Annotated in this window: 98 protein-coding genes (2 of these 98 running past the window's edge); 48 read left to right on the plus strand and 50 right to left on the minus strand. The window is 66.5% G+C overall.

Annotated elements, in window-relative coordinates; all coding sequences use genetic code 11:
• The 4 genes from CRO50_RS07430 to ilvD all read right to left on the minus strand — a co-directional run.
• Positions 1–473: the beginning of a TRAP transporter large permease gene (locus tag CRO50_RS07430; protein WP_097145236.1), read on the minus strand. The gene continues 844 nt to the left of window position 1, outside the view; 473 of the gene's 1,317 nt are visible here — the first part of the coding sequence; the start codon lies at positions 471–473; the stop codon falls past the left edge of the window.
• Positions 470–994, minus strand: coding sequence for a TRAP transporter small permease (locus CRO50_RS07435; protein ID WP_097145237.1), 525 nt, complete (start codon positions 992–994; stop codon positions 470–472). Before CRO50_RS07435 ends, CRO50_RS07430 begins: the two co-directional genes overlap by 4 nt.
• Positions 995–1,075: 81 nt before the next feature.
• A complete protein-coding gene (locus CRO50_RS07440) occupies positions 1,076–2,191 on the minus strand; it encodes a C4-dicarboxylate TRAP transporter substrate-binding protein (RefSeq protein WP_157791724.1) in 1,116 nt (371 codons plus the stop codon).
• A 167-nt stretch (positions 2,192–2,358) separates the two neighbouring features.
• On the minus strand, positions 2,359–4,059 hold the full coding sequence (gene ilvD, locus CRO50_RS07445; protein ID WP_097145239.1) for a dihydroxy-acid dehydratase: 1,701 nt from the start codon (positions 4,057–4,059) through the stop codon (positions 2,359–2,361).
• Positions 4,060–4,244: 185 nt separating this feature from the next.
• Here ilvD and CRO50_RS07450 point away from each other — a divergent pair, with 185 nt between their 5' ends.
• A complete protein-coding gene (locus tag CRO50_RS07450; RefSeq protein ID WP_097145240.1) occupies positions 4,245–4,739 on the plus strand; it encodes a MarR family winged helix-turn-helix transcriptional regulator in 495 nt (164 codons plus the stop codon).
• Positions 4,740–4,769: 30 nt separating this feature from the next.
• Here the strand turns inward: CRO50_RS07450 and CRO50_RS07455 are convergent, their stop codons facing one another.
• Together CRO50_RS07455 and CRO50_RS07460 are read right to left on the minus strand one after the other, a co-directional pair.
• Positions 4,770–5,402 (minus strand): SGNH/GDSL hydrolase family protein, encoded by a 633-nt coding sequence (locus CRO50_RS07455; RefSeq protein ID WP_097145241.1) that lies wholly within the window; start codon positions 5,400–5,402, stop codon positions 4,770–4,772.
• 32 nt (positions 5,403–5,434) lie between these two features.
• Positions 5,435–6,241 (minus strand): IclR family transcriptional regulator domain-containing protein, encoded by an 807-nt coding sequence (locus CRO50_RS07460; protein WP_179747218.1) that lies wholly within the window; start codon positions 6,239–6,241, stop codon positions 5,435–5,437.
• A 222-nt stretch (positions 6,242–6,463) separates the two neighbouring features.
• On the opposite strand from CRO50_RS07460, the gene bglB reads away from it, so the two are divergent.
• The 6 genes from bglB to CRO50_RS07490 all read left to right on the plus strand — a co-directional run bounded on the left by bglB (position 6,464) and on the right by CRO50_RS07490 (position 13,537).
• On the plus strand, positions 6,464–7,582 hold the full coding sequence (gene bglB / locus CRO50_RS07465) for a beta-galactosidase BglB (RefSeq protein ID WP_097145243.1): 1,119 nt from the start codon (positions 6,464–6,466) through the stop codon (positions 7,580–7,582).
• A gap of 85 nt (positions 7,583–7,667) precedes the next feature.
• Entirely contained in the window at positions 7,668–8,948 is a 1,281-nt protein-coding gene (locus tag CRO50_RS07470) for an ABC transporter substrate-binding protein (protein WP_097145372.1), read from the plus strand.
• Between the two features lie 97 nt (positions 8,949–9,045).
• The gene (locus CRO50_RS07475; RefSeq protein ID WP_097145244.1) at positions 9,046–9,939 is read left to right on the plus strand and encodes a carbohydrate ABC transporter permease; all 894 of its coding nucleotides are present in this window, start codon (positions 9,046–9,048) and stop codon (positions 9,937–9,939) included.
• The gene (locus CRO50_RS07480) at positions 9,920–10,831 is read left to right on the plus strand and encodes a carbohydrate ABC transporter permease (RefSeq protein ID WP_097145245.1); all 912 of its coding nucleotides are present in this window, start codon (positions 9,920–9,922) and stop codon (positions 10,829–10,831) included. Before CRO50_RS07475 ends, CRO50_RS07480 begins: the two co-directional genes overlap by 20 nt.
• A gap of 11 nt (positions 10,832–10,842) precedes the next feature.
• Positions 10,843–11,919, plus strand: a complete 1,077-nt coding sequence (locus CRO50_RS07485) for an ABC transporter ATP-binding protein (protein WP_097145246.1) — start codon at positions 10,843–10,845, stop codon at positions 11,917–11,919.
• A gap of 94 nt (positions 11,920–12,013) precedes the next feature.
• A complete protein-coding gene (locus CRO50_RS07490; protein ID WP_097145247.1) occupies positions 12,014–13,537 on the plus strand; it encodes a malonate--CoA ligase in 1,524 nt (507 codons plus the stop codon).
• Between the two features lie 179 nt (positions 13,538–13,716).
• Here the strand turns inward: CRO50_RS07490 and CRO50_RS07495 are convergent, their stop codons facing one another.
• The 5 genes from CRO50_RS07495 to CRO50_RS20495 are packed head-to-tail and all read right to left on the minus strand — an operon-like array spanning position 13,717 to position 18,137.
• A complete protein-coding gene (locus CRO50_RS07495) occupies positions 13,717–14,415 on the minus strand; it encodes a gamma-glutamyl-gamma-aminobutyrate hydrolase family protein (protein ID WP_097145248.1) in 699 nt (232 codons plus the stop codon).
• The gene (locus CRO50_RS07500) at positions 14,412–15,425 is read right to left on the minus strand and encodes an amidoligase family protein (protein WP_157791723.1); all 1,014 of its coding nucleotides are present in this window, start codon (positions 15,423–15,425) and stop codon (positions 14,412–14,414) included. The genes CRO50_RS07495 and CRO50_RS07500 overlap by 4 nt, the downstream gene beginning before the upstream one ends.
• 58 nt (positions 15,426–15,483) lie before the next feature.
• A complete protein-coding gene (locus CRO50_RS07505) occupies positions 15,484–17,202 on the minus strand; it encodes a sensor histidine kinase (protein ID WP_097145250.1) in 1,719 nt (572 codons plus the stop codon).
• A gap of 12 nt (positions 17,203–17,214) precedes the next feature.
• Entirely contained in the window at positions 17,215–17,841 is a 627-nt protein-coding gene (locus tag CRO50_RS07510; RefSeq protein WP_232617734.1) for an RNA polymerase sigma factor, read from the minus strand.
• Positions 17,838–18,137 (minus strand): NepR family anti-sigma factor, encoded by a 300-nt coding sequence (locus CRO50_RS20495; protein WP_332835695.1) that lies wholly within the window; start codon positions 18,135–18,137, stop codon positions 17,838–17,840. Before CRO50_RS20495 ends, CRO50_RS07510 begins: the two co-directional genes overlap by 4 nt.
• Between CRO50_RS20495 and CRO50_RS07520 the strand changes: the two genes are divergently transcribed.
• Positions 18,106–18,930 carry a response regulator gene (locus tag CRO50_RS07520; protein ID WP_097145252.1) on the plus strand — a complete coding sequence of 275 codons (825 nt, stop codon included), beginning with the start codon at positions 18,106–18,108 and terminating at the stop codon, positions 18,928–18,930. The two genes, CRO50_RS20495 and CRO50_RS07520, sit on opposite strands and share 32 nt — an antisense overlap.
• 96 nt (positions 18,931–19,026) lie before the next feature.
• Here the strand turns inward: CRO50_RS07520 and CRO50_RS07525 are convergent, their stop codons facing one another.
• The 3 genes from CRO50_RS07525 to CRO50_RS07535 all read right to left on the minus strand — a co-directional run bounded on the left by CRO50_RS07525 (position 19,027) and on the right by CRO50_RS07535 (position 21,175).
• Entirely contained in the window at positions 19,027–19,230 is a 204-nt protein-coding gene (locus CRO50_RS07525; RefSeq protein WP_097145253.1) for a DUF1328 domain-containing protein, read from the minus strand.
• 143 nt (positions 19,231–19,373) lie between these two features.
• A complete protein-coding gene (locus CRO50_RS07530) occupies positions 19,374–20,384 on the minus strand; it encodes a 5-oxoprolinase subunit C family protein (protein ID WP_097145254.1) in 1,011 nt (336 codons plus the stop codon).
• Complete coding sequence (locus CRO50_RS07535; RefSeq protein ID WP_143516871.1) at positions 20,381–21,175, minus strand: 5-oxoprolinase subunit B family protein; 795 nt, start codon at positions 21,173–21,175, stop codon at positions 20,381–20,383. The genes CRO50_RS07530 and CRO50_RS07535 overlap by 4 nt, the downstream gene beginning before the upstream one ends.
• Positions 21,176–21,269: 94 nt before the next feature.
• On the opposite strand from CRO50_RS07535, the gene CRO50_RS07540 reads away from it, so the two are divergent.
• The 3 genes from CRO50_RS07540 (at position 21,270) to CRO50_RS07550 (ending at position 24,142) form a co-directional block, all read left to right on the plus strand.
• Positions 21,270–22,247, plus strand: coding sequence for a TRAP transporter substrate-binding protein (locus CRO50_RS07540; protein ID WP_097145256.1), 978 nt, complete (start codon positions 21,270–21,272; stop codon positions 22,245–22,247).
• 63 nt (positions 22,248–22,310) lie between these two features.
• On the plus strand, positions 22,311–22,838 hold the full coding sequence (locus tag CRO50_RS07545) for a TRAP transporter small permease subunit (protein ID WP_097145257.1): 528 nt from the start codon (positions 22,311–22,313) through the stop codon (positions 22,836–22,838).
• Complete coding sequence (locus CRO50_RS07550) at positions 22,838–24,142, plus strand: TRAP transporter large permease (RefSeq protein ID WP_097145258.1); 1,305 nt, start codon at positions 22,838–22,840, stop codon at positions 24,140–24,142. The genes CRO50_RS07545 and CRO50_RS07550 overlap by 1 nt, the downstream gene beginning before the upstream one ends.
• A gap of 342 nt (positions 24,143–24,484) precedes the next feature.
• On the opposite strand, the gene CRO50_RS07555 is transcribed toward CRO50_RS07550, so the two are convergent.
• Positions 24,485–24,994 (minus strand): winged helix DNA-binding protein, encoded by a 510-nt coding sequence (locus CRO50_RS07555; protein WP_097145259.1) that lies wholly within the window; start codon positions 24,992–24,994, stop codon positions 24,485–24,487.
• Positions 24,995–25,148: 154 nt separating this feature from the next.
• On the opposite strand from CRO50_RS07555, the gene CRO50_RS07560 reads away from it, so the two are divergent.
• From CRO50_RS07560 to CRO50_RS19905, 4 genes are all read left to right on the plus strand, one after another.
• Positions 25,149–26,393, plus strand: a complete 1,245-nt coding sequence (locus CRO50_RS07560) for an N-acetylmuramoyl-L-alanine amidase (protein WP_097145260.1) — start codon at positions 25,149–25,151, stop codon at positions 26,391–26,393.
• A 114-nt stretch (positions 26,394–26,507) separates the two neighbouring features.
• Positions 26,508–29,036, plus strand: coding sequence for a penicillin-binding protein 1A (locus CRO50_RS07565; protein ID WP_097145261.1), 2,529 nt, complete (start codon positions 26,508–26,510; stop codon positions 29,034–29,036).
• 361 nt (positions 29,037–29,397) lie between these two features.
• Complete coding sequence (gene prfB / locus CRO50_RS07570; RefSeq protein ID WP_097145262.1) at positions 29,398–30,519, plus strand: peptide chain release factor 2; 1,122 nt, start codon at positions 29,398–29,400, stop codon at positions 30,517–30,519.
• A gap of 300 nt (positions 30,520–30,819) precedes the next feature.
• Positions 30,820–31,062 carry a hypothetical protein gene (locus CRO50_RS19905; protein ID WP_143516872.1) on the plus strand — a complete coding sequence of 81 codons (243 nt, stop codon included), beginning with the start codon at positions 30,820–30,822 and terminating at the stop codon, positions 31,060–31,062.
• Positions 31,063–31,176: 114 nt separating this feature from the next.
• Here CRO50_RS19905 and CRO50_RS20500 read toward each other — a convergent pair whose 3' ends face one another.
• Both CRO50_RS20500 and CRO50_RS20505 read right to left on the minus strand, forming a co-directional pair.
• The gene (locus tag CRO50_RS20500; RefSeq protein WP_332835694.1) at positions 31,177–31,398 is read right to left on the minus strand and encodes a lytic murein transglycosylase; all 222 of its coding nucleotides are present in this window, start codon (positions 31,396–31,398) and stop codon (positions 31,177–31,179) included.
• Positions 31,329–31,700, minus strand: coding sequence for a lytic murein transglycosylase (locus CRO50_RS20505; protein ID WP_332835693.1), 372 nt, complete (start codon positions 31,698–31,700; stop codon positions 31,329–31,331). Before CRO50_RS20505 ends, CRO50_RS20500 begins: the two co-directional genes overlap by 70 nt.
• A gap of 105 nt (positions 31,701–31,805) precedes the next feature.
• Between CRO50_RS20505 and CRO50_RS07580 the strand changes: the two genes are divergently transcribed.
• Positions 31,806–32,591: a DUF2189 domain-containing protein gene (locus CRO50_RS07580; RefSeq protein ID WP_097145263.1), complete on the plus strand. Its 786-nt coding sequence runs from the start codon at positions 31,806–31,808 to the stop codon at positions 32,589–32,591.
• Positions 32,592–32,845: 254 nt separating this feature from the next.
• Here the strand turns inward: CRO50_RS07580 and CRO50_RS07585 are convergent, their stop codons facing one another.
• Positions 32,846–37,012 (minus strand): translocation/assembly module TamB domain-containing protein, encoded by a 4,167-nt coding sequence (locus CRO50_RS07585; RefSeq protein WP_097145264.1) that lies wholly within the window; start codon positions 37,010–37,012, stop codon positions 32,846–32,848.
• Positions 37,012–38,844, minus strand: coding sequence for an autotransporter assembly complex protein TamA (locus CRO50_RS07590; RefSeq protein WP_097145265.1), 1,833 nt, complete (start codon positions 38,842–38,844; stop codon positions 37,012–37,014). The genes CRO50_RS07585 and CRO50_RS07590 overlap by 1 nt, the downstream gene beginning before the upstream one ends.
• Positions 38,845–39,211: 367 nt before the next feature.
• Here CRO50_RS07590 and CRO50_RS07595 point away from each other — a divergent pair, with 367 nt between their 5' ends.
• The 3 genes from CRO50_RS07595 (at position 39,212) to CRO50_RS07605 (ending at position 46,861) form a co-directional block, all read left to right on the plus strand.
• The gene (locus tag CRO50_RS07595) at positions 39,212–42,607 is read left to right on the plus strand and encodes a c-type cytochrome (protein ID WP_097145266.1); all 3,396 of its coding nucleotides are present in this window, start codon (positions 39,212–39,214) and stop codon (positions 42,605–42,607) included.
• Between the two features lie 201 nt (positions 42,608–42,808).
• Positions 42,809–45,403 (plus strand): caspase family protein, encoded by a 2,595-nt coding sequence (locus CRO50_RS07600; RefSeq protein ID WP_179747219.1) that lies wholly within the window; start codon positions 42,809–42,811, stop codon positions 45,401–45,403.
• Between the two features lie 111 nt (positions 45,404–45,514).
• The gene (locus CRO50_RS07605) at positions 45,515–46,861 is read left to right on the plus strand and encodes a hypothetical protein (RefSeq protein WP_143516873.1); all 1,347 of its coding nucleotides are present in this window, start codon (positions 45,515–45,517) and stop codon (positions 46,859–46,861) included.
• 98 nt (positions 46,862–46,959) lie between these two features.
• Here the strand turns inward: CRO50_RS07605 and CRO50_RS07610 are convergent, their stop codons facing one another.
• Positions 46,960–48,192 (minus strand): ferredoxin reductase family protein, encoded by a 1,233-nt coding sequence (locus tag CRO50_RS07610; protein WP_097145269.1) that lies wholly within the window; start codon positions 48,190–48,192, stop codon positions 46,960–46,962.
• A gap of 665 nt (positions 48,193–48,857) precedes the next feature.
• Between CRO50_RS07610 and CRO50_RS07615 the strand changes: the two genes are divergently transcribed.
• The 9 genes from CRO50_RS07615 (at position 48,858) to urtE (ending at position 59,611) form a co-directional block, all read left to right on the plus strand.
• On the plus strand, positions 48,858–50,285 hold the full coding sequence (locus CRO50_RS07615) for a circularly permuted type 2 ATP-grasp protein (protein ID WP_097145270.1): 1,428 nt from the start codon (positions 48,858–48,860) through the stop codon (positions 50,283–50,285).
• A 6-nt stretch (positions 50,286–50,291) separates the two neighbouring features.
• On the plus strand, positions 50,292–51,233 hold the full coding sequence (locus CRO50_RS07620) for an alpha-E domain-containing protein (protein ID WP_097145271.1): 942 nt from the start codon (positions 50,292–50,294) through the stop codon (positions 51,231–51,233).
• Positions 51,234–51,245: 12 nt separating this feature from the next.
• Positions 51,246–52,046, plus strand: a complete 801-nt coding sequence (locus CRO50_RS07625) for a transglutaminase family protein (RefSeq protein WP_097145272.1) — start codon at positions 51,246–51,248, stop codon at positions 52,044–52,046.
• 51 nt (positions 52,047–52,097) lie between these two features.
• On the plus strand, positions 52,098–52,835 hold the full coding sequence (locus CRO50_RS07630) for a proteasome-type protease (protein WP_097145273.1): 738 nt from the start codon (positions 52,098–52,100) through the stop codon (positions 52,833–52,835).
• A gap of 504 nt (positions 52,836–53,339) precedes the next feature.
• Positions 53,340–54,620, plus strand: coding sequence for an urea ABC transporter substrate-binding protein (gene urtA, locus CRO50_RS07635; RefSeq protein WP_097145274.1), 1,281 nt, complete (start codon positions 53,340–53,342; stop codon positions 54,618–54,620).
• Positions 54,621–54,751: 131 nt separating this feature from the next.
• Positions 54,752–56,713, plus strand: coding sequence for an urea ABC transporter permease subunit UrtB (gene urtB / locus CRO50_RS07640; RefSeq protein ID WP_097145275.1), 1,962 nt, complete (start codon positions 54,752–54,754; stop codon positions 56,711–56,713).
• Between the two features lie 233 nt (positions 56,714–56,946).
• Entirely contained in the window at positions 56,947–58,176 is a 1,230-nt protein-coding gene (gene urtC / locus CRO50_RS07645) for an urea ABC transporter permease subunit UrtC (protein ID WP_097145276.1), read from the plus strand.
• Positions 58,173–58,913 (plus strand): urea ABC transporter ATP-binding protein UrtD, encoded by a 741-nt coding sequence (gene urtD / locus CRO50_RS07650; protein WP_097145277.1) that lies wholly within the window; start codon positions 58,173–58,175, stop codon positions 58,911–58,913. Before urtC ends, urtD begins: the two co-directional genes overlap by 4 nt.
• 2 nt (positions 58,914–58,915) lie before the next feature.
• The gene (gene urtE, locus CRO50_RS07655; protein WP_097145278.1) at positions 58,916–59,611 is read left to right on the plus strand and encodes an urea ABC transporter ATP-binding subunit UrtE; all 696 of its coding nucleotides are present in this window, start codon (positions 58,916–58,918) and stop codon (positions 59,609–59,611) included.
• A gap of 256 nt (positions 59,612–59,867) precedes the next feature.
• On the opposite strand, the gene dtd is transcribed toward urtE, so the two are convergent.
• A complete protein-coding gene (dtd, locus tag CRO50_RS07660) occupies positions 59,868–60,305 on the minus strand; it encodes a D-aminoacyl-tRNA deacylase (RefSeq protein ID WP_097145279.1) in 438 nt (145 codons plus the stop codon).
• A 118-nt stretch (positions 60,306–60,423) separates the two neighbouring features.
• Between dtd and CRO50_RS07665 the strand changes: the two genes are divergently transcribed.
• Positions 60,424–60,816 (plus strand): hypothetical protein, encoded by a 393-nt coding sequence (locus tag CRO50_RS07665; RefSeq protein ID WP_097145280.1) that lies wholly within the window; start codon positions 60,424–60,426, stop codon positions 60,814–60,816.
• Here the strand turns inward: CRO50_RS07665 and CRO50_RS07670 are convergent.
• The gene (locus CRO50_RS07670) at positions 60,813–61,868 is read right to left on the minus strand and encodes a DUF2927 domain-containing protein (RefSeq protein WP_097145281.1); all 1,056 of its coding nucleotides are present in this window, start codon (positions 61,866–61,868) and stop codon (positions 60,813–60,815) included. The genes CRO50_RS07665 and CRO50_RS07670 overlap by 4 nt on opposite strands.
• Before the next feature lie 267 nt (positions 61,869–62,135).
• Positions 62,136–63,506, minus strand: coding sequence for a pseudouridine synthase (locus CRO50_RS07675; RefSeq protein WP_099459228.1), 1,371 nt, complete (start codon positions 63,504–63,506; stop codon positions 62,136–62,138).
• Between the two features lie 62 nt (positions 63,507–63,568).
• Here CRO50_RS07675 and CRO50_RS07680 point away from each other — a divergent pair, with 62 nt between their 5' ends.
• Positions 63,569–64,054, plus strand: coding sequence for a nucleoside deaminase (locus tag CRO50_RS07680; protein ID WP_097145282.1), 486 nt, complete (start codon positions 63,569–63,571; stop codon positions 64,052–64,054).
• Positions 64,055–64,363: 309 nt separating this feature from the next.
• Here CRO50_RS07680 and CRO50_RS07685 read toward each other — a convergent pair whose 3' ends face one another.
• Positions 64,364–65,380: a ribose-phosphate pyrophosphokinase gene (locus tag CRO50_RS07685; RefSeq protein ID WP_097145283.1), complete on the minus strand. Its 1,017-nt coding sequence runs from the start codon at positions 65,378–65,380 to the stop codon at positions 64,364–64,366.
• Positions 65,381–65,500: 120 nt separating this feature from the next.
• On the opposite strand from CRO50_RS07685, the gene CRO50_RS07690 reads away from it, so the two are divergent.
• Both CRO50_RS07690 and CRO50_RS07695 read left to right on the plus strand, forming a co-directional pair.
• Positions 65,501–66,103: a 2-hydroxychromene-2-carboxylate isomerase gene (locus CRO50_RS07690; protein ID WP_179747220.1), complete on the plus strand. Its 603-nt coding sequence runs from the start codon at positions 65,501–65,503 to the stop codon at positions 66,101–66,103.
• 50 nt (positions 66,104–66,153) lie between these two features.
• Positions 66,154–66,909, plus strand: a complete 756-nt coding sequence (locus CRO50_RS07695; protein ID WP_232617733.1) for an alpha/beta fold hydrolase — start codon at positions 66,154–66,156, stop codon at positions 66,907–66,909.
• Between the two features lie 224 nt (positions 66,910–67,133).
• Here CRO50_RS07695 and CRO50_RS07700 read toward each other — a convergent pair whose 3' ends face one another.
• From CRO50_RS07700 to glyA, 4 genes are all read right to left on the minus strand, one after another.
• Entirely contained in the window at positions 67,134–68,171 is a 1,038-nt protein-coding gene (locus CRO50_RS07700) for a threonine aldolase family protein (RefSeq protein WP_097145285.1), read from the minus strand.
• On the minus strand, positions 68,171–68,644 hold the full coding sequence (locus CRO50_RS07705) for a YcgN family cysteine cluster protein (protein ID WP_097145286.1): 474 nt from the start codon (positions 68,642–68,644) through the stop codon (positions 68,171–68,173). Before CRO50_RS07705 ends, CRO50_RS07700 begins: the two co-directional genes overlap by 1 nt.
• Positions 68,641–69,579 carry a bifunctional riboflavin kinase/FAD synthetase gene (locus CRO50_RS07710; RefSeq protein WP_097145287.1) on the minus strand — a complete coding sequence of 313 codons (939 nt, stop codon included), beginning with the start codon at positions 69,577–69,579 and terminating at the stop codon, positions 68,641–68,643. Before CRO50_RS07710 ends, CRO50_RS07705 begins: the two co-directional genes overlap by 4 nt.
• A 67-nt stretch (positions 69,580–69,646) precedes the next feature.
• A complete protein-coding gene (gene glyA, locus CRO50_RS07715; RefSeq protein WP_097145288.1) occupies positions 69,647–70,930 on the minus strand; it encodes a serine hydroxymethyltransferase in 1,284 nt (427 codons plus the stop codon).
• Positions 70,931–71,148: 218 nt separating this feature from the next.
• Between glyA and CRO50_RS07720 the strand changes: the two genes are divergently transcribed.
• Positions 71,149–71,913, plus strand: a complete 765-nt coding sequence (locus CRO50_RS07720; RefSeq protein ID WP_097145289.1) for an NAD kinase — start codon at positions 71,149–71,151, stop codon at positions 71,911–71,913.
• A 115-nt stretch (positions 71,914–72,028) separates the two neighbouring features.
• Positions 72,029–72,226 carry a CsbD family protein gene (locus tag CRO50_RS07725; RefSeq protein ID WP_097145290.1) on the plus strand — a complete coding sequence of 66 codons (198 nt, stop codon included), beginning with the start codon at positions 72,029–72,031 and terminating at the stop codon, positions 72,224–72,226.
• A gap of 69 nt (positions 72,227–72,295) precedes the next feature.
• Here CRO50_RS07725 and CRO50_RS07730 read toward each other — a convergent pair whose 3' ends face one another.
• Both CRO50_RS07730 and CRO50_RS07735 read right to left on the minus strand, forming a co-directional pair.
• A complete protein-coding gene (locus CRO50_RS07730; protein WP_097145291.1) occupies positions 72,296–74,200 on the minus strand; it encodes a propionyl-CoA synthetase in 1,905 nt (634 codons plus the stop codon).
• Positions 74,201–74,454: 254 nt separating this feature from the next.
• A complete protein-coding gene (locus CRO50_RS07735) occupies positions 74,455–76,746 on the minus strand; it encodes an NADP-dependent malic enzyme (RefSeq protein ID WP_097145292.1) in 2,292 nt (763 codons plus the stop codon).
• A 214-nt stretch (positions 76,747–76,960) separates the two neighbouring features.
• On the opposite strand from CRO50_RS07735, the gene CRO50_RS07740 reads away from it, so the two are divergent.
• The 6 genes from CRO50_RS07740 (at position 76,961) to CRO50_RS07765 (ending at position 82,779) form a co-directional block, all read left to right on the plus strand.
• Positions 76,961–77,350: a cytidine deaminase gene (locus tag CRO50_RS07740; RefSeq protein ID WP_179747221.1), complete on the plus strand. Its 390-nt coding sequence runs from the start codon at positions 76,961–76,963 to the stop codon at positions 77,348–77,350.
• A gap of 1 nt (position 77,351) precedes the next feature.
• Entirely contained in the window at positions 77,352–78,659 is a 1,308-nt protein-coding gene (locus tag CRO50_RS07745; RefSeq protein WP_097145294.1) for a thymidine phosphorylase, read from the plus strand.
• Complete coding sequence (locus tag CRO50_RS07750; protein ID WP_097145295.1) at positions 78,656–79,876, plus strand: phosphopentomutase; 1,221 nt, start codon at positions 78,656–78,658, stop codon at positions 79,874–79,876. Before CRO50_RS07745 ends, CRO50_RS07750 begins: the two co-directional genes overlap by 4 nt.
• Entirely contained in the window at positions 79,873–80,874 is a 1,002-nt protein-coding gene (locus CRO50_RS07755) for an adenosine deaminase (protein ID WP_097145296.1), read from the plus strand. The genes CRO50_RS07750 and CRO50_RS07755 overlap by 4 nt, the downstream gene beginning before the upstream one ends.
• Positions 80,871–81,503 carry a uracil phosphoribosyltransferase gene (gene upp / locus CRO50_RS07760; RefSeq protein ID WP_097145297.1) on the plus strand — a complete coding sequence of 211 codons (633 nt, stop codon included), beginning with the start codon at positions 80,871–80,873 and terminating at the stop codon, positions 81,501–81,503. The genes CRO50_RS07755 and upp overlap by 4 nt, the downstream gene beginning before the upstream one ends.
• Before the next feature lie 64 nt (positions 81,504–81,567).
• Positions 81,568–82,779, plus strand: coding sequence for an SPOR domain-containing protein (locus tag CRO50_RS07765; RefSeq protein WP_143516874.1), 1,212 nt, complete (start codon positions 81,568–81,570; stop codon positions 82,777–82,779).
• 32 nt (positions 82,780–82,811) lie between these two features.
• Here CRO50_RS07765 and CRO50_RS07770 read toward each other — a convergent pair whose 3' ends face one another.
• Complete coding sequence (locus CRO50_RS07770; RefSeq protein WP_097145299.1) at positions 82,812–83,840, minus strand: hypothetical protein; 1,029 nt, start codon at positions 83,838–83,840, stop codon at positions 82,812–82,814.
• 856 nt (positions 83,841–84,696) lie between these two features.
• Between CRO50_RS07770 and CRO50_RS07775 the strand changes: the two genes are divergently transcribed.
• Positions 84,697–85,440, plus strand: coding sequence for a Hint domain-containing protein (locus CRO50_RS07775; protein WP_097145300.1), 744 nt, complete (start codon positions 84,697–84,699; stop codon positions 85,438–85,440).
• A 215-nt stretch (positions 85,441–85,655) separates the two neighbouring features.
• Here the strand turns inward: CRO50_RS07775 and CRO50_RS07780 are convergent, their stop codons facing one another.
• From CRO50_RS07780 to CRO50_RS07825, 10 genes are all read right to left on the minus strand, one after another.
• On the minus strand, positions 85,656–86,642 hold the full coding sequence (locus CRO50_RS07780) for a nickel/cobalt transporter (protein WP_097145301.1): 987 nt from the start codon (positions 86,640–86,642) through the stop codon (positions 85,656–85,658).
• Positions 86,639–87,283, minus strand: coding sequence for a DUF1007 family protein (locus CRO50_RS07785; RefSeq protein ID WP_157791721.1), 645 nt, complete (start codon positions 87,281–87,283; stop codon positions 86,639–86,641). The genes CRO50_RS07780 and CRO50_RS07785 overlap by 4 nt, the downstream gene beginning before the upstream one ends.
• A gap of 256 nt (positions 87,284–87,539) precedes the next feature.
• Entirely contained in the window at positions 87,540–89,729 is a 2,190-nt protein-coding gene (locus CRO50_RS07790) for a 3-hydroxyacyl-CoA dehydrogenase NAD-binding domain-containing protein (RefSeq protein ID WP_097145303.1), read from the minus strand.
• Entirely contained in the window at positions 89,726–90,202 is a 477-nt protein-coding gene (locus tag CRO50_RS07795) for a cupin domain-containing protein (RefSeq protein WP_097145304.1), read from the minus strand. Before CRO50_RS07795 ends, CRO50_RS07790 begins: the two co-directional genes overlap by 4 nt.
• A complete protein-coding gene (locus CRO50_RS07800) occupies positions 90,202–91,413 on the minus strand; it encodes an acetyl-CoA C-acetyltransferase (protein ID WP_097145305.1) in 1,212 nt (403 codons plus the stop codon). The genes CRO50_RS07795 and CRO50_RS07800 overlap by 1 nt, the downstream gene beginning before the upstream one ends.
• Positions 91,414–91,565: 152 nt before the next feature.
• On the minus strand, positions 91,566–92,204 hold the full coding sequence (locus tag CRO50_RS07805) for a glutathione S-transferase family protein (protein ID WP_097145306.1): 639 nt from the start codon (positions 92,202–92,204) through the stop codon (positions 91,566–91,568).
• A gap of 347 nt (positions 92,205–92,551) precedes the next feature.
• Positions 92,552–92,764 carry a hypothetical protein gene (locus CRO50_RS07810; protein WP_097145307.1) on the minus strand — a complete coding sequence of 71 codons (213 nt, stop codon included), beginning with the start codon at positions 92,762–92,764 and terminating at the stop codon, positions 92,552–92,554.
• A gap of 182 nt (positions 92,765–92,946) precedes the next feature.
• Positions 92,947–94,725, minus strand: coding sequence for an acyl-CoA dehydrogenase C-terminal domain-containing protein (locus tag CRO50_RS07815; protein ID WP_097145308.1), 1,779 nt, complete (start codon positions 94,723–94,725; stop codon positions 92,947–92,949).
• A gap of 45 nt (positions 94,726–94,770) precedes the next feature.
• A complete protein-coding gene (locus CRO50_RS07820) occupies positions 94,771–95,175 on the minus strand; it encodes a MerR family transcriptional regulator (protein WP_097145309.1) in 405 nt (134 codons plus the stop codon).
• Positions 95,176–95,566: 391 nt separating this feature from the next.
• Entirely contained in the window at positions 95,567–95,971 is a 405-nt protein-coding gene (locus CRO50_RS07825; RefSeq protein ID WP_097145310.1) for a MerR family transcriptional regulator, read from the minus strand.
• Positions 95,972–96,133: 162 nt separating this feature from the next.
• On the opposite strand from CRO50_RS07825, the gene CRO50_RS07830 reads away from it, so the two are divergent.
• Genes CRO50_RS07830 through CRO50_RS07840 form a run of 3 tightly spaced genes read left to right on the plus strand, consistent with a single transcriptional unit; the run spans position 96,134 to position 98,432 of the window.
• Entirely contained in the window at positions 96,134–96,571 is a 438-nt protein-coding gene (locus CRO50_RS07830; RefSeq protein ID WP_097145311.1) for a PaaI family thioesterase, read from the plus strand.
• The gene (locus CRO50_RS07835) at positions 96,568–97,092 is read left to right on the plus strand and encodes a PaaI family thioesterase (protein ID WP_097145312.1); all 525 of its coding nucleotides are present in this window, start codon (positions 96,568–96,570) and stop codon (positions 97,090–97,092) included. Before CRO50_RS07830 ends, CRO50_RS07835 begins: the two co-directional genes overlap by 4 nt.
• A complete protein-coding gene (locus CRO50_RS07840; protein WP_097145313.1) occupies positions 97,089–98,432 on the plus strand; it encodes an MATE family efflux transporter in 1,344 nt (447 codons plus the stop codon). Before CRO50_RS07835 ends, CRO50_RS07840 begins: the two co-directional genes overlap by 4 nt.
• A gap of 232 nt (positions 98,433–98,664) precedes the next feature.
• Here the strand turns inward: CRO50_RS07840 and arsC are convergent, their stop codons facing one another.
• The 9 genes from arsC to CRO50_RS07885 all read right to left on the minus strand — a co-directional run bounded on the left by arsC (position 98,665) and on the right by CRO50_RS07885 (position 106,116).
• A complete protein-coding gene (gene arsC / locus CRO50_RS07845; protein WP_097145314.1) occupies positions 98,665–99,006 on the minus strand; it encodes an arsenate reductase (glutaredoxin) in 342 nt (113 codons plus the stop codon).
• Positions 99,003–100,082: a quinone-dependent dihydroorotate dehydrogenase gene (locus tag CRO50_RS07850; protein WP_097145315.1), complete on the minus strand. Its 1,080-nt coding sequence runs from the start codon at positions 100,080–100,082 to the stop codon at positions 99,003–99,005. Before CRO50_RS07850 ends, arsC begins: the two co-directional genes overlap by 4 nt.
• Entirely contained in the window at positions 100,079–100,417 is a 339-nt protein-coding gene (locus CRO50_RS07855) for a DUF952 domain-containing protein (protein WP_097145316.1), read from the minus strand. Before CRO50_RS07855 ends, CRO50_RS07850 begins: the two co-directional genes overlap by 4 nt.
• A gap of 51 nt (positions 100,418–100,468) precedes the next feature.
• Positions 100,469–101,314, minus strand: coding sequence for an alpha/beta fold hydrolase (locus CRO50_RS07860; RefSeq protein ID WP_232617732.1), 846 nt, complete (start codon positions 101,312–101,314; stop codon positions 100,469–100,471).
• On the minus strand, positions 101,314–102,375 hold the full coding sequence (locus tag CRO50_RS07865; RefSeq protein WP_097145317.1) for a branched-chain amino acid ABC transporter permease: 1,062 nt from the start codon (positions 102,373–102,375) through the stop codon (positions 101,314–101,316). Before CRO50_RS07865 ends, CRO50_RS07860 begins: the two co-directional genes overlap by 1 nt.
• Position 102,376: 1 nt before the next feature.
• Positions 102,377–103,369 carry a branched-chain amino acid ABC transporter permease gene (locus CRO50_RS07870; RefSeq protein ID WP_097145318.1) on the minus strand — a complete coding sequence of 331 codons (993 nt, stop codon included), beginning with the start codon at positions 103,367–103,369 and terminating at the stop codon, positions 102,377–102,379.
• Between the two features lie 10 nt (positions 103,370–103,379).
• Positions 103,380–104,084, minus strand: a complete 705-nt coding sequence (locus tag CRO50_RS07875; RefSeq protein ID WP_097145319.1) for an ABC transporter ATP-binding protein — start codon at positions 104,082–104,084, stop codon at positions 103,380–103,382.
• Entirely contained in the window at positions 104,081–104,842 is a 762-nt protein-coding gene (locus tag CRO50_RS07880) for an ABC transporter ATP-binding protein (protein ID WP_097145320.1), read from the minus strand. The genes CRO50_RS07875 and CRO50_RS07880 overlap by 4 nt, the downstream gene beginning before the upstream one ends.
• Before the next feature lie 77 nt (positions 104,843–104,919).
• Entirely contained in the window at positions 104,920–106,116 is a 1,197-nt protein-coding gene (locus CRO50_RS07885) for a substrate-binding domain-containing protein (protein ID WP_097145321.1), read from the minus strand.
• A gap of 111 nt (positions 106,117–106,227) precedes the next feature.
• On the opposite strand from CRO50_RS07885, the gene CRO50_RS07890 reads away from it, so the two are divergent.
• The 4 genes from CRO50_RS07890 to CRO50_RS07905 form a co-directional block, all read left to right on the plus strand.
• Entirely contained in the window at positions 106,228–106,836 is a 609-nt protein-coding gene (locus CRO50_RS07890) for a helix-turn-helix transcriptional regulator (protein WP_097145322.1), read from the plus strand.
• Positions 106,837–107,878: 1,042 nt separating this feature from the next.
• Positions 107,879–110,977 (plus strand): calcium-binding protein, encoded by a 3,099-nt coding sequence (locus tag CRO50_RS20455; protein ID WP_097145323.1) that lies wholly within the window; start codon positions 107,879–107,881, stop codon positions 110,975–110,977.
• A gap of 565 nt (positions 110,978–111,542) precedes the next feature.
• Positions 111,543–112,718, plus strand: a complete 1,176-nt coding sequence (locus CRO50_RS07900) for an amidohydrolase (protein WP_097145324.1) — start codon at positions 111,543–111,545, stop codon at positions 112,716–112,718.
• A gap of 171 nt (positions 112,719–112,889) precedes the next feature.
• Positions 112,890–114,155 carry the 5' portion of a bifunctional metallophosphatase/5'-nucleotidase gene (locus CRO50_RS07905; RefSeq protein WP_097145325.1) on the plus strand. 294 nt of this gene lie beyond the right edge of the window, so only the first 1,266 of its 1,560 coding nucleotides appear in the window; it begins with the start codon at positions 112,890–112,892; the stop codon falls past the right edge of the window.

Here is a 114,155-nt window from a genome sequence, read left to right on the forward strand (position 1 = left end):
GGCGGGATCAGCGCGCCGAGAGTGCCGGCCGAGGCGACGACGCCCGCCGCGAGACCCTTGTCGTAGCCCGCGCGCAGCATCTCGGGGATGCCGAGGCGGCCCATGGTGGCGGCCGTGGCAACCGAAGAGCCCGAGGCGGCGGCGAAGCCGGCCGAGGCGAGGTTGGTGGCCACCGCCAGGCCGCCCGGCAGGCGCGAGGCCCAGAGCCGTGCGGCGCGGAAGAGGGCGACCGATATCCCTGAATTATGGGCGATGGCCCCCATCAGGATGAACATCGGGATGGCCGAGAGGCTCCAGCTGGCGGCGACCTCGAAGGGGGTTTGCTCCATCACGTTCATCGCCACGCGCTCGTTGCGCAGGATGGTGAGGCCGATGACGGCAGCGACGCCGAGGGCCACGCCGATGGGAATGCGGATGGCGATCAGGACGAGAACGCCCAGAAGGCCCAGGGCTCCGATCAGGGGCGCGCTCATTCCATCACCTCCATGCGGTCTTCTTCTTCGGGGATCTCTCCGGTGATCGCGGCGCGGGCATCGCGCCAGGTCTGGATCAGCACGTAGATGGCCATGAACAGGAACCCGGCGGGTACGATCCAGCGCGAGGGCCAGATCTCGATGAAGCCGGTGGCGGATTCCCAGGCCTCGCGGATGTGGGTCTTCTCGATGGCGATCTCGAAGAGCTTCCACACGAAGAGGCAGACATAGCCGAGGGTGACGAGACCGGCGAAGGCGTCCAGCGCCTTCAGCTTCCGCTTCGGCAGATGCGAGGTGAACAGTTCCACGATGATGTGGCCGCGCTGGCGCGAGATCCAGGCGATCGGCAGGAAGGCGAGAGCGACCATGTAGTAGGCCGCGACGATTTCCGTCGTCCCGATGAGGGGAGAGTTGAAGAAGGTGCGCGCAACGACATCGGCACTGACATGCAGCATCATGATGATCACGAAGATGCAGGCCACGGCCGTTGTCGCTTTCGCAACCCGGTCGAGGTGTTTCATTGGGGTGCGCTTTCGGGCAGAGAGCTGAAATGGGTCACCGGAGGCCACGCGGGCCCCCGGTGGAATTTGGGCCTTGGACGATCAGAGGTCCTCGGGATCCAGCTTGGAGTAGACCTCGCGGTTGAGGGCCTCGGTGAATTTCTCCACGTCGGTTCCAACCTGTTCCGAGATGTCGGCCCACTTCTCGAGAAGCTCGGTGTACTTGCTCAGCAGGGCTTCGACATCGTCGACGCCGACAGAGGTCGCCATCTCGATGATGGTGGCTTCCTGCTCTTCCACCCGGCGATCCATGATCCCGGCGAAGTCCTCGCCGCCTGCATGGAAGGTGATGCCTTCTTCCAGCGCCATGGCCTTGACCTCGGTGTCGATGTCGATCTGGGCCTTGATGGTGCCGACGGCGACCAGCTCGGCGGCGTTGTCGATATGGGCCTTGCGCTGTTCGGGCGTCAGGTCATTCCAGACATCGCGGTTCATGTACATCAGCAGCGGCGGACCGGCCATGCCGAGCGGGAATTCCATCACGTGCTCGGTGATGTCCATGTAGCCGTAGTTGCGCAGCCAGGCGAGCGAGCCCATGACGCAATCCACCACGCCACGTTCCAGCGCCGAGGTCGCCTCGGCCGGGCTCATCGCCACGGGGGTGGCGCCGGCCATCTTCATGATCTCGACCCCGCCGCCGGAGGCGCGCACCTTGGTGCCCTTCAGGTCGGCAACCGTCGAGATCTCGGGCTTGCACATCAGCAGGTAGGGCGTGGTGTTGTAGGCGCCGAAGGCCACCGCGTCATTGCGCTCGTACTCGGCCTTGCACTCGGGGCAGTTGAGCAGGATCAGCTCGTTCATCGCGCCGGCGGTGCCGACCACGTCGTCGCCCGCGACGGTGCGGGTGAAGATCGCGTTGGTGGCCGGCAGTTCGCGCGGGGTATAGGGCGCCATGGTGGTGCCCGCGTCGATCAGATTGCCCGCGACCGCGTCCACGGTGCCGGCGCCGGTGGCCAGCTGGCCGCCCGGAACGAGGGTCCACTCGATCTCCCCTCCGGTGGCCTCCTTCACCTTCTCGAAGTAGTGGGGCAGCGAGATCGCGTTGGTCGAGGCATTGGCCCCCATCCAGCTGCCATAGATCAGTTCCTTGGCCGTGGACGGCATCGCCGTCAGGGCCAGAGCTGCCGACAGGGCAGCCCCGATGATGGTCTGTTTCATGAATTCCTCCCTAGGTGCAGAGGGTCCGGAGACCCCTGACAAGTCATAGTCTAGAAGCGCCATTCCTCGCGAAACCACAGTTATTGACGCACAGATGCATTCGCGATTTGGAAAAGATGGCAGCCTCTGTCTGTCGCGCGACCGCAGCAGGGCCGCGCGACAGGGGATCAATCGCGGGGTGGGATCAGCACCGCCCCGCGCGAAAGCGGTTCGACTTCGCCTTCGTAGATCGACAGCCAGCCGCGCTGGCCGGAATGTCCGACCTCGGGCAAGGCGGCGCGGCGCGCCTCCATCTCGGCGTCGTCCATGTCCACGTCGACCCGTCGGGCCAGCACGTCGATGGTGATCAGGTCGCCGTCACGCACCAGCCCCAGGGGGCCGCCTCCATGCGCTTCGGGGGTGACCTCGCCCACCACCAGGCCCTTGTTGACCAGGCCCGAAAGCTGACCGTCGGTGACCACCGCCACGTCTTCGCCCAGGCCCGCGCCCTCGATGGCGAAGACCACGCGCGAGGCCATGCCCATGCCGGGCCCGCCGCGCACTCCGAGGCCGCGCAGCACCAGCACGTCGCCAGCCTTGACCTTGCCCGCCTTCAGCCCCTCGATGGCGTCGATGGGATTGCTGAAGCAGACGGCCGGGCCGGTGACCTTCAGCTTGCGGTCATAGCGCAGGCCCAGCTTGATGATCCCGGTGTCAGGCGCCAGGTTGCCGCGCACCAGCACGATGGCCGGCTTGTCCGACAGCGGCGCCTCTGCGGTCTTCACGGTGTCGGTCGGCGGCTCCCAGCCGTTCAGCGTCTCGCCCAGTGTCTTGCCCGCGACGGTCATCGCCTCGGTCCGGGTGAGGGCGCCGAGGTTCTTCAGCACCGCCCGCGCGCCGCCGCCGTCGTCGAACTCCTCGATCGAGCTTTCGCCGTTCGGGCGCACGGCGACCAGCACCGGCGAGCTGTCCATCAGCCGTTCATACATGCCGTAGACGTCGATATCGGTATCGGCCTCGGTGGCCACCGCCTGCAGGTGCTTGATGGTGTTGATCGAGCCGCTGACCGCGAAGACCGAGCGCACGGCGTTCTCGAAGGCGGCCTCGGTCAGGATCTGGCGCGGGCGCAGGTCTTCCCAGACCATGTCGACGATGCGCTTGCCGGCCTCGGCGGCATTGTCCAGCATCCCGCCGCCCGAGGCGCGCACCGGCGCATGGCCGGGCAGGGTCATGCCCAGGGCTTCGCAGACGGTGTGCATCGAATTGGCCGTGCCCATGCCGGAACAAACGCCGGACGATGTGATGGCCTTCTCGCTCATCTCCTTCAGGCGCTCCAGGGGGATGGCGCCCATGGCGTGATGCCCGGCGCCCAGGAAGACCTCTTCGATATCGACGTGCTCTTCGCCGATATGGCCCGAGCCCTGGTAGCCGCAGATGGCGAAGATGGTCGGGATGTCCAGCCGCGCGGCCGCCATCAGCTGACCCGGCGCGGTCTTGTCGCAGGAGGCGAGGCAGACCATGCCGTCCAGCTGCGCACCCTCCACCTGGACCTCGATGTCATTGGTGATCAGATCGCGCGAGGGCAGGATGTACTTGCCCGCATTGCCCGCCGAATGGATGAAGTCCGAAGGTGCCGCAGTGCGCACCTCGAAGGGTAGGCCGCCCGCGTCGCGGATCGCCTGTTTCACCACCGCTGCAACGTGGTCGAGGTGGTTGAAGCAGATCGCCAGTTCCGACGAGGTATTGATCACCGCGATCTTGGGTTTCTCCATGTCCTCGTCGCTGAGACCCATGGCGCGCCACTGGGCCCGGCGCACGGCCCAGAAAGAGCTCCCGATCTCGTAGTTGCTGCGCAAAGCCCTCTGGTTGCGCCTGTCTGAGCTGGCCATTCCTGTCCTCCCTGGAAGTGAAGCTGGGCATCTCCTCCGATGCCGCTTTTAGTTGACGCATCCTTTAATGACATGTCAATATATAGATGCGTATCAAATTTGCAGACCCCGGCGTCGCTGGCGCATCGCGTTGAACGGGGGCTTTGGGATAGGGTGGGGCCGTCAGGTCCCGAGAAGGCAGGCAGATGAAAGAAACGGAAGACTCCGAAACTATCCCGTTACTGTTCGACCATGGTGTCCTGTTCCGGATCACCGGCGTGGCGAACAGGCTGAACCGTTCGGCGGCGGTCTTCTACCGTGACATGTTCGGCATCGGCCTGCCGGAATGGCGGATGATGCTTGCGCTCGGCAAGACGGCGGAGCTGAAGGTCGGAGACGCGGCGCGTTCCGCGGATCTCGATACGGCCCAGGCCAGCCGGGCGCTGAAGTTGCTGAAGGCACGCGACCTGGTGACAATGGAGATGACCGCGAGCCGGGGGCGGGCGACCATCGTGCGGCTGACCGACAGCGGGCGCGCGTTTCACGCCCAGGTGCTGGCAGCCGGAGAGCGCCGGGCCGAGCACATCCGCGCCGGTTTCACGCCCGAGGAGCTGGAACAGCTCTTCGCCCTGCTTGGCCGGGTCGGAGAGAATGCCGAGGCGCTGATCGAGTTGCAGCGGCAGACCGGGCAGGAGCTTTGAGCGCGCCTGTCCGAAGCCGTGCGAAAGCCGCTACTTGCGCAGCAGCTTCGCCAGTCCGTCGGCGATCGCCAGATGGGCCTCTTCGCTGAGGTGCACGCCGTCGACGGGCGAGGCCTGCGCCACGCTGCCCGCGTCGAAGAAGAGCGCGCCGAACTCCTCTGCCACCTCGGCAAGGTAGTCTGCCAGCCGCCGCGACTTGGCGGCACCGCCCGCCAGGCTTTCACCCCAGGCGCCGACCTCGTCGATGGGCACCGGAGAGATCACCAGCAGGGCAGGGGGCTTGCCGTCGCGCCCCGGAGCCCTCTGCTGCACCATGGTCAGCAGCGTGCGAATGCCCTTGGCGATATCGAAGGGGGTAAGGCCGAAGTAGGCCTTCAGGTCATTGGTCCCCAGCATCACCGCGAAGAGATCGAGCGGCGCATGACATTCCAGCGCCACCGGCAGATGGCGCAACCCGTTCTTGTGCGGCCCGTCGAAGGGGTTGTCGTGGCAGGTGGTGCGGCCGGGCAGACCCTCTTCGATCACGTGCCAGTCGGGGCCGAGCAGGCTGGCCAGGCGACGCGGCCAGCGGGTCTCGGGGCCGTAGCGGTGCCAGCTGCCGTCGGGCAGCAGCGGCGAGGTGCCATGGGTATTGGAATCGCCGTAGCAGAGAAGTGTCTTCATCGGGTTTCTTTCAGTTGGCGTCGGTGTCACGCTCATTGGGTGGCTTCGGCGATCTTGCCCTGGAAGCCCAGGGCGGCCGAGGCCTCTTGTCCGGCGTCACGCAGCAGGGCGATGTATTCGGGTCGCCGCGCCTCGTCGAAGCGGAACAGGGGGAAGGCGATGCTGATCGCGGCCACGGATTTGCCCATGTGGTCGAGCACCGGGGTGGCCATGCAGCGCACACCGGCCTCGCTTTCCTCGATCTCTTCGGAAAACCCCTGGGCGCGGATCTGGGCCAGCTGATGGCGCAGGTCGGCCGCATCGGTGATCGTGCGCGGCGCGACCTGGGTCAGCTGCATCGCGGCAAGGCGCTCGGTCACCTCTTCCTCGTCCCGCCAGGCCAGAAGCGCCTTGCCGAGAGAGGTGGAATGCAGCGGGTTGCGCAGCCCCAGCGTCGATTGCATCGAGAGGCTGTAGTAGCTGTCGTACTTGTGGACATAGGTGACCTTCTGCTCGCGGTCGTCGAGCACCCCGAGGTTCACCGATTCCCCCGTCGCGCGCGACAGCTTCCCCATCACCCGGTCCGCCACCCGCAGCAGTTCCGAGCGATCCGAGAGCGACTGCGCCGCGAGGCTGAAGAGTTTCAGCGTCAGGGCATAGCGCTCGGTATCGGGGTCCTGCTCGGCGTAGCCAAGATCGACCAGCGTATTCAGCAGCCGATGCGCCGTGGTCTTTGATGTCATCGCCTTCTGGGCAATGTCGCTGAGGCTGGCGCTTTTCTCTTCGGCAAGGGTCTCGAAGACCGCGAAGACTTTCAGAACCGCCGCGGCATTTTCGGTTTTCGTGGAGGAATCAGACATCTTCGACATTCTTCTCTTTTCGGACCCGCGTTCCAATTGTTCTGATCGCCCACGGGAAGCATCCGCTCATGGATGTCCGCAAGATACTGGAAGGTTGTGATTTTTCCAGAATTTGAATGATCAGAAAACCCTGTTGTCATACAAGTTGGATTGTGCTTTCTTCAAAAAAATGGAACCCGGTTCCGAAAAAGTCAACACAGCATTCAAGGTCTGAAATTCAAGATGCACCCTCTCCTGAGACAGAAGACACACCTGCTTCCCCGGAGGGATGTCTGCGCGCTGATCGACCGGCTCACCGATAATCTGGTGAACATCGAGGACACCACGGGCGAGTTCCTGTTGCGGCTGGAAGATGGCCGGGTGATCGACACCAAGGGCTGGGCCGGCTGGGAGTGGACCCACGGCATCGGGCTTTACGGGCTCTACAAGTACTGGCGCACCACCGGCAGCGCCATGGCGATGCGGGTGATCACCGAGTGGTTCGAGGCGCGGCTTGCCGAGGGCACGCCGACCAAGAACATCAACACCGTCGCGCCCTTCCTGACCCTGGCCTGTCTCTACGAGGACAATCCTAACCCCGTCTGGCGCACCTACCTGGAACGCTGGGCCGAGTGGGTCATGTACGAGATGCCCCGCACGAAGCAGGGCGGGCTGCAGCACATCGTCTACAACTCGGTCAATGACCAGCAGATGTGGGACGACACGCTGATGATGTCGGTGATGCCGCTGGCCAAGATCGGCCTGGTGCTGGACCGGCCCGAGTTCGTGGAAGAAGCCAAGTACCAGTTCCTGGTACATGCCCAGTACCTGGCAGATACTTCGTCCGGTCTCTGGTTCCACGGCTGGACCTTCGACGGCGATCACAACTTCGGCCGCGCGCTCTGGGCGCGGGGCAACAGCTGGATCACCATCGCCATCCCCGAGTTCATCGACCTTCTGGACCTGCCCGAGGGCGACCCGCTGCGCCGACACCTGCTGTCGCTGCTGGCCCGCCAGGCCGAGGCGCTGAAGCAGACGCAGGACGAAAGCGGGCTATGGCACACGCTGCTCGACGATCCCGAAAGCTACCTGGAGGCCTCGGCCACGGCGGGCTTCGGCTACGGGCTGATGAAGGCGGTGCGCAAGCGCTACCTGCCCGAGGCGTACCGCGAGACCGCCGAGCGCGCCGTGAAGGGCGTGATCGACAATATCGACGACAAGGGCGAGCTGCAGCAGGTCTCCTTCGGGACGGCCATGGGGCCCGACCTGGAGTTCTACCGGCAAATCCCGCTGACCTCGATGCCCTACGGACAGGCCATGGCCATGCTGTGCCTGAGTGAATTGCTACTGACCTATATCTGAGCCGCCAAGGCTCACCCAGATTGCGCCGGTGGTCGTGGAGGAGACGCCCCCGGAAAGCCGCAATACCACAGAGGAGGAGACCAAGATGAAACTGACCCGCAGAACCCTGCTTGGCACCATGGGCGCCGCCGCTGCCGCCAGCGCGCTGCCTTTCAAGGCCATGGCCGCCACCCAGTCGATCCGCCATTTCTGGTGGGGCAACCCGACACGGGACGAGCGCACCTTCAAGGTGATCGAGATGTTCCAGGGCTCTCACCCCGATATCGCCGTGCAGGGCGAGACCATCGGCTGGGGCGACTACTGGACCAAGATGGCCACCCAGACCGCCGGCGGCAACATGGCCGACGTGATCCAGATGGCCCACACCTACATCCACGAATACGTCCAGCGTGGCGGCGTGGTGCCGCTGAACGACTACATCGGCAATGGCATCGACCTGTCGCATTACGACGCGGGCGCCAATGACATCGGCACCATGGGCGGCGACCTCTACGGCATCAACATTGGCGCCACCTGTCCCTCGATCCCCTACAACAAGCGCGTCTTTGAGGAAGCCGGTGTCGAGTTCGACCCGCTGGCATGGACCACCGACGATTTCGCCGCCGCCTGCGAGAAGATCACCTCGTCCACCGGCGGCGCCGTCACCGGCTCGGAAGACATGTCGCTCTACATGGAGACCTTCGAGATCTTCTGCCGCCAGGCGGGCGTGGATTTCTACTCCGAGGATGGCGAGCTGACGATGACCGTCGAGCAGGTCGCGGCCTGGTGGCAGATGTGGAAGGACCTGCGCGACGCGGGCGTGGTCGAGGGCAAGGATGCCACGGTCCAGCTGGACAAGGGCATGGCCGACCTCGGGCTCATTCGGGGCACCACGGCGACGACCTTCCGCTGGGCCAACCAGACCGGCGCCCTGCAGGGGCTGATGCAGGACCCGCTGGGCCTGGCCATCGTGCCGCAGCGTGCCGGCCTGCAGTCGGGCCACTTCGTGCTGCCCTCGATGTTCCTCTGCCTGACCCGCGACGCCGGCGATATCCCCGCCGCGCTGGCCTATATCGACAACTGGGTCAACGACGAAGAGACGATCAAGGTCCTGGGTATCGACCGGGGCATCCCGCCCAGCCAGAAGGGCCGCGACATCCTGGCCCCGCAGCTGAACGAGACCGACGCCATGGTGGTGACCTTCTTCGGCGAGACCCAGTCGCAGATCCTTTCCACTCCGGTCATCGGGCCCAAGGGCTCGGGCGAGGTGCGTGACAGCTTCATGCGCACCGGCACCGAGGTGGTGCTGGGCAACATGTCGCCCCAGGATGCAGCGGACCAGTTCATCCACGATGCCGAGGGCATCCTGATCCGCGCCAGCCGCTAAGTTCCTCCCTCCGGCTCCGCCCCGCAGGCGGGGCCGGTTCTGGCCCCCGCCGCCTCGCAGTGGGCGGGGGTCCGAAATCACCGCTCGAAGGCCCGAAATGCGCAAATTCTTCCGCAGAAACACCGCCGGATATGTCTTCCTGACACCCTGGCTGGTTGGCTTCTTCTTCCTGGCCCTGGGGCCGATCCTGGTGTCGCTCTACCTCAGCTTCACCCGCTACGACATGGTCTCGGCGCCGGTCTGGGACGGGCTGGGCAACTACCGGTACATGTTTGAATACGACCGCCGCTTCTGGAAGGCGCTGGAGGTGACATTCACCTTCGTGGCCTTCTCGGTGCCGCTGCGCCTGGCCGCCGCCCTTGGCGTGGCCATGCTGCTGGACAAGGGGCTGCGCACCATCGGTGTCTACCGGGCGATCTTCTACCTGCCCTCGCTGCTTGGCGCCTCGATCGCCATCGCGCTGCTCTGGCGCGAGATGTTCGGGCTGAACGGCGTGATCAACCAGGTGCTGGCCATGGTGGGCATCACCGGCAAGGGCTGGATCACCGATCCCGACACCTCGATCTACACCATCGTGGTGCTGGCGATGTGGCAGTTCGGCTCTCCGATGCTCATCTTCCTCGCGGGCCTGCGCGGCATCCCGCGTGACCTCTACGAGGCCGCCGAGATCGACGGCACCTCGCGCTTCCGCCAGTTCCGCCGCATCACCCTGCCGATGCTGGCACCGGTGATCTTCTTCAACCTCGTGCTGCAGACCATCGAGGCCTTCAAGACCTTCACCTCGGCCTTCATCATCTCGAACGGCACCGGCGCCCCCGCCGACAGCCTGCTGTTCTACACGGTCTATCTCTTCAACGAGGCCTTCAAGTTCTTCCGCATGGGTTATGCCTCGGCGCTGGCCTGGGTGCTGCTGCTGATCATCGCCGCCTTCACCGCGCTGGCCTTCGCGACCTCGAAATACTGGGTGCACTATGAAAACGAACGTGATTGAGCAGGCGGTGATCGCGGACCCCGACGCCCGCCTCGCCCATGAGATCAAGGAGCGCCAGCGCGCCCGCGACAAGCGCGCGCGGCTGCTGAAGCACCTCTTCCTGGTGATCCTGTCCTTCGTGATGATCTACCCGCTGCTCTGGCTGGTGGCCTCGTCCCTGAAGCCCGAGAACGAGATCTTCGGCGACCTCGGTCTCTGGCCCTCGAGCTTCGAGTGGTCGAACTACACCGAGGGCTGGAACGCGCTGCCGGTCAGCTTCACCGTCTTCTACAAGAACTCGGCCATCGTCACCGTGCTGTCGGTCATCGGCAACCTGCTGAGCTGTTCTTTCGCCGCCTATGCCTTTGCCCGGCTGCGCTTCGATGGCCGGACCTTCTTCTTCGGGCTGATGATGATGACGATGATGCTGCCCTATCACGTCGTGCTGATCCCGCAGTACGTGCTGTTCCTCGAACTGGGCTGGGTCGATACCTACCTGCCGCTGATCGTGCCGCGCTTCCTGGCCGCCGACGGCTTCTTCATCTTCCTGATGGTGCAGTTCTTCCGCCAGATCCCGCGAGAGCTGGACGAGGCGGCGATGATCGACGGGTGCTCTCCGTTCAAGATCTACTGGGCGGTGATCCTGCCCCTGTCGCTGCCCGCCATGGGCACCGCCGCCATCTTCTCGCTGATCTGGGTCTGGGAGGATTTCCTGGCCCCGCTCATCTACCTCAACGACGTCCAAAGCTACACCGTGCCGCTGGCGCTGCGCATGTTCATCGACCAGGAGGGCCAGTCGGCCTTCGGCCAGATGTTCGCAATGTCGGTGCTGTCGCTGGTGCCCGTGCTGATCTTCTTCGTGGCCTTCCAGAAGCTGATCATCCGCGGCATCGCGACCTCGGGCATGAAATAAGGAGTTCCCCCATGGCAGGCCTTACCCTCCGCAATGTCGAAAAATCCTACGGTGCCCTGACCGTCATCAAGGAGCTGAACCTCGATATCCATGATGGCGAGTTCCTGGTCCTCGTCGGTCCCTCGGGCTGCGGCAAGTCCACGCTTCTGCGCATGATCGCCGGGCTGGAAGAGATCAGCGACGGCACGATCGCCATCGACGGCAAGGTGGTGAACGACCTTCCCGCCTCGAAGCGCGATCTGTCGATGGTGTTTCAGAGCTACGCGCTCTACCCCCATATGTCGGTCCGGAAGAACCTGGCTTTCGGGCTGCAGAACCTGTCGATGCCCAAGGCCGAGATCGCCCGCCGCGTCGACGAGGCCGCGCGCATCCTGCAGATCGAACCGCTGATGGAGCGCAAGCCGCGCCAGCTTTCGGGCGGGCAGAAGCAGCGGGTGGCCATCGGCCGCGCCATCGTGCGCGAACCGGGGCTCTTTCTCTTCGACGAGCCGCTGTCGAACCTCGATGCCGAGCTGCGCGTGCAGATGCGGGTCGAACTGGCGGCGCTCTACGAGCGGCTCAAGACCACGATGATCTACGTCACCCACGACCAGGTCGAGGCGATGACGCTCGCCAGCCGCATCGTGGTGCTGCGCGGCGGCAAGATCGAGCAGGTCGGCACCCCGGAAGAGCTCTATACCCGGCCCGCCAACCTCTTCGTCGCGGGCTTCATCGGCTCGCCCCGGATCAACATGCTGAAGGCGACCGTCTCGGGCGGTCAGGCCAAGATGGCTGATTTCGCTGCCTTCGCCCTGCCGGATCTGGGTACCAGAGACAGCGAGCTGACGATCTGTGTCCGCCCCGAGGCGATCCAGCTGGGCGGCGGAGAGGTTCAGGCCGAGGGCAAGATCCGGCTGGTGGAATACCTGGGCGCCGAGCGGCTGGTGCATATCGACCTGGCCTCGGGCCAGCGGCTGCTGTTCCATGCGCAGGGGGCCGACAGCCACCGCGCCGGGGAAAGCGTGACTCTGGGCTTCGACCGGGCCGACATGCATTTCTTCGACAGCTCCGAACAGCGGGTGGAACCGGCGCTGGCCGAGGTCGCCTGAAAAGGGGGCAAGAGGCCCGGCGATTGCCTGAAAGGGGCTGACCTCCTATAGGTTTTCGGTGCCGGCACCCCGGCACTGAAGGAGGAGGAAAGACATGGCCAACCCGCTTTACGACACGCTGTTCGGCTGCCATCGCGGCAGCGGCAGGACGTTCCTGATCCGCCCGGATCGCACGGCGCTCAGCTATGACGACTTCCTTGATCTCGCCGCGCGCTTTGCCAATGCGCTGAGCGCGCGGGGCCTGCAGCCCGGTGACCGCCTTGCCCTGCAGGTCGAGAAATCCCCCGAGGCGCTGGCGCTCTATGCGGCCTGCGTGCAGTCGGGCGTGATCATCCTGCCGCTCAACACCGCCTATACCGGTGCCGAGCTGGCCTATTTCGTCGAAAACTCCGGCGCGCGCCTGCTGGTCGGCGACCCGGCCTCCGAGGCGGAGCTGGCCCCCATGGCGCAGAGCTTCGGCGCGCAGTTCCTGACGCTGGATGCCGCCGGGCAGGGCAGCTTTGCCGAGGTGGCGGCAGACCAGCCAGGCGATTTCGAGACCGTCTCGCGGGACAGGGACGACCTGGCGGCCTTCCTCTATACCTCGGGCACCACCGGGCGTTCCAAGGGCGCGATGATGACGCAGGAGAACCTGCTGTCCAACGCGCTGACCCTCGTTGACCTGTGGCGCTTCACGGCAGACGACGTGCTGCTGCACGCCCTGCCGATCTTCCATACCCACGGCCTTTTCGTCGCCACCAACGTGGTTCTCGCGGCGGGGGCGTCGATGATCTTCCTGCCGAAGTTCGACCTGGAGGAGGTGCTGCGCCTGCTGCCCGATGCCACCAGCCTGATGGGGGTGCCGACCTTCTACACCCGCTTGCTGGGGGACGACCGTTTCACACGCGACCTGGCCGGGCACATGCGGCTCTTCATCTCGGGCTCGGCGCCGCTGCTGGCCGAGACGCACCGCGACTTCGAGGCCCGCACGGGCCACCGCATCCTGGAACGCTACGGGATGACGGAAACCAACATGAACACCTCGAACCCCTATGACGGCGAGCGCCGCGCCGGCACCGTGGGCTTCCCGCTGCCCGGCGTCGAGCTGAAGGTCACCGACCCCGCCACCGGCGCCGAGCTGCCGCGCGGCGAGGTCGGCCAGATCGAGGTGCGCGGGGCCAATGTCTTCAAGGGCTACTGGCAGATGCCGGAAAAGACCGCCGCCGAGCTGCGCGAGGACGGCTTCTTCATCACCGGCGACCTGGGCGTGCAGGATGCAGAGGGCTACGTCACCATCGTCGGGCGCGGCAAGGATCTGATCATCTCGGGCGGCTACAACATCTACCCCAAGGAGGTCGAGCTGGTGCTGGACGACCAGCCGGGCGTGCTGGAAAGCGCGGTGATCGGCGTGGCCCACCCCGATCTTGGCGAAAGCGTCGTGGCGGTGCTGGTGCCCCAGGGCGAGGGGCCGGATCTGGCTGCCATCGAGGCCGAAGTGGCACGCTCCCTGGCGCGCTTCAAGCATCCGCGCCGCTACGTGAGCCTGCCCGAGCTGCCGCGCAACACCATGGGCAAGGTGCAGAAGAACCAGCTCCGCGAGCGCTTCGCCGATCTCTTCACTGCCGCTGCCGAGGGCTGAAAAAAATAGGGCACCGGAGACGGGGGAGGTCTCCGGTGCCAATGGCTCGTCACGAGGTAAATGCACGAGCCGATGTCCGATGCGAGGGATGTTGGGGACATTTGGTTACATCGGTCGGATATGTAACGAGGCGCGGCGCGGGTTGGTTCCAGAAAAAACGTACCCGAGCGCATCTTTTTTCAGGGGCGGTTTTCGCGGCCTTTCCGGGCGGCGCTGACCAGGGCGCGGAAGAGCCTGCGCTGGCGGCGGGCATAGAGCAGATGCTCGGGGTGCCATTGCACGCCGATGGCCCAGGGGCCCTCGGTGCTCTCCAGCGCCTGGGGCATGCCGCCCTCGTCCCTGGCCGAGATGCGCAGCCCCTTGCCGACATGGGCAACCGCTTGGGAATGCAGGGCATTCACCTTCATCGGCAGGGTGCCCGCGATCTCTGCCAGGCGAGTGCCCGGCTGCACCGAGACACGGCGGCGGGGCAGGATGGTGCGGTAGCGACGCGAGGTGAAGACCTCGAAGGCGTCCTGGTGCAGGCTGCCGCCCTGGACCACGTTCAGCATCTGCGCGCCGCGGCAGATCCCCAGCACCGGCAGGTCGCGGTCGCGCGCGGTTTCGATCACCGCGGCTTCCATGCGGTCTCGGGCCGGGTCCAGCACCACCTCGGCGCGCAATTCGCCGCCGTAGAGCGTGGGGGCGATATCGTCGCCTCCGCCGATCACCACCCCGTCGACCGCGCCGAGGTCCACCTCGTCCTCTTCGATCCAGCGTAGCGCTTTCGCACCGGCCAGCGCAAGGTTGAGCCGGATCAGCGGAAAGATGCGCCAGGCGGAGCGTCGGGACACGGTGACCCCGATGCGTGGCCTGCGGGTTTCGCCTGCGGGGCTCATGTGGCCAGCGCGCGGGCGGCGGCGGTCAGGCCGCCATGGCCTGCCTCTTCCAGCAGTGCGCCGCTTTCTTCCTGCCAGCCGTTGATATGTCCGCGCAGGCGCTCCAACGGGTCGGCGCGCATCTCGCGCCAGGCGGTGCAGAGGCGGTCGAGGGTGGCGTGATCCTCGGCCAGGGCCTCGATCTGGCACCAGATGGCCCATTCGCCGCTGAGGCTCCAGGCCGGGTTGTCGATGCGGCAGTCCGGCATGCGGTAGTGGTAGGCGGGCCGGGCCGAGACCGTGCCCCCGGCGCCACGGGCCAGCGCGCGCCGGGTGGTTTCGGGCAGCAGGTGGGCAAAGATCGGCAGCATGTCCAGCGCGTGGTTGCGCGAGGGGGAGATGTCGAAGTAGCTCTGCGCCAGGGCCTCGACCGTGTCGGGCTGGCCGCGGGTCAGCGCATCCGAGAGCTTTGCCGGGTAGGGGTCGACGAAGGGCAGGGCGCGGCGCGAGAGGTCGATGCCATAGGCGTCGCGCAACAGAGGTTCGGTCAGGGCGAAGGCGGTCAGCACCGACCACAGGTGGCGCGGGCTGTCATCGCGGATCTGGACGTTCAGATGCACGCCGAAGCCTAGGAAGAGCCCGTCGTTGGTGCCGGTGGCGCCGGCCTTGCGGAAGCGCGTCAGGACCTCGTCCAGGCGGTCCAGCCTGCCGGGCGAGAAGGGCTCTGTCACCAGTTCCACGGGCACCACCGCGCGGGCCAGGTCCAGCGCCGCACGACCCAGGGCGGTGTCGTCCTGATCGCGGTAGGTGGTATCCATGTAGAGCTTGCAGCTGCCGAAGGGCGTGCCATCCACCCGGTAGTCGCCGCCCTTTCGCTGCGCCGCGCTGCCTGCGGCTTCGGCAAGGATCTGTGCCGCGCGGGCTTCGGTCAGCCCGCCGAATTCGACCTCGACCCCCAGCAGGCGGGTCTTGCCGTCGGGCGTCTTGGGGTGGGGCAGGCTGGTCGGGCTTTCGGGCGTGGCATAGGCCATGCGGCAGGCTCCTTTCGCTTGCGCCGACGCCGCGCGAAGCGCGCGGCGTCGGAGAGTGTCAGTAATCCAGCGGTTCGGGCTGGAACATCGCCACCTCGAAGTCGACGAGGGCGCGGTACTCGGTCTCGGTCTCCTCGATCTCGATGCTCGAGCCGAGCTGGGTGGCGAAGGCGCGGATAAGCTGGCTGCCCAGCCCGGTGCTTTCGGCATCGCCCTCCAGGTGGTGGGAATCGCCCTTCGAGTTCACCACCTGCAGGCGGGCACGGGTGTCCTCTTGCTTCAGGCTCAGCGTCATCCAGGGCGGGCCCTTGTCACTGCCGGTGTATTTCACCCCGTTGGCCATCAGCTCCGAGGCCAGAAGCGAGAGCGGCACCGCCTGGTCGGGATAGAGGATCACGTCGTCGACGTCGAATTTCACCCGGATGCGGTGCCCGCCCGAGGCCGAGGCCTGAAGCGTCTGGTTGGCGACTTCCCGCACCAGTTCGCCCACATTGACCTGACCCTGGCTTTCAACCTGGTGCAGGTTGCGGTGAATCGAGGCCATGGCCAGCACCCGGTCCTGCAGCCGAGTCAGGATGGCCTTGGTCTCGGGCGATTTGGCGCGCCGGATGTTCATGTTCATGATCGACGAGATGAGCTGAAGGTTGTTCTTCACCCGGTGGTGCACCTCCTTCAGCAGCACGTTGCGTTGGCGCACCGCGTTTTCCAGCTCTGCCTGGTCATGCAGGATGGTCTCGGCCATGAGGATGAAGTCGGTCTCCATGTTCTTCAGCTCATCGGCCGAGAAGCGCATGCTGCGCGCATCCTCGAAGGTGCGCACGCGCTCGAAACGACGCATGCGGCGCGACAGGTTGCGGATGTGGCGGCCGGCCATGCGGTCGATGGCGATGAAGCCCACCACCGCAGAGGCGATCCACATCAGCAGCGGGAACAGGATGACCGGCGCCTCGACCCGTTCGGTCATGTCCGCCACAGAGGGCCAGATGCCGAGGGCGAAGACCTCTTTCTCGAGGATGGGCACCACCACGTAGAGCTGATCTTTTCCGGCGCGGCTCTGACCCGAGAAGACCATGGGGGCAAGCCGGTTCATATCGTCCAGAGAGGAGCGGATCGGCAGGAACTCTTCATGGACGTCTTCATCCAGGGTGCTGGTCAGCACGTCGCCGGCGGCGTTGAAGGTCATCAGGTGTTCAGGAGAGGCCCCGAACGAGGGGCCCTCGGTCAGCTCGAGGCTTGCGTAGGGCACCGAGATGGCGATGTAGCCGACATAGTCGCCGTCGATTTCCACGGGCTGAGTGACCAGCAGCACGGCCGCGTCGCTGACCGCCCCGTTGGACACGGCCAGGACACGCGGGCTGCGCTCGCGGATGGCTTCCAGGTGGGCGGGCCGCTCGGAGACATCGCTACCGACGCCCGTCGAGGCACAGGAGATCTGGCCATCGACGGGGATGAAGGCCACCAGGCTGATCTGTGGCATCGCCTTGTTGACCCTGACCATCGTGTCGCGGCATTCGGGCCCTTCAGCGCCGAAGCTCGACACCGTGCGCGCCAGTGCGGAGGAGGCCCCGAAGGCCTGCTGCAGCAGCGCGCGTTCCTGTTCGACCCCTTGCTGGGTCAGCGCGAGAAGGGACAGGCGTGTCACCTCCTCGGCCTGGCTGGAGACCTGGTTCGTCTGGTAGATCGCGATGGAGCCGATCGGGACGAGCGCGAGAGAGAGAATACCCGCGATCCGGAACGAAAGGGACCGGATCCAAGGCGTGTTGGCACTGTTCGGCATATGGGGCCCTGATTAGCGTGCGGTAAGCGGCTTCGAGGTCACCACGGCCATGGTTGCAGGATCGGTCAGCTCGAGGGCTTCGTCCTCGTTGAGCTGCATCAGTTCGGTCAGCTTGGCACGGCCACGGTTGGCGCGGCTCTTGATCGTGCCGACGGCGACGCCGCAGGCTTCGGCCGCTTCCTCGTAGGAGGCGCCCAGGGCACCAACGAGCACCAGGGCTTCGCGTTGCTCGTCGGGCAGCTGGTTGAAGGCACGACGGAAATCGGCAAGGGCGAGACGGCCGTCATGGGCCGGCTTCTCGGAAAGGCTCTCGGCAAAGACACCATCGACATCCGCTACTTCGCGGCGGGTCTTGCGCAGGGACGAGTAATAGGTGTTGCGCAGGATGGTGAAGAGCCAGGCGCGCAGATTGGTCCCAGCCTGGAACTTGTCGATATTCGTCCACGCCTTGACGATGGCATCCTGGACGAGATCGTCCGCCTTGGCCGCGTTCCGGGTCAGACCCAGGGCGAAGGCGCGCAGCGCGGGCAGGTGTTCCACCAGCTCGTCGCGGGGATCACCCACGGGCGCGGACTTCGGCGTCGCAGCCTTCTTGGCAGGTGCCGCCTTCTTGGGGTCGGCCTTGGCCCACTGCGTCATTCATTGTCCTCCCCATGGCGGGAAGCGGAGCTACCTTGCTCCTTCAATTGATTCAAAAGGTCCTTGAACCGGTCCGGGATGTCCTCTTCGAGGGTGGACTGGAAGACACGGCGGAGATTATCGTCAACCCCACCTTCGTTACTTGGCTTTGTTTGGCCCAATGTTTTGTTCCCCTTCAGAGTGTCAGAGAAATTCTCACGGCTCGCGGAACTCAACGCAAGTCTCGGCGTTGGGTTCCCGAGAAAAGCGAAAAAAGGGGATAAAATGACTGTCTCTTCCAGCCCGGCTACTTCCACCGGCGATATTGCCGCGCTGATCGGCGCGCATCTGCCTTACCTGCGTCGTTACGCGCGGGCGCTGACCGGGGCACAGTCCAGCGGTGACGCCTATGCAGCCGCGACGCTCGAGGCGATCCTTCAGGATCGCTCCGTCTTCGAGCAGGGGATCGGCGAGAAAGCCGCCCTCTTCAAGGTCTTCCATACCATCTGGGCCAGTTCCGGCGCCCCGGTTGCCGTAGAGGCGACGGGGCTCGAGGCCCGTGCGCAGCAGCATATGGCAAGGCTCAGCCCCAATACGCGGGAAGCTCTGCTGCTGCATACCATCGAGGACTTCAACACCGGCGAGGTGGCCGAAATCATGGGCACAGATGAAAACGAGGTCGAGACCCTTCTCGACACCGCCCGCCAGGAAATGGCCGACGCGGTCTCGGGCCGGGTGCTGATCATCGAGGACGAGGCGATCATCGCCATGGACCTCGAAGCCCTGGTGGCGGAAATGGGCCACCGGGTGACCGGCGTGGCGCGGACCCGCGACGAGGCGGTGAAGCTGGGCCTCAGCCAGAAGCCGGACCTCATCATGGCCGACATCCAGCTGGCCGATAATTCCAGCGGCATCGACGCGGTGAACGACCTGCTGGGCGAGCTCGGCGAAATGCCGGTGATCTTCATCACCGCCTTCCCCGAACGCCTGCTGACCGGCGAACGTCCCGAGCCGGCCTTCCTGATTTCCAAGCCCTACCGCGAAGACCAGGTGCGCTCGGCCGTCAGCCAGGCCATGTTCTTTGCCTCCACCGAGACGCTGAAGGGCTGAGCCCCGCAAGCCACGTGACGTTAAAACGCCCCGCCGGAGTGATCCGACGGGGCGTTTCCCTGTTTGGGTCTGTTTTTTGCTCCGCTCGCCCGAGGCTCAGAAGCGCAGGTTCCGGTCCTCGGACCGTTCGCGCTGCCCGGAGTCTCCCAGGGCGATTTGCAGCAGGACCGAAACAGCGCCAAGGCCTGCGAAAAACAGGCACAGGAGCTGGGCAATCCCTGCAGAGTCTGCCGCGATCCCCCCATATCCGAAGAGTCCGGCGACGAGCGCGACAGTAAAGAAAGTGACGGGCCAGATCATGGCGCACCTCCGTTTCCAGGTCGCAATATGTGGCCTTTCGGCCGTTCATATCTTCAACACCTGTACACGGATGCGGTTCCCCCCCGATCATCACAGCGACGAGAGCGGGCCGGGGATGTGAGCCTGTCGGACACGAGTGGCCGTCAGTCTCGCTCCAAATCGTCGCCCGCGGTGACCCCCGAGATCAGCTGGTAGGACAGCAGGTCGGGGATCGTCGCCGGATCACGCAGCAGCGGCGTGATCGCGCGGCGCAGCGCGCGCAGGCGCTCGGCGCCCGTGGGCAGGGGGGCGGGATCGGCAAAGCGGAAGGACAGCGGGCTCTCCGCTCCGGCCTGCACCAGTTTCGGCATGTCCTCGGGGTGGACCGAGCCGATGCGGGGGTAGCCGCCGATGGTCTGGCATTCGGCGCCCAGCACGAAGGGTGTGCCGTCGCCGGTGATCTGGATGTCGCCCGCCTGGATCGGCTCCGAGGCCATCCCGCCCGAGGCCATGTGCCAAAGCGGTTCCGCCTCGCTCATCATCTGGATCGCCTGGCGGTTGCTGCGCGGGCCACGGGTAAAGGAGGCGGCCTCGAAGGCACGGATCTGCTCGGGGCTGAAGAGCTCGGTCTGGGGGCCGGGCAGGATACGGATCTGGCCGCCCTCGAAGCGCGGCGCGACGCGCAGCACCTGCGGCGGCGCCGAGGCTGCGCGGTCCTTGCCAAGGGGCAGGGCCTCGGCCTCGGTCAGCAATGCGCCGATGCGCACCGCCAGGTGGGTGGCGCGGCTGCCCAGCACGGGCTCGCTTGCGATACCGCCGCCCGGCGTCAGGTAGCCCGTGGTGCCGGAGCTGACCCCGCCGACCGAGAGCACCTCGCCCGGCGCGAGGCTGAGCGCCGAGTGCCACGGCACCGGACGCCCGTCCAGCGAGGCGCGCATCGGCGCCCCGGTCAGCGCCACGCGGGTCTTTTCGGTCACCGTGAAGCGCCCGCCCATGCCGGGCATCTCGATCCCGGCGACGGGGGCGGAGAGGCCCAGCAGGGCCGCGGCTTCCCACAGCGCCAGGGTGTCCTGCGCGCCGCCGCGCGACAGCCCCTGAGCGGCCAGGCCCGGACGGCCCAGGTCCTGAACGGTCAGCATCGGACCGGCCGAGAGGATTTTCAGCACAGCGCTCATGACAGCACCTCCAGCCGGGCGCCGCCCATCGGTTGGGCCTCCAGCGCGGACAATTCATCGGCGCTGACGCGGCTCAGGCGGATCTCGTCCCCCTGGCGCAGCGGCATCGGGTCGGGCGCGCCGGGCTGGAAGGGCCGGAAGGCGCAGCGCCCGATCTGAAGCCAGCCCGTGGGCGAGGCATTGGCAAAGAGCACCAGCTGCCGGATCGCCGCCACCAGCGCGCCCGGTGGCACATCCCTCAGGGAGGTGCGGCGGGGAAAGTTCCAGGGCTCGGGCAGCAGGCCGATGTAGGGCTGACCGGGGGCAAAGCCGATGGCCAGCACCCGCGGCGCGGCTTCCAGGATAGAGCGCACCGCCTCGGCCTCGGTCAGGCCGGTCTCGGCGGCGGCTTCCGCCAGTCCCGGCGCATCGCTGCCATCGAAGCTGACCGGTAGGGTCCAGCGGCGCGCCGGCGCGCGCTCGGGAAGAGAGAGCCAGTCGCGGCTGGCCAGCAGGTCCGTCAGCGCCGCCTCGAGCTTGGCCCGGCGCGCGGGTGCCGTCTCTCCGGTCGAATCGAAGCGAAGCTGCACAGAGGCCAGGGCCGGCACGGCCTCTTCCACGCCCTCGATCTCGCGCGCTTCAGTGGCAAAGGCCTGGGCTGCGCGGTTTGCCTCAAGGGAGAAGCGGCTGGCGAACCGGGCCAGAAAACCGTCCATTCCCAGTGGGTATAGGGCGGGAGCCGCCTCTTTCTTGCTCATTTTCTTCCGGGCCTCTCTCGGGCGGGACGTCCAAATTCGGGTTCCTCTTGACATAAGTTTCAAAACGCAGACAAATTGTCAACGTAATGTCATCGAGATGAGCCCGTGCGTCAGATACGGGTCGATATGTCCACAGGAGGACCTGAAAGTGAACCGTTTTGCCAAATCCCTGACCGCTGCAGCGGTCTCTGCCCTTGCCCTTGCCGCTCCGGCAGTCGCCGAGACCTGGAACATGCCGGTCCCCTACGGCGACACCACCTTCCACACCGTCAACATCCGCGAGTTCGCCGCCGACGTGGCCGAGGCCACCGAAGGCGCGCTTGAGATCGAGGTCCACTCCGCGGGCTCGCTCTTCCCCCACGGCGAGATCAAGAACGCCGTCCGCTCGCGCCAGGTGCCGATCGGCGAGTTCTTCCTGTCGACCCTGTCCAACGAGGACGCGGCCTTCGGCGTCGACAGCCAGCCCTTCCTGGCAGCTTCCTACGAAGAGGCCGAAAAGCTCTGGTCCGCGCAGAAGCCGGTGATCACCGAGCTCTTCGCCGAGCAGGACCTGATGCCGCTCTTCTCGGTGCCGTGGCCTGCCCAGGGTCTTTACACTGAAGAGGAAGTGCTAACGGTCGACGACCTCGCCGGTCTGCGCTTCCGCGCCTATAACGCGGCGCTCGAGAAGTTCGCCCAGCTGGCCAAGGCCGCCCCGGTGCAGGTCGAAGCCCCCGACATCCCGCAGGCCTTCTCGACCGGCCAGGTCGACGCCATGATGACCTCGCCCTCGACCGGCGCGAACTCCAAGGCCTGGGACTTCGTGTCCACCTATACCGCCGTCGACGCCTGGCTGCCGAAGAACATCGTCGTGGTGAACAAGCGCATGTTCGACCGTCTGCCCGAAGACGTGCAGGCCGCCGTGCTGGAAGCCGCTGCCGAAGCCGAGACCCGCGGCTGGGAAATGTCCGTTGCCGAGGCCGACGCCAAGAAGGCCGTCATGGCCGAGAACGGCATGGCCATCGTCACCCCCTCGGACGAACTGATGTCCGGTCTCAAGGACATCGGCGCGACCATGATGGAAGACTGGAAGACCTCTGCCTCCGAGGCAGGCCAGAAGGTTCTGGCCGACTACGAGGCCGAGTAAGCCTTTCGCGGGCCCCGCTCTTCCGGCGGGGCCCTTCCTTTCCCGACAGATCATGGGGGCGAAATGATCCGGCGCCTGCTCGATACGCTCTACCTGGCCGGAGGCGCCGTGGCCGCCCTGGCCATCCTTGCCATCTGCCTGCTGGTCGCAGCGCAGGTCGGCCTGAACATCCTGGCGCGGGTCGGTGGCCCGGCCTGGTCCTATACCATCCCTTCCTATGCCGATTTCGCCGGGTTCTTCCTGGCCGCGGCCAGTTTCATGGCCCTGGCCCATACCCTGCGCTCGGGCGTGCATATCCGCGTCAACCTGCTGATCTCGCGGCTCAATCCCCGTGCGACCTGGGGGCTTGAGCTGCTGACCCTGGCGCTGGCCACCGCGCTTTCGGCCTATGCCACGCGCTATGCCATAAGCCTCACCCACGAGAGCTGGGATTATGGCGACATGTCCTCGGGCATCGTGGCGGTGCCGCTGTGGATTCCGCAGCTCTTCATGGATGCCGGGCTGGTACTGCTGACCCTGGCCTTCCTCGATACGCTGGTCGAGAGCCTGCGGGCCCGCCGCCCGGTCATCGCCGACGCGGGAGAAGCCTGATGTCCGATCCCCTCATCTTCTCGATCCTGCTCGCCGTGCTGCTGGTGATGCTCGCCGCGGGCACCTGGGTCGCGGTCTCGCTGCTGGCCCTGGCGCTCTTTGCCATGACCTTCTTCGCCAATGCCCCCCAGGGCCTGGTGCTGGCCACAAGCCTCTGGGGCCATTCGCATTCCTGGTCGCTGGCCTCGCTGCCGCTCTTCATCCTGATGGGCGAGATCCTGTTGCGATCACGCCTGTCCCAGGACATGTTCTCGGGCCTCGCGCCCTGGCTCGGCCGGGTGCCGGGGCGGCTGCTGCATGTCAACGTGCTGGGCTGCGCCATCTTCGCCGCCGTCTCGGGCTCTTCGGCGGCCACGGCGGCCACCATCGGGCGCATGTCGGTGCCCGAGCTGACCGAGCGCGGCTATCCGCAAAGCCTGATCCTGGGCACCCTGGCGGGCTCTGCCACCCTGGGCTTCCTGATCCCGCCCTCGATCATCCTGATCGTCTACGGCGTGGCGACCGAGCAGAGCATCGCGCGGCTCTTCATGGCCGGCGTGCTGCCGGGCATCATGCTGGTGGCGCTCTTCGGAGGCTACGTCAGCCTGCGTGCCATGCTCTCGCCCTCGATCATCCCCGAGGAAAGCCAGAGCTTCACCCTGCGTGAGAAACTGCATGCCTCGCGGCGCCTGATCCCGGTGATGCTGCTGATCCTCGGCGTCATCGGGTCGATCTACTCGGGCGTGGCCTCGCCCACCGATGCCGCCGCCGTGGGGGTGATCCTGTCGACCCTGCTGGCCTTCGCCTCGGGCGGGTTCAACTGGACGAGCTTCCGCGAGGCGTTGATGTCGGCCACCCGCACCTCCTGCATGATCGCCTTCATCCTGATGGGCGCGGCCTTCCTGGCCATCGCCATGGGCTTCACCGGAATCCCCCGGAACCTGGCGGCCTGGATCGGCGGGATGGAGCTCTCGCCCGCGGCGCTTCTGGTCGCGCTGACGATCTTCTTCATCGTGCTGGGCTGCTTCCTCGACGGGATCTCTGTGGTGGTGCTGACCACCTCGATCATCCTGCCGATGGTAGAGGCGGTGGGGATCGACCCGATGTGGTTCGGCATCTACCTGGTGCTGGTGGTGGAAATGAGCCAGATCACCCCACCCGTGGGCTTCAATCTCTTTGTCATCCAGGGGCTGACGGGGGTGGATATCCTGCGCGTCGCCAAGGCCGCGCTGCCCTTTTTCGGGCTGTTGCTGCTGGCGGTGCTGCTGATCTCGGTCTTCCCCGGACTGGTCACCTGGCTGCCCGAGGCCATGGCCAATCGCTGAGCAATGCGGGGCCGGGGAACCGGCCCCGAAACCCCGTCTGTGGCGCGTCGGTATCCTGTCTGTATCACGTCGGTATCACGTCGGTGCCGGGCGCGCGGTGCCTTCGGGCGGCGTTAAGGACCTGAAGAGGCCAGGCCGGGGGCTCCGCCCCGCCGCTGACGCGGCCCCCCGGAGTATTTTCAGCCTGGTGATGACGATTGGCAGGGGCGTTTGCCGGCACCCTACTTTTCCGCCGAGAGGGTGCACGCCCTCAATGGGAAAGTAGGGCGCCTTTCAGGCTCCGTCCCACCTCATCACCAGGCCACAAATACTCACCTTTCCCGGTCGCTTCCGGGCGGGCGGTCAGAGAGAGGCGGCGGCGCGGCTGGCCTGGTCGTAGAGCCCCGACATGCCGCGCAGGGCGGCGGCGATGCGGCGCAGTTCCTCGCCGTCGTAGCCGGTGGTGGGCAGGGTGCCCAGAAGGCATTGCTCGCGGATCTTCTGGTAGGCCATGCAGAGCGCCAGCCCGGCGGGGGAGGTCTTGTAGAAGACCTCCTTGCCGCGTTTCTCGTTTTCCAGCAGGCCCAGCTTCAGCAGCTTGCGCAGGGCGTAGTTCACCGTATGGCTGTCCTCGATGTTGAGGATGAAGCAGATGTCGGTCAGGCGCTTCTCGCGGCCACGCGAATTGGTGTTGTGCAGCACCAGGATTTCAAGCGGTGACAGTTCGGGCATGCCCGCCGCCGTCATGCAGCGCTGCATCCAGCGGGTGAAGGCGTTATAGGCGATGATCAGCCCGTATTCGAATTCCGAGGCCTCCCAGCCTTCCCCTTCAGCAAGGTGGCGGGACGAGACGATGCGGCGGCTGTCGGACATGGAACCCTCTTTCGGCGATGATTTATCGGCAATTTATCAGGATCAGGGGGTATTTGGGAAGGGCAGGGCGCGGGGCCTCGCCGGGGCGGGTCATCGGGGGTTCGACGCCGGCGCCGGATCGGCTAGGGTGGCGACGATAAAAGAGGCGAAGCAGATGACAGGCAGCAGGCGGGCGGTGGCAGCTCTCGGGCGGATATGCGCAGCACTGGTGCTGGCGCTGGTCCTCGGGCTGCCGGGGCAGGGCGGGGCGCAGGACTTCTCTGGCCTGGCCACCGTGGCCCCCGGCGGCAGCGAGATCCGTGACCGGCGCGGCGCGCTGGAGGTGACGCTCTCGCTCAGTCAGGGGGTGCCCTACCGGATCTTCACGCTCGAGGACCCGCGCCGCCTGGTGCTGGATTTCCGCGAGGTCGACTGGCGCGGGGTCGATCCCAAGGTTCTGCTCAATTCCGACATCGCAAGCTCGGTGGCCATGGGGCCCTTCCGCCCCGGCTGGTCGCGCATGGTGATCGAGGTGAAGGAACCGCTGGCCCTTCAGCGCGCCGACATGCATGTCGACCGCGAGAGCGGCGCCGCCCTGATGGGCGCGCGATTCACCCCGGTCAGTGCCGAGACCTTCGCTGCCGGTGCCGGCCTGCCCGCGGGCAGCGCCTGGGATCTCGAGCCACGCGCGCTGCCGGCCCCGGCGCGGGACCCCGATGCGCCGCTGCGCATCATGCTGGACCCCGGCCATGGCGGCATCGATCCGGGCGCCGAACGTGAAGGCGTGGTCGAGGCGCCATTGATGCTGACCTTCGCCCGCGAGTTGCGCGACCTGCTGATCCGCTCGGGCGCCGAGGTCTTCCTGACCCGTGACGAGGATATCTTCGTCTCGCTCGAGGGGCGGGTGGCCATGGCCCATGCGGCGGGCGCCGACCTCTTCGTCTCGCTCCACGCCGATGCGCTGTCCTCGGGGCGCGCGCTCGGCACCACGGTCCACACCCTGTCACGCGAGGCCAGCGACGAGGCCAGCCGCCTGCTGGCCGAGCGCCACGACCGCGGCGACCTGCTGGCGGGCATCGACCTGAGCCGCAGCGATGACGAGATCGCGGGCGTGCTGATGGACCTTGCCCGCACCGAGACCCAGCCCCGCAGCGAACGGCTTGCCGACGCGCTGGTGCTGTCGCTGCGCAGCGAGGGGCTGCCGCTCAATACCAGGCCGCGCCGGGCGGCGGGCTATTCGGTGCTGAAGGCCCCGGATGTGCCTTCGGTGCTGGTCGAGCTGGGGTTCCTGTCGTCGAAGCGCGACCGCGAGAACCTGCTGGATGCGGCCTTCCGCGCGCGTCTTGCCAGCGCGCTGCGCGACGGCATCCTGGCCTGGAAGATCGCCGATGACACCCTGGCCCCGCTGCGGCTGAAATAGCCCCCGAAATACTTGTCGCATCAAGCCGCCACCGGGCGGGATAACAGCCTATGTGTTTTGACCGGAGGCGGGGGGCGGGCTATATGGTCGCCTCAACCAACGAGGCTCGGGCGCGTGATCAGATTCGTACTTTCCTTCCTGGGTGGGATTTTCACCTTCGTCACCGCGGCGCTGCTGGTGATTGCCCTGTCGATCGGCGCGATCTTCTGGGTCTATGGCCGTGACCTGCCCAGCCACGAGGCGCTGGCGCGCTACCAGCCCAAGTCGATCAGCCGGATCTACTCGGGCGAGGGGCAGCTCATCGACGAATTCGCCCGCGAACAGCGTCTCTACACCCCCACCGACGAGATCCCCGACCTGATCAAGTTCGCCTTCATCTCGGCGGAGGACAAGAATTTCTACACCCACGCCGGCTACGACGTGCGCGGCATCGCGGCGGCCCTGGTCGAAGCGGTGAAGTCGCGCGGCCAGAGCGTGCGCGGCGCCTCGACCATCCCGCAGCAGGTGGCCAAGAACCTCTTCCTGTCGGGCGACCGCAAGATCGAACGCAAGGTGAAGGAGGTCATCCTGGCCTCCCGCCTGGTCGAGAGCCTGCCCAAGGACGAGATCCTGGGCATCTACCTGAACGAGATCTTCCTGGGCCAGAACTCCTACGGCGTCACCGCCGCCGCGCGGGTCTATTTCAACAAGACCCTGACCGAGCTCGCCCCCCACGAGGCCGCCATGCTGGCCGCCATGCCGCAGGCGCCGGGGCGCTATCACCCGGTGCGCGCCAAGGAGCGCGTCACGCAGCGCCGCAACTACGTGCTGCGCGAGATGATGGAGAACGGCTATATCGACGAGGCCACCTACGAGGCCGAGGTCAAGCTGCCGCTGCGGTCGGTCCAGGCCGGCGACTTCGAGCCTTACCGCGACAACCTGCCGCCGCGTGACTATTTCACCGACGAGATCCGCCGCCAGCTCTCGAGCGATTTCGGCGAAGAGGAATTCTTCTCGGGCGGTTTCACCGTGCGCGCCACGGTCGATCCGGGCATGCAGAAGGTGGCCGCGCGGGCGCTGCGCCACAAGCTGGAGGAATTCGACCGCTCGCTGAAGGTTTGGCGCGGGACGGGCAAGGAGCTGCCCGCGGCGGCGCTCGACTCCGAGCAGGCCTGGCGCGAGGCGCTGGCCTCTGCGGAAGTGCCGCGTGACATCGACCTGGGCGGGGAATGGCTGCCCGCCGTGGTGCTGGGCGTCGAGGCGCAGCAGCTGCGCCTGGGGATCGAGGGCGTGGCGCTGGATGATCCCCGTGGCAGCGTGGTGCCGCGCAGCGACATCGGCTGGATGAAGGGCGACTTCTTCGAGAACTTCTCGGAAGGCGACGTGGTGCTGGTGCGGGAAGCGCTGACCGCGGATGGCGGGTTCGATCACTGGTCGCTGCGCCAGGTCCCCGAGGTCCAGGGCGGCTTCATGGCCATGGATGTCAACAACGGCCGGGTGATCGCCATGCAGGGCGGGTTCTCCTACCAGGATTCGGTCTTCAACCGTGCCACCCAGGCGCGGCGCCAGCCGGGCTCCAGCTTCAAGCCCTTCGTCTATGCCTCGGCGCTGGACAGCGGCTATACGCCCGCCACCATCGTCATCGACGCCCCGATCGAGATCGAGACCGCCGAGGGTGTCTGGCGGCCGAAGAACTCCTCGAACAAGTTCTACGGCCCGACGCCCCTGCGCACCGGCATCGAGCAATCGCGTAACCTGATGACCATCCGCCTGGCGCGCGAGGTCTCGATGGATGTGGTCGCGGCCTATGCCGAGCGCTTTGGCGTCTACGAGGACATGTCCCCCTACCTGGCCAACTCCCTGGGCGCCGAGGAGACCACGCTTTACCGGATGGTCGCGGCCTATGCGATGTTCGCCAATGGCGGCGAGCGGGTCGAACCCACCCTGGTGGACCGGGTGCAGGACCGCTACGGCAAGACGATCTATCGCCATGACCAGCGGGTCTGCGTCGATTGCGCCGACCTGTCGTTGCCGCCGGCGCGCAGCCCGGTGATCCGCTCGAACCGCCAGCGGGTGATGAACGCGATCACCGCCTACCAGCTGACCTCGATGATGCAGGGCGTGGTGCAGCGCGGCACCGCCGCCTCGGTGGTCAAGCTGCCGGTGCCGACCGCCGGCAAGACCGGCACCACCAACGAGGCCCGCGATGCCTGGTTCATCGGCTTCACCTCGAACATCGTCGCCGGGTGCTACATCGGTTATGACACCCCCCGTCCCATGCTGGGCGGACGCGGCTACGGCGGCACGCTCTGCGGCCCCGTCTTCCAGGAGTTCATGACCGAGGCGGTGCAGAAGTTCGGCGGCGGTCCCTTCGAGGTGCCCGAGGGTGGCCACTTCATCAAGATCGACCGCTACACCGGCGCCCGCCTGGGGCCGGAGGCCTCGGGTGCCAACGTGGTGGCCGAGTACTTCCGCGACGGCGAAGAGCCGATCTTCGGCATCTTCTATGACGGCGGCTTTGCCATGGGCTCCGACCTGCCGCTCTTCGAGGAAGTGGGCCAGGGCGCACAGGGGCAGCAGCAGGTCATCACCTCGACCGGCGAGAAGGCGACCATCGGGCCCAAGGCGGGCTTCGGCGCGCTCTCCTCCGGCGGGCTCTACTGACGTAGGCCGGGCAGGGGGGCGCTGCCCCCCTTGAGCCCTGGCGGGCTCAATTCCCCCCGGAGTACTTCCAGCCTGGTGATGCAGCAGGACGGCACCCGGAAAGGCGGCCTACGTCTGCCACCGGGGGCGTGGCACGCTCATCGGCAGACCTGGGTCGCCCCTCCGGGCTCTGTCTTTCCTGATCCATCACCAAGCTGAAAATACTCCGGGGGAGGCTCCGCAGGAGCCGGGGGCAGCGCCCCCCCTGACCGGGTGCCGCAAGTGCTGCCTAGGCAGGCGTGGCGCGAGGGTGCCATGCGCTCCCTTGTCCCGCTTCCGCCCTTGAGATAAACCCCGCAGGCAAAGTCGAGAAGGAACCGCAATGCGCGCCGAGGCCCAGAACATTGTTGCCGAAGTCGAGAAGTCCCTGGAGCTGCTGCGCCAGCGGATGGACTGGGAGACGGCCCAGCACCGGCTGGAAGAGTTCAATGCCCGCGTCGAGGATCCCAACCTCTGGGACGACCCGGCCAAGGCCCAGGCGCTGATGCGTGACCGTCAGGCGCTGGTCGATTCCATCGCCACCCATGATGCGCTCAAGCAAGAGCTTCAGGACAATATCGACCTGATCGAGCTGGGCGAGATGGAAGAGGACGAAGAGGTCGTCACAGAGGCCGAAGAGGCCCTGCGTGCCCTGCGCGACAAGGCCGCCGAGAAGGAGCTGGAAGCGCTTCTCAACGGCGAGGCCGACAGCAACGACACCTTCCTGGAAATCAACGCCGGCGCCGGTGGCACCGAGGCCTGCGACTGGGCCTCCATGCTGCAGCGGATGTATGTCCGCTGGGCCGAGAAGCGCGGCTACAAGGTCGAGCTGCAATCCGAGGAAGCGGGCAGCGAAGCGGGCATCAAGTCCTGCGCCTACAAGATCTCGGGTCACAACGCCTATGGCTGGCTGAAGTCGGAATCGGGTGTGCACCGCCTGGTCCGGATCTCGCCCTTCGGCAAGGGCACCCGCGAGACCTCCTTCGCCTCCGTCTGGGTCTACCCGGTGGTTGACGACAATATCGAGATCGAGGTGAACCCCGCCGATATCCGTATCGACACCTATCGCTCCTCGGGCGCTGGCGGTCAGCACGTCAACACCACCGACTCCGCGGTGCGGATCACCCACCACCCCACGGGCATCGTCGTGACCTCTTCCGAGAAGTCGCAGCACCAGAACCGCGACATCGCCATGAAGGCCCTGAAGTCGCGCCTCTACCAGCTGGAGCTCGACCGGCGCACCGCCTCGATCAACGAGGCGCACGAGAACAAGGGGTCCGCCGGCTGGGGCAACCAGATCCGCTCCTACGTGCTGCAGCCCTACCAGATGGTGAAGGACCTGCGCACCAACCACGAGACCTCGGACACCTCCGGGGTGCTTGACGGGGCGCTCGACGGTTTCATGGCCGCGACGCTGGCGATGAACCTCTCGGGCAAGAGCCGCGCCGAGGCCTCTGCGGAATAAGGGCATTGCGCGAATCTCCCCCATATGGGGGAGAACGCGCGGATTACCGATACGGAACTCACGCGCGGGGCAACTCTCGCCATGATTGAGTTCATCGGGCTTGTCCGATAACAATTAGTTTATCAGAGCGGGTGCAAGCAGCTTCCCGCCCGTTTCAGCTTGCCTGATCCAATCTCCGCACAGCATATCTGAAAGGGTACGGCCCGGTAATTTTGGCGTCGTGCTTTGTGTTGTTAATCACTTTCGCATTTGGAGCGGGCTCCCCTTCCGAATGCGCGACGTAGCCAGAAAGGCGGAGCAATGAGACAGAAAACTTTGATTACGGCGGAATTCCGTACTCCCGCAGATACCACCAGGGAGGCCCAGCCGGCTGACACGGACTGGACCCGCTCGTTCCCCGAAGGCAGTGTCGAAGGCTCCGGCTGGATGCTGGACGTGCTTGAGGACCTGCACGCCTATGCCCGCCACCACCAGCTGAACGATGCCGAGGATCTGCTGGCCGATACCCGTCGCAAGCTCGCCCGGATGCTGCGCGCCAACTGACCTGCCGGAGCCTCCGACGTGCGGTCTGCCGTCGGGTGCTCATGTTCTCGATGAACGGAACCCGGTCGCGCCTGCGCCACGCAAGCCAGCTGCCGGGTCCTTGCGTTCAGAGGTTCAGCCGTCGATCCTGGCCGCCGCACAGGCAATGGCCCCCTGTAAGACGGTCGCCGCATTCCATTCGTTCAAGATCCTGACGTTCGCCGTGCCCTCGTCGTAGGGCCGAAAGCGTCGCCTGCCCTTCTGCGCCAGGTTTTGGGCGGTTGAGGTCAGCGCATCGTCGGGCTCATGGAGATCGACACGGCCGTCGCCATTTCCGTCGCGGCCATGTTCCAGCACATTGCCTGCCAGGAATTGCGCATGGCCGATCTCCCATGCGCGGCGCCAATGGCATTCGGATCAAGCCAGCCGCGATCGACAAATTCCAGGGCTGCCAGGAAATGCCGGCTGAAAAACGCGGAGCGGCGGCAATCATGAGCGGTGGTCGCGCCAGAGCTGATCACTGGGTCCTTGCCGAAGAACTGGTCAAAGCCGCTTTCCATTCCATGGATGGCAATGACCACCCCGGCGGGCACGCCGTATTGCTTTTCCAGCGCATCGCGGAAAGCCGCATCGCGGGCGCGGCGCCTGGTGCCGGGCAAGCCTGTCGCATCGCACCTCAAGCCGGGCTTGATCGGCGGGCGCAGGCGGGGGCAAGATTGCCGGACCGAGCGCTCCGGGGGGAGGGGCGCCAGAGGGAGGACAGGATGGAGTTCATTGCCGATGAGGCGCCCCGCGAGGGGCTGCCCGAGATGCGCAGGGTGACCGGGGCGATGCTGCGCGAGGCGCTGCGCCGGGGCTGGGCCGATTTCAGGCGCGCGCCGCTCTGGGGGCTCTTCTTTGCCTCGGTCTACGTGCTGATCGGCTGGGCCCTGGCCTGGGTGACCCTGGCCACGGGGCAAAGCTACTGGCTGATCTTCGCCGCGCTCTCCTTCCCGCTGGCGGGCCCCTTCGCGGCGGTCGGTCTCTACGAGGTCTCGCGCAGGCTGGAGCGCGGCCAGCCGCTGAGCCGCCGCGCGGTGCTGACCGTGGTGCTGCGCCAGTCGCGCCGACAGCTGCCCTCGCTCTGCGCCATCATCATCTTCCTGCTGCTGTTCTGGTTCTTCCTCGGCCACATGATCTTTGCCCTCTTCCTGGGGCTCTCGGTGATGACCAATGTCTCGAGCTCCTTCGCCGTCTTCCTGACGGCAGAGGGGCTGTCGATGCTGGCCTTCGGCTCGGTGGTGGGGGCGGGCTTCGCGCTGCTGCTCTACATGATCACCGTAGTGGCCCTGCCGCTGTTGCTGGACCGCGAGGTGGACTTCGTCACCGCGATGATCACCAGTTTCGGCACGGTCACCGCCAGCCCCGGCCCGATGCTGACCTGGGCCGCGCTGATCGTCGCGCTGACCTTCCTGGCCCTGCTGCCGGGCTTCCTGGGGCTGTTCCTCGTGCTGCCCTGGCTGGGGCACGCGACCTGGCATCTCTACGATCAGATCGCCGGCGAGGCATAGGGCGGGGAGGGGGCTCTGCCCCCGTCGCCAGGGGCGACTCCCCCGGAGTATTTTCAGCTTGGTGATGAGACAGGCCATGGCAGGTTGGCACCCGCCCTTTCGTCATCGGGCTTGCACGCTCTCAAGGGAAAAGTCGGGTGCCATTCAGGTGCCGTCCCGCTGCATCACCAGGCTGAAAATACTCCGGGGGGAATTGAGCCCGCGAGGGCTCAAGGGGGGCAGCGCCCCCTTCCCCTGACAACCTGGGCCCTTCCTCAATAGTCCTTCTCGAAGAACACCCCCAGCCCGGTGTCGCCGGTGCTGTCGACCGAGCCCTTGGCGCGGATGTTGTCGGTCAGGTCGAGGTTGATCGACAGGCTGGTTTCGCCTTCGCCGGTGATCTCGGTTTCGGTGTAGATGTTTTCGTTCAGGTACTTGCCTGCCGTGACCGAGGCCTGGCCATCGACATCGGTGGCCACGTCGAGATTGTCGAGCCCGGTCGAGGCGCGCAGGCGTTCCAGCACGCCGTCGCCGCCCTGGCCGGTGAGCGTGGCCACCGCCGCGGCAAGCTGCGCGGCCTGCAGCGCCGAGAGCTGCGACAGGGGCTTGTCGAAGAAGAGCTGCGAGAGGATCTCGTCCTCGGGCAGGCCGGGGTTCGAGCTGAAGTCGATCTCGGGCGCCGTGGCGGTGCCGTCGATGGCGATGGAGTAGACGTAGCTGCCTGATTGCGAGGTGGCCACGAAATGCAGCAGCGGCTCGAAGCTGCCGGCCAGGCGCAGTTGGCCCTCGGTGAGATCCAGACGCTTGGTCAGGATCGACAGCCGTCCGCGCACCAGGTCGAACTGGCCCACGGGGCGGGGGGCGCCGGTGGTGCCGCCGATATCCAGCGCACCGCGCAGCTCGGCATCGAGGCCACGGCCACGGATGAAGACCGAGCTGTCGGTGACCACCCGGATGTCCAGCCCCAGCCCGCCACCGCCGCCGGAGCTGCCGCCGCCGACCACGCTGCTGCCGCTGTCGCTGCCGGTCAGCCCGGCGCGGGCGCGGGTGGTGCGGCTGGCGCGGGGTTCCGCGATGTGGCGCATCTCGGGGATCGTCTCCTGACCTCCGAAGCCGCCCGAGGGGACGCGGATCTCGGTCTCGGTCAGCCCGATCCGCCCCGCGATCCGGCCATTGCCGGCCAGCGGACCTGTCAGCGAAAGCGTCCCGTCGAGGACCGTGGTGGCCAGCCCGGCCTGGGTGAAGACCACCCGGTCCAGCGCCACGTCGAGACCGGCGGAATAGGGGGCTTCGAGCGCCACAGGGCCGCTGACCCGCAGGCGTCCGCCCTCGGAGGGGGCTGCCGTCAGGTCGAGCCGCGCACGGCCTCCGGCAAGCTGCACGTTGCCGCTGATCCCGTCGATCACCTGGCCCAGGCCCGGCGCCACGAGGCGGCCCTCCGAGAGGCTGACCTGGCCTGACAGCGCCGATAGCTGCGGCTGGCCGTCGAGCGCCAGGTCGAACCGCGCCAGCCCCGCGATGGAGCGCGGCGCGATGAAGGCATTGGCCAGCCCCAGCGGGGCCGAGCCGTCAAGGCGGATCGCCACGCTGCCGTCGGGCCGGGCGACCTCACCGCTGACCCGCGCCCGCGACCCGCCGGGGCCATCCGCCGTGGCATCGACTGCCAGGGCGCCGTTCTGCCCCGGCGTGACCCGTCCGGTCACGGTCAGCGGCCCCGAGAAGCCCTCGGCCAGGCGGGCGAGATTGTCGAGCCGGGCGTCGAGATCCAGGGTGATGTCGCTGCCCGCCACCTGGCCCGAGGCACTGGCCTCGAGCGCGGCGGAAGAGAGCGCGGCGCTGTCGATTTGCAGCACCCCCGCCTCGTCCAGGCGCAGCTCTGCGGTCACCGAGCTCTCGCCCGCGAAGAGCGCGTCGAGCTGCGGGTTGCCGATGCCGATGGAATTGCCCCGTGCCTCGGCGCTGACGCGATAGGCGGGGCCCTCTCCGCTGACCGTCGCCGCCAGCGAGAGCGGTCCGGCGCTGGTGCCGAAGGGCAGGCCGCTGTCGGGCAGGCGGGCGTCGATCTGCAGCGCGGTCTCGGCGCCGATCCGGCCGGTGGCGCGGGCGCTCAGGCCCGGCGTGTTCAGGTCGAGCCGCGACAGGGTGACCGTCTCGCCCGCAAGGCCGGCGTCAAGGCTGACAGAGCTCTGCCCGTCGAGCAGCGCATCCAGCGGCGCGATGCCGGTCGCGAGCCCCTCTCCGCCGCCCGAGAGCCGGGCGCGCAGGTCGTCGGGTTGGCCGGTCAGGCGTCCCGAAAGCTCCAGCGGACCGCCCGTGGCGCCGGTGAAGGTGCCGGAATTGGCCAGCCAGGCCTCGAGCTCCAGCGCCATGTCGCTGTCGGGGCCGGGCAGGGGGCCCGCGACCGAGAGGCGCATCGCCTCGTTGGCCAGCAGGGCCTGGTCGATGCGGGGGGCGCCCTCGTCTGGCAGGGTGGCCTTGGCATTCAGGCTGAGCCCGCTGGCCAGAAGGTCATCCAGCGCCGCGATGCCAAGCGCCAGCCGCTCGCCGCCGCCGGTGGCGGTCAGGGTGGTCTCGGTGGCGGTGCGGGCGATCTCGCCGGAAAGCGAGAAGGGCGCGGGGGTGGCCTCGGCGCCGGTCAGCAGGTTGGCATCGGCAAGCTCAAGCGCGTAGCGGATCGTGCCGTCCTGCGAGCCGAAGCGGCCCGCGCCGGTCAGCTGCATGGCCTCGGTGCCGATCCTCAGTTCGTCCAGGGTGATCCCGGTCTCGTCGCGGGTCACGTCGAGCGCCAGTTCCGCCGGGGTGGAGAGCAGGGCATCGGCCTGGGCGATGCCCGTGGCCAGCCCCTCGCCCCGACCCGAGGCGGTGATGCGCCCGGTCCCGGCGGGCAGCTGCATCTCGGCGTTCAGGTCAAGGTTTGCGGCCCCGGCCAGGTCAAGCCCGGTCAGCGGCGCGAAGGCGGTCAGATCGGCGATCTCGGCGCTGGCTTCCAGCGTCAGGTCTGCCTGGGCGCCGGTGCCCTCGTAGGAGGCCTGGCCGGTCAGCTGCAGGGCCTGGCCTGCAAGGCGCAGGTCCTCGACGGTCACCGGGCCATTGCCGAAGCGCAGATCGGCAGAGCCGGTCAGGGTCGGCCCCAGGGCGCGACCCACTGCGGGGTCCTCGGCCTGCAGGCCGCGCGCCACCAGCCCCAGGGTCAGCCGGCTGGCGCGGGTCTTGCGCAACGGCCCCGAGAGATCCAGCACCAGTTCTTCGGCGGCAAAGCCCGGCATGGCGGCCGAGAGCGCCTCGAGCCGCCCGGTCATCTCGTTCGAGCTGCTGCGGTCGAAGCGCGCCTCGATCCGGGCGGAGGCCAGCGAAAGCGCCTCTCCCATCGGCAGGGTCAGGCGTTCGGCCCCGTCGGGGGCGGCCATCAGACCCTGGATCGCAAAGGCCTCGGGCGTGCCGTCACCGTCCAGCGTCACCTGTCCCTCGAGGTTCACCGAAGCCGAGCGCAGGCGGAAGAGCTGCACGTCCAGCGCCCCGTCGGCACCGGCGGTGCCGGTGGCGGTCAGGCCGATGTCGGTGCCGAGAAAGTCGCGGTAGTCGGGCGCCATCAGCGCGGTCAGGTCGCCGCCCAGTTCGGCGGTGAATTCGCGCCCGCCATCGTCGCGGCCGCGCAGGCTGACATCACCGCTCAGGCGTTCCTCGCCATCGGTGGCCAGCAGCAGCGTGGCGTCGTATTCATCCAGCGGTCCGGTGCCGCGTGCCGTCAGCTCGACCGCCGGCGCGCCGGGAAGATCCAGCAGGTTGGCGATCAGCCCGCCCTGGGGTTCGGAGGCCGAGACATCGACCGAGAGGCTCTCGCCCTCGGGATCGTAGGCGGCGAGGATCGAGATATGCCCCTCGCGGTCCAGCCGGTCGATGTCGAGGTTGGTGTCCAGCCCGCCATCGGCCAGGCGGGCGCCCCCCTCGAGGGACAGGGTCGCGGCTTCGCCGACCACGGCCGCGCCCATCTCGAAGCGACCGATGCGCAATTCTCCGATCTCGACCGCCACCGGCAGGTCGGGGATCGAGAAACCCGAGGCCTCGGGCGAGGGGGGCTTTGGTTCGCTCTCCGGCAGGCGCTCCAGCGTGATACTTGCCGCCGACAGGGTGGTCACGTCGAGCCGCCCGCGCAGCAGGGCAGAGCGGTTCCAGTCCAGCTCGGCGTCGCGCAGGTCCAGCCAGATGCCCCGCTCGTCGGCGATGGTCAGCCGCTCCATCCGCGCCGTGGACGACAGCGCGCCCTCGAAGCCGGTGATGTCGACCTCCATCCCGTCCGAGGAAAGGGCGTTCTGCAGGGTGCGGGTCAGGAAGCCCTCGCCATCGTCGTCGGGCGCGCTTTGCTGGGCGGCAGCCGGGCTGAGCACCAGGAGCGTACAGGCGGCGAGGGGCAGAAGGCGGCGGGCGTGGGGAAGGCGCATCATCAGAAGCTCTGTCCAATTCCGACATAGACCGACACGGAGTCGGTCGCGCCCGTAACCGGCACGGCGATATCCGCGCGGATCGGGCCGATGGAGGTGTAATAGCGGATGCCCAGGCCGGCGCCGCCCTGCCATTCGCCGCCCGACAGATCCGGGTCGGCAGAGACATAGCCGTAGTCGACGAAGGCGGCGGCGCCCCAGCTCTCGCCGATGCGGGCGCGCAGCTCGGTCGAGATGGCGGCAAAGCCGCGCCCGCCGGTGGCGGTCGGCCCCGAGCCCACGCCAAGCGACTGGTAGCCCTGGCCGCGCACGCTGTCGCCGCCGCCGGACCAGAACAGCCAGTCGGCGGGGGTTTCGGCGATGGAGGGCCCGGCCAGCATGCCGAGCTGCAGCCGGCCCGCCAGCACGAAGCGGTCATCGGCAAAGCCCCGGTAGCCGCGCAGGTCGGCGCTGGCGCGCAACCCGCTGGCGGTGCCCGAGAGACCGGCGAAGGGCATCAGCTCGACCTCGGCATAGGCGCCGTCGGTGGGGTTCGTGCCATCGTCGCGGTTGTCCCAGGTCAGGCCCGTGCTCAGCGTCAGGTGGGTGAAATCGCGGGTGCCCGAGGCATCCTCGGTCTGGCTGATGCGCAGCCCCAGATCGTAATCGGCCGAAAGCGTCTCGGTGATGTAGCGATCGACGCCGACGTTCACCTCGGCGATGTCCGAGATGTAATTGGGCTCATCCTCGCGGGCGAGGTTCAGGCCGAAGACCAGGCTGCGGTCGGGGTTGCGGAAGGCGGGGTAGGTGTAGCTGGTCGACAGCGCGTAATCGATGCCGCCGGTGCCGCCGCCCAGGCCCGCGATCTCGGCATCGAAGCGCAGCCGCTCGGCGCCGCCGCGCAGGTTGCGGTGCAGCCAGTAGCCCGAGAGCGTCAGCCCGTCGGTGGTGGAATACTCGGCCCCCGCGCCCAGGCGGCGGGGCTTGGCGTCCTGCACCTCGATCCGGGTGGGCAGGGTGTCGCCGGGGCCGATCTCCTCGGCCTCGGTGACCACGGCGGAGGCGAAGGCCCCGGCCTGGCGCAGGCGGGTCTCGGCGCGGGCGATCTCGGTGGGGGAATAGACCTCTCCCTCGGGGATGCCGGCGATCTGGCGGATCCGCTCGGGTCGGACGGCGCTTTGGGTCGCGGCCTCCGACAGGGTGACGGTGCCGAAGGTCAGGCGCGGGCCGGGAGAGATGGCGAAGGCCGCATCGACCTTCTCGGTGCCGTGGTTGGCGGTGATCTGCTGCGACGAGATCCGCGCCTTGGCATGCCCCTGCTCGGCCCAGGCGGTGCGGCCCGCCTCTGCGGCCTGGCGCATGACAATCGTGCCCGCGGGCTGGCCGGTGGCGAAGCCTTCGGGCAGGACGGTGCCCTCGGGCACGGGGGCGACGCGGGCCTCACCAAAGCTGAAACGGGGGCCGGGGGTGACCTCGATCTCGATGCGCCCCACTTGCGCGTCGCGGTCCAGCGCCGAGACGCGGCTGGCTTCGCGCCCGTCGATGCGGATCGAGATCGCGCCCGAGAAATAGCCCCGCTCGTAGAGCGCGGCCAGCAGGCGGCGATAGTCGGCCTGCGCGGCGGCGATCAGCTCCTGCGCGTCCTCGATGCCATCGGCCTCGGCCTGCACCGACAGCGAGGCCCCGCGCAGCGCCTTGGCCAGCTCGCCATCACCGGCGGACAGGCTGACCTCGGCGGCCGCGAGCGGCAGCGAGGGCAGGGCCAGGGGAAGGCAGAGCAGGGCACAGCCCAGAAAGCGCGCAGAACTGCGCAGGCGCGGCAAGAGGTTCTGGCCGGGTCGCAGGGCTTTCGTCATCGGGCGCGGCACCTTCCTTTTTCGGCCGGGCAGATCCGGCGGCAACAATTCGTCGGGGCGCGCGCGCGTGCGCCGCCCTCGGGTCAAGCTAGTGCGGGGCATGGGGATTGACCAGCGGGACAAGCGTGTCGCGCGCGGGGCCAGCGGATTGCCGCAGGGCTTTCCCCGCCTGGTTGCAAGGCTGCGCGCAGAGGCGTCCTGCCTGGGGCGCGGACATGCCCGAGGCAGGGTCGTGACGCAAAGGCCAGAGCCGCGCCATGGGGGAATTCCGGACGTGACAATGACCGTCAGATTTCAAAAAATCTGCCGTAGTGGGCCAGTTTTCGCCTACCCTGACTGCGACTCGTTTCAATTGCCCGGTGTGATTATGCCAAGCTCGATTTCCAAGTCCCGGCCCCTTGCGGCCCTTTCCGCCGCCCTCGTCAGCCTTGCCGCCACGGCTGTGCCAGGGCTGGCAGAGCCCTATGAGCAAGGGGCGTTCGAGACCTACCAGCCTGATCTTTCGCGCGGCGAAAGGCTCTATCACCTGGGGGCCTGTGCCGCCTGCCACCAGGACCCAGCCGCAAGCGCCGGGGAAGAGCCGGTGCTGGCCGGGGGCATGAAGATTGATTCGCCCAATTACGGGGTGATCTCGGTGCCCAACATCACCGGCAGCGGTGCCGGAATAGGCGATTGGAGCCGGGCCGACTTCCTCAATGCCATGCTTTACGGGCAGTCGCCCGAGGGCGGCGATTACACCCCGCTCTTTCCCTATGAGTTCTACTCAGGGATGAAACCCGAGCACGTGCTGGACCTGTTTGAGTACATCAAGGCAGAGGCGCCGACGTCAGACCGCGCCTCGGAAGAACACGAGCTGACCCTGCGCTACATGCTGAAGCGCAAGAATCCCTGGCGCTATTCCTTCGAGCCCGCCTCCTACGAGGGGGCCGGCGACAACGAGCGTGATCCGCTGGCCTGGGGCGACTACCTGGTGAACTCGGTGGCGGCCTGCGGCGCCTGCCATACGCCGCGCAACTCGGCCTTCATCCTTGAGACCGACAAGGCGCTGACCGGCGGGATCTCGATCCTGGGCGAGGTCGCGGGCGATATCACCAAGGCGGCCGTCGGCGGGCTGGAGGTCGATGACTTCACCGACCATGTGCTGGGCGCGGGCAAGGGGCTGGACCTGGCGACCGCCATGGGCGGCTCGATGGCCCGCGTGGCCGCGTCGGTGGCCCAGGCCCCGGAAGAGGACCGGCAGGCGATCTACCAGTACCTGGCGGATGTCGAGGAACTGCCCAAGCCGGTGATCGAGATGGAATGCGCCGCGCCGACACCGCTGGTGCAGACCGCCTCGCCGGATCTGACGGCCAAGGTCGACGCCTATTTCAACAAGGAGTGCAAATCCTGCCACGCCCGCGGTGGCTCTGCCGCGGCGCAGGCGACGCTGGTCTCGGCGGCCAAGACCGCCGGTGACAGCGCGCTGGTGGTGCCCGGCGATCCCGGTGCCTCGGCGCTCTACAAGTCGCTGAACCGCATGCCGACCAGCCAGGCGGCCTCCGAGGCCGACAAGAAGCTCATCGCCGACTGGATCGAGAGCCTCGCGGTCAACAAGGAGCTGCTCACCGCAGAGGTGAAGGAGCCGCCGCGCGACGGCAGCCGCGGCTTCATGGGCTTTGACGCGCAGATCGCCGAGGTGCAGCAGCACCTGATCGGGCTGGACGAGATCGACCGCTCCTTCATCCGCTACTTCAGCTTCTCGCATCTTGAGAACGGCCAGCTGCCCTGCCAGTCGCTGGAGGATTTCCGCAGCCAGCACCTTGCGGGCTACGTGGCGGCGCTGAACAAGATGGTGAACTCGCTCAGCTGGGAGCCCCGCATCAAGCAGGTCGAGCCGATCCACGAGGGCGCCACGGTCTTCGCCATCGACCTGCGCGACTACGGCTGGACGCCCTTCATGTGGCAGGTGCTGGTCTCGGGGCAGATCCCCGGCCTCGACACGGCGCGCCCCTATCCCTACGGGCTGAACCCGCAGGGCTTCGAGGCCAATGCCAACCTGCGCCAGGTCGCCTCGATCACCGGCACCGGGGTGCCCGTGATGCGCGGCGACTGGTTCATCTCGAACGCCGGCCTGCCCTATAGCTACAAGTTCATGCTGGGCCTGCCCGACAACGTCCATCAGCTGGAAGAGACACGGCTGCGCGTCGACCGGGTGAACGACATCCGGAACTTCGAGGTGATGCGCGCGGGCTTCCTGGAAGGGGCCTCGGCGGTCAGCCAGAACAACCGCCTGATCGAGCGGCTGGAGCAGCCGACGGGCGGCTACTACTGGACCTCCTATGACTTTGACCGGGGCGTCGAGCCGCGCAAGCGGCTCAAGGAGACGCCGCTGGGACCGGCGGCGGCCTTCCCCGACATGCCGCATTTCGAAGAGGATGGCGGCGAGATGCTGTTCACCCTGCCCAACGGGATGCAGGGCTACTACCTGACCAATCCGACCGGGGATTACCTGGACAACGGACCGACGGCGGTGGTTTTCCTCAAGGACCCCAGCCCGATCTACGGCACCACGATCTCGAACGGGAAGGCCTGCATGGTCTGCCACACCCGCGGCCCCATCGAAGCCTATGACAACGTCCGCGCGGCGGTCGAGGCCACCGGCGCCGATATCCGGACGCTGAGCATGATCGAGCGGCTGCACCCCGACGACGACGTGCTGGAAGCCGCCTATGCCGAGGATACCGAGGTCTACCTCTCGGCCCTGGCGCGCGCGGGGGCCGACATGACCATCATGGAGGGGCCGGGCCGCTTCCACCCCGAGCCGGTCACCCATACCTCCTCGGTCTATGCCGAGAACCTCGACAAGGACCTGCTGGCGGCCGAATTCGGCCTGACCTGGGACGACTTCCAGGCCCGTATCATGAACCTGCCGCGCGGTGGCGAGGCCTTTGCCCGCGTCTCGGGCTGGCTGGCCGAGATCGAGACCCGCGGCGAGATCGAGCGCCTGGATGTCGAACTGGCCTGGCAGCAGGTCGCCGCCGGGCTCTACCGCACCACGCCGCGCGAACATCCCAGTATCTTCCAGGGCGATCTCAGGGACCACCTGCAGCTCAATGTGCCCGGCGGGACCAACTTCGTGCCGCGTCTGACACCTGCGGCGGGCGCGGGGTCCCTGGTGCAGGCCAGCGCCAGCCTGCCCGCCCCGGCCCCCAAGCCCGTGGCGCAGGACCGCCAGACCGTCCAGGCCTCCCCCGGTGCGCTGCAAAGCGGCCGTCCGGGCCTGACGGTGAATGTCGAGAACCTGCACCTGAAGGTCTGCGAAGGCGTGCGCTTCACCGTGCAGAGCGACCAGACCTGCCTGCTGGACGTGATCTATCCCGACAGCTCGGTCGGCACCTTCTTCCGGCTCTCGGAAGCGGCCATCGGCAACCCGATCCTGCAGGCCGGAGAGATCCGCCAGATCCCGCAGCCGGGCCGCGAACTGCAATCGCATACCCCCTCGACCGGGGTCGATATCGCGGTCAACTGCTACCCCGGCCTGACCAGCTACGACCAGCTTGGCACCGACCTGATGAAGACGCTGGAGGACTACCAGAAGTCCTCGCAGACCAAGAACTTCTCGGAAGTGGTCAGCACGGTGACCTCGCAGACCCTGGCGCCGGCGGCAGCCGGTGGTCATCCCGACCCGGTGGCGCAATCCAAGGTGCCGATCACCTCGGTGCTGCGCTTCACCATCGACGAGAACCGCGCCGCGCTGGATGCCGACGGGCTGTGCCTGCAATAGCGGCGAAGGCCCCCGGTTCCCTGGGCATCACCGCCGCAGCCGGGGGCTGCGGCGGGATTTGACCAGAAGGTGACTTCGGGGAAAGGTTGCGCTGGTATAGGTTTGCCCTGCCGCCGGGGGATGGCGGCAGGACCGACGAGACGGAAGACCCGACCCCGCATCCGGAGCTGCGGGCCAAGACCCTTGGGGAGAATGACGAAGATGACGAAGACGATCCGGCACCTGTGCCAGGAGGCCTCTGCCAGGGCCCTCGCTTCCGCCACCGCCGCGCTGCTGCTGCTTCTCGCCCTGATGCTGCCGGGCCCGGCACCGGCGCAGGACGTGGCCTTCAAGAACTTCTCGGAGGTGCGGGTCACGGGCCCGGTCAATCGCCAGAGCAGCACCGACAATTACGCCCTGATCATCTACAATGCGAATTACGAGGACGACGCGATCAGCGACCTCGCGGTGACCGAGCTCGACGCCCGCGCCATGGCCAGGCTGTTCCAGGACATGGGCTATCCCGAGGACAACATCATGGTTGTCGGCGATGGCACCAAGCGCGAGATCGAGGACCAGATCTTCTTCTTCACCGAGAAGCTCGACGCCGAGAGCTCGGTGGTGATCTACTACTCGGGCCATGGCATCACCTTCGACGGCGACCCGTCGAACTACATCGTGCCGGTGGACATGACCGCGCGCTCGCAGGGGGCCAACAAGTCGACCCGCGAGGCCTTCTTCAAGCGCCGGGCGGTCAACTTCAACCGCGACGTGCTGGGGGTGATCAAGGCTGCGGGCCCGAAGGGCGTGGTGGTCTTCTACGACGCCTGCCGCAACTCGCCGCTGGCGGGCTCCGATCCGACCAAGGCCGTGGGCCAGGAGCAGGGCTTCGTGCCGGCCAAGGTCGAGGGCACGGCGATCTTCTATTCCGCCCGCAACGGCGAGACCTCCCTCGCGGCGCTCTCCAACGACGACGAGGTCAAGCTCTCGGTCTATACCCGCGTGCTGATCACCCAGCTCTCGCGCAACCCCTCGATCCGCCTGTCGGACCTGCACCGAGAGCTGCAATCCTCGGTCGCCCGCATGGCGCGCAACAAGCCCGGCGGCTCGCACAGCCAGAACCCGGTGATGGAGAACGGCCTTGATTACTCGCGCTCGGAACGCAACGAGTTCTGCCTGGCGCTGGCCGATGTGAACGGGGTGCAGGGCTGCACCGGCCCCGATGGGGTGCCCGAGCCGATCGCGCCGGGCGAGCTGTCGCAGGTCTGCACCGAGGCGCCGATCCGGGGCCGCGTGGGGCTCATCCCGACCATCGCCCAGGCGCGCGAGGAACGCGACCGCTACATCCAGTGCGACGACCTGCGCGAAGAGATCAACGCCCGCATCGCCGATCTGTCCTGGGAAGAGACCAAGGCGCAGAACACCTGCGCCTCCTACCGCGCCTACCTGCAGTTCCACCCGGCCAGCATCCATGCCGACATGGCCCGCCAGAAAGAGGCCGAGGCCTGCCGCCAGCTCAGCCAGGCCGAGCTGCGCGGCCATGTCGTCAACTGCGAGACCACCGCCGCCCGGTTGGGCTTCGCCAATTTCGCCTCGGACGGCGCCGCGCTCGAGCAGGCCTCGCAGAGCTGCGCCATCGCCGCCACCGATCCCACGGTCGACAACCGCCAGATCAGCTTCCACCACGCGGTGATCATGCTGGCGCAGGGCCAGAGCGAACGGGCGCTGGACGCGCTCAAGTTCGCCGCCGGCACGGTGCCCGCGGCGGCGCTGAAGCTGGGCGATACGCTCTCGTCCGAGGATATCCCGTTGCCGCAGCGCGACCTGGCAGAGGCGCTCTTCTGGTACGAACGGGCGGCCTCGTCCTCCTCCGTCTCGGCCACCGACCAGCGGCGGGCACTTTTCCGCGTCGTCGAGCTGCAGAACGAGCTGGGCAACCCGGCGGCGGCGATGGATGCCTATACGCTGCTGATCCAGCGCGCCAACCAGACCCGCGAGATCATGGCGCACCTGCGGCAGTTCCCCGAGGGGCTGCCGGGCAAGCTCTCGCCTTCCGATGTCTATGACCTGCTGTTCTTCCGCTTCCCCGAGGGCGCGCTGGCCTACCAGATCGGCGAGGCTTGGGAAACGGGCGTGCATGGCGGTGCCAACCTCGAGCTGGCGCGCGTCTGGTACACCCGTGCCGTCGAACGCGGCTATACGCGGGCGGAAGAGAAACTCTCGGGCTCATCGGTCACGGGCGGGGCCGATGACTCGCAGCTCTGGGATGCGCTGCTTGACTGCCTTGAGCAATCCGATCGTGCGCTCAGCCCCGAGGCCAAGCTGGAGCGCGGCATCGACTGCACCGATGACTATCTCGCCCGCGCCCGCAGCGACAATCCCGACCGGCCCCAGGTCGAGGAACACCGCGAGGCGCTTCAGGCCGAGCTGGCCAGCTACCAGAGCAGCAGCGGCGGCGGCGGCCTCGACCGCTTCCTGCCCGGTGGCCAGCCCGAGGTCCCGGCGGACCCCTGGCAGACGCGCAACGGCACCTATTCGGGCCTGCGCGGCTATACCGACGGCGGGCGGCGCAGCCCCAATGCCGAATGTCTGAACCAGTACAGCTTCACCGCCACGGTCGAGAACGGCACGATCCGCTTCTGGTCGGACAACCGCAACTTCACCGGCCAGGTCGATCTCGAGGGCAATATCTCGCTGGATCGCAGCGGCCTGTCCCCGAGCTCGAAGACCGAATTCTGGATACGCGGCCATGTCAGCAATGCGCGGATGTTCTCCGGCTACTGCGGTAACGGGTATTTCCAGCTTACCGGCTACTGACCGGCCCTGTAGTCTGGGCGGAAAGGCCCATGGTCCTGGCCCTTCGGGGGGCGGGGCAGGGCAGAGGATCAAGCGGCCCGCAGTGGCCCGCAGAGCAGAAAGCGAGGGCCCATGACGAGGCTTTACAAAGAGGTCCGGGCGCGGCGGGCAGTGTCGCGGCTGGCCCCCGTCGCGGTGCTGGCGCTTGGCCTGCCAGCCCTGCTTGCCGATGCCGCCCATGCCCAGGCCGCGCCAGAGGTGACGGTGGCCCCGCTGCCCGAGGCCCAGGTCGAGGCGCAGCCGGGTTTCTCGCTGCTGGCTCCGCCACAAAGCCTGCGCCCGCAGGACCGGCCCGAGGGTCTCGCCCGTCCCGAGGCCCTGGCCCGCGCAGACGAGATCCCCGCCCGTCCCCAGGACCCCGAGACGCGGATGATTGCCCGCGCGGTGATCGGCATGCTCTCGAGCACCGACAGCGAACGCGCCTCGGAAATCGACATGGCGCTGGCCTCGGCCGCCGCGCTCACGCCTGAGCCGGAGCGCGCGCTGATCAGCTTCCTGCCGGGCGGAGAAGAGGCCCTGGCCTCGGCGCCCGATGGCTCGCTCAGGCCCCGCGCGCGCCCCGAGGGGCTGGCCCCGGCAGCTTCCCCGGTGGCCTGGTACGACACGCCCGACCAGCCCTGCGCGGCGGCAGAGGGCTTTCCCGATCCCGATATCCGGCGCAACGCCGCGAGTTTCGCCGCCGACGGAGATCTCTGCATCACCCGGCAGGGCTTCTCGGAGCATGGGCGTGACTGGCAGCTGACCGTGGTGCGCAACCTCTCGACCCGGCGCGGCCCGGTCTGGGCGGTGCTGCACGACAACGAGAACGCGGCCTTCGACGCGGCGCTCTACGCGGTCAGCAAGTACGGCGGCGCGCTGGTGGCGGTGGAGGCGGGCGAGAACCGCAGCTTCATGGGGCAGGACCCCAACCGCAACTTCGCGCTCACCGCCGCGACGGCGGCCACCTGTCGGGACATCTCGCAGAAGCCGACGCCGGGGTTCACCAATGCGATCAGCGGTTTCTTCTCGCAGCGCTACCCGGTGCTGACCCTGCACAACAACGACGACGGCTATTCGGGCGCAGGCGGGGCGGGGACGATCTCGGCCCGGCGCAGCTCGGCCTCGATGACGGGGCTGATGACGCCCAACCCGGTGCCCGGCCTCTCGGACGAGGACAACGCCATCCTGCTCGCGGGGGCCCAGCCTCTCGATCAGAACCGCTCTGCCCGCAAGGCCGTGCAGGCCTTCCATGGCGCCGGGGTGAACGTGATCTACGAACACGTCCGGCCCGAGCGCAACGATTGCTCCTTCTCCTTCTTCACCACGATGTCGGGGCTGGGGGAATACTACAATATCGAGGCCCAGCATGGCGCGCTTCAAGCGCAGAAGGCCATGGTCGACGTGCTGATGTCCTACCTGCGCATCGCCTCTCTCTGGTAGGTGCCGGCCCTTGGCGGACGTCCGGGTGACGTAGCCCCGGAACGGCCCCCGAGGGGGCCGGGCGCGGCCCCGTCTGATCGAGGGGCCGCCGGGGCGTATCAGAACTCGAAGTACTCGAAGTGCAGCTTGCGGCCGAATTGCTTCTTCAGCATGTCGCGCACCACCGGCGGGCCGCAGAAGAGCACCGCCTTCACGTCGCGCGGCCCGGCCTCGGGGCCTTTCCAGCGGCCCTTTTCCTTGGACGGATGCAGGGTGAAGGAGAAATTCTTCACCCGCGCCGCCGCCGCCTCGAATTCCTCCAGCGCCACGGCCTCCTCGGGGGTGCGCACCAGGTAGATCATCTCGACCTCGCAGCCCAGGTCATCGGGCAGGGAGCGCACGAAGGACAGGAAGGGCGTGACGCCGATCCCGGCCGCGATCCACAGCTGACGGCCCGAGCGCGGGTAGCGGAACCCGCCATAGGGGCCCTCGACCGACAGCCGGTCTCCGACCTGCAGCTCGGACAGCCGCCTGGTGAAATCGCCGAGCGCCTTGATGTTGAAGCGGATCTCGCCATCGTCGCGCTCTCCGCCCGAGATCGAGAAGGGGTGCTTTTCGCGCAGCCCGTCGCGGTGGGCGCGGATGAAGGCGAACTGCCCGGCGCGATGGCGCAGGCGGCGGTCGCCCAGGGGGCGTGCGGTGATGCCGGTGATATCGCCCTGGCGCTCGACCGAGACCACCTCGTAGCGCTTTGCCCCGAAGCTGCGCCAGAGGAAGGCGAGAAGCCACAGCACACCGCAGACCAGCCCCAGGGCGGCGAAGATCTCGGCCAGCATCTGGTAGTCGGTGGGCATCTTCAGGTTGAAGGCCAGATGGTAGCTCGCCGCGGCCCAGGGCACGAGCATGATGTAATGGGTCAGCTTCCACCAGTGATAGGGCAGGGACCAGCCGCGAAAGCTCTTGCGGCGCAGGTAGCTGACCACGCCCAGCACGATCAGGAAGTTGAAGGCGATCTCGCCCGCCTCGATGGCCGCCTTGCAGCTGTCGTCACAGGGATAGAGCTTGCCCGAGAACTCGGGCGGCGACAGCCAGTGCGCCACGGCCGCCGCCATGGCCAGATAGCCGAAGGCGCGGTGCTGCAGGAACATCTTGTCCATGCCGCCGAAGAGCCTTTCGATCACGCGCAGCCGCGCGCCCAGCAGGATGTTCAGCGAGATCGCGGCATAGGCGACCAGGCCCGCGTAGATCGCCCCGATGGCGCCGATGTCGCCGGTCGGATTGATCGCCAGCAGCACGATGCCGACAGCGATCACCAGCCCGGCCTGGGGCAGGTAACGGGTTGCTTTGTCCATGGCGCGAATGTCCTTCCGGCTGTTCTGTCCCGCCCCCGGTCCCCGGGGGGCGGGCTCAGGATAGGCAGAGCCCCGGCCCTCGGGCAAAGCTTTTCGACCCGGTGCGGGTGTCAAAACCCGTCATGGAACGTGGGGATGTCACCTGCCTCGAAGTGCAGCGGAGCGGCTGCCGCCTGTCGGTGGCAAAAGCAGACCCCGCGGCGCAGGCGTCAGGCGGGTGGGAACGGCCCGCGACCACGCGCGCGGGCGCAGGATCTGCCGCCGCCGGTCCGCAAGCCTTGACCTTTGACGCCAAAACGCGCCTCCTTTGGGAAACCATGCGCCGCGGGGAGGGTGGCGTGGACGCGGGAGGGGCAACGGGGGACCGGGGCCCGCCCCGGAGAGCCAGCGCCTGAGTTTTGTGCAGTAGCCCGGATTCCGACCTTTCGCGGCGCAGGCGGTGGCGCAGCGCCTCTCGCATCCCCGCCGGGGCTCTGCGAGGATCGGTGACCGAGGGCGCCAGTTTGCAGCGCCGCCCGGCACGCCGGACCTGCGGCTCGCTGCGGAAGTGCTTCGGAACGCCCAGCGGGCGGTGCGGGCGACAGACAGGGAAAGCGGTGCCGGCGGGCGACGGGCCTGCCGGGCCAGGAATGAACGAGAGGGGCCGTCAGAGCCCGAGGGAGACCATGACCGACACTCGGTTCTTCAACGAGATGGAAGCCGGCGAAGGTGCGCCAAGGGCGCCCTATGCCGATTACGCCAATTGGTTTTCCGGCGAAGATCCCAAGGATCTGCTGCGAAAATCCGCCGAGGCCGAAACCTTCTTCCGGCGCATCGGCATCACCTTCAACGTCTATGGCCAGAAGGACGCGCAGGAACGCCTGATCCCCTTCGACATCGTGCCCCGCATCATCTCGGGTGCGGAATGGCGGGTGCTGGAAAAGGGCATCGAGCAGCGGGTCCGGGCGCTCAATGCCTTCCTTGCCGATATCTACGGCGGCCAGGAGATCCTGCGGTCGGGCCGTCTGCCGACCGAGCTCATCGCCAAGAACGATGCCTTCCTGCCGCAGATGGTGGGGATGGTGCCTCCGGGCGGGGTCTATACCCATATCGTCGGCACCGACCTGGTGCGCACCGGCGAGAACGAATTCTACGTGCTCGAGGACAACGCCCGCACGCCCTCCGGTGTCAGCTACATGCTGGAAAACCGCGAGACGATGCTGCAGATGTTCCCCGAGCTCTTCACCAAGATGAAGGTGCGCCCGGTCTCGTCCTACCCGGCCGAGCTGCGCCGCTCGCTGTCGGATTGCGCGCCGCCCAACTTCGACGGCACCAAGCCGCGGGTGGCGATCCTGACGCCGGGCATCCACAACTCGGCCTATTTCGAGCACAGCTTCCTGGCCGACCAGATGGGCGCCGAGCTGGTGGAAAGCAGCGATCTGAAGGTCGTCGACGGCAAGGTGCAGATGCGCACCACGAAGGGCTACAAGCCCATCGACGTGGTCTATCGCCGGGTCGATGACGATTACCTCGATCCGCTCAGCTTCAACCCCGAAAGCATGCTGGGCGTTCCGGGGATCATGGATGTCTACCGCGCCGGCAATATCACCATCGCCAACGCGCCGGGCACCGGCATCGCCGACGACAAGGCGCTTTACAGCTACATGCCCGATATCGTCGAGTTCTACACCGGCGAGAAGGCGATCCTGAAGAACGTGCCGACCTGGCGCTGCTCGGAAGAGGACAGCCTGAAATACGTGCTCGACAACCTCAAGGACCTCGTCGTCAAGGAGGTCCACGGCTCGGGCGGCTACGGCATGCTGGTGGGGCCGGCGGCCTCGAAGAAGGAGCTGTCGGAGTTCGAGGCCAAGCTGCGCGCCAAGCCCGACAACTACGTGGCGCAGCCGACGCTTGCGCTGTCGACGGTGCCGATCATGACCAAGAAGGGGCTGGCGCCGCGCCATGTGGACCTGCGGCCCTTCGTGCTGGTCTCGCCCAACAGGGTGCATATGACGGCGGGGGGCCTGACGCGCGTGGCGCTGAAGGAAGGCTCGCTGGTGGTGAACTCGTCGCAGGGCGGCGGCACCAAGGATACCTGGGTTCTGGGGGACTGACGACTTATGCTTGGACGCACCGCAGGCGGACTCTTCTGGATGTTCCGCTATCTTGAACGCAGCGAAAACACCGCGCGTCTCCTCGAGACCGGGTTCCGCATCGCCCTGACCGCACAGGACAACAGCGAAAGCGAATGGGAAAGCATCGTCACCACCGCCGGTGCGCGCGAGGCCTTCGTCGAGAAATACGACGAATTCGACCAGGCCAACGTGACGAACTTCCTGCTGCGAGACCGTGACAATCCCTCTTCGGTGCTCAGCTGCATCGAGGCGGCGCGCTCGAACGGGCGCATGGTGCGCACCGCGCTCTCGACCGAGGTCTGGGAAGCGGTGAACGAGGCCTGGATGACGCTGAAGGAACAGCTGCGCCGCCCGGTTTCGGTGAAGAACCTGGCCGAGGTGCTGACCTCGGTGCGCCAGCATTCCAGCCTGGTGCGCGGGGCGCTGCATGGCACCATGCTGCGCAACGACATCTTCGACTTCTGCCGGCTGGGCACCTTCGTCGAGCGCGCCGACAACACCTCGCGCATTCTCGACGTGAAATATTACGTGCTGCTGCCCTCGGCGGCCCATGTGGGCGGCTCGATGGACAACATCCAGTGGGAAACCATCCTGCGCTCGGTCTCGGCCTTCCGCAGCTTCCGCTGGCTGCACGAGGGCGATATCGGGCCGAAGACCATCGCCGATTTCCTGATCCTCGATCGCCGCATGCCGCGCAGCCTGGCCTTCTGCTACTCCAAGCTGGTCGGCAACCTGAATTACCTCAACGGGCCGGACGAACCCGAGATGCCCTGCCTGAGGATGGCCAACCAGACCCACGCACGCCTTTCGGGGCGGACCATCGACGATGTCTTCGACGAGGGTCTGCACGAATTCCTGAAAAGCGCCATTTCCGACACCGGCCGGCTGGCCAGCCAGGTCCAGGAAGATTTTCGTTTTTACGGGTAGAGCGGTTCACCAATGCGTCTGAAGATTTCCCACACCACCACCTATTCTTACGACCGCCCGGTCGATTACGCGCTGCTGCAGCTCAGGCTGACACCGCGCAACGGGCCGGGGCAAACGGTGCTCTCCTGGCAGAGCCAGGTGTCGGGGGCGACGCAGCAGGTGGCCTACCAGGACCACTTCCGCAACGATGTCGAGCTGGTGCAGATGCACGAGGGCGGGCAGACCGTCACCATCACCTCCCAGGGCGAGGTCGAGACCGAGAACCTGAACGGCGTCATCGGCATGGTCAGCAAGGTGCCGCTGTGGATCTACCGCTCGCCCACTAGGGCGACGACCGCCGGGCCCACGGTGCGCAAGATCGCCGCCCAGGCCCGAGAGGCGCTGGCCGGGAACGCGCTGGCGGGGGTGCACGAGCTTTCGTCGCTGGTCGCCGAGGCGGTGACCTACACCAAGGGAGAGACCCATGTCGCGACCACCGCCGAAGAGGCGGCGCTGGCGGGCAAGGGTGTCTGCCAGGACCAGGCCCATGTGCTCATTGCCGCCGCGCGTCACCTCGGCCTGCCGGCGCGCTATGTCTCGGGCTACCTGCTGCTCGAGGGGCAGACCCAGCAGGAGGCGGGCCATGGCTGGGCCGAGGTCCATATCGACGGGCTGGGCTGGGTCGGCTTCGACGTGTCCAACGCGATCTGCCCCGATGACCGCTACGTGCGGGTCGCCATCGGCCGCGATTACGGCGAAGCGGCCCCGGTACGCGGTTTGCGCCAGGGCGACGCCACGGAAGAGCTTTGCGTTTCCCTTCAGGTTCAGCAATAGACTGTCGCCGTCCGACTCGTCTGCGGACCTGTGAACCGGAGCCCGAAATAGATGACCTACTGCGTTGCGATGCAGCTTGAACGGGGGCTCCTGTTCATGTCCGACACCCGCACCAACTCGGGCGTCGACAATATCTCGACCTTCCGCAAGATGTTCCACTTCGACGTGGAAGGCGAACGCTCGATCACCCTGATGACGGCGGGCAACCTTGCCACCACCCAGGCGGTGGTCAGCCTGCTGCAGGAGCGCTCGAAAAGCGCCGATGAGCGCAGCCCCGACATCCTCGACCTGCCGACGATGTTCCAGGTGGCGGGCCTGATCGGCCAGACCCTGCGCGAGGTCATCTCGCAGCATGACGACAATGGCCAGAAGGCCTCCTCGACCTTCTCCGCCACCATGCTGGTCGGCGGCCAGATCGGCAACGGAGAGCCCCGCCTCTACCTGATCTACCCGGAAGGCAACTTCATCGAAGCCTCTGCCGATACGCCCTATTTCCAGATCGGAGAGACCAAGTACGGCCGTCCGATCCTGGTGCGGGCCTATGATCCCAAGATGTCCTTCGAAGAGGCGATGAAGCTGATCCTCGTCAGCTTCGACAGCACCATCAAGGCCAACCTCTCGGTTGCGCTGCCGCTGGATTACCACGTCTACACGACCGACAGCCTGGGGCGCGGCCGCACCGGCCGCATCGAGCCCGACGATCCCTATTACCAGGAGATCTCCTCGGGCTGGGGCGTGGCGCTGCGGGAAGCCTTCAGCGGCTTGCCGGATTTCAGCTTCGAGAGCTGAGAGACCGCTTTCCCACCCCGACTCACCTCCGACAGATCGCCCGAGAGGGCGACATGCGCCGCCGTAGGGGCGCGCGGGTCTTGCCCCGCCCCGGCGGAATCCGAGGGGGGCTTCAGCCCCGCCCCGGACCCCGCGCGATGACGAAACACGACTCGTCGTGTCACCAAAACGTCGTCCATGAGCGCATGGCACGCTTAATTCCTATGCGTTAACCACCTTGTATGCCTCGCAAATGTGCACCTGCCTGTCTCGCGGGCAGATTTCTGCGGGGCAGCGACGGGGAGCTTGGCAATGAGCCGGTCTTTGCGCGTTGATGACGCTGCGCCGCGTAAGACGGCGTAGACCATGAATGTGCGGTGGCAATCCAATCTGGCGGTTCGGTCACCACCGCACGAGAAGCAACTGAAAAGCTGCTGGGGGAAATATAGGGGGGAGACGCAGCGGTTCCAACCGCTCTGGTTCTTCTTGAGGTTTCTCACAGCGCCAATAGGGGATGATTAACCCATGTCGCAATTTGTGAAGACGATGATCGGAGCCGCTGCCGGCGCGCTGATGATCACCGGCGCAGCACAGGCGCAAGAGACCATCAAGGTCGGTGTCCTGCATTCGCTGTCCGGCACGATGGCAATTTCCGAGACCACTCTGAAAGACACCATGCTGATGCTCATCGAAGAGCAGAACGCCAAGGGCGGTCTGCTGGGCAAGCAGCTGGAAGCCGTGGTCGTCGACCCCGCCTCCGACTGGCCGCTCTTCGCCGAAAAGGCACGTGAGCTGCTGACCGTTTCCGAAGTTGACGTTATGTTCGGCTGCTGGACCTCGGTGTCCCGCAAGTCCGTGCTGCCCGTCATCGAAGAGCTGAACGGCCTCCTGTTCTACCCGGTCCAGTACGAGGGCGAGGAATCTTCCTACAACGTCTTCTACACCGGCGCCGCGCCGAACCAGCAGGCCATCCCGGCCACCGACTACTTCCTGGAAGAGCTGGGCGTCGAGAAGTTCGCCCTGCTGGGCACCGACTACGTCTACCCGCGGACCACGAACAACATCCTCGAGTCCTACCTGCTCGACAAGGGCATCCCCGAGGAAGACATCTTCGTCAACTACACCCCCTTCGGTCACTCCGACTGGTCCAAGATCGTCTCTGACGTCGTGGCCCTCGGTGCCGACGGCAAGAAGGTCGGCGTGATCTCGACCATCAACGGCGACGCCAACATCGGCTTCTACAAGGAACTGGCAGCTGCCGGTATCTCTGCCGACGACATCCCCGTCGTGGCCTTCTCGGTGGGTGAAGAAGAGCTTTCCGGCCTCGACACCTCGAACCTCGTCGGCCACCTGGCTGCCTGGAACTACTTCCAGTCCGCAGATTCCGAAGCCAACGAAGAGTTCGTCGCCAAGTGGAAGGAATTCGCCGGCGAAGAGCGCGTGACCAACGACCCCATGGAAGCCCATTACATCGGCTTCAACATGTGGGTGAACGCGGTTGAGGAAGCCGGCACCACCGACGTCGACACCGTGATCGGCGCCATGGTCGGCCAGACCTTCCCGAACCTGACCGGCGGCACCGCCGAGATGCTCCCGAACCACCACCTCTCCAAGCCCGTCCTCATCGGCGAGATCCTGGAAGATGGCCAGTTCGACATCATCTCGGAAACCGACCCGGTTCCCGGCGACGCCTGGACCGATTTCCTGCCGGAATCTGCTGTCCTGAAGTCCGATTGGCCGGGCCTCGACTGCGGTATGTACAACACCGAGACCGAGACCTGCGTCCAGCGCGGCTCCAACTACTGATCTGACGATCTCCTGCTCGGGCACTTCGGTGCCCGGGCCTCGACGGGCGGGATGCCTCCTCCTCCCTTCAGATCATCCCGCCCGCCCCAGTTTTCATGCGACCTTCCCCGCAGACCTGCCGCAGGATCGAAATGCTCAATCGCCTTCTTCCGGCTGTCGCCATGGTGCTCTGCCTGTTTGTCCCCGCCTCGCGGGCGCATGCGCAGGAGCCCATCCAGCCGATCCTCCAGGAGCAGTCAGAGCTGATCCTGGAAAGCTCTCGCCGCACCATCCAGCCCGCCATCGACGCCATTGCCGCCTCGGGTCTGCCCGAAGCCCGCGAGGTTCTTGCGACCTGGGCCGCGCGCGACATGTGGCAGCGTATCGAGGATGGCCTGTTCTTCCGCGCCGAGCGCAACGAGGATCGCAGCTATACCCTTCATGATTTCGACACCGGCGAAAGCTTCGGCCCCTATGACAAGGACGCGCTTGAGCAGGTGAAGCCCAACTCGGGCATCCGGGCGCTGATCGGCTCCGCGCTGGTGCGCTACCAGCTTTCCGATCCCGACCCTGCCATCCGTGCCGAGGCGCTGGACAACCTCGACCGCAACGGCGAGGCCAGCCACATGGAGCCCCTCGCGGCCTCCATCGACGCAGAGACGGACCCCGAGCTGAAGGCGCGCAAGGAGCGCCTGCTGACCCTGCTGACCATCCGTTTCGCCAAGGACAAGGCCCTGCGCATCGCCGCCATCGAGAGCCTGGCGGGCGATCTGGACGTGGCCGTGCGCGCCACGCTGAACCCGTTGGTGGCCACCACCCTCGGTGCCGGCACCGCGCTGCCCGAGGGGCGCAACATCGCCCGCGAGCTGCGTCCGGGCACCGATGCCCTGCCGCGTGTCGAGGCCTATGAGTTGCTGGTGGCCGAAGGGCTGGCACCGAAGCTCGTCACCTCGGACGCGCTGCGTGGGATGCTGGCCGAACATATCGTGGATGGCGCCGTGGCCGGTGTGCCGCTCGAGAGCCTCTCGGACCCCGCCGCCCGGCGCGAGGCCTTCGCGGGCCTCGTCGAGGCCGGCCTGGTAGAGGCGGCGTCGACCGAGGCGGACATCGACGCCTCTCTTGCCGCCCATGTCTTCTACGAGACCTATGCCGAACCCGATGCCGAGGTGACCGAGGCGGCGGAAGAGGCGCTGTCCTCGATCGACCTCAAGGTGGGCGTGAACCAGTTCTTCGACCTGGGCCTCGACGCGCTGTCGCTGGGCTCGATCTACTTCCTCGCCGCCATCGGCCTGGCTATCACCTTCGGGGTGATGGGGGTGATCAACATGGCCCATGGCGAGTTCATCATGATGGGCGCCTACACGGGCTACGTGCTGCAGCAGGTGATCCCCGACTACACGGTGTCGATCCTGCTGGCGATCCCGGTGGCCTTCGCGGTGACCTTCGCCGCCGGGGTGGCGATGGAGCGGCTGGTGATCCGTTGGCTCTACTCCCGCCCGCTCGAGACGCTGCTGGCGACCTTCGGCGTCTCGATCGCGCTGCAGCAGCTGGCCAAGAACATCTTCGGCACCCAGGCGCGTCCGCTGACCTCGCCGGATTGGCTGAATGGCTCCTGGGTGGTGAACGACATCGTCGGCATCAGCTACATCCGCATCGCCATCTTCGTGCTGGCGCTGATCTTCCTCGGTCTCTTCCTCTTCATGATGAAGAAGACCCGGCTGGGCCTCGAGACCCGCGCCGTGACCCAGAACCCCAAGATGGCCGCTTCCATGGGCATCAACCCCGACCGGGTCAACATGCTGACCTTCGGGCTGGGCTCCGGCATCGCGGGGATCGCGGGCGTGGCCATCGGCCTCTATGCGCAGGTGACCTCCGAGATCGGTCAGCAATATATCGTGCAAAGCTTCATGACCGTGGTCGTGGGCGGGGTCGGCAATATCTGGGGCACCCTGCTGGGCGCCACGATGATCGGCTTCCTGCAGAAGGGGATCGAATGGTTCAACCCGTCCAACACGCTGGCGGCGCAGACCTACATGATCGTCTTCATCATCATCTTCATCCAGTTCCGGCCGCGGGGCATCATCGCCCTCAAGGGCCGCGCAGCAGGAGATTGACCTCATGATCCTTCACGGACATCCCGCCAATCTCGACCGCCCGCCGCTGCCCGTCATCGACGGTGGCCGCCCGGAGACCAAGACCCTCCGCGACGGGGAGCGCCGGACATGACGCGCATCTCCCGGCCTTCCCGCGACGAGACCCATTCGGGGCGCGCCCTTGCCGGGGCATCGAGCCCCCGCAAGGCCGGGGGGCAAGGCCCCCGGCGCCCGGCAACAAAGCGAGGTGCCAAATGAAAGGCAGCTTCATCGCCCGCAATCCCTCCATCCTGGTCTTCCTGCTGTGCCTGGCGGCCTTCACGCTGGTCATCACGCTGATGAGCCACGCCATGGGCACCGGCCTGGTCTCGACCTCCTTCGTCAAGACCCTGGGCAAGACGCTCTGCCTTTGCCTGGTGGCCATCGCCATGGACCTGGTCTGGGGCTACTGCGGCATCCTCTCGCTGGGCCACTTCGCCTTCTTCGGGCTCGGAGGCTACATGATCGGCATGTGGCTGATGTATGCCCGGACCGAGCTGATCGTCGCCGAGAGCCTGTCCAACGCGGCCATCCCGCCCACCGACCAGGAGGTGGTGGACGCCATCGGCACCCAGATCTTCGGGGTCGTCGGCAGTTCGGATTTCCCGGCCATCTGGGCCTTCGCCCACAGCCTGCCCCTGCAACTGGCCCTGGTGGTGCTGGTGCCGGGCCTCCTGGCGCTGGTCTTCGGCTGGCTGGCCTTCCGCTCGCGCGTCACCGGCGTCTACCTGTCGATCCTGACCCAGGCCATGACCCTGGCCCTGTCGCTCTACCTGTTCCAGAACGAGAGCGGTCTGCGCGGCAACAACGGCCTCTCGGGCCTGCAGAACCTGCCCGGCGTCTCGGCCTCGCAGGACTGGGTGTCGCTGTGGTTCCTCTGGGGCTCGGCCCTGGCGCTTGGGCTGGGCTACGTGGTCTGCGCCATGGTGGTCTCGGGCAAGTTCGGCTCGGTCATCCGGGGGATCCGGGATGACGAGGCGCGGGTGCGCTTCCTCGGCTACTCGGTGGAAGGCTACAAGCTCTTCATCTTCACCTTCACCGCGATCATCGCCGCCATCGCCGGGGCGCTCTACTACCCGCAGGCGGGGATCATCAATCCCGGCGAGGTGGCGCCCATTGCCTCGATCTACCTGGCGGTCTGGGTGGCCATCGGCGGCCGCGGACGGCTCTATGGGGCGGTCATCGGCGCGGCGCTGGTGTCGCTGGTGTCGACCTGGTTCACCGGCGGCATGGTGCCCTCGGTGCCGCTCGGCTTCTACGCCATCGACTGGGTGGACTGGTGGCTGGTCCTGCTGGGCCTGTCGTTCGTGCTGGTCACGCTCTTCGCGCCGAAAGGCATCGGCGGGCTCTTCGATCTGGTCACGGCACGGGTGGTGCCTGACCGGCACGGCGCCGACTACGGGCCCGACAAGGGATCGCTGCGCGAAGAGGAGGGCCGCAAATGAGCGCGCTTCTGGAAGTCGCCGGCATCTCGGTCACCTTCGACGGCTACAAGGCCATCCGCAATCTCAGCTTCGAGATCGGCGAATGCGAGCTGCGCGCCATCATCGGGCCGAACGGGGCGGGCAAGACCACCTTCATGGATATCGTCACCGGCAAGACCAAGCCCGACGAGGGCCGGGTCATCTGGGGCGAGATGTCCCGCAACCTGCTGAAGATGAACGAGGCGCGCATCGCCCAGGCAGGCCTTGGCCGCAAGTTCCAGCGCCCCACGGTCTTCGAGGACCAGTCGGTCTTCGACAACCTGCTGATGGCCCTGAAGAACCCGCGCAGCGCCTTCGCCTGCCTCTTCTACCGCCCCACGGGCGCCGACCGCGACCGGGTCGAGGAACTGGCCGCGGAGGTGGGTCTGAAGGAAGAGCTGCAGCGCACCTCAGGAGAGCTTAGCCATGGCCAGAAGCAATGGCTCGAGATCGGCATGCTGCTGGCGCAGGAGCCGCGCCTGATGCTGGTCGATGAACCGGCCGCCGGCATGACCCTGGCCGAACGCGAACATACCACCGACCTTCTGGTCAACCTGGCCAAGACCCGCGCCGTGGTGGTGGTGGAGCATGACATGGAATTCGTGCGCCGCCTGAACTGCCGGGTGACGGTGCTGCACGAGGGCTCGGTCCTGGCCGAAGGCTCGCTTGACCATGTCACCCGCGACCCGCGGGTCATCGAAGTCTACCTGGGGCGCTGATCATGCTGGATGTGAAAGACCTTACCCTGCACTACGGGCAAAGCCAGATCCTGAACGGGATCGACCTGCAGGCGGCCCAGGGGCAGGTGACCTGCATCATGGGCACCAATGGCGTGGGCAAGACCTCGCTGCTGAAGGCGATCTCGGGCACCCATGTGCGCTCGGGCGGCGCGGTGGCGCTGGATGGCGAGGACCTGGGCAAGCTGCCGGCGCATATGCTGGCCCGCAAGGGCATCGGCTACGTGCCGCAGGGGCGGATGATCTTCCCGCTGCTGACTGTGGAAGAGAACATGGAGACCGCCTTCGCCTGCCTGCCGCGCTCCGAGCACTACATCCCCGACGAGATCTACGAGCTCTTCCCGATCCTGAAGGAGTTCCTGCATCGTCGCGGCGGTGACCTCTCGGGCGGCCAGCAGCAACAGCTGGCCATCGCAAGGGCGATGATCACCAAGCCGAAGCTGCTGCTGCTCGACGAGCCGACGGAGGGCATCCAGCCCAACATCATCCAGCAGATCGGCAGGGTCATCGAATACCTGCGCGACCGGGGCGACATGGCCGTGGTCCTGGTCGAGCAGTATTTCGAGTTCGCCTACGGGCTGGCCGACAAGTTCTACGTCATGCGCCGCGGCGCCGTGACGGCCTCGGGCACCAAGGACGAGCTGACCAAGGATGAGCTGATGGCCGAGGTCTCGGTCTAGGCGGCGCCCCGTTCATCGGGAGACGTTCAAATGACGCCGGGAGAGGGGGCTCTGCCCCCCATCCGCTGCGCGGATTTCCCCCCGGAGTATTTCAGGCCTGGTGATGGAGCAGGTTGCGCCCCGGAAGGCGGCCTCCTTTTGCAGCAGGAGCGTGGCACGCCCTCCATGGCGAAAGTAGGTCGCCCGGATGGCTCCACCCACCTGCATCACCAGGCTGGAAATACTCCCGCCGGAGGCGTCCGGGGCCGCCACAGGCTCAGGCCTCGATCCAGATGGTGATCGGCCCGTCATTGGTCAGGCTGACCTGCATGTCGGCGGCGAAGCGGCCGGTTTCCACGGCGATGCCCTCGCCAGCCAGGGCCTCGGCGAAGAGCTCGTAGAGGCGGCGACCCTCTTCGGGCGGCGCGGCGCTGGAGAAGCCCGGACGATTGCCGCGCGAGGTATCGGCGGCCAGGGTGAACTGGCTGACCACGAGGGCCGAGCCCCCGACGTCGCGGATCGAGCGGTTCATCTTGCCCGCCTCGTCCTCGAAGATGCGCAGCTTGGCCACCCGCGCAGCCAGCTTGCGGGCGTTCTCTTCCCCGTCTCCCTGCATGGCGCAGACCAGGATCATCAGACCGTGGCCGCATTGACCGATCTGCTGTCCCTCGACCTCGACCCTGGCGCCGGTGACCCTTTGCAGCAATGCCCGCATGATGTGTCCTTTCCGTTTTCCCCGGAATAGCGGATCGCGCGGGACGGCGCGAGAGGGGCAGTCAAGGTGCCGGTAAGCTCTGGGCCCCAGTCTGGAGGCCGCAAGAGGAGGAACGACCATGCCACATGCCGATCAGGACTGGAGCCTTCTGGACGAGCTTGAACTGGCGCGCTCTGCGCTCGATCGCTGGCAGAGCCTGCACCTGGAGATGGCGCTGCGCCTGCGCCGCGGCCAGCGCAGCGGGCTGAAGCTGCTGCCACGCGAGGACGAGAGCCAATGCCGCATGGGGCGCTGCCTGGCCGAGCTGCGCAGACGCCATCCGGGAGATCCCTGGGTCGCCGAGCTTTGCCAGTTGCACGAGGATTTCCACGCCTTCGCCCATGCCACGCAGCGGATGATCGCGGCCGGAGAGGCCGAGGCGGCGCTCGCTGCCCTGACCGGGCTGGAATTCGAGGGCCGTCGCGGCGCGCTGACCGAGCGTATCTGCGCCCTGATCGCCCGCGCCGCCTAGCGGCTTTCCGAGACCCGCAGCTCCTCCGCGCCGGTATCGGAGGCGAGGGGCCCCGGACGGCGTTCCGCCGCCAGCACGGGGATCAGCGGGCGGGCTTCCTCGAGCGACATGCCGGAGCGCAGGCGGGCGTCGTAGAGCATCGAGAGCATCATCTCGTCCTGCTCGGTCAGCAGCGCGAACTCTTCGTCGTCGTTGAAGACCGAGGGGCGCGCCTCGGGGCTGTCGTTGCGCAGGCCCAGGCCCTGGGCGATCTCTTCGTGGAAACAGGCCTCGCGCATTCGCGGCGGCAGCTCCGCGCGCACCAGGGCGATGGCAGAGCCATAGCGCACGCCGCCGCGCTCGTCGGCGAAGCCCATGACTAGGCAGGGCACGTCGCGCGGCAGGTTGCGCAGCGTGGCCAGGGTCACCGCAGAGATATTGGGCACCAGCCGCGACACGATGGAGAGCATCTCGGGGCGGTCGGTCTCGGCCATCACCAGCAGGTGGAAATTGGCGCTCTCGCCGCTGAAGCTCACCGGATGGCCGGTGGTCCGCGCGAGACGGCGCAGGAGCGGGCGCAGGGTGGCGCGGTCGCTGGCGCGCTGCGCCTCGCCGACGCTGTCGCCGAAGACCGGCTTCACCCGCACCGGGCGCTCCCACCTGAGAAGCTTGCCGGGGGCCTCGGTGCCGTCGGCCAGCCGGGCGCGGCTGCGCTCGTCGAAGAAGGCGATGCGCGCGAAGTTGCGGGCCAGGTCCTCGGCGGTGAAGCCGGCATCCGGCCCGCCGCCGTCACGGCGCATCAGGTCACGGGCCAGCGCCTCCGAGAGCTGGGTCTCGTAGTAGGCTTCCAGGGCCTGGCTGGCGGCGCGGCTGGGGGCAGGCACTGCCGCCGCGCTGCGCTGCACCGGGCGCAGGCTTTCGCGTGGCGGCCCGGAGGGCTCGAGCCCGAGGCTGCAGGCAGAGAGGAGCAGGGGCATCAGCGGCAGCAGCAGGGCACGGGACAGCCGCCCCTGCGGCCCCCGCGCGCGGCCTCTGCCGCCTTGATCCGCCCGTCCCGGCGTCACCTTGGTCATGATCGCTGGTCCCCACCACTGCGATTGCTGAGGTCTTCCCTTACGACAGGCGGGCCCGGCGGGAAAGCGCCCCACCCGGCGCGAGGGGCGGGATTTGGGCGGTCTTCTGCCGGTTTTGACCGATCCGGGGCGCATATGCCCGCCCGTGGCGGTTGACGAGGCGTCATGAGGAGACTTGCCCGACCGAGGGCGGGCACGTCGGGTCGGGGGCGGCGGCACGCCGATCAAGCTTCGCTGGGCACCCCATCGGGGCGGCGCGGCCGGGGCTCAGCCGCGACCGGGACCCTTGCGGGGCGGTTTGCCACCCTTGGGGCCGGGCTTGCCGGGGCCGTTTCGATTGGGGCCGCCACGGTTGGGGCCACCGTGCCCCGAGCCACCGTGACCCGAGCCACCGCGATCGGGACCGCCGCGATTGGCTCCGGCCCGGCCTGCGCCGTCGCCACGGCCCCTAGGCGCATCGCTAGAGGCGGCGCCGAAGCCGCGGCCCTTGCCCTCGGCGGTCTTGCCGCCGGAGGTGCGGCTGCCGAAGGTCTTGCCGGTGAAGCCCTTGCTGCCCGGAGTCTTCCCGCCCGCTGTCTTGTCGCCGCCGGCACCTCTGCCGACCGCCTTGCCACGGGAGTCCTTGTCACGGGACTCCTTGCTTCGGGGGCCCTTGCCGCGGGGCGCCTCGCCCATGTCCTCGGCCTCGAGGATGCGGCGGCTGCCCTTGCCCGGTTTGCCCTGAGCAGACCTGTCCTGACCGGGCTTGCCCGCGCCGGGTCGGTCCTGGCCGGGACGGCCAGGCCCCGCGGTGCCGACGATCTTGCGGGCCGGGCGGCCCTTGCGGGTGACGTAGCGGACGGGGGCCTCTTCCTCGGGGGGCTCGATGCCCAGCTGGTCGCGCAGGACCTTGGGGCGGATCTCTTCGACCGCGCCGGAGGCCAGCTTGCCCAACAGGAAGGGGCCGTAGCTGATGCGGATCAGGCGGTTCACGGTCAGCCCGACGCTTTCCATGGCACGGCGGATCTCGCGGTTCTTGCCTTCGCGCAGGCCGACGGTCAGCCAGGCATTGGCGCCCTGCTGGCGGTCGAGGCTGACGGCCATGGGCTGGAAGTGCTCTCCGTCCAGCACCACGCCTTCGCGCAGCGGCGCGAGGCTGGCGTCGGTGGGGTTGCCCTTCACCCGCACGCGGTACTTGCGCACCCAGCCGGTCTCGGGCAGCTCCAGCTTGCGTTTCAGCTCGCCGTCGTTGGTCAGCAGCAGCAGGCCTTCGGAATTGAGGTCGAGCCGCCCGACGGTGATCACCCGCGGCAGATCCTCGGGCAGGGCGTCGAAGATCGTCTCGCGGCCCTGTTCGTCCTTGGCGGTGGTCACCAGCCCCGTGGGCTTGTGGTACATCCAGACCCGCGTGCGTTCGGGCGCGGCCAGGGGCTTGTCATCGACGGTGATCACGTCGGCGGCGGTGACGTTCAGCGCCGGGCTGTCGATGGTCTTGCCGTTCACGGTGACCCGCCCTTCGGAGATCATCCTCTCGGCCTCGCGGCGGCTGGCGACACCGGCGCGGGCCAGCACCTTGGCAATCCGGTCCCCGGAGGGGGTGGCGGAGGGCGTGTCACTGCGCGGGGGCGTGGCGGGGCGTTTGGGGTTTTTCGGGCTCATGGCCCGGCTCTAGCGCAGGTTGCGCGCTTGCGAAAGCGCTTCTGTGCGGGCAGAGAAGGCTGATGAGCAAGAAACACCCGCAATTTACCTCTCATATGGAGGCGGCCCTGGCCGAAGCCCGCGCCGCCGCCGCGCGGGGCGAGGTGCCGGTGGGGGCGGTCCTGGTGGCCCCCGATGGCCGGGTGGTGGCCCGCGCGGGCAACCGCACCCGAGAGCTGTCGGACCCCACGGCCCATGCCGAGGTGCTGGTGATCCGGGAGGCCTGTGCGCAGGCGGGGTCGGAGCGGCTGCCGGGCCACGTGCTTTACGTCACGCTCGAGCCCTGTCCCTTCTGCGCCGCCGTGATCTCGGCCGCGCGGATCGCCCGGCTGGTCTATGGCGCGGCGGACCCGAAGTCGGGGGGCGTGGCGCAGGGGCCGAGGATCTTCGCCCAGCCCCAGGCCCATCACGTGCCCGAGGTACTGGACGGGATCGCGGCGCGTGAGGCGGAAGAGCTGCTGAAGGGGTTCTTCGCGGCGAAGAGGGGAGGGGGCGCTGCCCCCTCTTGAGCCCGTGCGGGCTCAATTCACCCCCGGAGTATTTTCAGCCTGGTGATGCAATCAGGGGCTGCGGCGGCGGTGGTGCCTTCGGGCCCGGCGCCGTGCGCTGCGTTAACCGGAGGCGTGTCGGTGTTTCGCACCGATGCGATACCGACAGGATACCGACGTGATACCGATGTTGCGTTCGGTGGCGATTCGCCCTTGTTAACAAGGGCGATCCGGGCGCGTTCCGCAGCCGGGGCGCCAGAGCCCCGCACGCCCAGGTAGGGCGGGGTTAACCCCGCCCCCAGGCTCAGGCCCTGAGGGTGGCCCCGCGGCTCAGCCGCGGAAGAAGCCTTCGTAGATCGGCTCCAGCGTGCCCTGCTCGAAGAGCGAGGAGACCGAGGTGCCGTTCCAGATGTTGAGGATCGCCTGGGCGAACATCGGGGCGGTCGGCAGCACGCGGATCTTCTGGCAATTGGCAACGGGTTCGGTGGCGGCGATGGAGTCGGTGATCACCAGGTTCTCCATCACCGAGTTGGTGATCCGCTCGACCGCGGGGCCCGAGAGCACGCCGTGCGAGATATAGGCATGCACTTCCTTGGCGCCGAAATCGAGCAGCAGCTCGGCCGCCTTGCAGAGCGTGCCGGCGGTGTCGCACATGTCGTCGACGATGACGCAGATCTTGTCCTTCACGTCGCCGATGACCGTCATCTCGGCCACTTCGCCCGGCTTCTCGCGGCGCTTGTCGACGATGGACAGCGGGGCGTTGATGCGCTTGGCCAGCTCGCGGGCACGGGCCACGCCGCCGACGTCCGGCGAGACGACCATGATCTCGTCCAGGCGATCCTTGAATTTCTCTTTGATATCAAGGGCAAAGATCGGGCTGGCATAGAGGTTGTCGACCGGGATGTCGAAGAAGCCCTGGATCTGCGCGGCGTGCAGATCCATCGTCAGCACGCGCTCGACACCGGCTTCGACCAGCATGTTGGCAACCAGCTTGGCGCTGATCGGGGTCCGGGCCTTGGTGCGGCGGTCCTGGCGGGCATAGCCGAAGTAGGGGATCACGGCGGTGATGCGGCTGGCCGAGGAACGGCGCAGCGCGTCGGTCATGATCAGCAGTTCCATCAGGTTGTCGTTGGCGGGGTTCGAGGTCGACTGGATCACGAACATGTCTTCGCCGCGGACGTTCTCGAAGACCTCGACGAAGATCTCGCCGTCATTGAAGCGCTCGACCCGCGCGTCGACCAGGCCGACATTCATGCCGCGGTGCATCGACATGCGGCGGGCGATGGATGTCGCCAGCGGCATGTTCGAATTGCCCGCGATCAGCTTGGGTTCGATAATGTTCGGCATTGGGTGTCTCCGGGAGGCAGCGGCCCGCAGCGGGCTCGGAATGACAGATTCGTGACGTTGATCACGCCTTAGCACCCCGCTAACGTCTTGCCAAACGGCACAACTCCGAGGAGAGAGCACTTGGCCCCCCATATCGACTATTATTTCACGCCTGTATCTCCCTGGACCTACCTGGCCGGCGACGGGCTGGAGCAGATCGCCGCCCGCACCGGGGCAAGCATCGCCTACAAGCCGGTGGATCTGATGAAGGTTTTCGCGCAGACCGGGGGCACGGCCCTGGGTGAGCGGCCCCCGGCGCGGGTCGAGTACCGCATGCAGGAGCTGAAGCGCGCGCGGAAGAAGCTGGGCATGGACCTGGTGCTGCAGCCCGCCTATTTCCCGACCAACCCCGCGCCCGCGAGCTACGCGGTGATCGCGGCCGAGAAGGCCGGGGGCGGCGACACGGGCAAGCTGGTGCAACTGCTGCTGCGCGCCTGCTGGGCCGAAGAGAAGAACATCGCCGAGGACGAGGTGATCCGCGAGGCGCTGGACCAGGCGGGCTTCGATCCGGGGCTGGCCGACAGCGGCTTGCTGACCGGCGCCGAGACCTTCGTGGCCAATACGGAGGAGGCTGTGGCGAACGGGGTCTTCGGCTCTCCCTTCTATATCGTCGACGGGACGGAACGCTTCTGGGGGCAGGACAGGCTGGCCGACCTTGAAGCCCATCTCACGGGCCGGCTCTGATGCGCAGCGAAGGGCGCTACCTCTGGGGGAAGGAGGGGCGCAAGGTGCTGATGTTGCACTGTTCTCTGGCCCATGGCGGGGCCTGGGCCGGGATGGCGCGGGCGCTGCCGGTGCAGGCCCTGGCGGTGGATCTGCCGGGGCACGGGCAGGGGCCCGAATGGGATGAGGGACAGAGCTTCCAGCTGCAGGCGCGCCGCCTGGCAGAGGCGGCGGCAGAGGATTTCGGCGCGCCGCTCGACGTGCTGGGGCATTCCTTCGGCGCCACCGTGGCGCTGCGGCTGGCGGTGGACCGGCCTGATCTGGTGCGCTCCCTCGCGCTCTACGAGCCGGTGTTCTTCACCCCCGCCTTCCGCGCCTTTCCCGGACTTGAGGCGCATCACAACGCGCAGCTCGCGCCCTACCAGCAGGCCTGGGAGGCGGGCGACCGAGAAGGGGCCGCGCGCGCCTTCATGGCGGTCTGGGGCGATGGCCGCCCCTGGGAGGCCCTGCCCGAGGCACAACGCCGCAGCTTTGCCGAACGGGTCCATCTGATCAATGCGATCCGGGATACCAACTATGGTGACCCGGTCGGGATGCTTTCCGAGAAGCGGCTGGCGGGGCTCTCCTGCCCGGTGCTGCTGATGGATGGCTCTGAAAGCCCGATCTATGTCTCGCGGATCAATGCCGCCTTGCAAGCCGAGATGCCCTGGGCGCGGCGCAGCGTGATCGAGGGCACGGGCCACATGGGGCCGCTGTCGCACCCCGGTGCGGTGGCGAGGGAGGTTCAGAACTTCTGGGCCGAATGTGAAAGCCCGGTCAGCGGCTAGGGCTGGACCGGGCTGATTGCCAGCGGCTTTCCCTGCAAGGCAGAGCACGACCGGGGAAATCGAAGAAAGTGAAATTGCTTGCGTGGCGAAATTCAGGCTATGCCTGAGCTGTGCCGCGCAAGCAATTATGCCTGCCTTGAAAATTGCGGATCTTGCGAAAGCGTAAATGCTTGCGCATCGCATGAAGCTGCGCGCGCAAGCCCTTGGGGTGCTGGCCTGATGATCTAGCCTCGGGCGAGGTCCAGGAAACGCGAGATTTCACTCTCGGGCAGGGACCAGTCGCAGACGAAGCGGGCCGAGAGCATCTCGTCGTCGTCCCCCTCGGTCGAACCATGCAGGCAATAGCGCGCTCCGGCCTCCTGCAGGCGGCGGTGGGTGGCGCGGGGCAGCGCGGCAAAGAGGATATTGGCCTGGGGCTCATGCTCGAAGACGGCACCGATCTCTTTCATGCCCCTGGACAAGACGCCCATGTTGGCATTCGAGCGCCGCGCCAGGTCGAGCCAGAGATCGTCTTGCAGATAGGCCTGCATCTGGGCCGAGAGGTAGCGGTGCTTCGAGAAGAGATGCGCGCCACGCTTGCGGCGCAGCTCGAATTCCCAGGCTTTCTCGGGGTTGAAGAAGATGACCGCCTCGACCCCGACGCAGCCGTTCTTGGTACCGCCGAAGCTGACCGCATCGACACCCGCGCGCCAGGTCATCTCGGCCGGTGTGCAGCCGAGCGCCACCAGCGCGTTGGCGAAACGGGCCCCGTCGAGATGGGTGGGCTGGCCCGCGCGTGCGGCAACCTCTGTCAGCGCGGCGATCTCTTCACAAGAATAGATGCGTCCCTTTTCAGTGGCTTGCGTAATCGTCAGCGGACCGGGCTGCGCAGAATGCACCGCGATATCGGCGCTATCGCCCATCACGGCGGCCAGGTCCGAGGGCGCGATCTTGTCGCTGTTGCCAACCGGGGTCAGCTTGCCCGCGCCCATGTAGAACTCGGGCGCATTGCATTCATCTTCGTAAACATGGGCGACCGGAGAGCAATAGGCCGTCTGCCAGGGCTCCGACAGGGTGGCCAGCGCCAGCGAGTTCGCGGCGGTGCCGGTGGCGACCAGGTAAACCGCGGCTTCGGGGGCCTCGAAAATCTCGCGCAGGCGCGCGCGGACGCCCTCCATGATCTCGTCATTGCCATAGGGCATGGCGAAACCTTCGTTGGCACGGGTCATGGCCTCGATCACCTTGGGGTGGGCGGGGCCTGCGTTGTCGGATGCAAAGTACATCAGAGCGGTTCCTCTATGATGTGATCCTCCCATTCGTCGTCATCGACCTCGAACTCGGGCACGGTCATGCCCCGGACCGAGACCCCGGCCTTGTGGACCGACTCCGGATCACCGGAAATCAAGGGGTGCCAGTCATATAGAGGCCGTCCCTCATGCAGCAGCCGATAGGCACAGCTCTGCGGCATCCAATACATGTGGCTGTCGAGGTTCTGTAGCTTCAGCGTGATGCATTCGGGCACGAACTGGTGTCGGATCGGGTATTGCGAGCAGAGACAGCTGTCTCCGTCCAGCAGACGGCAGGCGACATTGGTCAGCGCCACCTCGCCGGTCTCTTCATCTTCAAGCTTGTTGAGGCAGCATTTGCCGCAGCCGTCGCAAAGCGCTTCCCATTCGGCCACGGTCATGCGCTTCAGCGGGACCGTCTCCCAGAAACGCTCTCGCAGCCCGTCGCGGGGGATCCGACCGTCGCTCATAGCGTGCCCAGGATGTCCCGTGCCTGTAGGCAGTCGCGGTCCATCTGTTCGATCAAGGCGTTGATATCAGTGAATTTCTCTTCGGGTCGCAGGAAATCGACGAGACCGACCGAGATCTGCGAGCCGTAAAGGTCGCCGCGGAAATCGAAGAGATAGGTCTCGAGGTTGGGTTCCTGCCCGCCGAAGGTCGGGCGCAGGCCAAGAGAGGCGGCCCCATGGTAGCTGCCGGCATGGGGTCCGGTCAGCACATCGACCAAAACTGCGTAGACGCCGAAGCGCGGGCGGTGCAGATCGGTCAGCGCCATGTTGGCGGTGGGAAAGCCCAGGTCACGGCCGCGCTGATCGCCACGGATCACCGTGCCTTCGATGCGATGCCAGTGCCCCAGCATGGCCGCCGCATCCCGCGGCAACCCGTCCGACAGCGCCTTTCGGATGGCAGTAGAGGAAACCTCTAAACCTTTCCTTTCCAAAAGCTGCGCTACGGAGGTGCCAAATCCCTCGGATTCGCCGTATTTTTGCAGATCCTCAACTTTCCCGGCCCGTTTGGCGCCGAAGTGGAAATCTGCGCCCACCACGACGTGCCGTGCACCAAGCCCATCCGAGAGCACGCCCTTGGCGAATTCCTCGGGGCTGAGCGCGGCGAGGGCGGAGGTGAAGCTGAGCTCGTAGAGCACGTCGACGCCCAGCTTCTCGAGCCGATGCGCGCGCGCGGCGGCATTGGTCAGCCGGAAGGGCGGGGCATCGGGGGCAAAGAACTGGCGGGGGTGGGGCTCGAAGGTCATCACGCCAAGGGGCGCAGAGAGACGCTGGGCCTCGGCGCGCGCGATGTCCAGAACGGCCTGGTGGCCGAGGTGGATGCCGTCGAAATTGCCGATGGCGACAACGGCGCCACGCTCGGCTTCCGAGACGAACTGGTAATCCCTGACGATCTTCATGGCCGAGGCCTACTCTGCCCGAAAGGGCGTGGCAAGGGGCGCCGCGACGGACGCCCCAGGCCAGGGATCACATCTCGGCGTAAAGCGGGAACTTCGCGCAGAGGGCTTCGACTTCGGCCTTCACCTTGGCCTCGACTTCGGCGTTGTCGTCGATGCCGTTGGCGGCCAGGCCGTCGACCACTTCGACGATCCAGTCGGCGATCTGACGGAACTCTGCTTCACCGAAGCCGCGCGTGGTGCCCGCCGGGGCACCAAGGCGGATGCCGCTGGTCACAAAGGGTTTTTCCGGGTCAAACGGCACGCCGTTCTTGTTGCAGGTGATATGCGCACGGCCCAGGGCGGCCTCTGCGGCCTTGCCGGTGACGCCCTTGGGGCGCAGGTCAGCCAGGCAGAGGTGGTTGTCGGTGCCGCCAGAGACGATGTTGATTCCACCCTTCATCAGCTGGTCGGCCATGGCCTGGGCGTTCTTCACCACCTGGGCGGCATAGTCCTTGAACTCGGGGCGCAGCGCCTCACCGAAGGCCACGGCCTTGGCGGCGATCACATGCATGAGCGGGCCGCCCTGCAGGCCGGGGAAGACGGCCGAGTTGATCTTCTTGGCGATATCCGCGTCGTTGGTCAGGATCATGCCGCCACGGGGGCCGCGCAGCGACTTGTGCGTGGTGGTGGTGCAGACATGGGCGTGGGGCAGGGGCGAGGGATGCTGGCCGCCGGCCACGAGGCCCGCGATATGCGCCATGTCGACCATCAGGTAGGCGCCGACCTCATCCGCGATCTCGCGGAACTTGGCCCAGTCCCAGACGCGGGAATAGGCGGTGCCACCGGCGACGATCAGCTTGGGCTTGTGCTCGAGCGCGCTCTCGCGGATGGCGTCCATGTCAAGCAATTCATCTTGCTTTCTAACGCCGTAGGAGACGACGTTGAACCACTTTCCGGACATGTTCACCGGGCTGCCGTGGGTCAGGTGACCACCGGAGTTCAGGTCCAGCCCCATGAAGGTGTCGCCGGGCTTCAGCAGCGCCAGGAAGACCGCCTGGTTCATCTGGCTGCCGGAGTTGGGCTGCACGTTGGCGAAGCCGCAGCCGAACAGATCCTTGGCGCGCTCGATCGCCAGTTCCTCGGCGATGTCGACGTATTGGCAGCCACCGTAGTAGCGCTTGCCCGGATAGCCCTCGGCATACTTGTTGGTCATGACCGAACCCTGTGCCTGAAGCACGGCAAGGCTGACGATGTTCTCCGAGGCGATCAGCTCGATCTCGTTGCGCTGGCGGCCCAGCTCCTTCGTGATCGCGCCGAAGATCTCGGGATCGCGGGCTTCGAGGGCCTCAGTGAAAAAGCCGGTATCCGACATGGGCGTTCTCCTTGGTCAGGTTCAGGGCTAGTTAGCGCTTTGGCCGCGAGGTCGGAAGGCCCCAAATCGTCATGATGATCATGAAAAGCGGCGTAATGGTGCGCTTTGCTGGCCGGGGCTGGTGCGCTGCGGGGATTTGTGCTTGTTTCGGACCCGAATGAAAGCTTTCGGAAACCGGCGGTTGCACCCGGAGACGGGGCTTCGCGGAGGCACGGCAGATGAGCATCAAGATCGCGTTTACCGCCAGTCGGGGGCAGACGGCGCAGGCGGCACGCAAGAGCCTGTCTGCCCGTTACGGCGCCGTGCCCGAGGCGGAGGCGGATGTGATCGTTGCCCTGGGCGGTGATGGCTTCATGCTGGCGACGCTGCACCGCACCCAGGCGCTGCCGGCGCCGGTCTATGGCATGAACCGTGGCACCGTCGGCTTTTTGATGAATGAATTCAACGAAGTTGACTTGGTGCAACGCCTTGAGGGCGCCGAGGAAGAGGTGATCAATCCTCTCCACATGCGTGCCACGCGCGCCGACGGCAAGGTGCAGGAAGCCCTTGCGATCAACGAGGTATCCCTGTTGCGCGCGGGTCCGCAGGCGGCGAAGCTGCGGATCTCGGTCGACGGGCGGGTGCGCATGGACGAGCTGGTCTGTGACGGTGCCCTGCTGGCGACGCCCGCGGGATCGACGGCCTATAATTACTCGGCCCATGGGCCGATCCTGCCCATCGGATCTGACGTGCTGGCCCTGACGGCCATCGCCCCCTTCCGGCCCCGGCGTTGGCGCGGTGCGCTGCTGCCAAAAGAGGCAAAGATCCGTTTCGACGTGCTGGAGCCCGAGAAACGCCCGATCATGGCCGATGCGGACAGCCGCCGCTCGGTGTCGAACGTCCTGTCCGTCGAGGTGGGCTCTGACCCCTCGGTTTCGCACCGTATCCTCTTCGATCCGGGCCACGGCCTGGAAGAGCGTCTGATCCGCGAGCAATTCGTCTGACGCCACGGGTTCCACCGCAAAGAGGAAATCTTTGCGCGGAACTTCCACCTCTCTGGCGGGTTCTTCGGATGACGGATGCAAGGCGCATCCGCAACCTGCCCGAAAGGAGGACCCTATGAACTGGGATCGTATCGAAGGCAATTGGAAGCAAATCAAGGGCGAGGCGATCGCCCAATGGGGCAAGCTGACCGAAGACGACGTCGACTTGATCGACGGTCGCCGCGAGCAGCTGGTCGGCAAGATCCAGGAGCGCTACGGCGTTGCCAAGGACGAGGCCGAAGCCCAGGTGCGTGACTTCGAAAAGAAGTACTGACACCACGCTGATTGTAGAGAAAGGGCGGCCATCTGGCCGCCCTTTTCCCTTTTTTTCAAGGCTATGGCCTCAGCAGTCCTGGGTCTCCGGCGCGAGGCCGATGGATTTCAACGCCACGCGGATCTCGTCGAGGATCGCCGGATCGTCGATGGTCGCGGGCATCTTGTAGCTCTCGCCATCGGCAATCTTCACCATCGTCGCGCGCAGGATCTTGCCCGAACGCGTCTTGGGCAGCCGGTCGACCACCACCGCCTGCTTGAAGGCCGCGACCGGGCCGATCTGCTCGCGCACCAGCGCCACGCATTCCTTCACGATCTCGGCATGTTCGCGGTTCACGCCCGCCGAGAGGCAAAGGAAGCCCAGCGGAGCCTGACCCTTCAGCTTGTCGGACATCCCGATCACCGCGCATTCGGCCACATCCGGGTGAGAGGCCAGGACCTCCTCCATCGCGCCGGTCGAAAGCCGGTGCCCGGCCACGTTGATCACATCGTCGGTGCGCGCCATGATGTAGAGGTAGCCATCCTCGTCCACCATGCCCGCATCGCCGGTCTCGTAGTAGCCGGGGAAGGTGGTCAGGTAGGACTTCAGGTAGCGCTCTTCGGCGTTCCAGAGCGTCGGCAGGGTGCCGGGTGGCAGCGGCAGCTTGATGGCGATGGCGCCCAGCTCTCCGGCGGGCAGGGGGTGGCCGTCCTCGCCCAGCACCTGCACGTCATAGCCCGGCATCGGCACGGAGGGAGAGCCCAGCTTGACCGGAAGTTCCTCTATCCCCAGGGGGTTGGCCGCGATGGCCCAGCCGGTCTCGGTCTGCCACCAGTGGTCGATCACGGGCACGCCGAAGTGTTTCTGTGCCCATTTGATCGTATCGGGGTCGGCGCGCTCGCCGGCCAGGTAGATGGCCTGCAGCTCATGGGCCTTGTAGCGGCGGATCCACTCGCCATCCGGGTCCTCGCGCTTGATGGCGCGCAGGGCGGTCGGGGCGGTGAAGAAGCTCTTGATGCGCTGGTTCTGGATGATGCGCCAGAAGACACCGGGGTGAGGTGTGCCGACGGGCTTGCCCTCGAAGACCACGGTGGTGGCCCCGGCCAGCAGCGGGCCGTAGCAGATATAGCTGTGGCCGACGACCCAGCCCACGTCCGAGGCGGCCCAGAAGCGGTCTCCGGCGTCGATATTGTAGACGTTCTTCATCGACCATTGCAGCGCGACCAGGTGCCCGCCGGTGTGCCGCACGACCCCCTTGGGCTGGCCCGTGGTGCCCGAGGTATAGAGGATATAGGCCGGGTGATTGCCCTCGACCGGCACGCATTCGGCGGGCTTCACGCCGTATTGGAACCCGTGCCAGGAGAAGTCACGCCCCTCGACCAGCTTGGCAACCTCTTGTTCACGCTGGAAGATCACGCAGAACTCGGGCTTGTGTGCAGCGATCTCGATGGCCTCGTCGAGCAGCGGCTTGTAGTGCACCACCCGGTTCGGCTCGAGCCCGCAGGAGGCGGCGATGATGGCCTTGGGGGTGCAATCGTCGATCCGCACGGCCAGCTCATGGGCGGCGAAACCGCCGAAGACCACCGAATGCACGGCGCCCAGGCGGGCGCAGGCCAGCATGGCCTCCAGCGCCTCGGGGATCATCGGCATGTAGATGATGACGCGATCGCCCTTCTCGACGCCGCGCATCCGCAGCGCACCCGCCAGCGAGGCGACGCGCCTTTGCAGCTCGGCATAGGTGATGCCCTTGGTGGCATGGGTGATCGGGCTTTCGTGCTGGATGGCGATCTGGTCGCCCCGGCCCGCCTCGACGTGCCGGTCCACCGCGTTCCAGCAGGCGTTGACCATCCCGTCCGAGAACCACTCGTAGATCGGTGCCTTGTCGTCAAAGAGCGCCTTGCTTGGCTTTTCCTCCCAGTCGATGGCCTCTGCGGCCTGCATCCAGAATGCCTCGGGGTTCGCCTGCCAGGCGGCGTAGACCTCCTTATAGGACATGAGACTCCTCCTTCATCTCCCTGGGTAAAGGGTAGGGGAGGGGTTCCTGATCGGGCAAGCGGCGAAATGGCGCGTCAGGGCGCAGGAGGGGATGAATTTGCAAAACCGCGACAAGTTGTCCTGCAAAGTTTTGCAAACCTACCGGAAATATTCAGAAATCGGCAAAGGGCAGCGAGTTTTGCAAAGTATGCAAAGCCATTGCTGCAAAATTCTGCACAGCGGAAAGATATATCCGCTGTGCAGGGATTCGCGGATCAGCTGTAGTGAGCGACCGGCGTGCCGGCGATGGCGGCCATGTTGAGCAGCCCGCGCGCCGTGATCGAGGGGCTGACGATATGGGCGCAGTTGCCCATGCCCATCAGGATCGGCCCAACCTCCAGCGCGCCACCCTTCATCTTCAGGATGTTGCGCACGCCCGAGGCCGCATCCGCCTGGCCGAAGACCAGCACGTTTGCCGCTCCCTGCAGCCTGCTGCCGGGGAAGACGCGCTCGCGCAGCTCCGGGTCGAGCGCCGAGTCGACGTTCATCTCGCCCTCGTAGAAGAAATCTCGGGGCTTCTGGTCCAGGATCTCCATTGCGCCGCGCAGACGGCGGGCGGTCTCGGTATCTTGGTTGCCGAATTGCGAACGGCCGCAGAGCGCGATCTTGGGCACGAGGCCGAAGCGCTTCACGTGACGGGCCGCGCCGATGACCGCCTGAGAGATCTCTTCAGCCGTCGGATCCGACCAGACATGGGTGTCGGCGAGGAAGAGAGGGCCATCCTCAAGGATCATCAGCGAGAGCGCGCCATGGGGGCGGCGCTCGGGGCGGCCGAGGATCTGCTGGATGTACTTCAGGTGCCAGCGGTATTCGCCGAAGGTGCCGCAGATCAGCGAATCCGCCTCGCCGCGATGCACCATGACCGCGGCAATCGCCGTGGTATTGGTGCGCATGATTGCGCGGGCGAGGTCCGGGGTGACGCCCTTGCGGCACATGATCTTGTGGTAGGTCGTCCAGTAGTCACGATAGCGCGGATCGCTTTCCGGGTTCACCACGTGGAAGCTTTCGCCCGGACGGATCGTCAGGCCGGCCCGTTCGCAGCGCGAGGCGATGACATCGGGGCGGCCGATGAGGATCGGCTGCTCGGGCGTTTCCTCGAGGATGGCCTGGGCGGCGCGCAGCACGCGCTCATCCTCGCCATCGGCGAAGACGATGCGACGCGCGGCGGTGCCGGCGGCCTCGAAGACCGGACGCATCAGCAGCGCCGACTTGAAGACCGAGCCATTGAGGCGCGCCTTGTAGGCTGCGACATCCTCGAGCGGACGCGTCGCCACGCCGGACTCCATGGCCGCCTTGGCAACGGCGGTCGAGACCACGCCCGAAAGTCGCGGATCGAAGGGCTTGGGGATCAGGTAATCGACGCCGAAGGTCAGCTTTTCGCCCTGGTAGGCGGCGGCGGCTTCGGCCGAGGTGGTGGCACGGGCCAGGGCCGCGATCCCCTCGATGCAGGCGATCTGCATCTCGTCGTTGATCTCGGTCGCACCGACATCCAGCGCACCCCGGAAGATAAAGGGGAAACAGAGGACGTTGTTGACCTGGTTGGGAAAATCGCTGCGGCCCGTGGCGATGATCGCGTCGGGCGCCACCTTGCGGGCCTCGTCCGGCATGATCTCGGGGGTGGGGTTCGCAAGGGCGAAGATGATCGGCTGCGCGGTCATCTGGCTGACCAGCTCGGGCTTCAGGACGCCGGGGCCGGAGAGGCCCAGGAACATGTCCGCGCCCTCGATCACCTCGGCCAGGGTCCGCTTGTCCGAGCGTTGTGCGAAGGCGGCCTTCTGCGGGTTCATGTCCTCTTCACGGCCCTCGTAGACCAGGCCATGGATATCGCAGAGCCAGACATTCTCGCGCTTCACGCCCAGCTTGAGCAGCATGTTGAGACAGGCGATGCCCGCCGCGCCGCCGCCGGTCGAGACGATCTTGACGTCCTCGAAATTCTTGCCGGCCACCCGCAGGGCGTTGGTGGCTGCAGCCCCCACCACGATGGCGGTGCCGTGCTGGTCGTCATGGAAGACGGGGATGTTCATCCGCTCGCGGCACAGTTTCTCGACGATGAAGCAATCGGGGGCCTTGATGTCTTCAAGGTTGATCGCGCCGAAGGTGGGCTCCAGCGCGCAGACGATATCCGCAAGCTTCTCGGGGTCGCTCTCGTTGACCTCGATGTCGAAGCAGTCGATCCCGGCGAACTTCTTGAAGAGAACGGCCTTGCCTTCCATCACCGGCTTCGAGGCCAGCGCCCCGATGTTGCCCAGCCCCAGCACGGCAGACCCGTTGGAGACCACGGCCACCAGGTTGCCGCGCGCCGTGTAGCGCGAAGCGTTGGAGGCATCGTCCTTGATCTCGAGGCAGGCCTCGGCGACGCCGGGAGAATAGGCCAGCGACAGGTCGCGGCCATTGGCCAGCGGCTTGGTGGCGCGCACCTCCAGCTTTCCGGGTTTCGGGTTCTCGTGGTAGGCCAGCGCGGCGTTGCGGAAGCTGGTCTTGTCGGGGTTCGAGCCGGTGTCGGACATCTTTGGCCTCTCAGTCCAGAAAGTAGTTTGGCGTTAAACTATCTTACCCGCCGGGGAAAGCCCTGCCTTGGGCACGAGGCGGTGAACGGCCGGTTTCCCCGATGCGGCAGGGCGCGCTGGCGGGCGGTGCGGCGTTAGCCCTTGCCATTCGTCCAAGGCCCCGGAAGACTGCGCCCGATGGCGCTTTGACGCCCAACTTAACACGGAGATGAAGATGGATCTGCTGCAGGCTGCAACGGAAGCTTACGAAAAAGCTTACGCGCCCTATTCCAAGTTCAAGGTAGGCGCGGCGATCCGCACCCCTTCGGGCGAGGTCTTCCAGGGCGTGAACGTGGAAAATGTTGCTTATCCCGAAGGCACTTGCGCCGAAGCCGGGGCGATTGCGGCAATGATCCTCGGCGGACAGAGCGAGGTTTCCGAGGTGGCCGTGATCGCCGATGCCACCGCCCCCGTGCCGCCCTGTGGTGGCTGCCGGCAGAAGCTGTCGGAGTTCGGGAAGGGCGATGTGAAGGTGTCCATGTACACGCTCTCGGGTGAGAAGCTGGAGATGACGCTGGCCGAGCTGCTGCCGGGCAAGTTTACCGCCGAGCACATGAAAGACTGACATGGACGCGCGACGGATCATCGCCGCTCTGCGCGATGGAGAGACCCCCTCGGCAGAGGATATCTCGTGGTTTGCCAAGGGATTGGCCGAGGGCTACGTCTCCGACGCCCAGGCCGGGGCCTTTGCCATGGCGGTGCTGTTGAATGGGCTGGGCGAGGCAGGGCGGGTGGCGCTTACCCGTGCCATGCGCGACTCGGGTCGGGTGCTCAGCTGGGATCTGCCGGGGCCTGCCATCGACAAGCACTCCACCGGCGGGGTCGGCGATTGCGTCAGCCTGGTGCTGGCGCCGATGCTGGCGGCCTGCGGTGGCTATGTGCCGATGATCTCGGGGCGCGGGCTGGGTCACACCGGCGGTACGCTGGACAAGATGGAAGCAATTCCGGGACTTAGCACCGAGGTCTCGGAAACGGCGTTCCGCGCTGTCACCGCCGAGGCGGGCTGCGCCATCGTCGCCGCCTCGCATGACATCGCGCCTGCCGACCGACGGCTCTACGCGATCCGCGACGTGACGGCGACGGTGGAAAGCCTCGACCTGATAACCGCCTCGATCCTGTCCAAGAAGCTGGCCGCCGGGCTGGATGCGCTGGTGCTGGACGTGAAGTGCGGCTCTGGCGCTTTCATGAAGACGGCGGATGACGCGCGGGCCCTGGCGCGGGCGCTGGTCTCGACCGCCAATGCGGCGGGCTGCGCGACCGAGGCTTTGCTGACCGACATGTCGCAACCCTTGGCCCCGGCCCTTGGCAACGCGCTGGAAGTGGCTGAATCCATGAAGGTTCTGACCGGCCAGACCCGCGGGCGACTGGCCGAATTGTCCATCGCCCTGGGCGCGGGCCTGCTGGTGCAGGCGGGCCTTGCGGGCTCTGCCGAAGAGGGCGCGCGAAAGCTTGACGAGGCGCTGAGCTCCGGCGCCGCGGCCGAACGTTTCGGCCGCATGGTCGCGCGCATGGGCGGGCCCGTGCAATTCGTCGACGACTGGCAGCGCTTCCTGCCCGAGGCCAACGTCATCCTCGAGGTGACCGCGCCTGAGGCTGGCGTTGTCACCGCCATGGCGGGCGAGGCCCTGGGCCTGGCGGTGGTCGAGCTGGGCGGAGGGCGCCAGGTCGAAGGTGACAGGATCGACCCTTCCGTGGGCCTTTCGGACATGGTGCGGACGGGTCAGAAAGTCGAGAAGGGTCAAGTGCTTGCCCGCGTTCATGCGGCAAGGCTCGAGACGGCTGAGGCCGCCGTGGATCAGGTCCGGGCCGCGATCTCGCTGGGTGGGACCGCGCCTGAGGCGCTACCCCTCGTATTGGAAAGGATCACCGGATGAGCCGCGCATTTCTTGTCGTCATGGATTCGGTCGGCATCGGCGGTGCGCCCGACGCGGATCGCTTCTTCAATGGCTCCACCCCCGATAGCGGCGCCAATACCCTGGCCCATATCGCCGAGGCCTGCGCCGCGGGCCGTGCCGACGAGGGGCGCTCCGGGCCGCTCCATCTGCCCAATCTGGCCGCCCTTGGCCTGGGCGAGGCGGTGACGCTGGCCTCGGGCGCCGCGGCCCCCGGCCTCGCAGCCCCGGTCACCGGGCTTTATGCCGCAGCCTCGGAGGTCTCTCCCGGCAAGGACACCCCCTCTGGCCATTGGGAGCTGGCGGGCGTACCGGTGCCCTGGGACTGGCACTATTTCCCCGATACGACTCCGTCCTTCCCGGACGAGCTGGTCCAGGAGGTCTGCAAGCTGGCCGGGGTCGATGGCATCCTCGGCAATTGCCATGCCTCGGGCACCAGGATCATCGCCGATCTGGGCGAAGAGCACATGCGGACCGGAAAACCCATCTGCTACACCTCTGCCGACTCGGTGTTCCAGATCGCGGCGCATGAGGAAAGCTTTGGAAATCAGCGCCTCCAGGAGCTTTGCAAAGCGCTTGCCCCGGTTTTGCACAAGATGAAGGTGGGGCGCGTGATCTCTCGTCCCTTCGTCGGAGAGCCCGGCAATTTCACCCGCACCGCCAATCGCCGCGACTATGCCGTGGCCCTGCCCAGCCCCGGTCTGTGCGACTGGGTGCAGGCCGCAGGCGGCAAGGTGCACGGCGTTGGCAAGATCGGCGACATCTTCTCGATGCAGGGGATCGACGACGTGGTGAAGGGGCCGGATTCGGACCTGATGGACCAGCTCGACCGTCTGGTGGAGGAGGCCGAAGAGGGGTCTCTGACCTTTGCCAATTTCGTGGAATTCGATAGCCTCTATGGACATCGCCGCGATATTGCCGGATATGCCCGCGCGCTGGAATGGTTCGACGCACGGATCGGCCAGGTGATCGCGGGGCTTCGTCCCGGAGACATGCTGCTGATCACCGCCGACCATGGCAACGACCCCAGCTGGACCGGCTCGGATCACACGCGCGAACGCGTGCCCGTGTTGATCGCCGGACTGTCTGACCGGGGCGCGGGGGGAAACCTCGGCCTCTGCCAATTCACCGATGTGGCGGCCACCGTGGCCGCCCATCTCGACGTTCCGGCTCTGGGGCCGGGCAGGAGCCTGATATGACCGAAGCCGCCGATTTCGCCGCCTTCCCCAAGCTGGAGTTGCACCTTCACCACGAAGGTGCCGCCCCGCCCGAGTTCATCCGCCGCCTGGCGGGTGAAAAGAAGGTCGACCTGGGGGGGATCTTCGACGAGCAGGGCCATTACGCCTACGAGGACTTCTGGCATTTCCTCAAGGTCTACGAGGCCGCCACGGAGGTGCTGAAGACCCCCGAGGATTACGCCCGTCTGACCACGGCGGTGCTGGAGGAAAGCGCCGCCTCGGGTGTCATCTATACCGAGACCTTCCTCAGCCCCGATTTCTGCGGTGGCCGCGACCTGGGGGCCTGGAAGGAATACCTGCACGCCATCCGCGAAGCCGCCGACCGCGCCGAGCGCGACCTGGGCATCACCATGCGCGGGATCATCACCTGCATCCGCCATTTCGGCCCGGACAAGGCCAGGGAAACCGCGCGCTGCGCCGCCGAGACCGCCGGCGACTGGATCACCGGTTTCGGCATTGCAGGAGATGAAAAGGCAGGCAAGCCCAAGGACTTCGCCTGGTCCTTCGACATGTGCCGCGAGGCCGGGCTTCAGCTTACCGCCCATGCGGGCGAATGGGGCGGGCCGCAGTCGATCAAGGATGCGCTGGATGATCTGAAGGTCTCTCGCATCGGTCACGGCGTCCGCGCCATCGAGGATCTCGAGCTGGTCGACCGGCTGGCCGAGGAAGGCATCATCCTTGAGGTCTGCCCCGGCTCCAACGTGGCGCTCGGCATCTACCCCAATACCCGCTGCCATCCGATCGAGATGCTGCGCGAGCGCGGTGTGAAGGTGACCGTTTCCACCGATGACCCGCCTTTCTTCCATTCCACCATGGCGAAAGAATACGAAGCGCTGCACAATGCCTTCGGCTGGGACGAAGAGGTCTTCGGCCAGATCACGCAGACCGCCCTCGAGGCCGCCTTCTGCGATGCCGCCACGAAAGAAAAACTCGCCAAACGCCTGGAGACCCGCGCATGACCGAGCATCTGACCGTCGTCACCCACCCTCTGGTCCAGCACAAGCTGACCCTGATGCGCGAGGAAGAGACCTCGACCGCGAAGTTCCGGCAGCTGCTGCGCGAGATCTCGCAGTTGCTGGCCTACGAGGTGACCCGCAACCTCGAGATGACCACCAAGACCATCAAGACCCCGCTGCAGGAGATGGACGCGCCGCTGCTGGACGGCAAGAAGCTGGCCCTGATCTCGATCCTGCGGGCAGGCAACGGACTGCTGGACGGTATCCTCGAGCTGGTGCCGGCGGCCCGCGTGGGCTTCGTCGGTCTCTACCGCGATGAAGAGACGCTGCAGCCGGTGCAGTACTACTTCAAGGTGCCCGAGAACCTCGACGATCGCCTGGTGATCGCCGTCGATCCGATGCTGGCCACGGGAAATTCCTCGGTTGCCGCCATCGACCTGCTGAAGCAGGCCGGCGCGACGAATATCCGCTTCCTTTGCCTGCTGGCCGCCCCCGAGGGCGTGGCGCGGATGAAGGAGGCACACCCCGATGTGCCGATCGTCACCGCCTCTCTCGATAGCCATCTGAATGAGCTGGGCTATATCGTGCCGGGTCTAGGGGATGCGGGCGACCGCATGTTCGGCACAAAATAAGCCATGGCCGCTTTACTCAGCCTGTCATCTGCGTCAGGATCAGCGGTATATGCTGGGGGGCATGATGACGTTGAGTAGAAAGTCTTTTCCGGTCGCCTGTCTGGTGCTTGGCCTGGGTCTTCTGCCCTGGCTGAGCCCGCATGTCGCCGAGGCGCAATCCCTGCGCCGGGACGACGGTCCGGCCGAGATCCCACCTGCCTCCTATGCCGGCGCGCAATATGTCGACAGCAAGGGCTGCGTCTATATCCGCGCCGGTATCGACGGGGTGGTCACCTGGGTGCCGCGCGTGTCGCGGGATCGCAAGGTGGTCTGCGGTTTCCAACCCACCCGAATTGCCGGGAATGCGGCCCCCGCGGCCCCTTCGACCGGCGGCGCGGTGACGATCACTGCCGCCAAGCCCGAGAATGCGGCCCCCGTGGCCGAGGCCCCGGTTGCTGTTGCCAAGGCCCCGGCAACCGCCGCGACGGCGGCAAAGCCTGCGGCGGCACCCGCTCCCGCACCGCGCAAGGCGGCCATCCGGCCCGCCGCCGTGGCCGTGGTCGAACCCGCGCCCGTGCAGGTCATCGCCCCGGCACCGGTTCGGCCCCTCGCCGTGCCGCCGGCCCGGCCCACGGGGGGCACCGCCTGCCCCAACCTCTCGCCGGTGGCGCAGAAATATGTCCGCCCCGGCCCCTATGAGATCAGCTGTGGCCCCAGCCCCTATGCGCCGCCCTCGGTCGAGACCCGCAGCTATGCGGCGGGCAAGGGCCTGGCCGTTCCGGCCCGGATCGTGAAGCCGGGCGAGGTTGCGCCGGGTACCCGCGTCGTGCCGCGTCATGTCTTCGAGCAGAGCTACCATGCGACCACCGGGGTCTCTGTCCCAGAGGGCTACGCCCCGGCCTTCGACGACGGCCGCCTGAACCCCTATCGCGGGGTGCAGACCTTCGAGGGCAAGGCGCAGATGGATCGGGTCTGGACCCAGGAGGTGCCGCGCCAGCTTGCGCCGGTGACGGCCCAGCCCGTGGCCGCGGGCAGCTATGCCGCGCCCGTCCAGGCTACGCCGGTCTACGCGACGACTGCCTCGCATCGCTACGTGCAGGTCGGCAGCTTCCGCCAGCCGGGCAACGCCCAGGCGACCGCCGCGCGTATGCGCGCGTCCGGGCTGCCGGTGCAGATCACTGCCAGTGGCGCTTACCAGGTGGTGTTGCTTGGTCCGTTCAGCAGTTCGTCGGACCTGGCGCATGGGCTTTCCGCCGCGCGCCGCGCAGGCTTCGACGACGCCTTCCCCCGGAACTGATCAGCCAGAGACTTCGGCCCGTGCCCTGATCCTCAGCCGCCGCAGATCGCTTGCAGGCGCAGCCAGTCGGCATCGCGCATGACCGGCTCCGGCGCGCCGGAGGGGTAGGGGTCGCCCTCGATTAGCGGCAGGACCGTCTCTCCGGTGATGTCACGGGCGAAGGCATAGGGACGGGACTGGATGCCCGCCGCCTGGAAGCCCTCCAGCAGGGCAGCGGGGCCGATATCCACCGGCTCTGCGCTGAGCAGGCTGCGGGCGTGGTCGCTCAGCGTCTCGGGGGCGAGGCTGCCGGTCGTGAGCAGGCGCAGCACCGCGCCGATGCCGGCCTCGTCCAGAAGCCTGTCCATCGGGTCGCGGGCATGGGCGCGCTGCATCTCGGCCACCACGAAGCCCGCCGGGATCTCGGGGTCCTCGTAGCCTTCGACCACGGCGCGGCCCAGGATCAGGATATTGCCCGGCAGGTGCAGGCTTTCCCGCAGCCCGGAGCGGACCACGTGCAGCTCAGGCGCCCGCCGCCCCTCAGGCGTGACACGGGCCGACAGCAGCGACAGCGCCCGCGTGCCGCCGGGCGTCACACAGGGTGCGCCGGTCAGCCCCTGGACCTCGGCAAAGAGCCGGGCGCCGATCTCGTCGCGCTTGACCTGCGGCAGAACCGAGAGCGCATGACCCTTCAGCGCGCCCGGCAGCCAGAAGAGGCCGAGTGCCAAGATGCCGGCTGCGAAGCCGCCGATGATGCTCATCCGCAGGCGCCCGCGATGCGGCCTGCGCCGCGCCACGGCGCTGCGCAGCTGCTCGAGCGCGTCGATCATCTGGGCCTCGTCGGCGGCGAGTTCAAGCGTCTCCTCGGGGTCGCCATCGGGATGGTAGAGCGCGGGCAGGGCGCCGGGATTGGCGCGGGTCAGCGCGGCGATGGACCAATGGGTCAGGGGCTGGTCCTTCAGGTCTGCGATGGTGATCGTGGCCTCTCCGATCGAGATGATCACGTCACGCCGCTGCGCCTGCGGCCCCTCACGCCACAGCGCCGCCGCTTCCAGCCGCTGATACTTCTCCAATGCCGTCATGGGCCTGCTTTCCGGACTGCTCTTGCGGGCCTGCAACTCGGGCGGGTGCCCGGCCTCTTGCTTGGCGGCGAGAGTAGCACGGCCCGGTCGGCAGGAGCAATTGGCTCCGCTTCGCCTGGGCGGCAAAACAGGGGTCTGATCCGGCTCTGGATCCCATTCCGAGATCGATCAAAACAGATCAGAAAGGTGATTTAAGTTGATCGTATTGCAAGTTAATCGAGTACTTCAATTGCAGTTAATCAACTCATGGAGGTGGACCTCCAGCCGCTGGACAACCGCGAAGCCTCGGGCCCGTGAGGTAAATTATCAACCTTGGATTGTGCTTGCGAGGCCGCTCCCGAACGCCACAGGTCATTGGCAAATGGTCGTAGGTTTGGGGCTCGATAGCGCGATCCGGGTAGGGCCAGCGAAGACGTGCCCCGCCAGGATGGCCCATGGGTGCGCGAATCACCCGTCTCGATAAATCCAGCAATTTCATTGCGCTGCGGGGGGCCATATCGACCTCCTGACCTGTTTTGGGTCACTTCCGGCGCAACTTGACGCCATTTCGCATCGATTTTGGCTTCCCTCGTGTCAAGAACGAACTTGTGTACAGCGATGCAGGTCCGAAATGGGCCTGAAAGTATGTGATGCAGTCATCTTTAGCTTGGGCTATCGGCTTGATTTGAGCGCAACTTGCGCTGGATCAAGCCATTGGGTCGACAATTTCCGGTGGATGGAAAATTTGTGTCTGGAAATGAGACAATGCCACCTTTCCGCCTGATTTCGTCCCAAGACACGTCTCAGTTGTGGGGCGCAATACAAGCCATAAGCGAGCTACAGAAGTAGCCGTCAAAAAAATTCGGGAAACGACAGAATGTTCGAGATGAAGACACGGCGCGACGCGCGTCGGAGAGAGGAGGCCGAAAGTGGGTACGGCGACCTCGGCTCCGATGGTCGGACGGGGGCGGATTCCGCCCTTTCCGGCATCGTCGCAGGGACCCGGGTCGCCACCGCCCTTGGCTGGCGGAACGTCGAGGAACTCTCGGAAGGCGATGCCATCCTGACATTTGACAACGGGCTCAAGAGCCTCCGCGGAATCCGGCGCAAGGCGCTCTGGGATGGCGATGGGGCCTGCCCCACGCGCTTCCAGCCGCTTCATGTGCCGCGCGGGGCGATCGGGAACCGTGAAGAGATGCTGCTTCTGCCGCGACAAGGCGTGCTGGTGGAAAGCGATGTCGCCGAGGAGGAGCTCGGCGATCCCTTCGTGCTGATCCGTGCCGAGGCGCTGGATGGGGTCTGCGGCATTTCCCGCCGCCGCCCGATCTTTGCCCCCGAGGTCTTCGTGCTCGAGTTCGACGAGGACCAGGTGATCTTTGCCAGCTCCGGCGCGCTCTGCGTCTGCCCGGCGGCCGGTGACATGATCAGCCGCATCTTCATGCGCAACCAGGAGCCGACCTGCGATTACACGATCCTTTCTCATGACACCTCCCGCGACCTGATCGAGAAGATCACCTGGGAGCTGGAAGAGAAATGGGCCTTTGCCCTGGCCCGTCGCGGCCAGCAGGGCTCGCAGCGTTCCGAGGCGCGTGCCGACGAGATGCGCACCCGCCGCACCTGAGACGGAGGCCCCGCGAGGGCTTTCCACCGGGATTGGCCCCGCCGTGACGAACGGCACCGGGTCGGAGGAGGTCCCCTTTTGAAATCAGCGCATCTTCCGGATGCGCCACGGCATGGCGGCCCCTCGGGGCCGTCCCGATCCTCGCCCCGACTGTCGATCGGGTCCTGTTTGCCCGGATGTGTCCCCATCCGGTCCGTTTCCCCTGCAGGGCCTGGTCAGATCATGTGCAGAAAGAGGCCAGTGGCAGCGGAGGCGATGAGCGCGCCGGCGAGGATTTCGACCAGAGAAAGCAGCGGAGAGGGCCCAATGTCCCAACTGCCCGTCTCCGAGGCCTGATCGAATATGCCGGCGCGCAGAAACACCGTGGCCAGTGCGACCCCGATGGTCACGCTGGCCACCCCCACCCCCATGGCGAAGGTGCCCGCGATCCCCGCCGCCAGGATGTCCATCCGCCAGGTCAGGATCAGCAGGAAGAGCGCCCCGGTGCAGGGTCGAATGGCGATGGCTCCGATCAGCAGCACCGCGTCGCGCCACGAGCTGACCCGTGCCGCCTCTTCGGCGCTCGGCCCATGGCGGTGGCCGCAGGAACATGTCCCGTCGTGGTCATGATGATGCCGGTGATCTTCCGGCTCCTTCGCGGCGCGCAGCCTTTGCCACAGGTGGCGCAGCCCGCGCAGCGCCAGCCAGGCGCCGACCATGCCGATAGCGGCGTAGGAGGCAGGCGCCAGCCAGTCCTCGGCCAGCCCCACCATGCGCTCCCGGCTCCAGTCCAGGACCGCGATCCCGGCGGTCACCAGCAACACCGCGCTGGCCGATTGCGCCAGGCTCGAGGCCAGCGCCAGGCCCGAGAGCCGCAGCGCGGTGACCTTCTGCGACACCCCGTAGCCGCCGATCAGCAGCTTGCCGTGTCCGGGTCCCGCCGCATGGAAAAGCCCGTAGGCAAAGCAGAGCCCCATGAGCGCCGCCAGGGCACCGGGTTCACCGGCGCGCAGCGCGCGCAGGGTGCCGGCCATGGCGTTCTGGGCCTCGCGCTGCCCGCCCGAGGCCCAGGCGGTCAGCTGCGCCATGCCGCCCAGGAGCCAGAGGTAGGCGGCGATGCCCAGCAGGGCCACCAGCCCGGCGGCTGGCAGGGCGACGCGGGCCAGGCCAAGAAGACGGGACGGAGCCAGCAGGCGGGGCCGGGCAGGGGCGGTCTGGTTCATGACTTGGTCTCGCAGGTGATCTGGACGGTCTCGGCGAAGGTCTCGCCGACCTGGGGATAGCCTTCCGCATCGGGCGGCAGCTCTGCCAGCTCGGCGGCCAGGTCCTTGTAGCTCTCGTCGATCTCGGGCGGGATGATGCGGGCCGAACAGGCCGGGTTGCCGCTGACGGTGACCCCGCCGCCCAGGTCATAGGCGGTATAGAAGCCCGGATCATAGGCCTTCACCACCAGCCCCGAGGCCGGGCGCGGGCGCTCCAGCGGCCGCAGGTGGCGGCTGGCATAGGTCTGGTCGTCGAAGCTGACCCCAAGCCCCTCAGGCGGTCCCAGCGTCACCGGCCGCCCCTCGGCGGTCGAGACATAGAGATCCCCCTCGAACCCCTCCATCCAGTTCAGGTCGTAGCCATCCAGCTCTGCCAGCTCTGCCTCGGTCAGGATGCCGTCGTAATCGGGATCAAGCTGCAACTCGTCAAGCAGCAGCATGGAATACATCTCGTCGTAATCCCAGGTCACGACCACCCCGGTCAGACGCCCGGTGTCATCGACCTGCAGCTCCAGCGCGGTGGTGATGAAGATATGCGGATGCGCCAGCGCCCCCCCGGCAGGGAGGCAGCAGGCAGCGGCAAGGGCGAGAGATCTGATCATGGCCCGGAGCATAGCCAGAGCGCTCCGCCGCCGGAAGTCCCGCTCTCGTGATCGGCGCCCGGCTGCCATGCTGGCGGCCACGGGAAACCCCTGTCTGCCACTCCGGGCGCCCATGTGCATCACCAGGCTGGAAATACTCCGGGGGTGAATTGAGCCCGCAAGGGCACAAGAGGGGGCAGCGCCCCCTCCCTGACCCCCAAACGACACCGCCCGGAGAAGTCCTCCGGGCGGTACCGATCTCGCATCAGAAGGCCTCTCAGGCAGCCTTGGCCGCAGGCCCGAAGCGCTTGTAGAAGGTCTGACCCTTCTCGGCCATCTCGCGCAGCAGGGCGGGGCAGGCGAAGCGCTCGCCGTAGGTCGCCGAGAGATGGTCGCAACGGTCGGCGGCATAGGCCGCGCCCAGCATGTCCAGCCAGCTGAAGGGGCCGCCCGACCAGGGCGCGAAGCCCCAGCCCAGGATGGCGCCCACATCGCCTTCGCGGATGTCCTCCAGCACGCCTTCCTCCAGCGCGCGCACCGCTTCCAGCACCTGGGCGAACATCAGGCGATGCTGCACCTCGACCAGCTCGGGCTGCTCGGCGGCATGAGGATACTTCGCCTCCAGCCCCGGCCACATGCCGGTGCGCTTGCCCTTCTCGTCGTAGTCGTAGAAGCCCGCGTTGGCCTTGCGGCCCTTGCGGCCTTCCTCGAAGAGCCAGAACATCAGCTCGTCCGTGCCCTTGGCATCCGCCGGATAGGCGTCGCCCATGGCCTGCTTGGTGGCCGTGGCGATCTTCACCGCCAGGTCGATCGAGGTCTCGTCGATCAGCTGCAGCGGACCCACGGGCATGCCCAGCAGACGCGCGGCATTGTCGACCAGCACCGGGTTCACCCCCTCGCTGACCATCCGCGCGCCCTCGTTCAGGTAGGGGATGATGCAGCGGTTGGCGTAGAAGAAGCGCGCGTCGTTGACGACGATGGGCGTCTTGCGGATCTGGCGCACGTAGTCCAGCGCCTTGGCCACGGCACGATCGCCGGTTTCCTTGCCCTTGATGATCTCCACCAGCAGCATCTTCTCGACCGGGCTGAAGAAGTGGATGCCGATGAACTGCTCGGGGCGCACGCTGGCCTTGGCCAGGCCGGTGATCGGCAGGGTCGAGGTGTTCGAGGCAAAGATCGCATCCTCGGGGATGACGGCCTCGACGGCCTTGGTGATCTCGGCCTTGACGCCGGGGTCCTCGAATACCGCCTCGATGATCAGGTCCACATCCGACAGCGCCGCGTAATCGGTGGTCGGCGTGATCAGCGACAGCATCTTCTCTTTCTTCTCGGCCGTCACCTTGCCGCGCTTGATGCCCTTGTCGAGGTAGCTCTCGCTATAGGCCTTGCCGCGCTCCGCGGCCTCCTGGCTCTGGTCGATCAGCACCACCTCGATGCCCGCCTGGGCCGAGACCAGCGCGATGCCCGCGCCCATCATGCCCGCGCCCAGGACGCCCAGCTTCTTCACGGTCTGATCCGGTGCCTCGGGCCTGTTCGCGCCCTTCTCCAGCGCTTCCTTGTTGAGGAAGAGCGAGCGGATCATGTTGCCCGACGAGGGGTTCATGATGACGCTCGTGAACCAGCGCGCCTCGATCTTCAGCGCGGTGTCGAAGGGCACCATCAGCCCCTCGTAGACCGCGCTCAGCATCGCCTTCGGCGCGGGGTAGGCGCCCCAGGTATTGGCCATGATCATCGCATTGGCGCCGACCATGGTCTGGAAACCCGCCGGGTGATAGGGCGCGCCGCCGGGCACTTTGTAGCCCTTGGCATCCCAGGGCTTCAGGATGTCTGCATCCTTGGCGTTCAGCACCCATTCCTTCGCGGCGGCCATGGGATCCTCGGCAACCTCGTCGATGATCCCGGCCTTCACCGCGCCCTTCGGGTCGCTCAGCTTGGCCTGCAGCAGGAAGGGCGAGGCGCCCATGACGCCCAGTTTGCGCACCAGGCGCGTGGTGCCGCCCGAGCCGGGGAAGATCCCGACCTGGATTTCCGGCAGGCCGATCTTGGCCTTGGGATTGTCGGCGGCGAAGATGCGATGGGTCGAGAGCGGCAGCTCCAGCCCGATGCCGAGCGCGGTGCCCGGCAGGACCGAGGCAATCGGCTTGCCGCCCTTGTTGGTCTTGGCATCCATGCCGGCGCGCTCGATCTTGCGCAGCAGGTGGTGCAGGGACATCACGCCCTCGAAGACACCCTCGGCGCCCTGTTCCTTGAAGCCGGCCAGCACGTTCAGGTCCATGCCCGCGGCGAAGGTCTCCTTGCCGGAGGTGATCACGATGCCCTTCACGGCCTCGTCGGCCAGCGCATCGGTGATCGCGGCGTCCAGCTCGGCGGCGCCATCCATCGACAGCACGTTCATGCTCTTGCCGGGCACGTCCCAGGTGATCACGGCGACGCCATCGGCGCCTTTTTCCATTGCGAATTCAGTCATGTCTCGCTCCCATTCTCGGGGCCCTCGTAGGGCGAGCCGTCGCGGCGGATCAGCCGCCGCTGGCCGTTTTCTCTGACAAGCACCTTGTCGATCTCGGAATAATAGGCGCGGTCGTTCTGCGACCTCGTGCCGACCAGCAGGTAGCTGGCGGGCGCATCGGTATGGTTGAAGACCACGTGCCCGTTGGGCACCCCGGCGGGCCAGCAGGCCGCATCGCCGGGTCCGATGACATGTTCGCCGTCATTCTCGATGACCGTGACAGAGCCTTGCAGCATGTAGAGGAATTCATCCTCGTCGCTGTGCCAATGGCGGTCGGAGCTCCGCGTGCCGGGCTGGATCGTCTCCACGAAGGCACCGAACTGCGTCAGCCCGCCGGTGTCCGAGTAGAGCAGGGCATCATACTGCCCGAACCTCTCCCGGATCTCGGGGGTGGCGCTGTCGGTCCTGACCTCGGCACGGCGGACAACGACCATCAGACCAGCTCGATCACCGTGGCGGCGCCCATGCCGGAGGCAACGCAGAGCGTGGCCAGGCCGGTGGACTTGCCCTGGCGCTCCATCTCGTCCAGCAGGGTGCCGATGATGATCGCGCCCGAGGCGCCAAGCGGGTGACCCATGGCGATGGCGCCGCCGTTCACGTTCAGCTTCGAGTGATCCACGTCGAAGGCCTGCATGAAGCGCAGCACGACCGAGGAAAACGCCTCGTTCACCTCGAAGAGGTCGATATCGCCGATCTCCATGCCCGCGGCCTTCAGCACGCGTTCGGTGGCCGGCACGGGGCCGGTCAGCATGATCGTCGGATCGGTGCCGATCTTGGCGGTGGCGCGGATGCGGGCACGGGGCTTCAGCCCGTATTTCTCGCCGAATTCCTTGGAACCGATCAGCACGGCCGCAGAGCCATCCACGATGCCCGAGGAATTGCCCGCGTGGTGCACGTGGTTGATCGCCTCCAGGTGCGGGTACTTCAGCTTGGCGACACTGTCGAAGCCGGGCATCACCTCGCCCAGGTCCTTGAAGGCGGGCTTCAGGCCGCCGAGCGTCTGCATGTCGGTGCCGGGGCGCATGTATTCGTCATGGGCCAGGATCGGCAGGCCGTTCACGTCGCGGATCGTCACGACGGACTTGTCGAAGCGGCGATCTTCCCAGGCCGCGGCGGCGCGGTTCTGGCTTTCCACGGCGAAGCTGTCGACGTCATCGCGCGAGAAACCGTATTCGGTGGCAATGATGTCGGCGCTGATGCCCTGGGGGACGAAGTAGTGGTCCATCGCGACGGTCGGATCGACGGCGACGGCGGCACCGTCGCTGCCCATGGCCACGCGGGACATGCATTCGACACCACCGGCGATATAGGCCTCACCGGCGCCGCCCTTGACCTGGTTTGCCGCGAGGTTCACCGCTTCCATTCCGCTCGCGCAGAAACGGTTGATCGACAGGCCGGGGATACGCTCGTCCAGGTCCGAGGCCAGCACGGTGGTCCGGGCCAGGCAGCCGCCCTGTTCAAAGGCCTGGGTGGCATTGCCCCAGATCACGTCTTCCACGGCATGGCCGTCGAGGCCCGAGCGCTCGCGGATCGCGTTCAGCATCTGCGCGCCGAGCGCGACCGAGGTCACCTCGTGCAGGCTGCCGTCCTTGCGACCCTTGCCGCGCGGGCTGCGCAGGGCATCGTAGATATAGGCTTCGGTCATGAGATCCTCCGCTCCTTCCTTGCATTGCGGGAGGCTCCTCCGCCTCCCGTTCGCATCCAATCTCTGCCCTTCCGCCTGTCATTTCCATCACGACGTTACGTAGATTTGAGTTACGTTCCGCCGGGTCTACGTCAACCTTTCCGCAGTGCGGATCAGAGGCCGCGATCGGAAGGGTGGCCCGGCATCAGGTCGTAGGGATGCTTCCAGCCCGGCAGCGCCTCGATGTTGGAGAGCCAGCGGTCGATATTTGGCCAGTCCGCGCGGGTGAAGGTGAAGGGCTCGGGGTAGAAGAGGTAGCCGCAGCAGGAGAAATCGGCGTTCGTCGGCCCGTCACCCACCAGCCAGTCGCGGCCCTCCAGCGCGGTGTCCAGCGTTTTGAAGGCGGCCTTCACGCGGCCGCCGAGGAAGCCGATGACCTCTGCGGGGCGCTTCTCCTCGGGCAGGAAGTTCATCAGGAACCGCAGGGTGCCGCATTGCGAGGACATCTTGTGATTGTCCCAGAAGCACCAGCGCATGACCTCGCGCGCCTCCTCGGGGGTCGCTCCGCCGAACTTGCCGGTCTTCTCGGTGATGTACATCTGGATGACGCCCGACTGCGAAAGCGTCAGATCGCCGTCGACCAGCACCGGGGCCTCGGCCATGACGTTCATCGCGGCATATTCCGGGGTGCGCGCGGCACCGTTGAAGAAGTCGACCTTCACCGGCTCCCAGTCGAGGCCCGATAGCTCCAGCGGCAGGGCCGCCTTGTAGGCGTTGCCGCTTTCACCGAAGCAATGCAGTTGAATGGTCATATGTCGGGCTCCCTTGCCGTTGTTGCGCGGCGGGGGTTTCACACCCCCGCACCCCCGTGGAGTATTTCCAGCCTGGTGATGGGTGCAGGTTACGCACTTTTAACCACGTCCTGTCAAAGTCTCCGGGCGTTACAGGCTGGAGAGCCGATGGACGCGCCAAGGTGATGCCCCGGTCCGATATATCCGGTAGCCAATCCGGTGAGGCGGGCCGGGGTTGATCCTCGCCTCTGAAGAAACCCACGCCGCCCTGCCGGGGCCGCGGCAGCCATCATCACCAGGCTGAAAATACTCCCGCCGGAGGCATCGGTCGGCAGCAACAGGCGCGGGGGCCCATATTGGGGTCAGCCCTAGCGCTTGCGTGCTTCCAGCTCTGAATTGAAGACCCGCAGACGGTGGGTCAGGTTTTCCTCGTGGGTCACCGAGTCGAAATTCTCGAAGAGGAAGGACAGGGCCTCGCCCTCGGTCAGGCCGGCCTCATTGGCGAAGCGGCGCAGGCGGCGGTAGCCGTCCTCGGTCATGGCCGCCGGGAAACGGCGGGTCAGGCGGAAGCGTTTGGGCATGGGATCTCCCTGCGGTCACGGGGTGATCCTGCGGGGCGGGGAAGGTGGAGGCAAGCCCCCGTGACTGAAATGCGCCCCCTGAAACGAAATGGACGCGCGGCACCAAGTGCGCGCGCGTCCGCCCGTGAGTGGGGACCTTCGTCCCCCTGCTGGGAAAGGCGCGGGTTGGCTCCCGCGCGCGTTCAGAAGTCTTCGGCGTCCAGCGCCATGACCGTTTCGGCACCCGAGGTGATGCGCTGCAGGTGCATCGCGCAGGCGGGCATGCGGCGCGCCATGTAGTAGCGCCCGGTGGTCAGCTTGGTCTGGTAGAAGGCGGTGTCGCCCTCGCCGCTGGCGATCTTCGCCTTGGCCACCAGCGCCATCTTGGTCCAGACGAAGCCCAGGCAGACATGGCCGAACATGTGCATGAAGTCATAGGACCCGGCCAGGGCGTTGTTCGGCGTCTTCATCGAGGACATGAAGTACATCGCCGCTTCCTGCAGCTGCTTCGAGGCGGTCTTCAGGGGCTCCACGAACTCCTTTGCGATCTCCTCGTCCTGGGCCGCGGCTTCCTTGCAGAAGTCCTTGATCATCTGGAACAGCGCCATGGCGGGCTTGCCGCCATCGGCCGCCAGCTTGCGGCCCACCAGGTCCAGCGCCTGAACGCCATTGGCGCCTTCGTAGATCTGGGTGATGCGGGCGTCGCGGGTGAACTGCGACATGCCCCATTCCTCGATGTAGCCATGGCCGCCGTAGACCTGCTGCGCCTGTACGGTGGCCTGGTAGCCCTCGTCGGTCAGGAAGCCCTTCAGCACAGGGGTCAGCAGCGAGATCAGGCCCTCGGCCTCGCCATCCTCGGACTTGCGGGCCTTGTCGATCAGCAGACCACCCCAGAGACCGAAGGCACGGGCACCCTCGATGAAGGCCTTCTGGTCCATCAGCATGCGGCGCACGTCGGGATGCACGATGATCGGATCGGCGGGGCCATCGGGGTTCTTGACGCCGGTCACGTCACGGCCCTGCAGGCGATCCTTTGCGTAGATGACGGCGTTCTGGTAGGCGGCCACGGCCTGCGAAAGGCCCTGCATGCCGACACCCAGACGGGCCTCGTTCATCATGGTGAACATGGCGCGCATGCCCTTGTGGGCCTCGCCCAGCAGGTAGCCGGTGGCACCATCGTAGTTCATCACGCAGGTGGCATTGCCGTGAATGCCCATCTTCTCTTCGACCTTGCCGACGGAGACTGCGTTGCGCTCGCCGAGCGCGCCCTCGTCATCGACCATGATCTTGGGCACGATGAAGAGCGAGACACCCTTGATGCCCTCGGGGCCGCCGGTGATCTTGGCCAGCACCAGGTGCACCACGTTCTCGGACATGTCGTGATCACCGGCCGAGATGAAGATCTTCTGACCGGAAATCTTGTAGGAGCCATCCTCCTGCGGTTCCGCCTTGGTGCGCATCAGGCCCAGGTCGGTGCCGCAATGGGGCTCGGTCAGGTTCATGGTGCCGGTCCACTCGCAGGTGACCATCTTCGGCAGCCACTTCTGCTTCTGGGCGTCCGAGCCATGGGCATGGATCGCCGAATAGGCGCCATGGGTCAGGCCCGGATACATCATGAAAGCCTGGTTGGCGGCCGAGAACATCTCTCCGGTGGCCACCGACAGGATATAGGGCATACCCTGGCCGCCATACTCAGGATCGCAGTCGAGGCCGGTCCAGCCGCCCTCGCGCAGTTGATCGAATGCCTCCCTGAACCCTTCGGGCGTGCGGACCACGCCGTTCTCGAAGGTGACGCCCTGCTGGTCGCCCACGGTGTTCAGCGGCGCAATGACCTCGGACGAGATCTTGGCCGCTTCCCCGAGGATCGCCGCGGTGAAATCGCGGTCCAGCTCGTCATAGCCCGGAATGGACTCGTCGGCGATGTTCAGCACGTCGTGCAGCACGAATTGCAGGTCGTCGACGGGACCCTGGTATGTGGGCATGTTCTCTCTCCCTTCCTTGCCGATGCTCCGGCAAGACCGGGCATCTTACTCGGCGGCGTCCCGCGCCTTCATGGACGCGATGACATTTGCCACCCATTCCATCTGCTCTTTCAACTCGTCGATGGCGACGTCGAGCTCCGCACGCTGGGCTTCCATGGTCTCCAGACGGTCCTGGGCAATTTCCAGGGTACGGGTCAGCTGCGTCTGCTGCTGGTCACCCATGTCATAGAGATCGAGAAGTTGCCGGATCTCTTCCAGGCTGAACCCGAAGCGCTTGCCGCGCAGGATCAGTTTCAGCCGGGCACGATCACGGCGCGTGAAGAGCCGTTTCTGGCCTTCGCGGATCGGAAAGAGCAGCTCCTTTGCTTCGTAGAACCGCAGGGTGCGCGGGGTCACCTGGAAGGCGTCGCACATCGCGCGGATCGTCATCAGGTCTTCAGTGTCCGTCATTTCTACCACTCAATATTTTTATCGATTGGTCGGAAATGCCGATCACGTCCCATCGATACAACGCCGATCTAAATTGACGTAAGTCATACGTCACGTCACATGCCGGTTTACGTAAGATAAGGCGAAATGTGCGGGAGAGAGCGCAATTTCCTTACCCTGCAAACCGGTGTCTTTTCGGCGCTGTCCCGTGAGAGCTGCACGACCTACGATTGCGGCCCGACCTCCGCGAATCGCAGGTACGGGGGTAGTGGCAGCTAACCCATGACCTGCATGATGCTGTCCCTGACGCTTGAATCGGGCGTAAATGTGGCGTCTGCGGCGGAAACCCGGAACAATCGCGGTAAATTGAGCGGATTGATCGCCAAATGTGAAGAACGCCCCGGCGCCGGTCCTACTGCGGGTCAAGTTCCGCTTTGGTTGTATCCCGCAGGTGGCGCAGCTCTTCCATGGCCTCGTCGATCTGGGCCCGCTGCTCTTCCAGCTGGCCCATCTGGCGATCCGCCATTTCGATCCAGGTCTTCATCTGCGCTTCCGAGCCCTGCTGCTCGCGCATCTCCAGCCACTGGCGGATTTCCTCAAGGCTGAAGCCGAAGCGGCGGCCGCGCATGATCAGGGTCATGCGGGCGATCTCGCGCGGGGTGTAAAACCGCGACCGGCCCTGGCGCTCGGGTTCCAGCAGCTCGATGTACTCGTAGTAGCGCAGGGTCCGCGGGGTCACGTCGAACTTCTCGCACATCTCCTTGAAAGAGAGACGAGGCTCGGTGTCGGCGGTCTGGGCAACAGGCTGGTCTTGCATGGGGGCCACTGGACTGGTTGATGACTTCAGGAAAGGTAAGGCGAGAGTCGCCCAAGGGCAACAGGTCGCTGCTTGTGCCCGGCGCGGATCGGAGGTTTCATGCCCTGAACCGTCTCGCGGCCGCGAAGCGCCAGCGTGCCTGCAGGGGCAGAAAGGACCATTATGAGCGATGACAAGCAGTTGCGCATCGCGCAGCAATTCATCTCCAGCCTGCCGCATGCGCAGGCCCTGGGAATCAAGGTGGTCGAGATCGTTCCCGGCCGCTCGGTCTTCGCCATGCCCTACGACGAGAAGCTGATCGGCGACCCGGCCACCGGCGTGCTGGCGGGGGGCGCGGTCTCGGCGCTGCTCGACACCACCTGCGGCGCGGCGGTGATGAGCCATCCCGAAAGCGCCGGGATGACCGCGACCCTGGATCTGCGCATCGACTACATGCGCCCCGCCACCCCCGGTCAGGCGATCCGCGCCGAGGCCGAATGCTACCATGTCACACGCTCGGTGGCCTTCGTCCGCGCCGTGGCGCTGGATGACGACCGCGAGCAGCCGGTGGCCACTGCCTCGGGCGCCTTCACCTTCACCAAGCAGGAGGCCAAGGCATGAAGCCCCGCAAGAGCTCTGCGCCGGAACCGGTCCAGGTGATCAAGCAACGGCGCGATGCGGCGCTGACGGCCCTGGTCTCGGCCTCGCCCTACGTGCGCTTCCTCGGGGTGCGCTTCGACCGGCGCGGCGACGAGCTGACGGCGATCCTGCCCTATGACGACATGCTGATCGGCAATCCGGGGCTGCCGGCGCTGCACGGGGGCGCCACCGCCGCCTTTCTCGAGGTGACGGCGATGATGGGGCTCGCCTGGTCCCACTACTGGCCCGACCTCGAAGCGGGCCGCCTTGATCCCCAGGAGATGGCGGCGGGCAAGCTGCCGCGCCTGCCCAAGACCATCGGGATGACCGTCGATTACCTGCGCTCGGGCCTGCCGCGCGATGCCTATGCACGGGCCGAGATCACCCGCTCCGGACGGCGCTATGCCTCGGTGCGGGCCGAGGCCTGGCAGGACAATGTCTCGCGGCCCATTGCCCATGTGACCGCGCATTTCCGCATGCCTTCCGGAGACGACAGATCGTGACAGCCACAGCGACGCTGGCGGGCCCCCGTGGTCCGCTGACCCACCGGCGGGTGGTCAACCTTGCCCTGCCCATCGTGCTGTCCAATGCCACGGTGCCGATCCTCGGCGCGGTGGATACCGGGGTGGTGGGCCAGCTGGGCCTGGCCGCGCCCATCGGGGCCGTCGGCATCGGTGCCGTGGTGCTGTCGGCGCTCTACTGGGTCTTCGGCTTCCTGCGCATGGGCACCACCGGGCTGACCGCCAATGCCGCGGGCGAGGGTAACGAGGCCGAGGTCGCGGCCCTGCTGACCCGCGCGATGATCATCGGGCTGGGGGCCGGGGTGGCGATCATCTGTCTGCAATACCCGCTCTTCTGGGCCGCTTTCCGGCTGTCTCCGGCCTCGGAAGAGGTCGAGGGGCTGGCCCGCAGCTACATGCAGATCCGCATCTTCTCGGCGCCCGCGGCCATCGGGATCTATGGGCTGACGGGCTGGCTCATCGCGCAGGAGAGGACGCGCGGGGTGCTGGTGCTGCAGGTGGGCATGAACCTGGTCAATATCGGGCTCGACCTGCTCTTCGTGCTGGGGCTCGACTGGGGCGTCGAGGGCGTCGCCCTGGCGACCTTCATCGCCGAATGGAGCGGGCTGGCGCTTGGCTTCTGGCTGTGCCGCGCCGCCTTCCGGGTGCCGGCCTGGCGCGACTGGGCGCGGGTCTTCGACCGGGTACGGCTGATGCGCATGGCGCTGGTCAACCGGGATATCCTGCTGCGCTCGCTGATGCTGCAGGCGGTGTTCATCCTTTTCATGTTCAAGGGCGCCGCCTTCGGAGACGTCCAGCTGGCCGCCAACCAGGTGCTGATCCAGTTCATGGAGATCACCGCCTTCGCCCTGGACGGCTTCGCCTTCGCCGCCGAGGCGCTGGTCGGACAGGCCATGGGGCGGCGCGACCGGCCGGGCCTGCGCCGGGCGGTGGTGCTGTCGTCGATCTGGGGCGGGGCGATCAGCCTGGCCATGGCGCTGGCCTTCGCGCTGGCGGGCGGGCTGCTGATCGACCTGCTCACGACCTCGGAAACCGTGCGCGAGGCGGCGCGGGTCTACCTGCCCTGGATGGTGGCGACGCCGATCTTCGGCATCACCGCCTGGATGCTCGACGGGGTCTTCATCGGCGCCACGCGGGCCCGCGACATGCGCAACATGATGGCGGTGAGCCTCGTGATCTACCTCGCCGCGCTCTGGGTGCTGGTGCCGCTCATCGGCAATCACGGGCTTTGGGCCGCGATGCTGATCAGCTTCGTGGCGCGCGGCGTGACGCTGGCGCTGCGCTATCCGGCGCTGGAGGCAGAGGCCGCGCGGGCCGTGTGAAGGGGGGAGGGGGCGCTGCCCCCTCTTGAGCCCTCGCGGGCTCAATTCACCCCTGGAGTACTTTCAGCCTGGTGATGCGCATTGGGGGTGACAGAGGGGCTCCCTACGTCTTGGTCATGGGCGTGCCACGCTCCTGGCTGGAAAGGAGAGAGCCCTTCCGGGTCCTGTCCCGTCTCATCACCAGGCCTGAAATACTCCCGCCGGAGGCCCCGCCCCGCAGGGGCGGGTTCCGTCAGAGGACGTCGAGCACGCGCTCGGGCGGTCGGGCGATGACGGCGCGGTCGCAGTTGATGGCAACGGCGCGTTCGATGAGCTTCGGGTGGGCGGCCATTGCGACAAAGAGCGCGTCTTCGCTGCTGTCGCGGGTCAGGCCCAGCTCCTTGAAGAGCGCTTCCTTGACCCGCATCATCTCGATCACCGGGATGTCGAGTTTGCTCTGCAGGGCGCGCAGTTCGGTTTCCGAGGGGGCGTCGTCCAGGTAGCGGCGGACCTCGAACTCGGCGCCCGCCTCTTCCAGCAGCGCCAGGGCCTGGCGGGACTTCGAGCAGCGGGGGTTGTGCCAGAGAGTGATCACAGCCAGTCCTCCCGGCCCGTTCCCACGGCCTCGGCGACCGATGCGAAACCGTCCCGCGCCAGCAGGCGATCCAGCCCTTCGGCGATGCGGGGGATCAGCGAGAAGCCTTCGTAGACCAGCGCCGAATAGAGCTGCACCGCAGACGCGCCGGCGCGGATCTTGGCATAGGCCTGTTCGGCCGAGCCGACGCCGCCGACGCCGATCAGCGGGACCTCACCGCCGGTCAATTGCGACAGCCGCGCCAGCACGCGGGTCGAGCGCTCGAAGAGCGGTGCGCCGGAGAGGCCGCCGGTTTCGCCCTGGTGCGCCGAGGCCAGCCCGTCGCGCGCAAGCGTGGTATTGGTGGCTATCACCCCGTCGAGCTTCAGGGCAAGCGCCACATCGGCGATATCCTTCAGCCCCCCGGCATCGAGATCCGGGGCGATCTTGAGGAACACCGGCACGCGGCGCGCAAGACCGTCGCGGGTCTCGAGCACCTGTTCCAGCAGCGCGGTCAGCGCCGCCTTGCCCTGCAGGTCGCGCAGCTTTTCGGTATTGGGCGAAGAGACATTGACCGTGGCGAAATCCAGGTACTGACCGCAGCGGCCAAGCACGGCGGCGAAGTCACCGGCCTTTTCCACGGTGTCCTTGTTGGCGCCAAGGTTGAGGCCGATCACCGCGTCCGAGGGGCGGCGGGAGAGGCGCTCGGCCACGGCTTCCATACCCTCGTTGTTGAAGCCGAAGCGGTTGATCACCGCGCGGTCCTCGGTCAGGCGGAAGAGACGGGGCTTGGGGTTGCCTGGCTGGGGGCGGGGCGTTGCCGCGCCGACCTCCAGGAAGCCGAAGCCCGCGCGCGAGAGCGGCGAAAGCAGCGTTGCGTTCTTGTCGAACCCGGCCGCCAGACCCAGCGGGTTGGCCAGGCGCAGCCCGGCGACCTCGCAGCGCAGCCGGTCCGAGGTGACCAGGCCCGCCAGCGGCACCATGCCAGAGCGCAGCGCCAGGGCGGAGAGCCCGTGGGCGCGCTCGGGGTCGAACTGGTGCAGGGCCGAAAGTCCCATGCGCTCTATCGCGCGGTCGAAGGCGCCCGGCAGGTTCATGCCATGTCCTCGGGGAAGCGATGCGCACCCTCGACGAGGGGCAGGGGCCAATGGGCCGTGACCTCGGAGAGCCGGAGCTTGCGGAAGAGATGCGGGAACAGCGCGCCGCCACGCGAGACCTCCCATTTCAGCGCCTCACCGAGCGCTTCGGTCTCGACCGCGGCGAGGATCAGCCCCTCGGCACCGGCGAAATGCTTGGCGGCGGTCTCGGCGGCCTGCTCGGCGGTCGAGAAATGGATGAAGCCATCGGCCAGGTCGATGGGCGCGCCCGAGGTCTCCCCCTGCGCCACCAGATCCTGCCATTCGTCGGAGCGGAAAATCTTGTAGATCAGCATGGGCCTCTCCTGCACCGGAAAGGCCCTGCCGGTCAATTGAAGACGCGGGTTTCAGGCGCCAAGATCGGCCAGCACCTGCCGCATCAGCGCGATGTCCTCGGGGCGGGACAGGTTGGGGGCATGGCCGCAGCCTTCGATCTCTGTCACCTGCGGGCGGGGGCCGGTGACGGTCATCTTCTGGGCGATCTCCGCGGTCAGCAGGTCCGAGGTGGCGCCACGGATGACATGAACGGGCAGCGAGATACGCTCCCAGCGGTCCCAGGTGGTCAGCTCTTCCGCCGAGGCGGTGAACTGGATGGTGATGCGCGGATCGTAGTGCAGGGTGAACATGCCGTTGCCGCGCCGCCGGACAGAGCTGCGCGCCATGCGCCGCCAGAAGCGGTCACCCGCCGGGCCGAAGGGCAGGTAGGCGCTGCGGAACCAAACCTCTGCCTCGGTCACCGAGCGGAACTCGGGCGAGGTGCCGGCATAGGAGAGGATGCGGTCGATGGCCTCTTGCGGGATCTCTGGGCCGATGTCGTTGATCACCAGCGCCGAGAGGCGCGCGGCCAGCGGCCCCGAGGCCATGCGCATCCCGATCAGCCCGCCCATCGAGGTGCCCAGCCAGGCGGTCTTCTCGATCCCGTAGCGGTCCAGCATGTCGGTGGCGATGCCGGCGTAATACTCTACCGAGTACTCGGCGGCGGGGTTGATCGACCAGCTCGACAACCCGCGCCCGATGGTGTCGGGGCAGAGCACGAAGTAGCGATCCGACAGCGCCTCGGCCAGTTCGTCGAAATCGCGGCCGGTGCGGGCGAGGCCATGCCACATGACCAGCGGCGGCGCGGCGGGGTCGCCCCATTCGGCCACATGCAGCTCATGATCCAGGACCGGGATGAAGTTGAAACGGGGGGACATCAGCGCGCTCCCTTGGCCGAAAGGGTGCCGACGATCCCCTTGGGGAAGAAGTAGACCAGAAGGATGAAGACGATGCCGAGCCAGAGCAGCCAGCGGTCGGGCGACAGGATCTCGGGCAGCAGCGGCAGGCCGGAAAGCGCCTCGGCGGCCGCACCCATCAGGTCGCGCAGGTAGTATTGTGCCAGCACCAGCAGGGTGGCGCCGATCACCGCGCCCCACATGGTGCCCATGCCTCCGATGACGACCATCAGCAGGATGTCGATCATGATGTCGAAGGAGAGCGCCGTCTCGGGGCCGGTGTACTTCAGCCAGACCGCGTAGACCGACCCCGCCAGCGAGGCGACCACGGCGGCGATGCAGAAGACGAAGGTGCGATAGGCCACGACGCGGTAGCCGATGGCCTCGGCGCGGGCCTCGTTCTCGCGGATCGCCTTCAGCACCGTGCCGATGGGAGAGCCGACGAGGCGCAGCATCACCACGAAGAGCATCAGGGACGACAGGAAGACGAAGTAATAGGCCGCCAGCTTGCCGTTCAGCCGCACCCCCCAGAGCTGCGCCACCTTGCCCTCGGCGTTCAGCCAGAGCTTGGTGGCGGGCTTGAAGAGGTCGGGGGCCTTGTAGGTGATGCCGTCCTCGCCACCGGTCAGGCCGGAAAGCTGGCTGGCCAGCACCAGTGCGACCGAGGCGGTGGCCAGCGTGATCATGGCGAAGAAGATCGCCTTCACCCGCAGCGAGAGCAGGCCGATGGCGACCGCGATGACCAGGGACAGCGCGACCCCGGCGAGGGCGCCGAGACCCACGGGCAGCCAGCCCGGCCCCATCTGGTCCAGCGCGATGGCACTGCCGTAGCTGCCGAAGCCGAAGAACATCACATGGGCGAAGCTGACGATGCCGGTGTAGCCGATCAGCAGGTCATAGCTGGCCACCAGTACGATGAAGACGCAGATCCGCGCCGCCACCTGGATCGAGCGCACGTCCTGGAACAGGAACGGCCAGAACAGCAGGGCGGCGGCGATGGCCAGCACGGCCAGCTTGATGATCAGGGAAGGTTTCTGGGTCATGTCATTTCACCGCCGGCTTCAGCCCATTGGGCCGCCACAGAAGGATCGCCATCATCAGCAGCATGTTGGATGCCAGCGACAGCTTGGGGGCCAGGAAGCCCACGTAGTTGCTCATCAGCCCGACCAGGATCGCGCCCAGAAGGGTGCCCTGGACCGAACCCAGCCCGCCGATGATCACCACGATGAAGACGACGATCATCATGTCGGCACCGAGGTGCGGGGTGATCAGGGTCTCGTAGCCCGCCCACATGGCGCCCCCCAGGGCGGCCAGGGCAGAGCCCACCATGAATACGCCGATGAACAGCCGGTCGATGCGGAAGCCCAAGGCCTCGACCATCTCGCGGTTCTCGACACCGGCGCGGATCAGCAGCCCCAGCCGGGTGCGGTTGAGCACGAAATAGAGCGCGGCATAGGCCAGCAGGCCAAGGGCGAAGGCGAAGGCGCGGTAGATCTCGATGGTGATGTCACCGATGACGAAGGCGCCTTCCAGGAAGGCGGGCCGTCCGACGCTGAAGGGCGTGCCGCCCCAGATCGCCAGGATCAGCTCTTCGACGACGATCAGCGCGCCCATGGTGATCAGGATCTGGCGCAGGTGGTCGGCGTAGACGGGCTTGATGATGACGGTCTCGAAGAACCAGCCTGCAACAAGGCCAAAGAGCATCGCCGCGCCGAAGGCCACCAGCAGGGCGGCGGCGTTCAGCAGCACGCTTTCGGCCCCCAGCCAGCCGCCCATGGCCGCCAGCACGCTGGCCGAGATGAAGGCACCGAGGCTGATGAAGGCCGAATGGCCGAAGTTCAGCACGTCCATCAGGCCGAAGACGAGGCTCAGGCCAGAGGCCATGAGGAAGATCATCATGCCCATGGCCAGGCCGGCCACGGTCAGCGTCGCCCAGCTCGAGGGCGCGCCGATCAGCACGAAGGCCAGCACGGCGACCGCCAGGGGCAGCAGGTAGACGCCGCCCAGCCGGTCGATGGTTTCGTTCAGTCGTTCCATTCTCTTCCCCTCAGGCCGACAGGGACAGCAGGCGGTCCTGCAGGTCCTGGTCGGCCGCGAAATCTGCCATGGTTCCGGCATGGGCGATGCGCCCGTCCTCGATCACCGCCATGTCGCGGCCAAGGGACTTGGCGAACTCGAAATTCTGCTCGACCAGCAGGATGGTGCTGCGGTCGCTGATCTGGCGGAAGGCCTCAGCCATGTTGTCGACGATGGCAGGCGCCAGGCCCTTGGTGGGCTCGTCGATCAGGATCAGCTCTCGCGGCTCGATGATGGCGCGGGCCACGGACAGCATCTGCTTCTGCCCGCCCGAGAGCGCGCCCGCAGGCTTGTCCCAGAACTTTTCCAGCGCCGGGAACAGATCGTAGATCCAGCGCAGACGGTCCTTGTCGAAGCTGCCGTCGGCGGTGGCCAGCACCATGTTCTCGGCCACGGTCAGGCCGCCGAAGATGCCCATGTCCTCGGGGACAAAGGCGATACCGCGCTTGGCGATCTCTGCGGTGTGCAGGCCGGTCAGGTCCTCGCTGCGGAAGGTGACGGAACCGGGGGAGGGGCTCCAGAGCCCCATGATCGAGCGCAGGGTCGTGGATTTGCCCGCGCCATTGCGGCCCAGCAGGACGAAGACTCCGCCCTCGGGGACCTCGATGCTGATGTCGTGCAGCACATGGTACTGCCCGATCGAGGTCTTCATGTTCTTCAGGGACAGAAGGCTCATGCCGCCACCCCCTTGCCCAGATAGACATCCTTGACGATCTGGCTCGACATCACCTCTTCGGGCGCGCCATCGGCCAGCAGTTCGCCGTTGTGCAGCACGATGATGCGGTCGGCCAGGGCGCGCACCACGTCCATCTTGTGCTCGACCAGCAGCACGGTCTTGGTGGTGTCGCGCTTGATGTCCGCGATCAACTCCAGCACGTCGGGGGCATGATCCAGCGACATCCCCGCCGTGGGTTCGTCGAACATGTAGATATCGGGCTCCATCGCCATCAGCAGGGCGACCTCCAGCTTGCGCTGGTCGCCGTGGCTGAGTTCCGAGGCCGCCTGATGCGCCACCGGGGTCAGCTTGGTGGCTTCTAGGTAGGTCTCGGCCTTGGCGGTCAGCCCCTTCAGCGAGGCGGCGGGGCGGAAGAGCCTCCAGCCGTCGCCCGAATGGGCCTGCACGGCGAGGCGGATGTTTTCCAGCACCGAGAGGCCGGGGAAGAGGTTGGTCAGCTGGAAGGCGCGACCGACGCCGTGATGGGCGCGCGCCGAGGGCGCCATGGCGGTCAGGTCGGTGCCGTTCTTCAGCACGCGCCCCGAGGTGGCGCGCAGCTGGCCGGAAATCAGGTTGAAATAGGTGGTCTTGCCGGCGCCATTGGGGCCGACGATCACCGTCAGCTCTCCGGGCCGGAAGGCGCAGGAGACGGCGTTGACGGCCACGTGGCCGCCGAAGCGGATCGTCAGATCCTGCGTGATGAGGGAAGGTGTGGTCATGGGGGAGCCTGTGGTCTTGCGCCCGCGCGCGGGCGGGTGATCCCGGCCCGTTGCCGGACCGGGATCGGAAAGCGCGATCAGTTCTCGCGGCCGATGGGGATGTTCATTTCCTCGGGCTTGATCTCGCGGACCAGCTCGGGGATCGCCCAGTCGACGTTCTCGTCCACCTTGATCTTGAAGTGATACATGGACTGCAGCGCCTGGTGATCTTCCGGGCGGAAGGTCATCGTGCCCTTGGGCGTCTCCCAGGACATGCCCTCCATGGTCTCGATCAGGGTTTCGGTGTCCCAGTCCTCGGCGCTCTCAAGCGCCTTCACCACGGCCATGGCGGCTGCCATGCCACCGGCGGTGAAGAAGTCCGGCGGGGTCTCGTAGCGGTCCATGTGGGCCTTCACGAGCCAGTCGTTCACCTCGTTCTGGGGCGCTTCGTAGTAGTAGTAGATCGCGCCTTCCATGCCGGGGACCCGCTTGTAGGTCGGCAGCACGGGCAGGATGTGACCGCCGGTCGAGATCTCGATGCCGTAGCGCTCGGGCTGCATGGCCTTGATCTTGCCCATCGGGTCGCCGCCACCGGCGACATAGATCATGATGACCTTGCGGCCCTCGTGATCCTTCAGCGCGTTGAACATGCGCTCGGCAGAGGCGGTGAAGTCGGTGGTGCCCTGGGGCACGTATTCCTCGGTCACCACCGTCGCGCCCGAGCCATCCAGCGCCGACTTGAAGGCGGTGATGCCGTCACGGCCGAAGGCGTAATCCTCGGCCAGGGTGGCGACGAAGAGATCCTCGTCAGGCGCCAGCGCCAGGGCCTGGGCCTGCATGTCCATCGACGAGTTGCGCGAGGTCTTGAAGATGTAGCGGTTGCTGTCGGGGCCGGTCAGGCTGTCGGCCACGGCCGGTTCCACGATCAGGATCTTCTCGTATTCCTCGGCAATCGGCAGCATCGACAGGGTCACCCCCGACGAGGTCGCGCCGACGGCCAGCAGGACCTCGTCGTCACCATAGGCCTCTTCCAGCGCCGCACGGGCCACGTCCGGCTTGAACTGGGTGTCCTTGTGAATGATCTCGATCGGGTGGCCCTTGATCTCCAGCGTGCCGCCGGTGGCATATTCCAGGCCCAGCTCGAAACCGGTCTGGCTCTGCTTCGAGAACGCCTCGAAGCTCGAGCCGGACATGCCGTGGATCAATGCGATCTTCACCGGGTCCTGCGCCATTGCGCCAGAGCCGATGCCAAGGCCGAGCGCGATCGCGCCGGCCAGCGTGTACAGGGACTTCATGATGAGTCCTCCTCCCTTTTCCTCCGCCTTCGGGACGTTGCGCGGCAACGACTCCTCCGGTATCTCCTTGCGGACACAAGGATCACAGAGCGCTGTGACGGGAGCAATATCGTGGAACCACGTATCCGCCAGGCCTACGAGGCAGGACGCTTCGAGGAGATCGCCTTCCTCTATGCGCCGGTGGGGCTCGTGGTGACCGAGAACCGGGTGATCCGCGACTGCAACCTGAGCTTTGCCGAGATGTTCGGCTACGAGCGCGACGCGTTGCGCGACCAGACCTTCTCGATCCTCTACCCCTCGGCGGAAGAGTTCCAGAACATCCGCGACCGGGGCGTCCCCAAGCTGCGCGAGAGCAATACCTACTGGGACGAGCGCGTCATGGCCCGCCGCGACGGCACGCTCTTCTGGTGCCGGGTGCGGGGGCATTCCTTCACCCCCGACGCGCCGCTGACCCGCGCGGTCTGGAGCTTCGCGGACCTGTCGCCGGTGCGGCCCTACAACGAGCTCACCCGCCGCGAGCGCGAGATCGTCTCCTTCCTGGCCGATGGGCTGACCTCGAAGGAAATCGCCCTGAAACTCGACCTGTCCTACCGCACGGTCGAGGTTTACCGGGCCAAGCTTCTGAAGAAATTCGGCGTGGTGAACACCAACGCGCTCTTCACTGCCCTGGGCCAGGTGGACGCCACCCACGTTGTCTCTCGCGCTGGCGAAGAGAGCTGACTCACGGGTCAATGATATGCGCTCAGCGCATGGCTTGACTTTCATTGCCCGCGAATTACCTCAATTGGTGGAATTTAATAGCGGCTCTGCCACAGTTTCGCCAAGGTTGTGCAACCCTGGGGCGAGTGACTTGTTGTGGCCGAAATCCCGCCCAGTCCCGCGCTCGCGCGGCGCAGCCGGCCTCGACCTGGGGGCAGGGGCGCTTGATGAGCCCGAATCTGTCGATGCGTATCGGCTGCCGTAGGGTCAGTTCCGTTTGGCGAAACATGCTCCCGCAGGGCCGAGCCGCGACCAAAGTCGCATGTGGACATGTATGCAGGCGAAATTCCGCACATCATGAAAAGCTGGCTGAAAGGGGACAGCGCGTAACGGAATTGCAACATTTCGCCGGGCCGAGGGCCGATTTCCGGCCGCAAATACCCCATCAGCGGTATGTCCCGCTCGAATCACAGCCGTGGATTGTGCGCGGCAGGGGATCGAAGCGCTGAATTGCGGGAAATGGCGGGGGCAGGCGTTCAGGCGTTATTTCCTTACGCCTGGTAAATCGTTTGGGATATAATGGTGGCACGATACACCTTTGCTCCGTCACCCTGACACACACACACACCGATGGTCATTTGATGTATCCGCGCAGTGAAAAGGCTCCCTCTGGGACCTTTTCACTCGCCTTTAAGGTGAAAATCCGAGCTTCTCTGGGCACTCTTTGCATTTGCACACTCGGTGTTGCAAAGTTCGATACCCGTCTGGGGAGAGTGGCCAAGGCCCGTTGGCCCCCCAGGGGTGACGCTATTATTTCCCTTATTCTTCAAGCGCGTTAGGTGAAATAGCTTCCCGCTGAGAGGGTAGCTCAACCTGCATACGTACGTGCGCACTCGACTTTCCCGCATCACTGTCATTGCACGTATCGCGGTGTACCTGCCGCAGAAATCAGGCATCTTTGTCTTGTGTGTGTCAGTTGTGAGTGCGGAGTTTTACAGTGGAACCGTTACTGGTGTCGCTGTTGGGGATGTTAGCCTCTGGCTACGTCGCCGAAGACAGCGTTTTGGGTAAGGTCCTCGGGTCCGAGGGCGAAGTCGAAGATGGAGAAGACGAAGAACTGGAGAATGCGGAGACGTCAGAAGACGGCTCCAGCCCCCTAGATTTCGTTTTCCCTGATGACAACTCGGATGACGAGGGTTCGTCGACCATAGACGAGGGGGAGCCGGCCGATCAGGCCGGCTCCTCATCGGACCAGGCCGCGACGGGAGAAGACGCGGTAAGCCCTGAGGCCCTCGAGGACGAGGCCCTGGACGAGGATGACCTCGCCGAAGATGATGTTCTGAATTTCGAGGTTTTGACGGGGGTGGCCGGTGCCGCGCCGACCCTGATCAGCGGTTTCGATGCCGCCACCGATGACCCCGAGACCCATCCCGACCAGCTGTTCCTGATGGACGCGGACGGTGTGATGATCCCTGAAAGCGAATTTGCCGACGGCAACCGTGCCCTGTCGATCGTTGACATGGAGGACGGCTCTGGCGCTGCGCTCTATCTCGACGACGAGCTGGTCGCGGTGATCGAGGATTACTCGGCCGACGAGCTGGCCGCCGATACCTCCTGGGTTGGCAACTTCCAGACCGGCGCCGTCGAGACCCTGGATATCCGCGACGAGGAAGACGAGACCCTCCTGGCCCCGGAAAGCACCGAGGTCCAGGCCGAGGAAGAGACCGTCCAGGTCGCGCCCGAGGTCGAGGAACCCCTGGTAGAGGAACCCGAGGTCGAGGACGCCGCCGAAGCCCCTGCCGAGGCAGAGCTGGCCGAGGGCGAGCAGACCATCGCCGAGACGGAAGAAGAGACGCTGGTGGCCGAAGACGGCAGCGACAGCCTTGCCGGTGCCGCGGCAGAGGACGAGCTGAGCGAAGAGCCTACCATCTCGATGGAAGTGACCGGCGCCGAGGGCACCGGGCAGTTCGTCAAGGATGCGCTCTTCGGCGCCAATGTGATCTACACGATCAACACCGACATGGGTCAGCCGCTCGACAATATCATCGAGTCGATGGAAGAGCTGGATATCGACCACATCCGCTTCCCCGCCGGCCAGGGCGATGGCCCGGCCGAGACCGAGGGCGAGGCATGGCTGAACATCGTCGACCTGGAATATGCCGAGGACGGCACGGTCAGCCTGGGTGAGGAAGTCACCCGCCTGCTGGACTGGGCCCAGGACCCCGATGGCGACGGCGACACCTCCGACGCCGTGAAGGTCACCCTGGTCATCCCGACCCAGCACCTTAGCCTCGAGGAATACGAGGAGTTCGGCGAAGAGATCGAGCTCTTCTCGCAGCTGGTCTCCGAGCAATACCCCGACGTCGTGGCCGCCTTCGAGGTTGGCAACGAATACTGGTCCTCCCTCGGCGAGACCGAATATGGCGCCAAGGCCAATATCGCCATCAAGGCGCTGGCCCAGGGCATGGAGAACGCCGGTCTCGAAGGCGAGGAGCAGGCCGATATCATCGCCCAGATGGCGACGCCCAACCATGCCTCGGAATACCATGTCTCGGTCTCCGACGGCTCCTGGATCGAGCGCCTGGAAGCGGCCAACCAGACCATCATCGACCAGCTCGATGACGAGGCCCGCGCAGAGCTGGACGGCGTGGTCGAGCATTACTACTGGCGCCAGGACAACGAGGTCTACGACGACAGCCTGGCCGAGAAGAACTACATCACCAAGGACTACGACGTCTGGGATGCCAACTTCGACAAAGAGCTGGACCTGCACATCACCGAGTGGAACGTGCGGACCACCTCCTACCACGAGAACGGCATGAAATCGGCCTCCACCATCCTCGAGCAGTTCGAGAACATGATCGAGATGGGTGTCGACAGCGCCGATGTCTGGGCGGTGAACCACAACACCGCCACCGACCTGGCGGGCGACCGCGACGGCGAAGTCACCACCGACGAGTTCGGCCGCGTGACCACCTCGGTGCGCGGTGCGGTCTTCGACCTGATGTCCTCGTCCCTGCCGGGCAAGGAACTGGTCGATGTCGATCTGAGCAATGATGACGGCAGCGTCGAGGTCAACGCCTACCGCGATGACGAAGAGACCGTGGTCTACATCTCTTCCCGCTCGATGGAGGTCGAGACCATCGAGATCGACCTTTCGGCCCTGGTCGGCGACTACGAAAGCGCCACCGGCGTCAAGGTGGGCTTCGACCAGTCCAGCGCGGACGGGATGCATTGGTCCACCGAGGATGGCCGCGTCGAACCCGACTACGTGATGATCAACGGTGAGAAGTACTATTACACCGAACATGACGTGATGGCCGAATACACCGATTACGAGTTCGACAGCGCGGTGATCACCGTCACGCTCAAGCCCTACGAGATCATGGAAGTGACCTTCTCGGGCGGCAACGCCGATATCTCCTCCGGTGCGGAACAGGTGGTGAGCGAAGGTGGCCAGGCCGAAGACGTCCTGACCGGCACCCACGAGGGGGCGGGCAACGACGATCACCTGCAGGGCACGGGCTTTGGCGACTACATGAAGGGCTACTCGGGCGATGACACCATCGAGGGCTTCGGCGGTGACGACACCCTCGCGGGCTCGCAGGGCAACGACGTGCTGAAGGGCGGCGCCGGGGATGACCTTCTCAACGGCGGCCAGCAGGACGACCGCGTGATCGGCGGCTCGGGCGATGACGAGGTCATCGGCTGGACCGGCAACGACTACCTGAAGGGCAACGAAGGCAACGACAGCGTCTATGGCGGCGCCGGTGCCGACAAGCTCGCCGGGTCGCAGGGCAACGACGAGCTCCACGGCGGCTCCGGCGATGACTTCCTGAACGGCGGCATGGACGATGACTGGCTCTCGGGCGGCGAGGGGGCGGATACGCTCACCGGCTGGACCGGCGCCGATGTCTTCTCCTTCGCCGATGGCGAGGTGACCGAGGGCGATGTCATCACCGACTTCGAGCCCGGCGTCGACGTGATCGAGCTCGAGATCCCGGGCCTGAGGTCTGTCGACGATCTCGTCATCACCGCGCGCGCCGAGGGCGGCGTGCGTGTCCAGATCCCCGGCCATGGGGACATCCTTCTCGAAGGTGATCTCACCGTCGAGCAGGTGGCCCAGGCCGGAAACTTCCTCTTCATTGCCCAGGCGGCATAACGGGGGAAGCCAGTGCAGAAGTGGTGCCGTGCGATGGGGTGCGGCGCCACCCACCAAGGGGGCGGAACCTATCCTGTCCCCGTGAATTCAGGAAAGGAACATGGCGACATGAACCACCCCACCCGCATGGCCCGCACGGCCTGAACGGGTGACCTGAGGAAAAGGTGGGGGTGCCTGCGGGTGCTCCCAGGCGATCTGCGCTCGGGGGCCTTTCCACGTCCCCCTCGCGCGGTCGCGGGCAGGCCCGGCACGGCCCGCCCGCAGCTTTCGGCGACTATAGGCACTCACGACACACACTAGCCGCCGAAAGCCTCCCGCGCGCCCCGGATGCACACCCCGGGGCGCGCACCCTTTCCGGCAGGCGGCACCAAGGGGGCCGTCCCGGAAAGATCGTTCTGCGAGTCCCAACACGCCCAGCATAAGCGCATTTCTTTCCTCAGCGGAAGCGATACCCGGCGACATGGATTTCAGCAGCCCCCCGGCGCCCAGTCGAATTTCCAGTCTTTGCGGGCTTGCCTTCGGGGCCGCAATGAAGATCATCGTGGCAATTCAGAAGGATAAAGACATGGCTGCCAATACCGACGTTGCCCGCTTCCTGGCCGATCGCTTCCCCGAGTACCGGGATTTTCGCCGCGATATCCACGCCCACCCGGAGCTCGGCTTTGAAGAGACGCGCACCTCGGCACTGGTGGCCGAACGCCTCGCCAAGGCGGGCTACGAGGTGACCACGGGGCTGGGGATCACCGGCCTGGTCGCCACCCTGCGGCGCGGCAAGGGGCCCACCATCGGTATCCGGGCCGATATGGATGCGCTGCCGATGGACGAGCACACCAACCTGCCGCATGCCTCGAAAACCCCCGGCAAGATGCATGCCTGCGGCCATGACGGCCATACCGCCAGCCTGCTGGCCACCGCCGAAGCCCTTGCCGCGCATGGCAATTTCTCGGGCACCGTCCACATGATCTTCCAGCCTGCGGAAGAGGGGCAGGGCGGCGGTGCGAAGATGATCGAGGACGGCCTCTTCGCCCGCTTCCCCTGTGACCGCCTCTTCGGCTTCCACAACGACCCGCGCCTGCCGCTGGGTCGCGCGGCGCTCCGGGCGGGGCCGACCATGGCCTCGGCGGATGAGTTCCGCATCACGCTGACCGGCAGGGGCGGCCATGCCGCCATGCCGCACCTGGCCAAGGATGTTGCCCTGGCGCTGTCGCAGCTGGTGGTCTCCTTGCAGAGCCTGGTGGCGCGGCGCATCGACCCGCTCAATGCGGCCGTGGTTTCGGTCACGCAGATTCACGTGGGCTCCGCCTTCAACGTGATCGCCGAGAGCGGCTGGATCTCGGGCACGCTGCGCTGCCTGGTGCCCGAGGATCGCAGCTTCCTCGAGGCCGGAATCAGGCGTCTCGCCCGCGCTCAGGCCGAGGCGGCGGAGCTCGAGGTCGAGATCGACTGGCACGACGGCTACCCGCCGCTCTGCAACGACCCCGCCGCGGTCGAGGATGCCGCGCAGGTCCTGGCCTCCGACGCGGCCCCGGTCAGCTTCCACGAGGCCGATCCGATCCTCGCGGCCGAGGATTTTGCCTTCATGCTCAACGAGGTGCCCGGCGCCTACGTCTTCTTCGGCATGGCCGAAGAGGGGCAGGTGCCGGTGATGGTCCATGACCCGGCCTATGACTTCAACGACCGGCTGATCCCGATTGTCGCCGAGAGCATGGTGGCGCTGGTCGAGGCAGAGCTTCCGGGCTGATCCCGCATCGCCCGTGCGGAGTATGACAGTTTTGTGACTCTTTTGATCACATGGTCAGATCCACCCCGTCCGGCGCTCATGTCATCCTGCTGATGCAGAGATCTGCTTTGACTCGGGCCATCATGCCGGGGCAGCATCCCGGCATAAGTGACCATAAAGGGGAGTAACCCAATGTCTGTCCGTCTTCTGGCGAGCGCGGCCGCACTGGCGCTGAGCGCCGGCGCCGCAATGGCCGATTATTCGCTGACCATCCTGCATACCAATGACTTCCACGCCCGCTTCGAGCCGATCTCGAAATACGACTCGGGCTGCTCCTCGGAAGACAACGCCGAGGGCAAGTGCTTCGGTGGCTCCGCGCGCCTGGTGACCGCCGTGGAAGAGGCCCGCGCCCGCGCCGGCAACTCGATCCTGGTGGATGGCGGCGACCAGTTCCAGGGCACGCTGTTCTACACCTATTACAAGGGCAAGCTTGCCGCCGAGATGATGAACAAGATGGGTTACGACGCGATGACCGTCGGCAACCACGAGTTCGACGACGGCCCCGAGGTCCTGGCCGGCTTCATGGATGCGGTCGACTTCCCCGTCCTGATGTCCAACGCCGATGTCTCGGGTGAGCCGCTGCTGGCCGACATCCTGATGAAGTCCACCACCATCGAGGTGGGCGGCGAGATGATCGGCCTGATCGGTCTGACCCCGGAAGACACCGACGAGCTGGCCAGCCCCGGCGACAACATCACCTTCTCCGACCCCTCCGAGGCGGTTCAGGGTGAGGTCGACAAGCTGACCGCCGAGGGCGTGAACAAGATCATCGTTCTGTCGCACTCGGGCTATGGCGTCGACCAGACGGTCGCGGCCAACACCACCGGCGTGGACGTGATCGTTGGCGGCCACTCCAACACCTACCTCAGCAATGCCGATGACGGCGCCGAAGGCCCCTATCCGACCATGGTCGGCGACACCGCCATCGTGTCGGCCTATGCCTACGGCAAGTTCCTGGGCGAGCTGAACGTGACCTTCGACGACGACGGCAAGATCGTCTCGGCCGAAGGTGAGCCGATCGTCATGGATGGCGGCGTGGCAGAGGACGACGCCACCGTCGCCCGCATCGCCGAGGCCGCGGCTCCGCTGGAAGAGATCCGCAACAAGGTCGTCGCGGAAGCCGCCGAAGAGATCGTCGGTGCGCGTGACGTCTGCCGTGCCATGGAATGCGGCATGGGCAACCTGATCGCCGACGCCATGCTCGAGCGTGTCGCCGACCAGGGCGTCGAGATCGCCATCGCCAACAGCGGCGGCATCCGTGCCTCCATCGACGCGGGCGAAGTGACCATGGGCGAAGTGCTGACCGTGCTGCCGTTCCAGAACACGCTCTCGACCTTCCAGGTCACCGGCGCCACCTTCGTGGAAGCGCTTGAGAACGGCGTCAGCCAGATCGAAGAG

Source organism: Pseudooceanicola antarcticus (genome assembly GCF_900215355.1).
Lineage (GTDB): Bacteria > Pseudomonadota > Alphaproteobacteria > Rhodobacterales > Rhodobacteraceae > Pseudooceanicola > Pseudooceanicola antarcticus.

Coding starts and splice junctions, on each gene's coding strand:
- CRO50_RS07435 (WP_097145237.1), bottom strand. CDS start 994: ATGAAACACCTCGACCGGGTTGCGAAAGCGACAACGGCCGTGGCCTGC.
- CRO50_RS07440 (WP_157791724.1), bottom strand. CDS start 2,191: ATGAAACAGACCATCATCGGGGCTGCCCTGTCGGCAGCTCTGGCCCTG.
- ilvD (WP_097145239.1), bottom strand. CDS start 4,059: ATGGCCAGCTCAGACAGGCGCAACCAGAGGGCTTTGCGCAGCAACTAC.
- CRO50_RS07450 (WP_097145240.1), top strand. CDS start 4,245: ATGAAAGAAACGGAAGACTCCGAAACTATCCCGTTACTGTTCGACCAT.
- CRO50_RS07455 (WP_097145241.1), bottom strand. CDS start 5,402: ATGAAGACACTTCTCTGCTACGGCGATTCCAATACCCATGGCACCTCG.
- CRO50_RS07460 (WP_179747218.1), bottom strand. CDS start 6,241: ATGTCTGATTCCTCCACGAAAACCGAAAATGCCGCGGCGGTTCTGAAA.
- bglB (WP_097145243.1), top strand. CDS start 6,464: ATGCACCCTCTCCTGAGACAGAAGACACACCTGCTTCCCCGGAGGGAT.
- CRO50_RS07470 (WP_097145372.1), top strand. CDS start 7,668: ATGAAACTGACCCGCAGAACCCTGCTTGGCACCATGGGCGCCGCCGCT.
- CRO50_RS07475 (WP_097145244.1), top strand. CDS start 9,046: ATGCGCAAATTCTTCCGCAGAAACACCGCCGGATATGTCTTCCTGACA.
- CRO50_RS07480 (WP_097145245.1), top strand. CDS start 9,920: ATGAAAACGAACGTGATTGAGCAGGCGGTGATCGCGGACCCCGACGCC.
- CRO50_RS07485 (WP_097145246.1), top strand. CDS start 10,843: ATGGCAGGCCTTACCCTCCGCAATGTCGAAAAATCCTACGGTGCCCTG.
- CRO50_RS07490 (WP_097145247.1), top strand. CDS start 12,014: ATGGCCAACCCGCTTTACGACACGCTGTTCGGCTGCCATCGCGGCAGC.
- CRO50_RS07495 (WP_097145248.1), bottom strand. CDS start 14,415: ATGAGCCCCGCAGGCGAAACCCGCAGGCCACGCATCGGGGTCACCGTG.
- CRO50_RS07500 (WP_157791723.1), bottom strand. CDS start 15,425: ATGGCCTATGCCACGCCCGAAAGCCCGACCAGCCTGCCCCACCCCAAG.
- CRO50_RS07505 (WP_097145250.1), bottom strand. CDS start 17,202: ATGCCGAACAGTGCCAACACGCCTTGGATCCGGTCCCTTTCGTTCCGG.
- CRO50_RS07510 (WP_232617734.1), bottom strand. CDS start 17,841: ATGACGCAGTGGGCCAAGGCCGACCCCAAGAAGGCGGCACCTGCCAAG.
- CRO50_RS07520 (WP_097145252.1), top strand. CDS start 18,106: ATGACTGTCTCTTCCAGCCCGGCTACTTCCACCGGCGATATTGCCGCG.
- CRO50_RS07525 (WP_097145253.1), bottom strand. CDS start 19,230: ATGATCTGGCCCGTCACTTTCTTTACTGTCGCGCTCGTCGCCGGACTC.
- CRO50_RS07530 (WP_097145254.1), bottom strand. CDS start 20,384: ATGAGCGCTGTGCTGAAAATCCTCTCGGCCGGTCCGATGCTGACCGTT.
- CRO50_RS07535 (WP_143516871.1), bottom strand. CDS start 21,175: ATGTCAAGAGGAACCCGAATTTGGACGTCCCGCCCGAGAGAGGCCCGG.
- CRO50_RS07545 (WP_097145257.1), top strand. CDS start 22,311: ATGATCCGGCGCCTGCTCGATACGCTCTACCTGGCCGGAGGCGCCGTG.
- CRO50_RS07550 (WP_097145258.1), top strand. CDS start 22,838: ATGTCCGATCCCCTCATCTTCTCGATCCTGCTCGCCGTGCTGCTGGTG.
- CRO50_RS07555 (WP_097145259.1), bottom strand. CDS start 24,994: ATGTCCGACAGCCGCCGCATCGTCTCGTCCCGCCACCTTGCTGAAGGG.
- CRO50_RS07560 (WP_097145260.1), top strand. CDS start 25,149: ATGACAGGCAGCAGGCGGGCGGTGGCAGCTCTCGGGCGGATATGCGCA.
- prfB (WP_097145262.1), top strand. CDS start 29,398: ATGCGCGCCGAGGCCCAGAACATTGTTGCCGAAGTCGAGAAGTCCCTG.
- CRO50_RS19905 (WP_143516872.1), top strand. CDS start 30,820: ATGAGACAGAAAACTTTGATTACGGCGGAATTCCGTACTCCCGCAGAT.
- CRO50_RS07580 (WP_097145263.1), top strand. CDS start 31,806: ATGGAGTTCATTGCCGATGAGGCGCCCCGCGAGGGGCTGCCCGAGATG.
- CRO50_RS07585 (WP_097145264.1), bottom strand. CDS start 37,012: ATGATGCGCCTTCCCCACGCCCGCCGCCTTCTGCCCCTCGCCGCCTGT.
- CRO50_RS07590 (WP_097145265.1), bottom strand. CDS start 38,844: ATGACGAAAGCCCTGCGACCCGGCCAGAACCTCTTGCCGCGCCTGCGC.
- CRO50_RS07595 (WP_097145266.1), top strand. CDS start 39,212: ATGCCAAGCTCGATTTCCAAGTCCCGGCCCCTTGCGGCCCTTTCCGCC.
- CRO50_RS07600 (WP_179747219.1), top strand. CDS start 42,809: ATGACGAAGACGATCCGGCACCTGTGCCAGGAGGCCTCTGCCAGGGCC.
- CRO50_RS07605 (WP_143516873.1), top strand. CDS start 45,515: ATGACGAGGCTTTACAAAGAGGTCCGGGCGCGGCGGGCAGTGTCGCGG.
- CRO50_RS07610 (WP_097145269.1), bottom strand. CDS start 48,192: ATGGACAAAGCAACCCGTTACCTGCCCCAGGCCGGGCTGGTGATCGCT.
- CRO50_RS07615 (WP_097145270.1), top strand. CDS start 48,858: ATGACCGACACTCGGTTCTTCAACGAGATGGAAGCCGGCGAAGGTGCG.
- CRO50_RS07620 (WP_097145271.1), top strand. CDS start 50,292: ATGCTTGGACGCACCGCAGGCGGACTCTTCTGGATGTTCCGCTATCTT.
- CRO50_RS07625 (WP_097145272.1), top strand. CDS start 51,246: ATGCGTCTGAAGATTTCCCACACCACCACCTATTCTTACGACCGCCCG.
- CRO50_RS07630 (WP_097145273.1), top strand. CDS start 52,098: ATGACCTACTGCGTTGCGATGCAGCTTGAACGGGGGCTCCTGTTCATG.
- urtA (WP_097145274.1), top strand. CDS start 53,340: ATGTCGCAATTTGTGAAGACGATGATCGGAGCCGCTGCCGGCGCGCTG.
- urtB (WP_097145275.1), top strand. CDS start 54,752: ATGCTCAATCGCCTTCTTCCGGCTGTCGCCATGGTGCTCTGCCTGTTT.
- urtC (WP_097145276.1), top strand. CDS start 56,947: ATGAAAGGCAGCTTCATCGCCCGCAATCCCTCCATCCTGGTCTTCCTG.
- urtD (WP_097145277.1), top strand. CDS start 58,173: ATGAGCGCGCTTCTGGAAGTCGCCGGCATCTCGGTCACCTTCGACGGC.
- urtE (WP_097145278.1), top strand. CDS start 58,916: ATGCTGGATGTGAAAGACCTTACCCTGCACTACGGGCAAAGCCAGATC.
- dtd (WP_097145279.1), bottom strand. CDS start 60,305: ATGCGGGCATTGCTGCAAAGGGTCACCGGCGCCAGGGTCGAGGTCGAG.
- CRO50_RS07665 (WP_097145280.1), top strand. CDS start 60,424: ATGCCACATGCCGATCAGGACTGGAGCCTTCTGGACGAGCTTGAACTG.
- CRO50_RS07670 (WP_097145281.1), bottom strand. CDS start 61,868: ATGACCAAGGTGACGCCGGGACGGGCGGATCAAGGCGGCAGAGGCCGC.
- CRO50_RS07675 (WP_099459228.1), bottom strand. CDS start 63,506: ATGAGCCCGAAAAACCCCAAACGCCCCGCCACGCCCCCGCGCAGTGAC.
- CRO50_RS07680 (WP_097145282.1), top strand. CDS start 63,569: ATGAGCAAGAAACACCCGCAATTTACCTCTCATATGGAGGCGGCCCTG.
- CRO50_RS07685 (WP_097145283.1), bottom strand. CDS start 65,380: ATGCCGAACATTATCGAACCCAAGCTGATCGCGGGCAATTCGAACATG.
- CRO50_RS07695 (WP_232617733.1), top strand. CDS start 66,154: ATGTTGCACTGTTCTCTGGCCCATGGCGGGGCCTGGGCCGGGATGGCG.
- CRO50_RS07700 (WP_097145285.1), bottom strand. CDS start 68,171: ATGTACTTTGCATCCGACAACGCAGGCCCCGCCCACCCCAAGGTGATC.
- CRO50_RS07705 (WP_097145286.1), bottom strand. CDS start 68,644: ATGAGCGACGGTCGGATCCCCCGCGACGGGCTGCGAGAGCGTTTCTGG.
- CRO50_RS07710 (WP_097145287.1), bottom strand. CDS start 69,579: ATGAAGATCGTCAGGGATTACCAGTTCGTCTCGGAAGCCGAGCGTGGC.
- glyA (WP_097145288.1), bottom strand. CDS start 70,930: ATGTCGGATACCGGCTTTTTCACTGAGGCCCTCGAAGCCCGCGATCCC.
- CRO50_RS07720 (WP_097145289.1), top strand. CDS start 71,149: ATGAGCATCAAGATCGCGTTTACCGCCAGTCGGGGGCAGACGGCGCAG.
- CRO50_RS07725 (WP_097145290.1), top strand. CDS start 72,029: ATGAACTGGGATCGTATCGAAGGCAATTGGAAGCAAATCAAGGGCGAG.
- CRO50_RS07730 (WP_097145291.1), bottom strand. CDS start 74,200: ATGTCCTATAAGGAGGTCTACGCCGCCTGGCAGGCGAACCCCGAGGCA.
- CRO50_RS07735 (WP_097145292.1), bottom strand. CDS start 76,746: ATGTCCGACACCGGCTCGAACCCCGACAAGACCAGCTTCCGCAACGCC.
- CRO50_RS07740 (WP_179747221.1), top strand. CDS start 76,961: ATGGATCTGCTGCAGGCTGCAACGGAAGCTTACGAAAAAGCTTACGCG.
- CRO50_RS07745 (WP_097145294.1), top strand. CDS start 77,352: ATGGACGCGCGACGGATCATCGCCGCTCTGCGCGATGGAGAGACCCCC.
- CRO50_RS07750 (WP_097145295.1), top strand. CDS start 78,656: ATGAGCCGCGCATTTCTTGTCGTCATGGATTCGGTCGGCATCGGCGGT.
- CRO50_RS07755 (WP_097145296.1), top strand. CDS start 79,873: ATGACCGAAGCCGCCGATTTCGCCGCCTTCCCCAAGCTGGAGTTGCAC.
- upp (WP_097145297.1), top strand. CDS start 80,871: ATGACCGAGCATCTGACCGTCGTCACCCACCCTCTGGTCCAGCACAAG.
- CRO50_RS07765 (WP_143516874.1), top strand. CDS start 81,568: ATGACGTTGAGTAGAAAGTCTTTTCCGGTCGCCTGTCTGGTGCTTGGC.
- CRO50_RS07770 (WP_097145299.1), bottom strand. CDS start 83,840: ATGACGGCATTGGAGAAGTATCAGCGGCTGGAAGCGGCGGCGCTGTGG.
- CRO50_RS07775 (WP_097145300.1), top strand. CDS start 84,697: ATGTTCGAGATGAAGACACGGCGCGACGCGCGTCGGAGAGAGGAGGCC.
- CRO50_RS07780 (WP_097145301.1), bottom strand. CDS start 86,642: ATGAACCAGACCGCCCCTGCCCGGCCCCGCCTGCTGGCTCCGTCCCGT.
- CRO50_RS07785 (WP_157791721.1), bottom strand. CDS start 87,283: ATGATCAGATCTCTCGCCCTTGCCGCTGCCTGCTGCCTCCCTGCCGGG.
- CRO50_RS07790 (WP_097145303.1), bottom strand. CDS start 89,729: ATGACTGAATTCGCAATGGAAAAAGGCGCCGATGGCGTCGCCGTGATC.
- CRO50_RS07795 (WP_097145304.1), bottom strand. CDS start 90,202: ATGGTCGTTGTCCGCCGTGCCGAGGTCAGGACCGACAGCGCCACCCCC.
- CRO50_RS07800 (WP_097145305.1), bottom strand. CDS start 91,413: ATGACCGAAGCCTATATCTACGATGCCCTGCGCAGCCCGCGCGGCAAG.
- CRO50_RS07805 (WP_097145306.1), bottom strand. CDS start 92,204: ATGACCATTCAACTGCATTGCTTCGGTGAAAGCGGCAACGCCTACAAG.
- CRO50_RS07810 (WP_097145307.1), bottom strand. CDS start 92,764: ATGCCCAAACGCTTCCGCCTGACCCGCCGTTTCCCGGCGGCCATGACC.
- CRO50_RS07815 (WP_097145308.1), bottom strand. CDS start 94,725: ATGCCCACATACCAGGGTCCCGTCGACGACCTGCAATTCGTGCTGCAC.
- CRO50_RS07820 (WP_097145309.1), bottom strand. CDS start 95,175: ATGACGGACACTGAAGACCTGATGACGATCCGCGCGATGTGCGACGCC.
- CRO50_RS07825 (WP_097145310.1), bottom strand. CDS start 95,971: ATGCAAGACCAGCCTGTTGCCCAGACCGCCGACACCGAGCCTCGTCTC.
- CRO50_RS07830 (WP_097145311.1), top strand. CDS start 96,134: ATGAGCGATGACAAGCAGTTGCGCATCGCGCAGCAATTCATCTCCAGC.
- CRO50_RS07835 (WP_097145312.1), top strand. CDS start 96,568: ATGAAGCCCCGCAAGAGCTCTGCGCCGGAACCGGTCCAGGTGATCAAG.
- CRO50_RS07850 (WP_097145315.1), bottom strand. CDS start 100,082: ATGAACCTGCCGGGCGCCTTCGACCGCGCGATAGAGCGCATGGGACTT.
- CRO50_RS07855 (WP_097145316.1), bottom strand. CDS start 100,417: ATGCTGATCTACAAGATTTTCCGCTCCGACGAATGGCAGGATCTGGTG.
- CRO50_RS07860 (WP_232617732.1), bottom strand. CDS start 101,314: ATGTCCCCCCGTTTCAACTTCATCCCGGTCCTGGATCATGAGCTGCAT.
- CRO50_RS07865 (WP_097145317.1), bottom strand. CDS start 102,375: ATGACCCAGAAACCTTCCCTGATCATCAAGCTGGCCGTGCTGGCCATC.
- CRO50_RS07870 (WP_097145318.1), bottom strand. CDS start 103,369: ATGGAACGACTGAACGAAACCATCGACCGGCTGGGCGGCGTCTACCTG.
- CRO50_RS07875 (WP_097145319.1), bottom strand. CDS start 104,084: ATGAGCCTTCTGTCCCTGAAGAACATGAAGACCTCGATCGGGCAGTAC.
- CRO50_RS07880 (WP_097145320.1), bottom strand. CDS start 104,842: ATGACCACACCTTCCCTCATCACGCAGGATCTGACGATCCGCTTCGGC.
- CRO50_RS07885 (WP_097145321.1), bottom strand. CDS start 106,116: ATGAAGTCCCTGTACACGCTGGCCGGCGCGATCGCGCTCGGCCTTGGC.
- CRO50_RS07900 (WP_097145324.1), top strand. CDS start 111,543: ATGGCTGCCAATACCGACGTTGCCCGCTTCCTGGCCGATCGCTTCCCC.